Source organism: Leeuwenhoekiella aestuarii (assembly GCF_004104055.1).
GTDB classification, from domain to species: domain Bacteria; phylum Bacteroidota; class Bacteroidia; order Flavobacteriales; family Flavobacteriaceae; genus Leeuwenhoekiella; species Leeuwenhoekiella aestuarii.
On the sequence record NZ_QOVJ01000004.1, the window covers coordinates 230,687 to 346,029 of the forward strand.

General features: G+C 39.2%; 69 protein-coding genes (2 of these 69 running past the window's edge). 35 read left to right on the forward strand and 34 right to left on the reverse strand.

Going from position 1 to position 115,343, the window contains the following annotated elements; translation table 11 throughout:
• The 3 genes in view from DSM03_RS12645 to DSM03_RS12655 are tightly spaced (at most 60 nt apart) and all read right to left on the reverse strand, a layout consistent with a single transcriptional unit that may run on beyond the window.
• A protein-coding gene (locus DSM03_RS12645; RefSeq protein ID WP_128763218.1) for a YceI family protein crosses the window boundary here: on the reverse strand, positions 1–254 show its start. 328 nt of this gene lie to the left of the window's left edge; 254 of the gene's 582 nt are visible here — the first part of the coding sequence; it begins with the start codon at positions 252–254; its stop codon lies off the left edge, out of view.
• Between the two features lie 60 nt (positions 255–314).
• Positions 315–1,586 carry a hypothetical protein gene (locus tag DSM03_RS12650; protein WP_128763219.1) on the reverse strand — a complete coding sequence of 424 codons (1,272 nt, stop codon included), beginning with the start codon at positions 1,584–1,586 and terminating at the stop codon, positions 315–317.
• An 11-nt stretch (positions 1,587–1,597) separates the two neighbouring features.
• Entirely contained in the window at positions 1,598–2,194 is a 597-nt protein-coding gene (locus DSM03_RS12655; protein ID WP_128763220.1) for a YceI family protein, read from the reverse strand.
• Between the two features lie 298 nt (positions 2,195–2,492).
• On the opposite strand from DSM03_RS12655, the gene DSM03_RS12660 reads away from it, so the two are divergent.
• On the forward strand, positions 2,493–6,089 hold the full coding sequence (locus tag DSM03_RS12660) for a BamA/TamA family outer membrane protein (RefSeq protein ID WP_128763221.1): 3,597 nt from the start codon (positions 2,493–2,495) through the stop codon (positions 6,087–6,089).
• A gap of 201 nt (positions 6,090–6,290) precedes the next feature.
• Positions 6,291–7,715 (forward strand): exonuclease domain-containing protein, encoded by a 1,425-nt coding sequence (locus tag DSM03_RS12665; protein WP_128761995.1) that lies wholly within the window; start codon positions 6,291–6,293, stop codon positions 7,713–7,715.
• 3 nt (positions 7,716–7,718) lie between these two features.
• Here DSM03_RS12665 and DSM03_RS12670 read toward each other — a convergent pair whose 3' ends face one another.
• Positions 7,719–8,717: a bile acid:sodium symporter gene (locus tag DSM03_RS12670; RefSeq protein ID WP_128761994.1), complete on the reverse strand. Its 999-nt coding sequence runs from the start codon at positions 8,715–8,717 to the stop codon at positions 7,719–7,721.
• Positions 8,718–9,088: 371 nt separating this feature from the next.
• On the opposite strand from DSM03_RS12670, the gene DSM03_RS12675 reads away from it, so the two are divergent.
• The 14 genes from DSM03_RS12675 to DSM03_RS12740 all read left to right on the forward strand — a co-directional run bounded on the left by DSM03_RS12675 (position 9,089) and on the right by DSM03_RS12740 (position 34,133).
• Positions 9,089–10,120 (forward strand): LacI family DNA-binding transcriptional regulator, encoded by a 1,032-nt coding sequence (locus DSM03_RS12675; RefSeq protein WP_128761993.1) that lies wholly within the window; start codon positions 9,089–9,091, stop codon positions 10,118–10,120.
• A 250-nt stretch (positions 10,121–10,370) separates the two neighbouring features.
• Positions 10,371–11,033 carry a basic secretory protein-like protein gene (locus DSM03_RS12680; RefSeq protein WP_128761992.1) on the forward strand — a complete coding sequence of 221 codons (663 nt, stop codon included), beginning with the start codon at positions 10,371–10,373 and terminating at the stop codon, positions 11,031–11,033.
• Between the two features lie 145 nt (positions 11,034–11,178).
• Positions 11,179–13,683 carry a glutaminase family protein gene (locus DSM03_RS12685; RefSeq protein WP_236638887.1) on the forward strand — a complete coding sequence of 835 codons (2,505 nt, stop codon included), beginning with the start codon at positions 11,179–11,181 and terminating at the stop codon, positions 13,681–13,683.
• Positions 13,684–14,400: 717 nt separating this feature from the next.
• A complete protein-coding gene (locus DSM03_RS12690) occupies positions 14,401–17,544 on the forward strand; it encodes a SusC/RagA family TonB-linked outer membrane protein (RefSeq protein WP_128761991.1) in 3,144 nt (1,047 codons plus the stop codon).
• Between the two features lie 12 nt (positions 17,545–17,556).
• Positions 17,557–19,443, forward strand: a complete 1,887-nt coding sequence (locus tag DSM03_RS12695; RefSeq protein WP_128761990.1) for a RagB/SusD family nutrient uptake outer membrane protein — start codon at positions 17,557–17,559, stop codon at positions 19,441–19,443.
• Positions 19,444–19,461: 18 nt separating this feature from the next.
• Positions 19,462–20,151 (forward strand): DUF3823 domain-containing protein, encoded by a 690-nt coding sequence (locus tag DSM03_RS12700; RefSeq protein ID WP_128761989.1) that lies wholly within the window; start codon positions 19,462–19,464, stop codon positions 20,149–20,151.
• Positions 20,152–20,392: 241 nt separating this feature from the next.
• A complete protein-coding gene (locus DSM03_RS12705) occupies positions 20,393–22,666 on the forward strand; it encodes a GH92 family glycosyl hydrolase (protein ID WP_128761988.1) in 2,274 nt (757 codons plus the stop codon).
• A gap of 11 nt (positions 22,667–22,677) precedes the next feature.
• Positions 22,678–24,126 carry a Gfo/Idh/MocA family protein gene (locus tag DSM03_RS12710; protein ID WP_128761987.1) on the forward strand — a complete coding sequence of 483 codons (1,449 nt, stop codon included), beginning with the start codon at positions 22,678–22,680 and terminating at the stop codon, positions 24,124–24,126.
• A gap of 155 nt (positions 24,127–24,281) precedes the next feature.
• Positions 24,282–25,394 (forward strand): alkaline phosphatase, encoded by a 1,113-nt coding sequence (locus tag DSM03_RS12715; RefSeq protein WP_128761986.1) that lies wholly within the window; start codon positions 24,282–24,284, stop codon positions 25,392–25,394.
• Between the two features lie 214 nt (positions 25,395–25,608).
• Positions 25,609–26,580 carry a glycoside hydrolase family 43 protein gene (locus tag DSM03_RS12720; protein ID WP_128761985.1) on the forward strand — a complete coding sequence of 324 codons (972 nt, stop codon included), beginning with the start codon at positions 25,609–25,611 and terminating at the stop codon, positions 26,578–26,580.
• 18 nt (positions 26,581–26,598) lie between these two features.
• Positions 26,599–28,770 (forward strand): beta-L-arabinofuranosidase domain-containing protein, encoded by a 2,172-nt coding sequence (locus DSM03_RS12725; RefSeq protein WP_128761984.1) that lies wholly within the window; start codon positions 26,599–26,601, stop codon positions 28,768–28,770.
• A 33-nt stretch (positions 28,771–28,803) separates the two neighbouring features.
• Positions 28,804–31,095, forward strand: a complete 2,292-nt coding sequence (locus DSM03_RS12730) for a GH92 family glycosyl hydrolase (protein WP_128761983.1) — start codon at positions 28,804–28,806, stop codon at positions 31,093–31,095.
• A gap of 25 nt (positions 31,096–31,120) precedes the next feature.
• Entirely contained in the window at positions 31,121–33,436 is a 2,316-nt protein-coding gene (locus DSM03_RS12735) for a GH92 family glycosyl hydrolase (protein WP_128761982.1), read from the forward strand.
• 4 nt (positions 33,437–33,440) lie between these two features.
• Entirely contained in the window at positions 33,441–34,133 is a 693-nt protein-coding gene (locus tag DSM03_RS12740; RefSeq protein ID WP_128761981.1) for an SGNH/GDSL hydrolase family protein, read from the forward strand.
• A 54-nt stretch (positions 34,134–34,187) separates the two neighbouring features.
• Here DSM03_RS12740 and DSM03_RS12745 read toward each other — a convergent pair whose 3' ends face one another.
• The 17 genes from DSM03_RS12745 to DSM03_RS12825 all read right to left on the reverse strand — a co-directional run bounded on the left by DSM03_RS12745 (position 34,188) and on the right by DSM03_RS12825 (position 62,420).
• A complete protein-coding gene (locus DSM03_RS12745) occupies positions 34,188–35,330 on the reverse strand; it encodes an ROK family protein (protein WP_236638885.1) in 1,143 nt (380 codons plus the stop codon).
• Between the two features lie 149 nt (positions 35,331–35,479).
• A complete protein-coding gene (locus DSM03_RS12750; RefSeq protein ID WP_128761980.1) occupies positions 35,480–36,289 on the reverse strand; it encodes an alpha/beta hydrolase in 810 nt (269 codons plus the stop codon).
• Between the two features lie 65 nt (positions 36,290–36,354).
• Positions 36,355–38,295 carry a glycoside hydrolase family 97 protein gene (locus tag DSM03_RS12755; RefSeq protein ID WP_128761979.1) on the reverse strand — a complete coding sequence of 647 codons (1,941 nt, stop codon included), beginning with the start codon at positions 38,293–38,295 and terminating at the stop codon, positions 36,355–36,357.
• Positions 38,296–38,314: 19 nt separating this feature from the next.
• Positions 38,315–40,498, reverse strand: coding sequence for a GH92 family glycosyl hydrolase (locus tag DSM03_RS12760; protein WP_128761978.1), 2,184 nt, complete (start codon positions 40,496–40,498; stop codon positions 38,315–38,317).
• A 14-nt stretch (positions 40,499–40,512) separates the two neighbouring features.
• Positions 40,513–41,943 (reverse strand): glycoside hydrolase family 125 protein, encoded by a 1,431-nt coding sequence (locus DSM03_RS12765; RefSeq protein ID WP_128761977.1) that lies wholly within the window; start codon positions 41,941–41,943, stop codon positions 40,513–40,515.
• Between the two features lie 216 nt (positions 41,944–42,159).
• Positions 42,160–43,332, reverse strand: coding sequence for a glycoside hydrolase family 76 protein (locus DSM03_RS12770; RefSeq protein ID WP_161567095.1), 1,173 nt, complete (start codon positions 43,330–43,332; stop codon positions 42,160–42,162).
• Positions 43,333–43,342: 10 nt separating this feature from the next.
• Positions 43,343–44,473, reverse strand: coding sequence for a SusE domain-containing protein (locus tag DSM03_RS12775; RefSeq protein ID WP_128763222.1), 1,131 nt, complete (start codon positions 44,471–44,473; stop codon positions 43,343–43,345).
• Between the two features lie 37 nt (positions 44,474–44,510).
• Positions 44,511–46,133 carry a RagB/SusD family nutrient uptake outer membrane protein gene (locus DSM03_RS12780; protein WP_201740438.1) on the reverse strand — a complete coding sequence of 541 codons (1,623 nt, stop codon included), beginning with the start codon at positions 46,131–46,133 and terminating at the stop codon, positions 44,511–44,513.
• A 13-nt stretch (positions 46,134–46,146) separates the two neighbouring features.
• Positions 46,147–49,248, reverse strand: coding sequence for a SusC/RagA family TonB-linked outer membrane protein (locus tag DSM03_RS12785; RefSeq protein WP_128761973.1), 3,102 nt, complete (start codon positions 49,246–49,248; stop codon positions 46,147–46,149).
• A gap of 330 nt (positions 49,249–49,578) precedes the next feature.
• Positions 49,579–51,927 (reverse strand): GH92 family glycosyl hydrolase, encoded by a 2,349-nt coding sequence (locus DSM03_RS12790; protein ID WP_128761972.1) that lies wholly within the window; start codon positions 51,925–51,927, stop codon positions 49,579–49,581.
• Positions 51,920–53,080: an MFS transporter gene (locus DSM03_RS12795; RefSeq protein ID WP_128761971.1), complete on the reverse strand. Its 1,161-nt coding sequence runs from the start codon at positions 53,078–53,080 to the stop codon at positions 51,920–51,922. Before DSM03_RS12795 ends, DSM03_RS12790 begins: the two co-directional genes overlap by 8 nt.
• Positions 53,080–53,991, reverse strand: coding sequence for an ROK family protein (locus tag DSM03_RS12800; RefSeq protein ID WP_128761970.1), 912 nt, complete (start codon positions 53,989–53,991; stop codon positions 53,080–53,082). Before DSM03_RS12800 ends, DSM03_RS12795 begins: the two co-directional genes overlap by 1 nt.
• An 88-nt stretch (positions 53,992–54,079) precedes the next feature.
• On the reverse strand, positions 54,080–55,882 hold the full coding sequence (locus DSM03_RS12805; RefSeq protein ID WP_128761969.1) for a class I mannose-6-phosphate isomerase: 1,803 nt from the start codon (positions 55,880–55,882) through the stop codon (positions 54,080–54,082).
• 116 nt (positions 55,883–55,998) lie between these two features.
• On the reverse strand, positions 55,999–56,727 hold the full coding sequence (locus DSM03_RS12810; protein ID WP_128761968.1) for a GntR family transcriptional regulator: 729 nt from the start codon (positions 56,725–56,727) through the stop codon (positions 55,999–56,001).
• Positions 56,728–56,964: 237 nt separating this feature from the next.
• The gene (locus tag DSM03_RS12815; RefSeq protein ID WP_128761967.1) at positions 56,965–57,765 is read right to left on the reverse strand and encodes a discoidin domain-containing protein; all 801 of its coding nucleotides are present in this window, start codon (positions 57,763–57,765) and stop codon (positions 56,965–56,967) included.
• A 10-nt stretch (positions 57,766–57,775) separates the two neighbouring features.
• A complete protein-coding gene (locus DSM03_RS12820; RefSeq protein WP_236638884.1) occupies positions 57,776–59,395 on the reverse strand; it encodes a RagB/SusD family nutrient uptake outer membrane protein in 1,620 nt (539 codons plus the stop codon).
• A gap of 10 nt (positions 59,396–59,405) precedes the next feature.
• Positions 59,406–62,420: a SusC/RagA family TonB-linked outer membrane protein gene (locus DSM03_RS12825; RefSeq protein WP_128761966.1), complete on the reverse strand. Its 3,015-nt coding sequence runs from the start codon at positions 62,418–62,420 to the stop codon at positions 59,406–59,408.
• Positions 62,421–62,677: 257 nt separating this feature from the next.
• Between DSM03_RS12825 and DSM03_RS12830 the strand changes: the two genes are divergently transcribed.
• Positions 62,678–64,396, forward strand: a complete 1,719-nt coding sequence (locus tag DSM03_RS12830) for a GMC family oxidoreductase (protein ID WP_128761965.1) — start codon at positions 62,678–62,680, stop codon at positions 64,394–64,396.
• A gap of 3 nt (positions 64,397–64,399) precedes the next feature.
• A complete protein-coding gene (locus tag DSM03_RS12835; RefSeq protein WP_128761964.1) occupies positions 64,400–65,113 on the forward strand; it encodes a gluconate 2-dehydrogenase subunit 3 family protein in 714 nt (237 codons plus the stop codon).
• A 160-nt stretch (positions 65,114–65,273) separates the two neighbouring features.
• Here the strand turns inward: DSM03_RS12835 and DSM03_RS12840 are convergent, their stop codons facing one another.
• The 8 genes from DSM03_RS12840 to DSM03_RS12875 all read right to left on the reverse strand — a co-directional run bounded on the left by DSM03_RS12840 (position 65,274) and on the right by DSM03_RS12875 (position 77,376).
• On the reverse strand, positions 65,274–66,461 hold the full coding sequence (locus tag DSM03_RS12840) for a Gfo/Idh/MocA family protein (protein ID WP_128761963.1): 1,188 nt from the start codon (positions 66,459–66,461) through the stop codon (positions 65,274–65,276).
• Positions 66,462–66,467: 6 nt separating this feature from the next.
• A complete protein-coding gene (locus DSM03_RS12845; protein WP_128761962.1) occupies positions 66,468–67,805 on the reverse strand; it encodes a Gfo/Idh/MocA family protein in 1,338 nt (445 codons plus the stop codon).
• A gap of 2 nt (positions 67,806–67,807) precedes the next feature.
• On the reverse strand, positions 67,808–69,184 hold the full coding sequence (locus tag DSM03_RS12850) for a 3-keto-disaccharide hydrolase (RefSeq protein WP_128761961.1): 1,377 nt from the start codon (positions 69,182–69,184) through the stop codon (positions 67,808–67,810).
• A 108-nt stretch (positions 69,185–69,292) separates the two neighbouring features.
• Positions 69,293–71,338 carry a glycoside hydrolase domain-containing protein gene (locus tag DSM03_RS12855; protein WP_128761960.1) on the reverse strand — a complete coding sequence of 682 codons (2,046 nt, stop codon included), beginning with the start codon at positions 71,336–71,338 and terminating at the stop codon, positions 69,293–69,295.
• Positions 71,339–71,385: 47 nt separating this feature from the next.
• A complete protein-coding gene (fucP, locus tag DSM03_RS12860; RefSeq protein ID WP_128761959.1) occupies positions 71,386–72,705 on the reverse strand; it encodes an L-fucose:H+ symporter permease in 1,320 nt (439 codons plus the stop codon).
• Positions 72,706–72,898: 193 nt separating this feature from the next.
• Positions 72,899–73,708, reverse strand: coding sequence for an alpha/beta hydrolase (locus DSM03_RS12865; protein WP_128761958.1), 810 nt, complete (start codon positions 73,706–73,708; stop codon positions 72,899–72,901).
• A gap of 30 nt (positions 73,709–73,738) precedes the next feature.
• A complete protein-coding gene (locus tag DSM03_RS12870) occupies positions 73,739–75,451 on the reverse strand; it encodes an arylsulfatase (protein ID WP_128761957.1) in 1,713 nt (570 codons plus the stop codon).
• A gap of 116 nt (positions 75,452–75,567) precedes the next feature.
• Positions 75,568–77,376 (reverse strand): glycoside hydrolase family 2 protein, encoded by a 1,809-nt coding sequence (locus tag DSM03_RS12875; RefSeq protein ID WP_128761956.1) that lies wholly within the window; start codon positions 77,374–77,376, stop codon positions 75,568–75,570.
• A gap of 253 nt (positions 77,377–77,629) precedes the next feature.
• Between DSM03_RS12875 and DSM03_RS12880 the strand changes: the two genes are divergently transcribed.
• Complete coding sequence (locus DSM03_RS12880; RefSeq protein WP_128761955.1) at positions 77,630–81,598, forward strand: hybrid sensor histidine kinase/response regulator transcription factor; 3,969 nt, start codon at positions 77,630–77,632, stop codon at positions 81,596–81,598.
• Between the two features lie 40 nt (positions 81,599–81,638).
• Here the strand turns inward: DSM03_RS12880 and DSM03_RS12885 are convergent, their stop codons facing one another.
• The 4 genes from DSM03_RS12885 to DSM03_RS12900 all read right to left on the reverse strand — a co-directional run bounded on the left by DSM03_RS12885 (position 81,639) and on the right by DSM03_RS12900 (position 88,564).
• On the reverse strand, positions 81,639–83,168 hold the full coding sequence (locus DSM03_RS12885; protein WP_236643949.1) for a rhamnogalacturonan acetylesterase: 1,530 nt from the start codon (positions 83,166–83,168) through the stop codon (positions 81,639–81,641).
• A 112-nt stretch (positions 83,169–83,280) separates the two neighbouring features.
• Entirely contained in the window at positions 83,281–86,127 is a 2,847-nt protein-coding gene (locus tag DSM03_RS12890) for a glycoside hydrolase family 2 TIM barrel-domain containing protein (RefSeq protein ID WP_128761954.1), read from the reverse strand.
• A 9-nt stretch (positions 86,128–86,136) separates the two neighbouring features.
• Positions 86,137–87,417 (reverse strand): rhamnogalacturonan acetylesterase, encoded by a 1,281-nt coding sequence (locus tag DSM03_RS12895; RefSeq protein ID WP_128761953.1) that lies wholly within the window; start codon positions 87,415–87,417, stop codon positions 86,137–86,139.
• Positions 87,418–87,517: 100 nt separating this feature from the next.
• The gene (locus DSM03_RS12900; RefSeq protein ID WP_128763228.1) at positions 87,518–88,564 is read right to left on the reverse strand and encodes a GntR family transcriptional regulator; all 1,047 of its coding nucleotides are present in this window, start codon (positions 88,562–88,564) and stop codon (positions 87,518–87,520) included.
• A gap of 151 nt (positions 88,565–88,715) precedes the next feature.
• Here DSM03_RS12900 and DSM03_RS12905 point away from each other — a divergent pair, with 151 nt between their 5' ends.
• The 11 genes from DSM03_RS12905 (at position 88,716) to DSM03_RS12955 (ending at position 103,304) form a co-directional block, all read left to right on the forward strand.
• Positions 88,716–90,812: a bifunctional aldolase/short-chain dehydrogenase gene (locus DSM03_RS12905; RefSeq protein ID WP_128761952.1), complete on the forward strand. Its 2,097-nt coding sequence runs from the start codon at positions 88,716–88,718 to the stop codon at positions 90,810–90,812.
• A gap of 92 nt (positions 90,813–90,904) precedes the next feature.
• Positions 90,905–92,185, forward strand: a complete 1,281-nt coding sequence (locus DSM03_RS12910; RefSeq protein ID WP_128763223.1) for a sugar isomerase — start codon at positions 90,905–90,907, stop codon at positions 92,183–92,185.
• An 18-nt stretch (positions 92,186–92,203) separates the two neighbouring features.
• On the forward strand, positions 92,204–93,577 hold the full coding sequence (locus tag DSM03_RS12915; protein WP_128761950.1) for an FGGY-family carbohydrate kinase: 1,374 nt from the start codon (positions 92,204–92,206) through the stop codon (positions 93,575–93,577).
• 5 nt (positions 93,578–93,582) lie between these two features.
• Positions 93,583–94,731, forward strand: a complete 1,149-nt coding sequence (locus DSM03_RS12920; protein WP_128761949.1) for an alpha-hydroxy acid oxidase — start codon at positions 93,583–93,585, stop codon at positions 94,729–94,731.
• 4 nt (positions 94,732–94,735) lie between these two features.
• Positions 94,736–96,157, forward strand: coding sequence for a purine-cytosine permease family protein (locus DSM03_RS12925; protein ID WP_128761948.1), 1,422 nt, complete (start codon positions 94,736–94,738; stop codon positions 96,155–96,157).
• Between the two features lie 211 nt (positions 96,158–96,368).
• Entirely contained in the window at positions 96,369–96,971 is a 603-nt protein-coding gene (locus DSM03_RS12930) for a TetR/AcrR family transcriptional regulator (RefSeq protein ID WP_128761947.1), read from the forward strand.
• A 49-nt stretch (positions 96,972–97,020) separates the two neighbouring features.
• Complete coding sequence (locus tag DSM03_RS12935) at positions 97,021–97,821, forward strand: haloacid dehalogenase type II (RefSeq protein WP_128761946.1); 801 nt, start codon at positions 97,021–97,023, stop codon at positions 97,819–97,821.
• Positions 97,822–98,326: 505 nt separating this feature from the next.
• Positions 98,327–98,818 carry a hypothetical protein gene (locus DSM03_RS12940; RefSeq protein WP_128761945.1) on the forward strand — a complete coding sequence of 164 codons (492 nt, stop codon included), beginning with the start codon at positions 98,327–98,329 and terminating at the stop codon, positions 98,816–98,818.
• A 172-nt stretch (positions 98,819–98,990) separates the two neighbouring features.
• Positions 98,991–100,043, forward strand: a complete 1,053-nt coding sequence (locus DSM03_RS12945; RefSeq protein ID WP_128761944.1) for a HEPN domain-containing protein — start codon at positions 98,991–98,993, stop codon at positions 100,041–100,043.
• Positions 100,044–100,204: 161 nt separating this feature from the next.
• The gene (locus DSM03_RS12950) at positions 100,205–100,705 is read left to right on the forward strand and encodes a gamma-glutamylcyclotransferase family protein (protein WP_128761943.1); all 501 of its coding nucleotides are present in this window, start codon (positions 100,205–100,207) and stop codon (positions 100,703–100,705) included.
• A 52-nt stretch (positions 100,706–100,757) separates the two neighbouring features.
• A complete protein-coding gene (locus DSM03_RS12955) occupies positions 100,758–103,304 on the forward strand; it encodes a TrlF family AAA-like ATPase (protein ID WP_128761942.1) in 2,547 nt (848 codons plus the stop codon).
• A gap of 167 nt (positions 103,305–103,471) precedes the next feature.
• On the opposite strand, the gene DSM03_RS12960 is transcribed toward DSM03_RS12955, so the two are convergent.
• Positions 103,472–104,239, reverse strand: a complete 768-nt coding sequence (locus DSM03_RS12960) for a DUF481 domain-containing protein (protein WP_128761941.1) — start codon at positions 104,237–104,239, stop codon at positions 103,472–103,474.
• A 1,303-nt stretch (positions 104,240–105,542) separates the two neighbouring features.
• Between DSM03_RS12960 and DSM03_RS12965 the strand changes: the two genes are divergently transcribed.
• The 5 genes in view from DSM03_RS12965 to DSM03_RS12985 are tightly spaced (at most 6 nt apart) and all read left to right on the forward strand, a layout consistent with a single transcriptional unit that may run on beyond the window.
• Positions 105,543–107,027 carry a glycoside hydrolase family 28 protein gene (locus tag DSM03_RS12965; RefSeq protein WP_128761940.1) on the forward strand — a complete coding sequence of 495 codons (1,485 nt, stop codon included), beginning with the start codon at positions 105,543–105,545 and terminating at the stop codon, positions 107,025–107,027.
• On the forward strand, positions 107,014–109,536 hold the full coding sequence (locus DSM03_RS12970; protein ID WP_161567093.1) for a glycosyl hydrolase 115 family protein: 2,523 nt from the start codon (positions 107,014–107,016) through the stop codon (positions 109,534–109,536). The genes DSM03_RS12965 and DSM03_RS12970 overlap by 14 nt, the downstream gene beginning before the upstream one ends.
• 6 nt (positions 109,537–109,542) lie before the next feature.
• Positions 109,543–111,426, forward strand: a complete 1,884-nt coding sequence (locus tag DSM03_RS12975) for a rhamnogalacturonan lyase (RefSeq protein WP_128761938.1) — start codon at positions 109,543–109,545, stop codon at positions 111,424–111,426.
• A 5-nt stretch (positions 111,427–111,431) separates the two neighbouring features.
• Positions 111,432–114,314 carry an exo-beta-1,4-galactosidase gene (locus tag DSM03_RS12980; protein ID WP_128761937.1) on the forward strand — a complete coding sequence of 961 codons (2,883 nt, stop codon included), beginning with the start codon at positions 111,432–111,434 and terminating at the stop codon, positions 114,312–114,314.
• Positions 114,311–115,343, forward strand: partial view of a DUF4450 domain-containing protein gene (locus tag DSM03_RS12985; RefSeq protein ID WP_128763224.1) — the beginning only. 2,627 nt of this gene lie beyond the right edge of the window; only the first 1,033 of its 3,660 coding nucleotides appear in the window; the start codon lies at positions 114,311–114,313; its stop codon lies off the right edge, out of view. Before DSM03_RS12980 ends, DSM03_RS12985 begins: the two co-directional genes overlap by 4 nt.

Consider the following 115,343-nt stretch of genomic DNA (forward strand, 5'->3'; position numbering starts at 1 on the left):
TTGAATCCGTCTAAATTCAGTTTTAGTGTGGCATTGCGTAAAAGTATGAGGTCGCCCTGATCGCAATACGCTATCTTTTTTTGAGGCTCAAAATAAGTGGGGTCAAAAACACAGCTAAAACCGGTTACATTGGTTTCACCTGAAACACGCAGCGTACTGTTTTGCAACTTACTAATTGTGGCCTCTCCAAAGTTGGGCTGACCCAATAACACAAAACCGCTCAACACAAATAACAAATTTAAAAAGGCTTTCATAATCAGAGATTTTATAGATAACAGCGTGTAATTACACGCTGTTATCTTATTTAATATAGTTTAGAAACTTATCGCAGCTTCAAGCATAAAGCCGTCAAACTTTGCGTCATTGTGAAGATCTACAACAGGATAATCGTTATAATTCTGAACAACATACTCTGCCTTCAGTAAAATGTTTTTGGTCATAAACCAGCCGGCAGCAAGTTGAAAACGGTCTATAGAAACATCACTACCACCCACGAGAGTTCCATCAACATAGTTGTAACGTCCACCTAAATAGATGTTCTCTTTAGATCCAAATCTGTAGATCAATTCTCCTGAATATTGATTCCAACTACGGTTGTCTGTCTCTGCAGCAGTCTTCCCGGTTGCGTGCTCATAAATACCAAAGAACTCCAAGCCTTTATACTTCAAGAACGGGTTGATCATAATTGAAGTCAATTCGTTACTTAGACCTGGATTGATGCGCCCTGCTCTAAAACCATCTCCGCTACCATCTTCTGCGATCATCACATTGTAATATCGAGAACCAGAACGGTCACCGCTGTATAAATAAGCGCTGGCTGTTTGATTGGTTTTATAGAGAGAACCTGTTAAGCGTACGCGTAGCGCTTCTGATACCGCTTTATCATATCCCAATTTTGCGATAAAGGACGGGCTTGTAGTTTCGGGTTTGGTAACAGCCTGATTCAATTTACCGTTAGTCAAACTCAACATTCCCATCCAGCCGTTATCGAAGTAATACAATTCAGCACCAACTTCGGTAGTAAAGCTATCCATCAGATAGTTTCCTACAAACGGATTGTACAGTGCCATTGCGTTATCAGTACGTCTAAAATGTGCATCTCCATAATTGCTCTCCATATGCCCTATTTTAATACGTACATGATTCATCACATCCTCCATAAATCCTTTTTGGATAAATTCTAGTTTATCTATCTGAAAATACCCTCCTTTTACATAGGTTTCGTTGTGGTGTTGTGAAGATAAATAGGTTCTTAAGTGCATACGTACCCCGTCATACAAAGCCACATCTAAATCCAGATTTGCGGTTGCAAGGTTGAAATTGCTACCTATTTCCTGTAAAACAGGAGTGTCTGGATTACTGCTGTTCTCGTGATCTATTGCTTGAAATTGTATGGTAGAAGCGCCTCCTATACGTACGTGAAGCCCATCAAAAGTTGTTACTGTATCCTTAGGAGCTTCAAAAGTTGAAATTCCGCGTTGATCAGGTGATCTGTAATTGTCTAAATCGCGCTGACTTTGTGCCTGTAGGGTCATCCCTAAAAAAGATAAAGAGATGAGAGTTAAATAGGTAAGTTTAGTTTTCATAAGTATTGATATTATAGAGCTTGATTAATAAATGTTGTTTTAAATGTGATATGGAGTTCGTCACCCGTAGTTATGGTGCCAAACAAAGCTGTAGGAGGTTCTATTTTGTATGTGCTCATCTGCATTTTGTAAGCCCCAGACAACACAATCTCATCTGCTAAAAAGCGGACCTCAAATGGAATAGAAACCGTTTGGGTAACTCCAGAAATTGTAAGACTTCCGGTTGTTTTAAGCAAATAGGTGTTGGCACGATCGGGTTCCAGACTTCCTACTGATTTTAGTCGGTAGGTGATCACCTTGTGCTTTTTGGTATTTAAAGCCTTATAGGTGTTTTTATCCATTCCATTTTTTCCGCTTGAAAGACTTTCTGCTACAATTTGAAGCTCTAGTTTATTAAGAGCTGTTAGGACTCCATCTTCTTCACTTAGTGCTAACGTACCGCTCATATCTTTTACTTCTAGCTCCCAATCATGAAGATTAGAAGTACCGGCAACACGCATAGAAGATTCAGCATTTTTTAAGACATAGTTTTGGGCAAAACCGTTTTGAAGTCCAATTGCTAAAAGAAACAGACTCCAGCAAATTGGATATAATATTGACTTTTTCATAGTATTTGGTTTTTGATTACTATGCAAAGTTCCATCAGGAAGAACGCCTGAAATATGATTAAAGTCAGGTTACAGATTTAATACAAACTATATCGATTGAATACAGCTTTTTTATAACCTAATTAAAACTACTCAGGAATCATGCTATTCAATTAGACGCTCTTTCTTTATTCATGCGAGTGCTGCCGCTCCTCAAAAACTCTTAACACTTCATTAAAGGAGTGTTATATAGGGTTAAAAAAGATTTAACATTAACATATTTAGCATATTTTCCACCTCTTAATCATTCAATCCATTTATGACTCATAAATACACAGCCCCATTCAACACGCTTTCCGGTAGATTATATCTTTTTACTTTTTTATTGGTTATGCTGAGCCAAATCAGCTTTGCACAGGACAAAGAGGTAGAACAGATTTTTTATTTTACAGGAAATACGGAGTTAAAAACCAGTAATCCTACTCAGGAAGTTCTTAAAGCAATCAGCGACCTTTCTCAGGATGATGACAACGCGACTTTTGTAGCTTTAGGAAACATCACAAAAGACGGTTACCCACCCAAAAAGAAAGAACGGAAAGATGTTGAACAATTACTTCAAAAAAGTATTATGCAACCTCTGGCCGACTTTAACGGGAACGTCATTTTTATGCCGGGTCATAATGAGTGGAACAAAAATGGTCACGAAAACCTGGATGATCTAGAGTCTTTTATACAAGACAACAGCAAGGTTGAATTCTGGCCAAACGATGGTTGTCCACGGGAGATTGAAAACCTGGATATGGATAATGTTGAACTCTTGATGATAGATTCACAATGGTTTCTAGAAGACTGGGATGATCATTTATACCTCAATAATAAATGCGACATCAAAACTCGTGATGATTTTATCGCGAAGTTTAAAGACGATTTAAAAGATGAACAAAATAAAACGGTAATCGTTGCGGTTCACCACTCGATACTCACGCTTTCTAAACAAAACTTTATAGAAAATATAGGGGGGCTTACTGCCGAAGATTATTACAGTACCCAGCGTCAGAAGTTTGCGGGTACCTTAGAAACCCTGGCAAGCCAGTTTCCTGATGTGATTTTTGTTTCTGCAAGTGATAAAAACCTGCAATATGTGTTTGATGACGGGATTCCACAAATTATAAGCGGTGCAGCTTCAACAAAATTAGACAAGGTGCGTCAAGCTAAAGACGGACAGTTTGCTTCTAAAGCAAATGGTTTTGCAAGACTTACGGTTTATAAAGACCGTAGTTCTAAAGTTGAATTTTTCGGAACAGGATCAGGAGCTCCTGAAAAACTTTTTGAGAAAGAGATCAGACGGCAACAACCTAAAAAAGATGACATAAACTACCCGGATATCAGCGGGATGAGCAGTACAAAAAAAGCTTCGATCTATACCAAAGAAGAAACTGACAAAAGTGGCTTATACAAATTCTTCTGGGGAAATCACTACCGGAACATTTACAGTAAAGAGATTGAAGCTCCGGTCTTAGACCTCTCCACCCTTCCGGGAAATGTACATGCAATTTCAGAAGGTGGTGGTAACCAGTCGCGTTCGTTACGTCTTATTGACGATTCAGAACACGAGTATACCGCCCGTGAGTTGCGTAAGAGTGCGGTGCGCTTTATTCAGTCTAAAATAACCGATCACTATGTTCGTGACTTTATGCAAAACACCATCGCTGAAGAAATTGTACAGGATTTTTATACTACAGCGCAACCTTATGCACCCTTTGCATTGAACACTATTTTTGACAGTTTGAACATTTACAATGCACAACCTAAAATCTACTACTTACCCAAGCAAAAGCAACTGGGTATTTATAATGAAGATTATGGCGACAAGCTTTATATGCTAGAAGCACATGCTGGGGATGAGAATAAGTCTTTTGAGCGTTTTGGTGATGCAGATGACATCATCAGTACCAAAGATCTTCTTGCCGAAATACGAGATTCTAAAAAGCATCAGGTAGATGAAGCCAATTTTTTAAAGGTACGCTTAATGGATTTTGCTGTGGGGGATTATGACCGCCATTATGATCAGTGGCGCTGGTCTGCTTATGAGCAAGAAGACGGTACAACTACCTATAAAACCATTCGCAGAGACCGTGATCAGGCGTTTCCCAAATACGACGGACTCATTTTAGGTTTGCTTAAAGTTGCAATGATCGATTTTCGATCTATGGAAAAATACGATGATGATGTAAACAGCGTGAAGTGGATGAGCCGTTACGCCTATCCTTTAGATCAGGCATTCATAAAGAATTTAACCTGGGAAGACTGGGAAAACGAAGTCCAATTTATTCAGGAAAACCTAACGGACGAAACCATCGAAACTGCTTTTAATACCTTACCGGAAGCTGCACAGGATGAGAGTACGATAAACATCAAAAAGAATTTAAAAGCACGTCGCGATAACCTAATGTCTATTGCACGTCGTTACTACGAATACCTAATGAATCATCAGATCATTCTGGGTACAGAAGATAAAGATGACTTTGTGATCACCCGTCAGGCTGATGGGAAGACGACCATCAAACTAACTACCGAAGAAGAGGAAACTTTTGAGCGCACCTATGATAAAGAACTCACAAAAGAGATTTGGATCTACGGTTTAGACGATGATGATACTTTTAAAATTGTGGGTAATGGCGATCATTATATCCCGATTAAAATATTAGGTGGTGAGAATAACGATGTGTATGATTTTGAAAATACACGGGCAGCTAAAGTATATGATTACAAAAGCAAGAAAAATACTTTTGTCAACCCGGGCACGCGCAAGTGGCTGGTAGACAGTTATGATATCAACACCTATAATGATGCTTCTAGAAAATTAGATGCATTCGCGACTACCCCGGCAATTGGTTACAATCAAGATACTGGTTTTTCTGCCGGTTTAAGCGGGACGTATACTACATATGGTTTGGCTAACAATCCCTTTGCTACCCAGCAAACGCTAACTGCTAAATATTATACGGCGACCCACGGTATTGAGTTAGAATACTCGGGCGAATTTGCACACGCATTTTACAACTGGAACTTTGGTTTAGACGCGCGCTATACCACTCCTAATTTTGCCATCAATTATTTTGGAACAGGCAACGATACCGAGTATGACCGAGATCAAGTTGATATAGACTTTAACCGAGTTCGCATCAGCGAATGGAGCGTCACTCCGTCTTTAATTTTCAGAAAAGACCGGGTACAGTTGCGCTTTGGCCCAACTGTAGCATCTTATAATGTAGAATATTCTGGTAATGGTGTTACCGGTGATACTGATATAATTGATGCTGGTGATGATGTATTCAATACGCAATACTATGCCGGTGCAGAGGCCGCTTTTCAATATAAAAACAAAAGTGGAGAGATCGCCTTTATACGTAGAGGCTTTCAATTTGATCTGGTTGCAGGTTACAAAGCCAATATCGATGAATATAATAACGAATTTACCTATTTAAAACCTACACTTTCTATTGACTACCCCTTACATCCCAGCGGGATGGCCGTACTGGCAACTAAAATTGGTGCTTCTATGAACTTTGGAGGTGAATATGAATTTTACCACGCTGCGACTTTAGGTGGAAATACCAGTCTACGCGGATATAGAAATGAACGTTTTAATGGGCAAACTGCTTTTTATCAAAGTACCGATCTACGTGTAGGTATAGCACAGTTAAAAACCAATTTCATTCCCTTGAGACTGGGAGTTTCAGCCGGTTTTGATTACGGTCGTGTCTGGGTAGAAAATGATAATTCTGAACAATGGCACAACAGTTACGGAGGTTCTGTCTTTATAAATGGGTTTAAAGCCATTACTGCCAATGTAGGCTATTATACAAGTAAAGAAAGTAATCGTGTACTGTTTACATTAGGATTTAAATTCTAAAGAATACGAATTAACCAATCTTTAAAACCCGTTCTCTAAAGAGAGCGGGTTTTTTATTGATACTAAAATCATCTTGAGGCAAACCAAAAAGCATTAGTATTTTAATTATAGGAAATGCCCATTTACTTTTCTTGCGGAATTTTTCCGTTAATACGGATTTTTTCCTTTTAAAAGAAAAAGAGAATTGCGTACTTTGTAGTTATGGAAGATGCCAAGTTTGCGATCATTGATATAGAGACAACAGGTGGCGGTATCAAAGGAAACAAGATTACCGAAATCTGCATCATAATTTTACAGAACGGGAAAGAAATTGACCGGTTCACGTCTTTAGTCAATCCCGGAAGAGATATTCCGCTTTATATTGAAAAACTAACAGGTATCAACGACCGAATGGTTGAAGACGCTCCGTATTTTAATGAACTGGCAGACCGCATCAACACACTGACTACTGATTGCATTTTTGTCGCTCATAATGTGGGATTTGATTACAACGTGGTACGCGCAGAATTTAGAGAAGCAGGCGTCGATTTTAACCGAAAGCGCCTATGTACCGTACGTCTTGCAAAAAAACTTATTCCCGGTTTGTTCTCATACAGTCTGGGTAATTTATGTACCTCTATAAACATACCGCATTACGATCGCCACCGTGCCGAGGGCGACACTGAAGCAACTGTGATCTTGTTTCAGCGCTGTCTGGATCTGGATCCTGAGTATGAAGTAATCAATGAGTTTTTAAACAGAAAGTCTAAAGAGTCTTATTTTCCACCAAACTTTAAGGCTTCAGATTTTGAAGAATTACCACATAAACCCGGTGTGTATTTTTTTAGAGACAAAACCGGGAAGCCTTTATACATTGGTAAGGCTATAGACATTCAAAAAAGGGTGCTTTCTCATTTCAGAGAAAAAAGCAATCGCAAGTATGAGTTACTGCAAAACACACACAGTATAGATTATGAACTCACCGGCAGCGAATTGCTGGCCTTGCTGCGAGAAGCAGAACTAATTCTTAAATATTACCCGAAATACAATAAAGCTCAGAAAAACCCAACAAAGCCCTATAAGCTTACCTCCTACCATAACAAACAAGGTATTGAGCAATTTGCACTGCACAAAAATAAGATCGCTCCGGTAAGTTGGATGCAGTTTTATACACGAGAAGAAGCCATTCAGTTTTTAGAACAGCTATGTGAGGAGTTTGATCTGTGTCCTAAATATTGTGCTTTACAGCAAGGTGTTTCTGAATGTAATCATTACAAAATACATACGTGTAGCGGTGCCTGTCGTGGTGATTTGAAGGCGGAAACATATAATGGTCGTGTGAGTAAAGCTCTAGATTATATTCATACCTATGAGCAATCGTGTCTGCTCGTTGAAAAAGGAAGAAATACTCAGGAAAAGTCTTTTATTTACCTGAAACAAGGTCGTTTTGCCGGGTATGGTTTTATTGATGAGACCGAAGAATTCAATCAACCGGAAGATTTTACAAACTTTTTAATTCCACAGAAAAGTTCAGCTTATGCAGATCGCATTGTACGCAGATATCTAGCTACTCAAAAGCAACTAACTAAATTGCCGCTTACACAGAACGACACCGCTACTCAAAACATTTTTGAAGCCTGGCTTTAAGCATTACGCTTCAGGGGCTATTTCGTTTGCTTTTTCGACATCCACTTTTCTGGCAAAACGCGAAGCTATAGCGCTTATAATCATAATTTGTGAAGCGTGAAAAAGCATTAAAGGCAGTAATATAAGTCCTAAACCGGCCATATTACCGAAGAGAATTTTAGAAAAAACGGTTCCGTGAACCAGCGATTTTTTGGTACCGCAAAACTGAGCGGTGATACGGTCTTCCATATTAAATCCTAGAAGTTTTGCGATCAATCCAGTAATTAAAAAGACAACAACAAATACACCTATAACACCAGCAAATAGAAGGATTAAATCAAAGATTGAAACACTTGTGAATAAATTATCAGCAAACGATTCTGCAAAGCTTTTATAAATGATCAACAGAATAATACTCTTATCAAAAAGCGTGAGTTTACTGGTGTGCTTTCTAATAAAATCGCCCCAATATTTTTGCAGGAGCACTCCCACAATTACGGGAAGCAAAATCTGAAGAAGTAATTTTGAATAGATCGTGCTGAAATCAAAATCACTTGCGATTTCAGTCACAAAAAGTCCTATCCACAAAGGCGTAATCGCAATCCCTATAATACCTGAAATACTCGCATTAAAAATCGCAGCCGGAATATTCCCTTTTGCTAAAGAAACCATGACCACAGAAGAACTTACTGTAGAAGGCAAAGCAGCCAGAAAAAAGAATGCCAGCCAAATGATCTCCTGTTCCTCATTTTGAATTAAGGGTCTAAACAACAAAACCAAAACTGGGAATAGTAAAAAAGTAGACGCTTGTACCAGAATGTGTAATTTGTAATTACTCAAACCCGCCTTTAATTTTTGCGGACTCAACTTCAATCCATAAAAAAAGAAAATCAGAGAAATACCTAAGGTTCCTATTAAATCAAGAGGAACCGGACTCGACTCTAAACCCCATTGCGGAAAAAAATAGGCAACTATAATTATTATGATAATTGAGACTACAAATTTGTCTAACTTAATGCGCATATATGATCTTGTAAAATAGGAGTTACCTTTAGTATAAGTGTTCAAATTTAAACCAGAAAGGAGTCTTAGAAAAAACCGTTACCAATCTGTTTTGCTCAGATATAATTCTTCTTAGGTAGGATTTTAAAGCAAACTTGTGCAACTAATTGTCTCAAAATTGCTTTTGGTCTAAAAAATCAACTATAATAGAATTGTAATCAATATTTTTATAATCAATAAAACTAACCGGCAGAAATATAAATAGTTATTGAGTCAACTTTCTAAATAGTTATTTCTGTTACAAATTCCACTTGCTGGAGAACAGATTTAAAAAACTACTCACTTTAAAAGTGATTGATGTTTACTAAATCTTAAGCATAATAAATTACTAAATGAAGCAAAAAAGACCTTCAATAAAAGATATAGCTAAAGCCCTTAATGTTTCTATAACTACCATCTCATTTGTTTTAAATGGAAAAGGCGAAGAACGTAAGATCTCAAAAGAAGTAATTAAAAAGATAGAAGATTATGCTGAAGAGATTAATTACCGCCCGAATCAAATAGCTCAAAGCCTCCGTACCGGAAAAAGTAAAATTCTGGTGTTTATGGTAGAAGATATCGGCAACCCGTTCTTTGCAAAAATCGCAAGAATCATTGAAGAAATTGCATATCAAAAAGGATATAAAGTGCTTTTTTGCAGTACCGAAAATAACGACAAACGTTCTCGCGAACTCATTACGCTTTTTCATGAACGTCAGGTAGATGGCTTTATCGTAATCCCATCTCCCGGAATACAAAAAGATATAGAAAATCTGATAAAGAGTGACGTCCCAGTGGTTTTAGGCGATCGTTATTTTAAAGGTTCCCCAATGAATCACGTAGTAATTGACAACTACGGTGCTTCTAAAAAAGGTACGCAACATTTAATTGATAACGGCTTTAAGAATATTGCGTTCATATCAATAGATACAAAACAAATGCAAATGCTTGACCGCGCAAGAGGCTACCGAGATGCGGTAGATGAGGCCGGACTTTCTAACCAGGTTCTTGAATTATCATTTGATGATATACGAAAACAAAAAGGTAAAGACAGCGTTAAAAACCTATTGACTCAAAAAGAGAATATAGATGCTGTTTTCTTCTCTACAAACTACCTGACACAAACTGCTCTTGAGATTATTAAAGATATTGACCCCAAATTGATTTATAATTTGGGTATTCTCACTTTTGATGATAATGACTTTTTCAAAATCAATACACCATCTATATCTGCAGTAGCACAACCTTTGCAGGAAATGGGAGAAGAATTGATGCGTATTATGTTTAAACTATTAAAGAAGACAAAGGACAAAGAAACTCCGTTAATGCAAACTGTTCTTGAAGCTACCCTTACTCCTAGAGATTCTTCTAAAAGAAACACTTAATTTTTAATAATCAATTTTTCCTTCTTCAAAGTTGGTCAAATGGTGATTTTACTATTAATGAGATGAATTGTATAGTCTTTGAGATAGATTGTGCGCTCATCATTTCCTTTAAGAATTACTTTTGAAAGCTTGAGTTACTAGAGCAACATATCGACTCAATTTAAGAACAATCCACCCAATGTAGTAAAACGTTTTACCATTTTAAAATCATTATAAATCCCTAAAATAAAGTAACCTAAATCTTTAAAAAATGATAAAAACACTTTCTAAATATTACATACTCGCTTTAATCGCGGTTGTAATTTCTGGCAATTTACAAGCACAAAAGTATACATTAACCTATACGAGTCAAGATGATACCTTAGATCCTTCAATTCAAAAAGGAATTGAGAAAATCTTTAAAAAAGTATATCCAAAACTGGTAAAGGATTTCAATAAAAATTCTCAGAAGCATGTGACCATTAAAATTGATACGGCTTATGATGGTGTTGCTTATGCACATCAGGGAGCGATCACTATTAGTTCAGCTTGGCTTCATAAAAAACCCGAAGATCTTGATTTAGTAACCCACGAATTGATGCACTTAGTTCAATCATATCCAGGCGGAGCCGGCCCCGGCTGGTTGACGGAAGGAATCGCAGATTATGTACGCTATAAGTATGCCTTAGATAACGACGGAGCAGGATGGTCATTAACCCCTTTTAGTCCTAATCAAAATTATGAGAATAGCTATAGAATCACTGCGCGTTTCTTGCTTTGGATTACTCAAAATTATGATAAGAATCTGGTTAAAAAACTAGATTATGATTTGCGTAATAAAAAATATACACTTCAGACTTGGAAGGATTATACAGGTAAAACTGTAGATGAACTTTGGCAGGAATATGCATCTAAACCTAGTGTGAATTCTTAATAAGCCTTATATCCTAAACCCTTTTCAAGGGGTTTAGGATATTTCAACAAAGTAACACCATGAATAATTTGAGAATAGTGAAGGGACATTCAAAAATTATATTCCACGTTGTAGAGAAAAACCAGAAATAATCAAATTTTAAATTATGAAGAAAAACAGTTTATTGATGCTGAGTCTCTTATGCGTATTTGCATACTCCTGCAAAGAGCAACAAACTACAGCCCAAAACGAAAACGATGTAATTTCAGGAAGTGCCTCTTTACGAGCTCCGGCCTATCCTCTAATTACACATGACCCATACCTGAGTATCTGGTCTATGGGTGATGAGTTGAACGGAAGCCCTACAAAACATTGGACAGAGAAAGACCATTCCCTTACCGGCGTGCTTCAGTTAGATGATAAATTCTATCAGTTTTTAGGCATGGAAAGTAAGGTTTGGGATGCTGTACTACCGGCTTCAGATGAAGAAACCTATATTGTTTCTTATTCTGAAACTAAGCCTGATGATAATTGGGTCAAGACAGATTATGATGCTACTCCATGGAAAACCGGCGAAGCTCCCTTTAGCGATAATAAAAGTATGGCTGAAACATCTTGGACGAGTGATGACTTGTATTACCGCCGTACCTTTAATTTAGAAAGTACAGACCTTGAAACTCTTTATTTAAAATTAAGTCACGATGACAACGTAAAAGCCTGGATAAATGGTGTACAGGTTGCAGATATTAAAGGTTGGCTAGATAGCTACAAATACCTTCCGGTTTCTAAGGAAGCTATAAGCACCCTTAAACCTACTGGAAATGTTTTAGCTATTCACATACGCAATACTGCTGGCGGTCAATTTCTGGATGCAGGTTTAGTTACCGAGGCTAAATCAGAAAATAATATAGAAATTCAAAAAGCTAAACAGCTTAATGTTGCATTAAGAGCCAATCAAACCGAGTATACATTTGATGCAGACGGTACTCAGATTGCAATCACGTTTACTTCTCCCCTGCTTATAGAAGATCTGGATATTTACAGCAGACCCATCTCGTATATCAATGTAAAAGTTTATGGAGATGAAAGTCATAATGCAAAACTTTATCTAGGTGCTTCTTCAGCAATTGCAGTTAATCAGGAAGTTCAGGAAGTTGAAGTTTCAGAATATACTAACGGAGATCTAACGGTATTAAAAGCTGGCACAACTTCTCAACCGGTTCTTGAAAAAAGAGGTGACGATTTACGTATAGATTGGGGATATCTTTATGTAGCTGCTCCATCAGCAAATACAACACAGTACATCTCAGAAACTGCTCAGGGTCTGGATGCTTTTGTCTCTGGAGAAATTTTAGATACAAACGAGAAAACTACTGGTAAAAATTTAATTTTAAATACGGTTGCAGATCTTGGCGAAATTAATAGTGAAGGTAGCGAGCAACTATTTATGATAGGTTATGATCAGTATGAAGCAGTTAATTACTTTGGAAACAATCTAAAACCCTGGTGGTCTAAAGATGGTGCAACTATGGATCAAGAGTTGACTAAAGCCTACACTGATTATGAAAGCGTAATTAGCAAAGTGCACAACTTTGACGAACAACTTTATAAAGATGCTCTGGAATCTGGTGGTGAAAAATATGCAGATCTCTGTGTCACAGCATATAGACAAGCTATTGCTGCGCACATTCTTGTAGAAGCGCCTAATGGAGATATTCTTTTTCTTTCTAAAGAAAACAACAGTAACGGTTCTATCAATACAGTAGACGTCACCTATCCTTCTGCTCCTTTATTTCTAGTATATAATCCAGATCTTTTAAAAGGAATGCTTAACGGGATCTTTTATTATAGTGAAAGCGGAAAATGGAAAAAGCCTTTCCCAGCTCATGACCTTGGTACATATCCTATTGCTACCGGTCAAACTTATGGTGAAGATATGCCTGTAGAAGAAGCCGGAAACATGCTGATTCTTACTGCTGCCATTGCACAAGCCGAAGGAAATGCAGATTACGCAAAAGCGCACTGGGCTACCCTAACAACTTGGGCAGATTATTTAATGCAAAGCGGTTTTGACCCTGCAAACCAACTTTCTACAGATGATTTTGCCGGGCATTTAGCGCGTAATGCAAACCTCTCAGTAAAAGCCATTATGGCTATCGCCTCGTATGGAAAATTAGCAGAGATGTTAGACAATAAGGAGACAGCAGAAAAATATACGGCAGCAGCAAAAGATATGGCTCAGAAATGGAAGAATATCGCCGCAGACGGTGATCATTATACCCTTGCTTTTGAAAGTGAAGGCAGTTGGAGTCAGAAATATAATCTTGTATGGGATGAGATTTTAGGTCTTGACATTTTCCCAAAAGACGTTCAGAAAACTGAAGTTGCTTATTATCTTAACAAGCAGGAAGCTTATGGCCTACCATTAGATAGTAGAAAAACCTACACAAAATCTGACTGGATTTTATGGACAGCTACGCTTGCTCATAATGATGCTGATTTTAAAGCTTTGATGGAGCCGGTGTGGGATTTTGCAAACACTACTTCACAGCGTGTTCCACTTACTGACTGGCACGAAACCACAAATGGAGATAAAGTAGGATTTAAAGCTCGCTCTGTAGTAGGTGGCTATTTTATCAAAATGCTTAAGGATAATAAGTTAAACAACTAAATCTTAGCTTAGACAAGTCTCTATATTCAACGTTGAGACTTTTAAGCAGGCCTAAATATTCTTATTTCAATTACAGATTAATTAGCGTTAATCAATTCAAGCGGAGTTCCACTCCGCTTTTTTTTGGCTACAATTCAAAAAATAGTAAAACTACTTCGCAGCAAGCTAGCGAAGCATTAAACTGAACAATACAGTTTAAGAACGAGACAGGTCTCGAAACATCTAATCTCGATTATCGAGTAAACTAGCTAAATCATTCCATTCCTTAGCTTCTTATTTTAATCAATAATAGGATCTCAGATTCATAAAACTAAAAGTCTATATCCACTTTCAAAATTTCAGTTTGTTAGAAATTACCATGATTCTGTTAAAAAAATTAACTAACTGACGACTTTTTATTTCAGCTTATCGACTGCTGAAACAAAAACATAGGTATTTGAGATGATTTGATTTAAGCTCTAAAAAATCAAACGTTATAGTTTCGATTTGTAATCTATTCTATATTATAAATTGAAAATTATAAGTACAATTTGTCCTAAACACTACTAATTACGTCAATTTTAAGTATTAAGCGTAAAAACTACTTTTATTTTTATTTTACATAAAACGTTTTATTAAATTCGTTTTCTCTTTACGATATCGTTATCGTAATCAACGTTGATTAATAAAAAATTAACAATCAGGAACAATAACTAATTCTCACAAAAATGAAACTCAATGAAAAAACATCTACTGAAATCAATTAAATGGCATCCATTTTTGATGCTGACTTTTTGTATACTGTGTTTTCAAAACATACACGCACAAGAAACCATAACCATAGAAGGAAATGTGAGCAGTGCCAGTGAAGAAAATCCGGGACCGCTCCCCTATATTACTATAATTGTTAAAGGTACTACACGAGGTACAACAACAGACTTTGATGGTAATTATAGTATAACTGCAGCTCCAGACGCTACTTTGGTTTTTAGCTATGTCGGCTTTAAAACAAAGGAAGTTGCTGTTGATGGCCAGACACAGCTTGATGTAGCTCTAGAGGAGGACATTGCTGGCCTCGATGCGGTGGTCGTAACAGGCTATTCTACTCAGGATAAAAAGTCTATTACCGGTTCTATTGCTACCATCACCAGTGAAGATCTGGAGAAGGTACACGGTGGTGCTACTGTTAGTTCTGGGCTGGCAGGTAAAATTCCCGGAGTAAGTTTCCGAATGAATGACGGGCGTCCTGGGGCGAGCGCTTCAATACAAATACGTAACATGGGTACACCGCTCTATGTTATAGATGGTATACAACAAGATGAAGGCCAGTTTAACAACATCTCACCTAATGATATAGAAAGTATCACAGTTCTTAAAGATGCATCAGCCGCTGTCTACGGGGTGCGTGCTGCCAATGGTGTAGTTGTGGTAACGACTAAAAAAGGTCGAAAAGGGGTTAAAAATACCGTAAATGTGAATGCTTATGTAGGCTGGCAAAACTGGTCACGTTTCCCGGAGACAGTTAACGACTCGTACCAGTGGATGTTGGGTAAGGCTGAGGCCGAAGTGAATCAGTTTGGCTCCACAGGCATCACCACTGAAGAACTTGAGAAATACCGAATAGGTACAGAGCGCGGTTACCAATCTTTTAACTGGAAAGATTTTATAATAAAGAAAAATGCTCCGCTTACTAATGTGAATGTGAGTGCGACCGGTGGTTCTGAAAACATCAGTTACTATTTGTCTGCAACCCATTTAGATCAAGAGTCTGTTTTGGGTGACGAATTTACATTCAAGAGAAGTAACATTCAGAGTAATGTAGATGCTAATATTACAGACCGTCTTAAGGTAGGTGTACAAATAAATGGTCGTGTAGAGACACGTAAGAATCCAGGAATTCCGGGAGCAGATGATTACTGGTTACCTCGCTTTGCGATCTTACGTAACCGTCCATTTGAACGGCCTTATGCCAATGATAATCCAGAATATTTAAATGACATAGGCCATAATGAAACTAACTGGGCACTTCATAATTTTAAAATAGGTGGTTATGCAGAAGATATCTGGCGTGTGTTACAAACTAATTTTTCTGCAGAATATGATATTCCCGGTGTAAAAGGCTTAAAGGCAAAGGGAATGTATTCTTATTACATCGCAGACCGTGTACTCAATGGTCACGAATATACTTATGATGCTTACACATACGATCCCGAAAATGACGTGTATAATGTTACAGGCGGAAGCTCAAACCCTTGGAGAGAACGTAGAACGCGTAAGGTTTTGCGTAATATTTATCAGGGACAGTTACAGTACAAGCGCAAATTTGGTGATCACTCTCTAGAAGGTTTGTTTATTGTTGAAAGACAAGAAGCCAGATATCAGGAGCAGTGGGTACACGCAGTTCCTAAGACCAATACGTTACCACTCATCTATTTTTCAGATACAGATGCTTATGACGATTCTGATAATGAAGAAGCGCGTATAGGATACATTGGGCGCTTAAACTATAATTACAAAGACAAATACTATCTCGAGGTTTCAGCGAGGCGTGATGCTTCTTGGAAGTTTGCTCCAGATAAGCGTGTGGGGTATTTTCCTTCGGCTTCTGCCGGGTGGAGAATCACTGAAGAAGAGTTTTTTAAAGAGTTAATAGGTGATGATAGTGTTTTAAACAACCTAAAACTTAGAGGGTCTTATGGAGTACTTGGTGATGATAACATTGGCATTGGTGCTTATGATTATCTAACCGGTTACAACTACAATCAAGGTGTTGCGATCTTAGACGGAAACCCCGTTATCGCAAGTCGTGATAAAGGACAGCCTATTACTAATATTTCCTGGTTTAAGAGTAAGATAACAGATATAGGTGCAGACTTCTACTTGTTTGACTCTAAACTATCTGGTTCTGTTGATTATTTTTACAGAAAGAGAACCGGCTTAAGAGGTCGCAAATACGACATCCTTATTCCTAACGAATTGGGTTATGGACTTCCTGATGAGAATGTAAATTCTGACGCGCAATTCGGTGTTGAAGGTGCATTGTCTTATTCTACAAATTTTGGTGAAGTATCTTTCAACGTTTCTGGTAATGCTTCTCTCTCAAGAAGCAAATTTTTAGAGTCGTACAAACCTAGGTTTGACAACTCGTATCAGCAGTACCGTGCATCTTCAGAAAACAGATATAATACAATTTTCTGGGGCTACACGGCACTTGGCCAGTTTCAGTCACAAGAAGAGATCGATAACTATCCGGTAGATGTTGACGGTCGCGGAAACAGTACGTTACTACCCGGTGATATTATTTATAAAGATGTAAATGGAGATGGTCGTATAGATGGTTATGATGAGACGCCAATAGGTTATAACAATTACAACCCGTTAATAAACTTCGGTTTTAGTCTTTCTGCTGCTTATAAAGGATTTGATTTAAGAGCTGACTTCTCTGGTGCTTCTGGCTACTCCTGGAATCAAAACTGGGAACAACGCTGGGCATACCAGAACAACGGTGCGTTAAATAAAATCTTCTTAGACAGATGGCGACGGGCAGACCCATTTGACCCAAGTAGTGAATGGATTCCCGGTAAATATCCTGCATTGCGTTTTAACGATGGTGGGCACAGCAATTACAACAAGAATTCCACCTTTTGGTTGCATAATGTTACTTATATAAGAGCTCGTACCCTAGAGCTTGGATATTCATTACCAGATGATCTACTTAAAAAAATCAATGTATCGAGAGCACGCTTCTATGTAAATGCATACAATCTTTTCTCTATAGACAATCTTGCTGAATTTGGTGTAGACCCTGAGATATCTGATGCCAACGGTTTACAGTATCCGCAAAATAAATTCATAAACGTAGGAGTAAATCTTTCACTTTAAAAAATGAATGCAATGAAAAAATATATATACTTTTTAATGATTCCTTTTCTGTTGGGCAGTTGTACATCAGACAGCGAATTTCTAGATCGAGAACCCACAAATATCTTAACCCAGGATCAAGCCTTTGGCAGTCCGGATATAGTTCTATCGGTATTGGCAAACCTATATAATCGGTATTATGATTTTGGTACAGTAGAAGACTGGTCTTCTCTGGCTCAGTTTAATGTTGCTTTCTGGTCTGAAGCAGGTAGATATGGATACTTCCAAAATGGAGGTTACGGCTATGGGGACTGGGGAACATGGGATTATGGTTATATCAGGGAAATGAATTTATTTTTAGAACGACTTGAACTTTCTGAAGCTCTTGATCCTTCTGACAAAGCTCGTTTTGCTGCCGAAGGTCGATTTTTAAGAGCATCTTACTATTTCACCTTAGTAAAACGTATGGGTGGCGTACCGCTTATTCTCGAATCTGAAACCTATGACTTTAGTGGTGATGCTACCTATTTACAACATCCCAGAGAGACCGAAGCTGCGATTTATGACTTCATTTTAAATGAAGCAGATGCGATTTTAGCAGATCTACCGGCTGATGTAAATACAAAATCAAGAGCAAGTAAAGGTGCTGTTCTGGCTATGAAAGCAAGAGCTGCATTGTATGCTGGTTCTATTGCAAAATACGGAGCTTCAACTCCACAGGTATCTTTACCCGGTGGAGAAGTAGGCATCCCGACTTCTAAAGCAGATGCATATTATGATATTGCTTTAACTGCAGCTCAAGCTATTATTAATGGAGATGTAGGTAATTACTCATTATATGAAAAGAAACCAGATCTTTCTGATAATTTCGCAAGTATTTTCTACGATAAATCTAATAATCCTGAAGCCATTTTTGTAGAAGATTATAAACTACAAAGCGGTAAAGTGCACAGTTTTACCATTGCAAACCAGCCGCGTTTTGGTGCTGAAGAAGAAGAAGGTGGTCGCATCAATCCAGCTCTTAGTTTAGTTCAATCTTTTGAAACTTTAGATGGCCAATACAAAGCCTTTGAAACTACAACAACATCAGGAGATCCTGTATTCTATGAGAGTCCTCAGGACATTTTTGACGGTCGCGATGCGCGCTTAAAAGGTACTGTTATTGTACCGGGGTCTTCTTTTAAAGGACGCCCTGTTGATATCTGGGCTGGTGTTCAGTTAGCAGATGGTTCCATCGTTAGTGGCGATTCAAGAGGTCAGGAAAAAGAACTTCCGGGAAGTACAGGACAGGTTCAGGTTGTAGGTTTTGATGGTCCTATTGACGGACTAGAATTTACCGCACAAACAGGTTTTTACATTCGTAAATATCAAGATCCTAAAGCTGGTTCAGGTCAGCGTGGTACACAGAGTGATGTATGGTTTATACGTTATCGCTATGCTGAGGTTTTATTAAATGCTGCTGAAGCTGCTTTTGAATTAGACCAACCGGCTGTTGCCGCAGGTTACCTCAACCAAGTACGTTCTCGTGCAGGTATCATGACAGACCTTACTGCTACAGATATCACTTTTGATCGCATCGTTCACGAGCGTTTTGTAGAGTTTGCTTTTGAAGGCTTACATTTCTTTGATCTTAAAAGATGGAGAATCGCACATCAAGTTCTGGACGGAACTCCTATGGATGCTTCAACAATTACTCAAAATATAGGTGATGCTACTAAGAGGCTAACGCAACCCTTCGGTCTCTGGCCTTATAAATATTACAATCCGGGAGATCCTAATGATGGTGATTATCTTTACAAAATTGTAAAGCCTAACCGGGTAACCGGTGCAGACCGCTTTCAATTTGGAAATTACTACTCAGAGATAGGGCAGGATATTTTAAATAATAATCCACTTATAGTAAGAAACCCTAATCAATAATATTTAAATCGTACGATTATGAAAATAAGACACTATCTATATTTATCTGCATTGGCACTGATTTTTGCTTCCTGCGAGATTGACAACTACGATGAACCAGAGTCGTTTTTTACCGGGCGTATCGTCTATAACGGCGAACCTATTGAAGTAGGAGCACGTGAAGTTCGTTTTCAACTTTTTCAACCAGGATTTGGTAATCTGGCTCCATTAGATGTACATCTGGATACAGATGGCTCGTTTAGCGGTCGCTTTTTTGACGGGGATTATAAGCTGAAATTCCTTAACGGTCAGGGACCTTTTAAAGCCTATGAGGTTAATGAACAGCAAGGCGACACCATCTTTATTTCAATTCGTGGAAACACAGAAATGGATTTTGAGGTCCTACCCTATTATATGCTGAATAGTTCACAGTTTAGCGCATCTGGTTCAACAATTACCGGAAGCGCTAATTATACGCAGGTCATTACAGATGCAGACGCGCGTACTATAGAATTTGCAAGATTATACATTAACGATACGCAGTTTGTATCAAATAACGGAGATTATAATTTAGGTTTTAGTGATCTGGAAGTAAATACTGGTAGGGTTTCCGGAAACACAACATTACCTGATAATTATGATAAAGATTACATCTTCGCAAGAATTGGTGTAAAAATAGACGGTGTAGAAGATTTATTATTCTGCCCGGTTCAAAAACTTGATCTGTAAAAAATCTATTTGTTTGCATAGCCCTAAAGATTTTCCGTGTACGTGTACACGGAAAATCTTTTTCTTTTAAAAAATCAATAACTATTGTGCCCTTTACGAATATAAATGTTAAAACCTAAAATTCCTATTCCATCAAATCAAGATAAAGTAAAACGTTTTACTATATTTAAACCAGTATTTATCAATCGATGTAGATTTACATTCAATTTTCTGAATGATATAGGCGTATTAAACCATAATTATGATAGTTAGATTTAGTGTACTTCTAATCATTTTTACCGGCTGCTTAAAATTAACTGCACAGCAAGAGCTGGCAGATTATGTCAATACATTACAGGGAACAAATTCTAAACATGAATTAACCCGCGGAAACACCTATCCAACTACAGCTCTTCCTTTTGGGATGAATACGTGGACTCCCCAAACCGGTAACAACGGTGATGGCTGGAAATATCAATATTTCAAAGAAACCATTAGAGGTTTTCAGCAAGCGCATCAATGCAGTTCTTGGAGTAACGATTATGCCGTTTTCTCTTTAATGCCCGTAACTCAAACCTTAAAATTGAATGAGAATGATCGGCAATCTGGATTTTCTCACGATAATGAAACTGCAAAACCGCATTACTATCAAGTCTCTTTAGAAAATGGCGTAAATACCGAAATGGCTCCTACAGAACGCGGGGTTCACATGCGGTTTTCTTATCCTAAAAATCAGAAAGCATTTCTCGTACTGGATGGGTATACAGGTCTTAGCAGCATAAACATAGACAAGAAAAATAAACGCATAACCGGTTATGTACATAATGGTCGCGGTATGGATCGCTTTGAGCATTTTAAAAATTACTTCATTATTCAGTTTGACAAGCCTTTTAAAACTTTTGGCACCTGGGATAATACAACTGGCGAAAAAAAGGATCAAGCAATTGCTGCCGAAGGTAAAGGCAAAGGAGCATATCTTCAGTTTAAAGATGGCGCTAAAGTTCAGGCAAAAATCGCTTCTTCTTACATAAGCCTTAAACAAGCTGAGGTTACTTTAAAATCTGAATTAGGCAAAGCCAAAAATCTTGAAGCGACAGGGGCTAAAGCAAAAAAAATATGGAGTACTCATCTGAGTAAAATACGTGTTGAAGGAGGTTCTGAAACCAACTTTAAAACATTCTACTCTTGTTTTTTTAGAGCGAGTTTATTCTCCAGAAAATTCTATGAAATCAATGAGGCCGGAGAGCCTTATTATTTCAGTCCATATGACGGAAAGGTTCATGAGGGCTATATGTATACAGATACTGGTTTTTGGGATACATTTCGCGCTCAATTTCCACTCAATGCTTTGCTTTATCCAGAAATGCACGGTCGCTATGTCGCAGCTATTTTAGATGCATATGAGCAATGTGGGTGGCTACCCTCCTGGTCCTTCCCTAGTGAAGCAGGTAGTATGATAGGCAATCACGCCATCTCACTTTTAGCAGATGCCTGGGCAAAAGGTATACACACTTTTGATCCTGAAAAAGCTTTAAAAGCTTATTACCACGAAGCTACAGAGAAAGGCCCTTGGGGACCGGCAAATGGGCGCCATGGTCATAAAGAATACTATACGCTGGGTTATGTTCCCTACCCAAAATATGGAGAGGCTACTGCAAAAACCTTGGAGTATGCCTATGATGACTTCTGCGCATACAATTTGGCAAAAATGACGGGTAATGCTTTTTATGAAAATATATTTGGTCGTCAGATGTACAACTATAAAAATGTGTGGGATGACTCAGTAGGATTTATGCGTGGCCGAAAAGCAAACGGAAATTGGGTTGAAGATTTTGATGCCTACGAATGGGGCGGTCCCTTCACTGAAGGAAATGCCTGGCATTATGTATGGTCTGTTTTTCAGGATCCTAAAGGCTTGATAGATCTTATGGGAGGTGAACAGCAATTTAACGCAAAAATGGACTCGGTTTTTAGTGTTCCTAATACGGTGCATGTAGGTACTTACGGCGGAAAAATACACGAAATGACGGAGATGGAACTAGCAGATATGGGCCAGTATGCCCACGGAAATCAGCCTATTCAACATATGATCTATCTTTATAACTATTCCGGTCAACCTTGGAAAACCCAGAGTCGGGCTAGACAGGTAATGAGCAAGCTTTACAACTATACAGAAAACGGATATCCCGGTGATGAAGACCAGGGTCAAACATCATCGTGGTATGTTTTGAGTGCAATGGGTTTTTATAGCGTTTGCCCAGGCACAGATGAATATGTGTTAGGAAGTCCGGTTTTTGAAAAAACAACAATAACTTTAGAAAATGGCAATGAATTTGTGATTTCAGCAAAAAACAATTCAGATAAAAATGTTTTTATCAACAAAGCCAATCTCAACTCTGAAATCTTTACTAAAAACTATTTAACTTATAGCCAAATTATAAATGGAGGGTCTTTTGATTTAGAAATGACTAATACTCCAAATAAAACCAGAGGCTTAAAAGAAACAGATAAACCCTTTTCACTTACAGAAAATTAAAACTCAAAAACATGAAAGAAAACAAAAATTCCCATTCTGGTCACAGAAGAGATTTTATTAAAAAAGCATCTATTGCTTCACTAGGTATATCTATTGTACCCAGACACGTATTAGGTGGTGTAGGTTTTACAGCACCCAGTGATAAACTAGTAGTTGCCGGGATTGGTGTAGGCGGAAAAGGAGAAAGTGATATTAAAAGTTTTGCAGATTCTGGCAAGGCAGAAATCGCATTTTTGTGTGATGTAGATGATCGCAGAGCCGCAAACTCTCGAGCTCGCTTTCCTGGTGCAAAATATTATAAAGATTATCGCGAAATGCTAGAAAAAGAAGGCGATAAAATAGATGCAGTTTCAGTTTCTTCTCCAGACCATAACCACGCGGTACAAGCGATGGCTGCAATGAAAATGGGGAAACACGTTTATGTTCAAAAACCATTAACTCACGATATTTATGAAGCACGTCAACTCACTGAAGGCGCAGAAAAATATAAGGTAGTTACCCAAATGGGAAATCAGGGAGCTTCTAACAATGGTACCCGTTTAATGAGCGAGTGGTATGATGCAGGACTTATTGGCGAGATTGAAGAAGTTTATTGCTGGACAGACAGACCCGTCTGGCCTCAAGGAATCCCTTGGCCTCAAACCCCAGATACTGTTCCTAATGAACTGGATTGGGATCTGTGGTTGGGTACAGCTCCATATAAAGAATATGTAGGTGGTTTAGTTCCTTTTAACTGGCGAGGCTGGTGGGATTACGGTACAGGTGCATTAGGAGACATGGGTTGCCACCTGGTTGAAGTTCCTGTACGTGTACTTAACCTTAAGTATCCTAAAGATGTACAGTGTAGCGTAGGAAGTGTGTATGTAGATGAATTTAAACGCGGATATTTCCCGGATAGCTGCCCTCCTTCTAGCCACGTTACAATGACTTTCCCTAAAACAGATAAGACTAAAGGCGATATCAAATTACACTGGATGGACGGTGGTATTCAACCAGCACGACCTGAAGAATTAGGTCCTAATGAAGTTTTTGGTGATGGCGGAAACGGTGTATTATTTATAGGAACTAAAGGTAAAATGATGTGTGGTACGTATTCTGAAAATCCACAGTTGCTTCCTACTTCTAAAACTGAAAGAACTAAAGTTGCTGAGAAATATGAGCGCGTTCCGGGAGAAGCTAACGGGCATTATGCACAATGGGTAGAAGCTGCTCTTGCAGGTTATGGCAAAAAAGAAGTGAGTTCTCCATTTAGTGTTGCAGGACCATTAACCGAAACTTTATTGATCGCAAATCTTGCCATTAGAGGTTTTGATGTTCGTAAAGAACTTGAAGGTGGCAGAGTAGAATATCCGGGGCGTTATATTGAAATGCTTTGGGATGCCGAAAAGATGCGTGTTACAAATTTTGAAGAAGCGAATCAGTTTGTAAAACGTAATTATCGAGAAGGCTGGAAATTATAGAAATTTTGCTTTTATTATAATTCGGGGTCTGCTGCCTAAGGCTTACCCCTTTTTGAATAAAAATTTTGTATGAGTAATTGATAACCAAACACTTTTTAAAGTTTTCTATCAATTACTCATACTTTTTATATTAAATACCTCCAATAAGAATGCTTATGAAAATTATCAGAATTGTTTTGACCTGTCTTGTCTTTGCTTTGGCATCTTGCAAATCAACTCAAAAAGCACAAAAAATAGCCTCAACACCAAAAAATGTAATTCTCTTGATAAGTGACGGGACAGGTTTATCTCAAATATCCTCAGCCTTTTACTTTAAAGATCAAATGCCAAACTATGCTCGCTTTAATACAATAGGCCTCATAAAAACGTCATCATCTCAAGAAGATGTTACAGATTCTGCTGCTGGAGCTACAGCATTTGCTTGTGGGATCAAGACGTATAATGGTGCTATTGGAGTAGATGATGACAAAGCTGATGCAAAGAATTTAGTAGAACTAGTTTCGCAAAAAAATGTCAAGACCGGGATGATAGCAACTTCTTCAATCACTCATGCTACACCCGCAAGTTTTTATGCGCATACAGCAAGTAGATCTTCTGAAGAAAAAATCGCAGAATATCTCGTTGATTCTGACATTGACTTTTTTGCAGGTGGAGGGCTTCAATATTTTAATAAACGAAAAGACAATCAAAACCTACTTAATAGCTTTAAAGAAAAAGGATTTACTATAAATACAAATACTCTTGATGTTTTTGAAAATATAAAATCTAAGAAAAAAGTGGGGTATTTACTGGCAGAAGGAAGCATGCCTAAAATGGAAGATGGGCGTAAAAATTTTCTATCACAGGCTATAGACCTGGGCACTCAGTACTTGAGCAAAGACAAATCACCTTTTTTTATGATGGCAGAAGGTTCTCAAATAGATTGGGGTGGTCATAATAATGACGCTCCGTATTTAATTTCTGAACTTCTTGACTTTGATAATGCTATTGGAAAAGCATTAGACTATGCAGAAAAAGAAGGTAACACGCTAGTAATAGTAACTTCAGATCACGAAACTGGTGGTTTCACTTTAGCTGCAAAAAAGAAAAAGAGAGATGATGGTAGTGAATACAGTGACTATAGTGAGATAGGCCCTACATTTTCAACGGGTGGTCATTCCGCAACACTCATTCCTGTTTTTGCCTTTGGACCCGGTGCAGAACACTTTGATGGCATTTATGAGAATACAGCAATTTTTGATAAAATTCTGGAAGTAACAGGCTGGTAAATCTAGATATAGATTTTTATTTCTCTTGTTTATAACAACACCTAATCACGGCTAAGATTTAGACTTTATCCATTTCGTGATTTTAATGTATAAAAGTCTAAAAATTGATGATTGATCAAAAAAGAATGAAAACGTCTTTAAAACAAAAATATTTTACGCAACTAAAACGTTTTACGTTAACATATGCTTATATTTAAAACCTCAATTATATTTTATGAAAACATTATACTCAATACTTACTATATTAACCCTTACCAGCAGTTGCGCACAAAAGGAAGTTGCTAATAACAATCCAGTTTTCCCCGGTTGGTATGCAGATCCTGAGGGGATCATATTTGATGACACCTATTACATCTACCCAACTTTTTCTGCTCCTTACGATAAGCAAGTTTTTCTAGATGCATTCTCCTCTCCGAACTTAACAGACTGGACCAAGCATGAGCATATACTAGATACCGCTGCAATTAAGTGGGCAAAACGTGCCATGTGGGCACCTTCAATCATAAAAAAAGACAGTAAATACTACCTCTTTTTTGGAGCCAATGACATTCAAAGTGACGCTGAATTAGGTGGGATTGGTGTTGCCGTTAGTGATTCACCCGAAGGTCCTTTTAAAGATCATTTAGGAAAACCGCTTATTGGTAAATTTCATAATGGAGCACAACCTATAGATCAGTTTGTTTTCAAAGATAAAGACGGTTCGTATTACTTATACTATGGGGGATGGAGACATTGTAATGTGGCCAAACTGAATGATGACTTCACCGGTTTTATCCCTTTTGATGACGGAAGCATATTCAAAGAGATCACTCCTGAAAGTTATGTTGAAGGACCATTTATGTTTATCAAAGACGGTAAATACTACTTCATGTGGTCTGAAGGTGGATGGACCGGACCTGATTATAGTGTTGCCTATGCGATTTCTGATTCTCCTTTTGGACCTTTTGAACGTGTCGATAAAATATTACAACAAGATCCTGATATCGCAACCGGTGCAGGGCATCATAGTGTGATTCATGCTAAGGACTCTGAAGATTATTATATGGTTTACCATCGCAGACCCCTTGATGAAACAGACCAAAACTCCCGCGAGACCTGTATAGACAAAATGCACTTTGATGAAAACGGCCATATTAAACCCGTAAAAATCACAAATGAAGGTGTTGCTGAAGATCCGCTTCAATAAATTTAAAAATTTCATAGAATGCAAAAACTAAGGTGCTTAGCTGTCATTGCCGGTTGTCTTTTTATGATTTCCTGCGATAATTTTAAAGAACATAAACTAGAGATTTCTACTGTCGTTGTTCCCTCTGTTGCTAGCACTAATGCAAATTATGTAAGTAATCGTGCTCCCCTTACACCGAGCCCACTGATTAAACTCCCGCTAGGGGCTATAAAACCAGGGAGCTGGCTTAAAGAAAGCTTACAGCGACAAGCAGATGGTCTTATGGGTAATCTGGGTGAAATAAGCGCCTGGTTACAAAAAGAAGATAACGCTTGGCTGTCTGAAGACGGTACTGGATCTTGGGGGTGGGAAGAGGTCCCTTACTGGTTAAAAGGTTATGCGAACACAGGCTATATTCTTCAGGATTCTTTGATGATTAAAGAGTCTCAGATCTGGTTTGAAGCTGCGCTCAAAAGTCAACGTGAGGATGGCAATTTTGGACCAAAAATGGTTTCAGATCGTGATGGTTCACAAGACTTTTGGTCAAATATGATCATGTTATATTGTCTTCAATCTTATTATGAAGCAACTCAAGACCAGCGTGTAATTGATTTGATGACCAATTATTTTAAGTATCAAAACAGTGTGCCTGATGACAAGATGTTATCTGGTGTGCATTACTGGCAAACACTTAGAGGGGGTGATAATCTGTACAGTGTGATCTGGCTGTACAACCGCACAGGCGATAAATTTTTACTGGATTTAGCCGAAAAAATTCATCGTACTAATGCAGACTGGACGAAGCATGACAATTCATTAGATGAGATTCATAATCATAAAGAAACCCGCGACGGATCAGAGTTTCCTGAATGGTATAGTAAATTGATTGACTGGCACAATGTAAATGTTGCACAGGGTTTTAGAGAACCAGCTCAGTACTATCAACTGAGTAAAAATAAAGAAGACTTAAAAGCTACTTATGACGATTTTAAAATCATAAGAGAATATTTTGGTCAGGTTCCAGGCGGAATGTTTGGTTCTGATGAAAATGCACGCCCGGGATACAGCGATCCGCGTCAAGGAGTTGAAACCTGCGGAATGGTCGAGCAAATGAATTCTGATGAGCATTTATTGCGCATCACAGGAGATATTTTCTGGGCAGATCACGCCGAAGAAGTAGCATTTAATACCTACCCTGCTGCGCTAATGCCAGATTTTAGATCGCTGCGCTACATCACCAGTCCTAATATGGTTATGAACGATGATCAAGATCACAGCCCGGGAATTGCGAATTCCGGACCGTTTTTGATGATGAATCCATTTAGCTCGCGTTGTTGCCAGCATAATCACGGACAAGGCTGGGCTTATTTTACCGAAAATTTATTTATGGCTACTCCAGACAACGGGCTCGCAGCTGTTTTATACGCTGCAGGTTCAGTTACTGCAAAGGTGAATGCTGGTAAAGAAGTAACGATAACTAATGATTCAAATTACCCATTCACTGAAAGTTTAGATTTTACCGTAAACACTTCAAAACCGGTTAAATTCCCGTTGTATTTTAGAATTCCAGCGTGGGCAAAAGATGCTTCAGTTGCTTTAAATGGCAAAGAGCTTGAAGCTAATCCTTCTGTTAATACTTATTTACGCATTAATCGAGAATGGAATGATGGTGATAAAATAACACTAACACTTCCAAAGGAATTGAGTTTAAGAACTTGGGAGGCCAATAATAACAGTGTAAGTCTTGATTATGGTCCATTGACATTCTCATTAAAAATTGACGAAGAATATAGTAAAGAAGACAGTGCACAAACTGCTATTTGGGATTCAAAATGGCAAAAAGATGCAGATGTTTCAAAATGGCCATCTTACGAGATACATCCTGCATCCCCCTGGAACTACGGGTTGATTTTAGATAAAAATAATCTCGAAGACTCTTTTACGATAGAAACAAAATCTTGGCCAGATGACGATTACCCCTTCACGGTTGATGCCGCTCCACTTGTTATAAAAGCAAAGGGAAAACGCATCCCGCAATGGACTATAGATCAATATGGTCTTGCCGGCGAATTACAGCAAAGTCCTGTAAAATCTGAAGATTCTTCAGAAACAATTGAATTAATCCCTATGGGAGCGGCTCGTTTGCGCATCAGTGCATTCCCGGTAATCGGAGAAGACGACAATGCTACCGTTTGGAATATCACTAAATAAACCTTTAAACTTGTTAATTGCAAATTCACTCTTATGAAAAAACTAATTTTAGGATTGTGTACCGGCTTGATGCTTACAACAGCAAACGCACAAGATGATCTTATCACAGCTATACAAAATCCTGTTGATTATGTAAATCCATTAATGGGAACAGACTCCAGCCCGGCATTATCTAACGGGAACACTTACCCTGCGGTTGCTGTACCCTGGGGGATGAATTTATGGACTCCCCAAACCGGTACTATGGGACATGGCTGGGCGTACACTTATAATGCAGATAAAATACGCGGCTTTAAACAAACCCACCAACCTTCACCTTGGATGAATGACTATGGTCAGTTTGCATTAATGCCTGTAACCGGAGGAATGAAATTTAATCAAGATGATCGTGCAAGTTGGTTTTCTCATAAAGCGGAAGAATCTACTCCATACTATTACAAAGTTTATTTAGCAGATCACGATGTGACGGTAGAACTTACACCTACTGAACGCGCTGCTCAATTTAAAATGACCTTTCCTAAGGCAGACAGCTCGTATGTAGTTATAGACCCTTTTGATAAAGGATCTTACGTAAAAGTAATTCCTGAAGAGAATAAAATCATTGGCTATACTACTAAGTACGCCCGTGGTAAACTCACAAATTTCAAGAATTATTTTGTAATTAAATTTGATAAACCTTTTAAAGATGTAAATACCTGGGAAGGTGACTCCCTTATCGTAGGACAAGCTGAAATGGAAGGCAATCATGCGGGAGCTTTAGTAGGTTTTGATACCAAAGACGGTGCAGTAGTAACCGCAAAAGTAGCTTCTTCTTTTATAAGCTTTGATCAGGCAGAATTGAATTTAGACCGAGAGATCGGTGATGCAGACTTTGAGACAACTAAGCAAAATGCCCGTGACCTTTGGAATGAAAAATTAGGCCGAATTGACGTAGGTGGGGGTACTATAGATCAGGTTAGAACATTCTACTCATGCTTGTACAGAACTTTGTTCTTTCCAAATAAATTATACGAGATTAATGAGAAAGATGAGATCGTACACTGGAGCCCGTATAACGGAGAAATTCTACCTGGATATATGTTTGCCGGCACCGGATTTTGGGATACATTCCGAGCTTTATATCCGTTCTTAAATCTCGCATATCCTTCGATAAATAAGGAAATGCAGGCAGGTCTTGCTAATGACTTTAAAGAAGGTGGCTGGCTACCAGAATGGTCTAGCCCCGGTTATGCTAATATTATGGTGGGTAACAACTCTGCATCAGTCGTTGCAGATGCTTATATTAAAGGTTTAAGAGGTTATGATACCGAAACATTATGGGAGGCTCTTGTAAACGGTGCTAACAATGAAGGACCTATGAGTGCTGTTGGTCGTGCTGGAGCTCCATATTACAATGAGTTGGGTTATGTGCCTTACGATGTGGACATCAATGAAAGTGCTGCCAGAACGCTTGAATATGCTTATGATGACTTTGCTATTTACCAATTTGGTAAAGCAATTGGTAAGCCTAAAAAAGAAATCAAAAAGTACAAAGAGCGTAGTATGAACTATAAGAATCTTTTTGATCCAAGCTACGGACTGATGCGCGGTAAAAATCAAGACGGTAGCTGGCAAGAAGATTTCAACCCGTTTAGATGGGGTAATCCCTTTACAGAAGGAAACAGCTGGCATTATAGCTGGTCTGTTTTTCATGATGTTCAGGGATTAGTTGATTTAATGGGTGGAGAGAAAGATTTTGTTAAGAAATTAGATTCTGTTTTTTCTATGCCTCCAATTTTTGATGAAAGCGTTTATGGTGGTGTGATTCACGAAATACGTGAAATGCAAATTGCAGATATGGGACAGTATGCACACGGTAACCAGCCTATACAACATATGATCTATCTTTATAACTATGCTGGTGCTCCTTGGAAAACGCAGTATTGGGCTCGTGAAACTATGGACCGTATGTATATGGCAACACCAGATGGGTATTGCGGTGATGAAGATAACGGACAAACTTCTGCCTGGTATGTATTCTCTGCAATGGGCTTTTATCCGGTTGCTCCTGCAACAGACCAGTATGTTCTGGGCGCTCCACTCTTCAAAAAAATGACGTTAAAGCTTGAGAACGGTAAAGAAGTTGTTATCAACGCACCAGATAACAGCGATAAAAACCGCTATATTCAATCTATGAAAGTAGATGGCAAAACCTATGATAAAAACTGGCTGAGCCATAAAGAGTTGCTTAAGGGGGCTACAATAGATTTTGAGATGAGTGATGAACCTAATAAATCGCGTGGAACAGAAAAATCTGCATACCCATATTCTCTTTCAAACGAATAATAAAAGAACCAGAGACATTTAATACATGATACGAATTACATTAAAGAGTTTATGCACCGCCGCAAGTTTACTTGCGGCTGGTGTTTTTAACACCCAGGCACAAGAAGACCTTGCAAAATATGTAGACCCGATGATAGGTACTGCAAAAATGGGACACACGTATCCCGGTGCTACCGTTCCCTTCGGCAGTGTTCAACTAAGCCCTGACACAGATACGATTCCGTATGGCGTTAACGGCAGATATAATCCTGATGTTTATAAATATTGTGCGGGATACCAATATGAAGATTCTACAATAGTAGGTTTTAGTCATACGCATTTTAGTGGTACAGGACATTCAGATCTTGGTGATTTCTTAGTCATGCCAACTGTTGGTAAATTACAGCTTAATCCGGGCACCGAAGCGAATCCGGATAGCGGTTACCGCTCACGTTTTTCTCACGATGAAGAAAATGCTGAAGCCGGTTACTATAGCGTAAACTTAAAAGATTATGGCGTTAAAGCAGAGTTGACCGCTACTACCCGAGTGGGTGTACACCAATATACGTTTCCTAAAAGTGAGGAGTCACACATCATTCTCGATCTCAAAGCCGGGATTTATAATTATGATGAAAAGAATGTCTGGACGATTGTTCGTGTTGAAAATGACTCAACCATAACCGGTTACCGTCAAACCAGTGGTTGGGCGCGTACACGTAAGGTCTATTTTGCAATGACTTTCAGTAAAGCTTTTAAAAGCTACGGTCAGGAAAAACAAAAAGGCCAAGTCTATCGCGGATTCTGGGGACGCTTTGATCAGGAGCATAATTTTCCTCAAATGGCCGGTAATGATTTACGCTTGTTTTTCGATTTTGATACCGAAGAAAATGAAGCAATTCAGGTGAAGATGGCTTTATCCCCCGTAAGTACTCAAGGTGCTCTAAAAAATATGGAAGCAGAAGTTCCCGGTTGGGATTTTGATACAGTAAAGCAACAAGCCCGCAACAGTTGGAATAAAGAATTACAAAAAGTTACTGTTGAAACTTTAGAAGAATCTGACAAAGTAAACCTGTATACAGCAATGTATCATGCTTTTTTAGGACCTACCGTTTATATGGATGTTGATGGCAAATATATGGGGCTTGACCGAAATGTTCACGAAGCAGACGGCTTTACCAATTACACCAGTTTCTCGCTTTGGGACACTTACCGAGCACTACACCCTTTATTTAATATTTTGCAACCACAACGCAATCAGGATATGGTGCAGTCTATGATGGTGCATCAGGAACAAAGTGTACATCACATGCTTCCTATCTGGTCACATTATGCCAATGAAAACTGGTGTATGATTGGTTACCACAGTGCTTCAGTAATTGCTGATGCGATTGTAAAAGGAAATGCTGATTTTGATCAGAATGCGGCTTTAGATGCTTGTGTACAAACTGCGAGAACACGTTATTTTGACGGAATTGGTGAGTATATAGATCGCGGTTATGTTCCTGAAGATAAAAATGGTGCTTCGGTATCTAAAACTTTAGAATACGCGTATGATGACTGGGCAATTGCTCAGGCTGCTAAAAAACTAGGCAGGGAAGAAATCTATACGGAATTTATTAAGCGTTCTTCGTATTGGAAAAATGTTTACGATAAATCAATTGGTTTTATGCGTCCTAAATTAAGTGATGGTACGTTTAAAAAAGATTTTGATGCGTTAAATACCCACGGACAAGGCTTTATTGAAGGCAATAGCTGGAATTACAGTTTATATGTACCTCACGATCCTGCCGGAATGATCGAATTAATGGGCGGAAAAGAAAAATTCAGCACGCATTTAGATTCATTATTTACAATGGAACTACCTGATAAATACTTTGAAAATACTGAAGATATTTCTCGGGAAGGTATCATAGGGAACTATGTACACGGTAACGAGCCGTCTCACCACGTTGCTTACCTTTATAACTGGACAAACGATGCATATAAAGCTCAGGATAAAATCAGAATGATTTTAGATCAAAAATATATGACCGGTTCAGACGGCTTAAGTGGTAATGATGATTTTGGTCAGATGAGCGCCTGGTACTTATTCAGCAGTTTAGGTTTTTATCCTGTTGCTCCGGGTTCTGTAGATTATGCATTGGGTAGCCCTGCAGTAAAAGAAGCAACCCTGAATCTGGATAACGGAAACACTTTTGAGATCGAAGCAAAAAATCAATCTGCTAAGAATGTTTATGTGAGTAAGGTAGACCTTAACGGAAAAGCTCTTAACAAGCCATTTATTACGCACGATCAGGTTATGAACGGAGGAAAGCTTACCTTTTACATGAGCAAAAAACCAAACAAAAAACTTTATAACTAATTTTATGAAAAAAATTGTCCAACTTTCGACATGTGTCTTTTTTATGGTATGGGGTTCTGTTTTTAATTTAAAGGCTCAAGACTGGCCTAATTTAAAGCGATATGCAGAAGCTAATGCACAGATAGATACTACTAATGCCAAAGAAGACCGCGTGGTCTTCATGGGCAATTCTATCACCGAAGGTTGGGTCAATAGCAACCCAGATTTTTTTACGAAGAATAATTTTATTGGTCGCGGGATTAGTGGGCAAACTACTCCACAAATGCTGTTGCGCTTCAGACAAGACGTGATTGACTTAGATCCAGTAGCTGTGGTAATCTTGGCCGGCACTAATGATATTGCAGGAAACACCGGCCCAATGACTAATGAGCAAATTGTAGATAACATTATTTCGATGGCAGAACTCGCTGAGGCAAATGGGATAAAAGTGATTGTCTCTTCTATTCTTCCTGCCGCAAAATATCCGTGGAAGCCAAAAGTAGAATCTGTTGCTCCTATTCTTAAAATCAACACAATGCTTAAGTATTATTGTGAAGGAAAAGGACTTGTCTATCTCGATTATTTTTCAAAAATGGCTAATGAAGAAAACGGTTTACCTAAAAACCTTTCTGAAGACGGAGTGCATCCTACTGAAGCGGGTTACAAAGTTATGGAGCCGTTAGCTTTAGAAGCTCTTAAAAAATCGCTTGGAAATTAATTCTCAACAAGTATAAAATAAAAAAGCCTGCTCAATTGAGCAGGCTTTTTTTATTTAGTTTGATCCGATTTGTTCAACCGCTTCATATAAATTGGTCTTGTCTAGAAAATCAAGAGCCAGTGCATAAGCCCCAAAGCAAACCGCTGTACTTGTACCTAATTTACTAATGCCAATTGCTACACGCTTTTCTTTATTATACGACGCTTTTTTAGAGCTGAATGGTATATTAACTTCAGTTTCTGAATCTGATAAAAAGTCTGCTAAATCTTTAGGATCGTCAATGTTATAAACACCTGAAATTACTCGTGGCATAGCATTACCTTCAAGATCATAAATAGACCCTGATAAATGCTCAATAATTTTAGAAATAATAAAACGGGAAGCACCTGCAATCCCACCACCAATAACAACGGGAGCATCTATTAATGCAATCACATTAGCCAAGGATTCTGCAACAGCAACAGCCATTTCTTCAAAAGCCGCGATTGCAGCTTTTTTGTTTCCTTCAGCATCTCCACAAGCTATTTTAAATATATCTTTTGGAGAAAGAACTGTGCTATCTCCTGACTGTTCTGTATAAACACGCTGAATCGCTCTGATACTTACACTTTCTTCGACCACAGTTTTAGGTTTAATAAAGTTTCGTGTAAGCCAGATTTCGCCAGCAGCGGAATTATCACCCAAACAAACCTGATTATTAACCACAATACCACCGCCATAACCGGTACCTAACGTAATCCCGATAAGACTTTTATATCTGCGTGATAAACCAGATTCTGCCAGTGACTTGTTTATAGTAGGTAACAACCCACCAACGGCCTCGCCATAAGCAAAAAGATCTCCATCATTATTTATAAGCGTAGGAATACCAAAAATTTCTTCGAGCATAGGTCCCAAAGCCACACCTCCTCTAAAAGCAGGTAGATTTACTAAGTCTCCTATAATTCCATTTTTGTAATCTGCAGGCCCGGGAAATGCAAAACTTATCGCTTCGGGCTCCATTGTATTAAGCGATTTTTTTACCTCCTGAAAACCTTCAATTATAGTATGTAAACAAACTTCTAAATTATCAGAATTAGATGCCAAGGTAATTGGCGTTATAATTTCTTCTCCAGATTGCAAAGCTGAGAAAACAAAGTTTGTTCCTCCCGCATCAAGCGTCATTACAATCCGTTTATCTTCGTAAATGTTTTTCATGTCTCGTATGGTACTCTAAAAACCTTTAATAATACCCTTCCGTTAACGTGCAAAAATAAAGCAACTAAAAGGTTTTACTAAATTTAATCCTATAATATTTAATAATAATTTGACCTTCTTTATTCCTTACAAATTCGATATTTAAGAAATTAATTATGTTCCTGTACAAAATTGATTAACAGCGGAAAAGCGGGATGTGTCATATTATGACCATAGCCTTGCATCTCGTATTGAGTAATATTTTCTTGACCAGCTACCTTCATCATTCTATAGAAATAAGCATTTTCTTCATATCTGCCCAGCATTTCCAGTTCACGATCTCCTGTAATTAATAGTGTAGGTGGTACATCATTACGTACAAAATATAGGGGTGCAAATTCATCTATAATAGGCTGCTCTCCGGGAATACCTCGTTCTGATCTAATGGTAAAATGGGTTATAGTATGCCCACTAAACGGAACCAAACCCGCAACATCGTTTGCATCGATATCATATTTATCAAGTCGGCTTTTATCCATAACCGTCATCAACGCAAGATATCCACCAGCTGAATGACCACTCACAAAAATAGAATCTGGATCACCGTTAAAGTCTGCTATATTTTTAAAAGTCCAAGCAACTGCAGCAGTAGCATCTTCTATGCAGGTAGCAGCTTTGACTTTAGGAGAAAGTCTGTACCCTACTCCTACTATGCAATATCCCTTTTCTTTTAAAGCTTGCGGAATTTCCTTACCGCCACCGGTTAAACCACCTCCGTGAAACCATACAATTACCGGTACGTCCTTTTTGCCTTCCGGATAATAGATATCTAAGCGACACTGAGCTTTTTGATAATCGCTTAAGCCTGAAGTATCCGGGTAATAACTGATGTTTTCAACAGTTTTATAAGTTAGTTCCTGACTTAAACCAATGGAAGTAATAAGCAAAAAGAATAGGCCTACCAGTCTTACTTTTATCATTTTTTTGTGTTTATCAAATTTTGACTGATCAAAACTTTACTGAATACTAAACTTTAAAATCTCGATTATTTTTTAAAGGATGCTGCCCATCCTCCATTTCTCACTAATTTAATGGTAATTGTATCAGTCACATCAACATCAGCTTTGTTCAATTTATAATCCATTGCTTGTCTTCCGGCATTTATACCGTCTTCAAAAGAATTCATCATGTAAGTTTCTCCCTTAGTCAAAAAATCAAGTGATAATGTAAACGCTCTTTCACTTTCGTTTCCATTGGTAATTCCACCAGCATACCAGGTATCTCCCTTTCGCTTTGCAACTAAAACATACTCCCCAATTTTTGCGTCTAGAATAACAGTCTCATCCCAAGTCGTAGGCACATCCGTTATGAAGTTAGTACACTCCTTTCCTCGGTAATAATTGGTAGGGTTATCTGCAAGCATTTGTAGTCCGCTTTCAAAAACTACAAACAATGCCATTTGATAGGCTCTGGTTCCCATTCCTGCAGAGTTGGGTCTTCTGCTGTAATATGCTTCTGGTTGCATATTAATCATCGCACCCGGTGTAAAATCCATAGGTCCTACTGCGTTGCGTATAAAAGGAAGGTAAAGACTGTTGTCTGTTGTTGCGCGTTCCATCTGCTCAAGTCCTAAAACCCCTTCATACGAAAGAATATTAGGATATTTGATCTCTAAGCCAGCCGGTTTAAATGAGCCGTGAAAGTCTACAAAGAGTTGATGTTTTGCCGCTTCTTTAGCAACACGCTCGTAATAATTAACCATCCATTGATCGCTTCGATCCATAAAATCAATTTTAACACCAGCGATTCCCCATTCTTGGAATTTTTCAAAAAGCTCAAAATTATTCTCTACTGTTAACCAGGTAAGCCATAAAACAATCTTTACATCGCGCTCTTTTGCATAATCTATCAATGCAAAAAGATCAATAGTTGGATTAGGTGTATACGGGTCTGTAGTAGACTTTGCCCAGCCTTCATCCATAATGATATAGGGAATCTCAAATTTTGAAGCAAAATCAATAAAGTATTTGTAGGTCTCTTCATTAAAACCGGCTTTAAAATCTACGTGATAAGGAGAAGCTCCGTTCCACCACTCCCAACTTACTTGTCCCGGTTTTAACCAATCTAAATCTCCTAACGCATTAGGCTGCGCTAATTTAGTTGTGAGGGTATTTGTCAATATGTCGCCGTCAGTTGAGGTGATTAAAAAGTAGCGCCACGGAAACGAGCGTTTTCCCGAGGTTTTTGCAATATAATCAGCTCTCTTTAAAATCTTTACACTCCGGTCACCGTCATCACCAAACTCTAGCGGATATAAAGGAAATTCTCCTGAAAGTGTATTGGGCTTTTCGGTATTTAAAAACATTGCAGGATAATCTGTCAAATCAGATTCCGAAATCAAGACTTTAATGGCATTGCTTTCAAGCAACACCGGAAGTGTAGATTTATTAGAACCTGCTTTAAACTCTGATGTTTTAATATGTGAATACGGGTACTCATAAGAGGTTTTGAACGAAGGGGTCTGCTGTAAATGTGCTGTAAATTCTTCGGCTAGATTTACCGTAAAATCTTCAGATTTCACCTCAATAGCTCCTTTAAAATCTGTTATAAATCGATAAGCAACTCCTTCATCAAAAACTCTGAATTCTACCGAATAATCTCCTTTAAAATTGATGCGTATCCCTTTATATTGATAGTTAAGAACACTAAATTTTAAAGGAACTGCAGGTTGTGATTCTTCACGAGCACTTGTTTTTTTACTGCTTTTCACTTTAGGCATTTCCCCAAGTTTGCGGCCAGAAATAGTTAATGCTAACGTGTTATTCTCTAAAACAGTAGTACCTCTTTTTTTAACGGAATATGAAATCGCATCTCCAATCGAAATGGATAGTTCTAAATCACCTTTAGGAGAAACTACTTTATAGCTTTGCGCAGTAATTGTATTAATAAAAAATAAACTGACTAATAATACTAATGTATGCTTCATAGTTCTTGATATATTTAATTTACTGCGTTTTTAAAATTAGTTTACCACCTTGTATAAGTTGTTCCTGACTTAAGAAATATCCATCAACAGGCAATCCATTATATTCTATTTCCTTTAGTTTTCTTGATGTTCCTTCTTTTGATACTTCTAAAGAATTTCTTCCCAAATTCCACTTTACATGATCAAAGATAGGAAGGCTCACAAGATATTCATTATCTGCAGGTGATAGCGGGTACAATCCCGAAGCTGCAAAAACATACCACGCACTCATTTCACCGGCATCGTCCATTCCGCTAAAGGCTAAACCGGTCGTTCCAACGCCATAATAATCTTTAAGAAGGGTATCTATAATGTTTTGTGATTTTTCAGGTTTATCGATAAAATAATAAGCAAAAGGTGCCTCGTGATCGGGCTGATTTCCGTGGCAATATTGCCCTAGAAATCCACTAACATTCCTAGCTATATGGTTGGGATTCCATGGCAGTGAAAACAAAGAATCAAGCTTTGCTTCAAAAGCAGCGTTGTTTTCATATAAATCTACAAGACCCGGCATATCGTGTGGTACATAGAATGAAAGCTGCCACGCGTTTGCCTCCCGATACATATACTCGTAATAAGGATATTCTGAATCAAAAGGATTTATGAACGATCCATCTTGCAGCTTACCCCGCATAAAATGCGTCTTAGGGTCAAATACATTCTTATAATTTTTAGAGCGCTTGGCTAATTCTGCTGCGTGTTGCTGATCCCCTAAAGCTTCAGCTAAAAGCGATAAACTGTAATCATCAAGTGCATATTCTAAGGTTTTTGAAACTCCCGCATTAGCTTTGGTTTCGGTGTTAGGACTTTTAACGTCTGGATCTGATATAAAACCCTTCTCAATATATTCTTTAATGTGGGGCCGCGTTCCTCCCTCTTTGTATGCATTATTCAGCAGTAGCTCATAGGCCTTTTTTTCGTCAAAGTTTTTGATTCCTTTTCCGTAAGCCTGAGTAATAAAAGGAGCCGCATGATCCCCATGAAAGAATGTAGGCATAAAACCGTTATGCTCGCCTTTATCAATCAACGATTGAATGATATCTCCGGTAACTTGGGGTGCAAGCAAACTGAGTAAAACCAACTTGTTGCGGTAAGTATCCCAAAGTGACGGATTTGTATAATACCTGAATCCTTTATTCTGAACTTTTCCTTCAGCATCTGTAAAATCTCCGTTTATATCACTTCGCAAAGCCGGCCATTGCATACTGCGATATAAGGAAGAGTAAAAAAGTTCTTTCTCTTTTTGGCTTCCGCCGGAAATCTGAATTCTTGATAAAACCTCATCCCAGATGTTCTCACCCAAACTCTTGACCTCTTCAAAATTCTTTTCTCCTATTTCCTGCTGAAGATTTTCTTTAGCATTTGCTGTGCTCACAAAAGACAATCCGATTTTTAAAGTTACCGGCTTGTTTTTAGCGTGCAATTTTAGCATTGCATAACCATTAGACTCACCGGGATTAACCGTTAACAGCTCACCGACATCTTCATTTAACACTGCCGAAAAATAAATTTTATCGCCTCCCGTTCTCTGAAACCCTTCTAAGGTATTTTGGCTTGTTTGTCTAATCTGCCACTCGTCAACCCGGTGATTGGTATGGCCTAAATCAAAAAGGATGGTATGAGCTTCATTATCATCAAAGGTATATCTATGAAACCCTGCCCGCAGTGTAGAAGTGATTTCAACCTCTACACCATAATCTTTTAAAAAAACTTTATAATAAGCAGGAGAAGCTTTTTCTGTCTCCTTATTAAAGGAAGATCTAAAAGGTGCCGAAGCATTTTCAGCAATGGGTAAAATAGGAATGTGGCATAAATTCCAGTGCCCCTTATTGGTATGTGTAAACCCTAAAATTTCGGTATCCTCATACTCGTATCCTGCGCCACTTCCATACTGAGTGATGGGACTCAGCTGCACCATCGCATTGGGAAGCGTTGAACCGGGATAGGTTAATCCTGCCCATACCCGCCAGCCGTCTGGTGGAGTATAACCTATAAAATCAGGATCTGTAAGTGGTGCGGTACCGTGAAAAGGATTTACGTAGGTAACAGGGTTCTCTACATATGCTTTTTGTTGTTGAGCAATTAAAAGCTGTTTTGCACTTGATAAAGTAAGTACAAAACAACATAATAATTTTAAATGGAAGGCGCTGGCGTTTTGTTTCATCTACCTTTTAAGCTTTAAATAGTATTGAGTAGTTTTGGTTTTTCCTGATAGGTTTTCCATAAAAGCTCGCCAAACAAGGTGTTAGCCCATGCAAACCAGCTTCTGGAGAAATCCTCTGGATTATCTTTATTAAAAGACTCGTGCATAAAACCGGTTCCTCCGTGTGTATTCTTAAGCATCGTGATGCATTCTTTAATTTCGGCATCAGAAGTACTTGTGAGTCCGCGCATGGTGATTGCCATAGGCCAAATCATATCCATACCTACATGGGGTCCGCCTATACCTTCAGCCGCTGTTCCTTTAAAGAAAAATGGATTATCTAATGACCAAACAAAACCACGCGTGTTCTGATAAATAGGATCATTGACGTCGATGGCGTCCAGATAAGGTAACGAGAGTAAGCTAGGCACATTGGCATCATCCATCATCAGGTGATTCCCAAAACCATCGGTCTCAAAAGCATAGATTTTTCCATATTTTTCGTGCTCTGTAACTCCGTATTTGCCGATTGCTTCTTTAACTTCTACAGCCAAAGCTTTCAGTTCACTTGCAAGTTGATCTTCATCCTGAAGCGTTTCAACCATCTCTGCAGCCTGATTCAAACTTACTACAGCAAAAAAGTTAGACGGAATTAAAAAAGAATAAACTGTAGAATCATCACTTGGCCTAAAAGCGCTGCAAATAAGACCTACTGGTTTCACAGGGTATCCTTGTCCTTTTAAAAAGCGTGTATCTGTGCCGTTTGTAGTATTACGAGTAAAACTATAGGGGTTAGTACCGTCTTTTTCTTGCTGCTCTTTAAAAGTTTTTAAAATATTCTTGATAGCTGCAAGCCATTGTGTGTCAAAAGGAGCGGTATCTCCCGTAGTTTTCCAGTAATTGTAGGCCAGTCGTATAGGATAACATAAAGAATCTATCTCATATTTACGTTCGTGAACTCCTGGGAGCATTTTAGTATTATCAGACGTCCACTCTCCTTTTTTATTAGGATCGTTATAAAAAGCATTGGCATACGGGTCTTTTAATATTTGACGTGTCTGGCGATTAATCACACCTGCAATGAGGTGTTTTAGGTCTTTATCTTCATCTGCGAATTGCATATAAGGCCAAACCTGCGCCGAGCTGTCGCGCAGCCACATGGCATCAATATCACCGGTAATCACATAGGTGTCTGGTGCTCCGTTATGTTTTGAATAAGTCACTGTAGTGTCTAGCGTGTTAGGAAAACAGTTGTTAAACAACCAGGTCAGCTCATCATTATCAACATTCTTTGAAAATTCTTTAATTGCTTTTTCAATGGCTTTACTTTCAAAATTGCGTTGCCCTTGAGGCACACGTACTGTTGGGAATTTTTTAAAAGCTGTATTGGCAAAAATACCTGTAGGATTAACCATGGTTAATCCTCCTGCCATCGCTGTATTCTGAATAAACTTTCTTCTTTGCATAGTTGTAAATTTAGCTGCGATAAATTTTAATTGTTCTTATTCTGGTGCAGCGAAAATGATATATAATCGTACTGGTGAAAATAAGTAAAACGTTTTAGTTAGGCAAGTTTTATGAATTCTATTTTACTTAAACACATTTTTAAAACGATTATATAATTGATTTTTTGAGGTCATACTTTTTAAATATGACCTCAAAATTTTATTACCAAATATTTTCTATTCTGTGAGTAGTCCCTCAGCCTCTAGCTTTGCCATGGCTTCTACCAGCATAATCCCACTCAGTTGTGTTTTAAGATCAACACGGTCTGGTGGAGCATTTCTCCAATCTGGACTTGATAACATTCCGGGACGACTCAATCCATTATTGTAAAAAGTTTCACCATTAAAAATCAAGAAATCTAAGAAGTCATTGTAGTCATCTTCACTAATGTCATCTTCCAGAATCATTTCTGTAAAATAGCGAACCAGTATTCCTTTAAAAAGACCTCCATCTCCCTGGCCTTCATCCCTTAAAACTCCTTGGGTAGTAAGTTTTGGACTCGTTAATGTAGTTCTTGCGGATTGTAAAGCATCATTAAGGTAACCTTGCTCTCCGGTTTCATTATACAATCTGAGTCCGGCTCCAATCCATGTTCCCATATTGTAAGTAAAAACCCAGTCTTTTTGTATTACCGGATTACCATCTATAAGCTGTATGTTATCCCAAACTTCCCCATTTGTTGGATCTACGAGATTAGCCTTTTCCCACTCATAAAGATCTTTTGCCCAATTGAGATACGTCTCATCTCCTGTGGCATCGTATAAACGCATTCCAAGAATGATTGTTGGTCCGTTTGAAACTGCATTTTTAGAAAATGGCGTATCCTTTTTCCATGCTATTCCTCCCCCAAGAACTTCGCTATAACTTAACAGAACATCATCCCATAGAAATTTTGCAACCTCTAAATATTCTTCATCACCAGTAGCGTTGTATGCACGCATCGTACTGTTACCCAACCACAGCATATCGTCATTAAATACATTACTGTATGTGTCTCCATTTTTGGACTTAATGCCTAGTAATAAAGACTTCATTTTTGGCAAGTATGATCCATCTTGTGTCCTTACATAAGCATCTACTAACACATGCAGTACGTGAGCATTAGGCCAATATTGAAAGGTAGTATTACCCTGATTATCGGTAACGTAAGTCCCTTCACTTCCTAAGTAAATATTATAAGAAGCATCCTGAATAGAATCTGCCGTTGCAGCCCAGTCTATCGGCACCTCCTCACCCGCAGTTAGTGAGGGGTCCCTCAAAGGTATGGGATCGTTATCACTACAGGATATGAGTGCCCCTCCTAACAATGTAAGAAGAAGCACAAAAGTTATATTAAATTGAAATCTCATAATTATTTTTTTAAAGCACAGTAATTTCGTGTGTGTATTCAGGCACATCTGCATTGAAATAGATTTTTAAGTCTGAATTAGCCTCATCTATCTCTGTTCTAAACTTAAAAGTGTTTGCCCAGTAGTCATCAGAGACCGGTACCATATAGTAAAAAGAGTCTGAAGTATCTGTACTTGGTCTATTATTGTCTGCATTAACGCTACCAAACCATTCTTCCTGAGTATCACCTCCTGTTGTTACAGTAAACTTAAATTTATAGCGCTCATCTCTACCCCAACTTTCCTGCTTAAATTCAATATATTTATCTAAAGCCTCCCAAGTTCCATTACCCGCATAATCAAATGAAAACAAGTAGTCTCCGTTTGGAGGAAACCAAAGTTCTACTTTATCAATAGTTGCCATGCTAGTTGTACCGTCACTAAAATCAAGACGAATTCTGTATACTGCTTCAGTGCCACTAAAAGTAGTTTCACCATCCTTTTTTAATTTACTTTCACTATCTATATAAAATGATTCAGGTTCACCAGAATTACGGGTAACCATTTTATAAGTTCCGGGTTTTAGCTTTGTATAGACCTCATAAGTAGTAGCCCCAGTTTTCACAAAAGGTATTGCTGCAGCAAGGTCATCTCCTCCTTCTGAAGCAGCTCCTGTTAAGAATAATTCATCTGGAGTAGGAAAACCGGCAGGTCTTTCTACTTCTATGGTACGTATTTCAGAAGATTGTTTCACATTTAATCCTTTTGAGCTCCATACCGTCCATTGTAATTTACCAGTACTTTCAGAAGCAATACCTGCCATAGTAGCAATTTCATTTAAGCGGGTAAATGAAAGGTTTAATTTATTTGAAAACCCTTGTCCGTCTGAAGGAGTAACATATAAAGGTTCTGAAAAATCCCCTCCCTCTTCATCAAATACTACATCATACAGCACCACACCATTATCTGCTGATTTTGATGCCTGCCATTCAAAAATTGCAGAGCTTTGCGCGCCCAGGTTATAAAAAACATTATTTTCTGGACTATATAACGCCTCTACCTCTGATACTTCTGCTATGTTTAAAGAATCATCATCTTCACAGCTCACAAGCCCCAAAAACAGGGCAAATACTACTAAAATTTTACCGATTGCACTTTTCATATGTATATTATTTTATTTTTCTGTATTTCCTTTTTAATTACCAACCCGGGTTCTGTGTTAGATTAGGATTGATAAGGCGCTCATCTCTTGGAATTGGCCACAAATAATGTCTTGAGGGATCAAAAGTTCTTAAATTAACCCGAAGATATCCATCATCTATATCATCTGGTCCAAACTGCGCACCATGAGCATAACCGTTTAAAACATCTTCTGCTGTTTTCCATCTGCGGATATCAAAAATGCGTAAACCTTCCATTGCCAATTCTACGCGTCTTTCATTTCTGATCTCTGTACGCATCTGTTGCTCACTTAACTCTGATGGATAGGTTAATGCCGCTGGATCTGTAAAGCCTGCACGCGACCTTAATAAACCTATCGTATCATCCCAAATCGTTTCAGAAAATTCTCCCATTTCAAGTTTTGCTTCAGCATACATAAGCAACACATCTGCATAACGTATGAGCATTAAATTTGTGCTGATAGCGATACCCGCCTCGTGGTTTGGATCAAAATATTTACGCACATAATATCCAGTAGAAGTCGTTGATCCTCCTGGAGCGTACTCATCTGTATTATCATCACTGGGGTCTGAACCTGGTTCTATATAAATTGTAGAGGTACCATCAAGATCCTGCCATTCATAATTGTTATAGACTACTGTTGCTGTTAATCGCGGATCGCGATTTTCATAAGGATTATCTTCATCAAAATCAGAACCGGTTTCTTGAATATCCTGACCGTTGATCATTTTATAACTATCTACCAGCTCCTGAGTTGGAGCAAGAGCATTTACCCGACCCCCGACTGAAATAGGTATCATATCAAAAAGTTCACCCCAGGTTCTATTTATTGGTGCGTATTGTAGACTTAAAATATCTTCTGAACTGAATTGATTTTGAGCTGAAAATAATTCCGAATACGAATTGAATAATCCATAATCACCAACACTTCCATTCATAATCATTTCACAATACGATGCAGCCTGAGACCAGTTACCTTCGTACAAATGAATTCTTGCTAAAAAGCCAGCCACAGCCCCGCGACTAATTTTACCCCTCTCTCCTTCGGTATAATCAGATTTTACCGGAAGGTCATCTAAAATATCTGTAAGCTCTGCAATAACAAATTGAAGAACTTCAGCTCTAGGTGTTCTGGTTATAGTTTGCGCCTCTTCAATAGAGGGATCACTTTCCAATAAAGGAATATCGCCAAACCAAGTCATCAAGTAAAAATGCTGCCAGGCTCTTAAAAATCGAGCTTCAGCAATCATTCTGGCTTTAATATCTTCGTCCATATCAGATATCCGATCAATATTTGCCAAAATAAGATTGGTGGTCTTTATTCCTCCGTAGCGCTGGTCCCATTCAGACTGCATTCTTCCTAAAGAAGAATCATAGGTACCCGAAGCTATTGACGCAGCTCCTGCGTTATCACCTCTTCCGTTATAGGCATTATCAGATAAGCCTTCATTATAAATAAAGTGACTGCTACTCATCATCTGAGAATACGCTGTATTCAGAAATGTCTGTGCCTTCTGGGTTGATGTCCAGTAGGTCTCATCTGTAAATGTATTTTCTGGTACAAGGTCTAGCTTTTCACAATTTGTAAAAACTAAAGCCAAGCAAAGACCAAAAATTATTCTGTAGTTATTTGTCTTCATTTTCATTGCTTTTTTAAAAAGTAATATCCAGTCCTAATCCATAGTAAATCAACGTTGGGTATGCTCTTGCGCTATTAGCCCCTCCGTTATTCAAGTTCGAATCAAACTCAGAAAGCTCAGGATCTAACCAGTCTGTTTTTGCCAGAGTAAGCAAATTGCTACCTGACACGTAAAACCGCACTTTATTTAAACCCATTGCCTCTGTACTTGTTTTTGGGATAGTGTATCCCAACTGTAAGTTCTTTAAACGTGCATAAGCTCCGTCATAGAGGTACATATCTGATCCTCTTCTAAAATTGTTGGTATTAGACTGTGTACCATTATTAGCTAACCTAGGATAATAAGCGTCTGTGTTTTGAGGCGTCCAATAATCAAGTTGGTGTGTGTACATAGTCGCTCCATAATTAAAATGAAAAGGTTCTACCTGTTCTCCACGAACCATCATTGTACGCTTACCTACTCCCTGAACAAAGACGCTCAGATCGAATCCTTTAACCTCAACATTATAAGTTAATCCAAAAGTGTATCGTGGAAATGGATTACCAAAAATGAACTTATCATCATCATCAATAACACCATCTTCATTAAGGTCAACATATTTATTATCTCCCGGAACCGGAGATAAGCCTACCGGTACAGCACTGTTCTCAATCTCATTAAAACTTTGAAAAATACCTTCACGCTTGAGCCCTACATAAGATCTAAAAGGGACACCTTCTCTCAGTATAACTTGTAACTCCTCTACTCCGGTAAGAATTTCATTTCCTTGAAACTCGAGCACTTCATTTTGAGTATCTCCAATATTTGCTGTAAGGGTATGACTAAACAGCTTTCCGGTATGGCGATAGGTAGCAGATAATTCCCACCCATAACTTTTAACTTTACCGGCATTAAAATCTGGAAGACCTGTACCATAAACCCCGGGAACCGCTGGAGCTACCAGAATATCTGATGTGATTTTATTAAACCAATCAAAAGTGACAAACAAGGATTTATTAAAGAAGTCAAGATCTACAGCCAGGTTTAATGTTGCTGCGCGTTCCCATTGTAAATCAGGATTGGCAAAATTAAAACCAGTACCGCTTACTGCAGCGTTATTATATGCGTAAGCATTCTGGAAGGTGAAATAAGTCGTCTGATATTGAAAATTTCCTACATTCTGATTTCCTAAAACTCCGTAAGAACCTCTGAATCTAACCCCTCCCCATTTATCTTTATAATCTTGCAGGAAATCTTCATTAGTCACATTATAAATAAGTGATGCAGAAGGAAAGAAACCCCATCTTAGGTCTTTTCTGAATTTTGAAGACCCATCATATCTAAAACTAAACTCTGCTGTATACCGGTTATCAAATGTGTAAGAAGCTCGACCAAAAGCTGAATTTAAACTGTTCTTTGAAGAACTCTGGTTAGAATTATATGAACCTTCTTCTATAGTTGTTTCGCTAGTAGGAGTTCCTAAATCAGGGTCTGTATTAATTCTAAAAATACCTATCCCGCGATCGCTGTGATTTTCATTAGACACACCTAATAAAACATTTATATCATGTTTGTCTGCAAACGTATTATTGTATTCTGCTAAAAACTGTGTGTTTAAATCTAAACTCTTACGCATTTCATCACGCGTATTTCTGTTTTCACCATATACTCCTCCAGGAACAAAATCTACACGGGTAGTTCTCGCGTATAGAGAATTGTTGTAAAGTCTTCCTCCAAAAACCCCTCGTATTTTAAATTTATCTGTGATTGCATATTGCAATGACAGTGATCCAAACAAATCATCGTTATCATAATGTCTAAATCCACCTTGCTCTAAAACCCCTAAAGGATTGAATTGTCCCAAAACATCATTGGTTAAATAATTGCCCTCTTCATCTTTTTGTGTGTAATATAAAGGCGTTCTAAATGCATCCACCATTAACGTACTGGTATTAAAAGAATGATCTTTGATTTTCTGTTTAGCATAAGATAATGTGGTTTCTATTCTAAACTTCTCAAACTCGCTGGTCAGATTTACTCTGTAATTGTAACGTTGCAACCCTTTTGAAGGACCAACAAAAATGTTTTTTTCATCAGTATAGCCCAGAGAAACTCTATAGGTTGTATTCTCGTTTCCACCAGAGATTGCTAAACTGTGATTCTGTTGTAAAGCTTCCTGCACGATTTCTTCTGCAAACCATTCTTCAGAACCATCTTCCTGAAGCTGTCTGATACGTTCCGGAGAAAAAACAGCGCTGCTTACGCCATCAGAATTAAAAGCAGCTTCATTTCTTAAGATTGCATTTTCAAAACCTTCTACCGGTTTTGTAAAGAATTGTGGATTGTTAATTCCGCTAAGACCATTATACTGTATAGTCATAGCACGCCCTTTTTTACCTTTTTTAGTTGTAATTAAAACCACCCCATTATTTGCACGCGAACCATATATTGCTGCACTACCCGCATCTTTTAAAACTGATACACTTTCAATATCAGATGGGTTGAGTGAATTAAGATCTCCACCTACTATACCATCAATTACGATAAGCGGACTATTATTTCCTAGTGTACTAATACCCCTAATGTTAATATTGAGTCCTGCTCCTGGTTCAGAATTACGTTGCTGTATAACAAGCCCCGGAGATTTACCCTGTAAAGATTGTGTAACATTAGCTGAAGAACGCCCTTCAAAATCCTGAGCACTAACCTGATCTACAGCTCCTGCAACTTTTGAACGCACTTGAGTACCATAACCCACTACCACCACTTCATCTAAAGCAGCTACATCATCTTTTAGAGATACATCGATTGAGTTTCTAGCCCCCACTACTTCCTCAATCGTTTTCATTCCTACATATGAAAAGACGAGCACACTCTCTGCACTTGCTAAGGTAAGCGAGTAATTTCCGTCAAAATCTGTCTGAACTCCGTTGTTGACCCCTTTTTCAATTACAGTTACACCCGGTAAAGGCAAACCGTTTGAATCACTCACCACCCCTGAAACCGTTATTTCTTGAGCTTGAGCAGCAGCATTCAGAAATAGAAATACAAGAAAAATCCAGTTAAAGCTCTTGGTCAAAAGCTGTCGAGCAACTCTCTTTTGCCAAAAGATCTGGTAGAATAGTTGTTTTTTCATGAATTGTTATTTGTTAATTAAATCTTATTACATCGTTGTAGCAAATATGACAAAACGATATATCTTTTGTTTCTATAAAATACTACTAGTAAAGCAGTTTGATCTATAATGTTATAATGTTCTAACATTATAACAAATATAATAAAACGTTTTACTTATGCAATAATCTTGTTATGTTTTTGATTACTTAGACTATTGTTAAAAATTATTTTCTCTTTTAGATCGAGGTTATTACCCATAATCAATTCTAGAACTCATATCATGAATTTTAAGAATTAATCTTTTGTAAAGCTGGATAATGCTGGACATAACTATTGAATTTTAATAGTTTTACTTAAACCATTCTTCATTAGGTTCAGAACCCAAGCTATACTCAATATCAGTTCCTCCTTTAAGCTTTTCTAGACTTATACTATTTGTATGATAGGCTTCCTCATCAACCATAACCGATTGTATATAATAATTATCTTCTAGATTATTTTTAGCTTCAATACTAACCGTGCTTCCCCATCCTGTAGTAATTTCAACTTTATCAAATATCGGACTGGTTAGCTGAAATGAAGGATTGATCTCAACGAGCCCCTTAACATCAAACAGCCCTATTGCTGCCATATTATACCAAGCGCCTAATTGCCCCTGGTCTTCATCTTGCCCATAACCATAACCGTGTATAGGTTCAACACCATAAAATCCATCACATATTTTTCGAATCCATTTTTGGGTTAGCCAAGGTGAGTCTGTATAATTAAACAGGTATGCGATATGCAAATTGGGCTGATTACCCTGATTGTATAAATAATTCAGTCCGGCAAATGCATCTATATTCTCTCCTCCAAATTTTGTTTTTTCTGAAACCGTAAATATGGAATCAAGTCTTTTAACAAATTTCTCTTCTCCCATTATCTCTACGAGCTCTTCAGGCTGATGGGGTACGTAAAAAGTATATTGCCAGGCATTCCCTTCCTGATAACCTATCCACGGAGCGAAAGGATCAAAATTTGATAAAAAGTCTCCATTAGCATCTTTAGGTCTTATAAAATCACTCTCTTCATCATATAAATTTTTCCAGTTTTCAGAAAGCTTCATCAATTCTTCATACTCCTTTTCTTTACCTAATGCCTTCGCAAATTGGGCTACTGCATAAGAGCTATAGCAGTATTCTAGCGTATGGGAAACAGAAAAAGCTGAACCCTCAGGAGAAGTACCTCTCCCCTCAACATACGTTATGTAACCATCCTCAACAAAACCCTTTAAATCGGTTTTACCAGCACCTTCAATACGATCTTTATAACGTACCTCATTCTCATAAGCAGCTTTAAAAGCAAGCTCTACATCATAATCTCTAATTCCTGCCTGATATGCTGAAGCGATGATTAGACTAACAAAGTTTGTTCCTACTCCAGAAACAAAACGGGAGTTTGCCAAACCGTCTCCTAACCAGCCTGAGTTTTTATACACTGCCAAATGGGTTTGGACCAGATCATTGTAATATTCAGGCCAGACCAACGTCCACAATTGTGTTAGATTCCAGAAAGCTCCCCAAATTGCATCAGTATTGTAAAAGTTGAATTCTGGATCTCCATCCTCATCAAGAGGAATCTGACCAATGCTTCCGTCATTTTCAGGAAACTGCCCGTTTACATCACCTGCAAGTCCTCTTCCTAATAATGCATGAAAAAGACCAGTATAAAACTTGGTTTTATTAGTTGAAGAAGAATCAGTAATCTTAATTTTCGATAGTTCATTCTCCCAAGTTGATGTAGCCTGTGATAATGCATCATCAAATGTCATATCCTTTGCTTCAGCATTCAGGTTTTCTTGTGCATTTTCTATTGAAGTAAAAGAGAATCCTGCTTTAATTTCAATCTCTTCATTTTCTTTGGTTTCAAAGCGCAGATAAAGCCCTACACCTTCTCCCTTATTCTTAAGCTCATTTTTAAATTGCTTCTCGTGTAAAAAAGTACCGGCTTCAACAGGTTTTTTATTCACCTCTCCAGATACAAACATTTTTACCTCAGCACCTTCCTGATACTTCTGTACATATTTAGGGTAAGTTGTAACCCAGCCATTAAATGTCTGGTTTTCTGCATCATATTCAACAGCAGCATCCTTAACATCCCCACTCTCCCCCAATTCATTACCTATATCAAGTATTACATATGAACTATCGCTTTTTGGATAGGTATATTTATGAAAGCCTACACGTTTAGTTGCCGTTAATTCTGCAGTAACCTCATAATCTTTAAGGTTAACCTTATAATATCCGGGACGAGCAACTTCTTCTTCTCTGTCAAATCGCGAGCGATATCCTGTTTCTGGTTTATCTATTTCGCCGGGAACAGTTTGTAAATTTCCTGTTGTACCGGTGAACATAAAAGCACCTATCTGAAATTCGTGAAGATTAGCAAACCCCTCAATAGTATTATCTCTGGAGTCATAGCCTGTAGCTTCCCAGCCTTGTTCATTACCCAGACTTCCGTTTGTAGAAGGTCCTAATTTTGCCATACCAAATGGCATGGAAGCTGGAGTATAAAAAAACCAGCGACTATGAGCTGTTCCTATATTAGGATCTACCCAGTTTAAAGGAGAATCCTTATCAATAAATCCTTGTTTTTCCTTTTTTGAAGTTTCACAAGAAACCAATAAAATGGCAACAGCAACTATGACTAACTTATACATTATTAATATTTTTTTTTATTATGAAGTAAGTAGCAAACACATAACCAGCGGCTATAACAAGCACTACAAAACTAAATTGAACACTAAAGAATTTATTTACTAAGCCCATAAGAGGTGGTATTACTGCTCCTCCCACTACTGCCATAATCATTAAACCTGATATCTCATTAGCCCGTTGCGGTATTCTATTTACCGTAAGCGAAAAAATTAATGGAAATAGATTACCTGAACTGATACCTAACAAGAAGAGAAGTATATATGCTGTTGTACTGGAGGGTGCCAAAATTAGTCCTATGAGCAATACTGCGGTTAAAGAAGAGGACCAGTATAAAAATTTAAGGTTATCGATTTTAGAAAAAAGTATTGCTCCTAGAAATCGAGTGACCATCAATGCTGTAAAATACAAACTGATACCAAGTGATGCTTGCTCCAGACCAATACCAAATCTCTGTGTTAGTAAATTCTGAATATTTGTATTTATCCCTACATCAAGTCCTACAATTAGAAAAATAGCTAAAACCATTGATGCTATAAAAGGTTCTTTTAAAAGGCTTAACGTAGATCTAAAAGTTGCTTTAAATGTTGATGATGATTCTTTAACAGGTGTAATAACAAGCCATAAGCCCACAAACACTGAGGTAAAGCCATATACTAAAAAAACAAGTTTCCAATCATCATATTGAGCCACAAAAAAGGTGACAATTACTGGCCCTAAAAGTGAACTTATAGCTTTTATAAATTGAGATAAACTCATGTAGCTCGAAAACTTTTCCTTGAGCACCACATCTTGTAACAGTGGATTTGAAGAAACCTGTATTATGGTATTCCCTATACCTAAGAACACAAAACAAACTAACAATACAGGGTAAGAATATTGTAGAAAAGGTAAAAACATTCCGAGCGATGTAAATAGTATTCCAAACAGTAAGACCTTTCTTTTACCAATATTGTGCTGCACCACACCAATAGGAATAGAAAGAATAAAAAACCATATAAAAACCATTGAAGGTAATAATTGTGCCATCTCCGGTGAAAGGTCAAAATCTCGCTTTGCAAATCCTGTAGAAACCCCTACAATGTCAACAAACCCCATTACTATATAGCACAACAGAACAGGAAGCATAACTCTAAAATTTACTTTTTTGTCATTCATCACATCAACTTTAAAGTATCTTCAATTTTTTTATAGAACATCTCGTCTAGTAAAAGTGCGCTTCCTATTATGGCTGCTTCTTCTCCAAATTCTGAAACATATATTTCTTCAAGAAAGCCGAGTTCTTTTTTTAATGAATTACCAAAAACATCAAAAGCTCTAGAGATTTTGCCTCCCAAAACAAGGGTTTCTGCTTCAAACTCCTCCAAGTAAGGTTTTATAAAATCTCCTAATTGGCTACCAAAATTTTCAAAAACAAGTTTAGCTTGATTATCTAGACCTACCTTATCATACAGCTCTTTAACATTTTTAATTTGTTCTCCTGTCATTTCCCTGTAAGCTTCAATTATACCACGTGTTGAAAACAACTCATCTGCAAGAACATTATTATAATATTGATTATAGAGATAACCACTATCTGGAACGTTTTCACCTTTTAAAATTGGCATTCCATTAATTGCAAAGCTTGCTCCCAGTCCTGTACCCAGTGTAATAGCAACAATTCTTTTATATGCTGAAGCTTTCCCTAAAGCAGCTTCAGCAATTGAAAATGCTGAAGCATCATTTATAAAACGTACCTGAGAAGGTTTCAGGTTGAGACTTTGAGCTATTTCTAATCGTAAGCTCACGTTATATAATGCTTGTAATTTATCTACTTCCTTTATTTTACTAATGCCCTTGTAATAATCAAAAGGTCCGGGTATCGCTAAACCAACACCAGCTATATTTCTATCTAAATGCGCTATCGATTCTTTTAGTGCGAGTAACCACGTTTTTAAAATCTCATCTTTTGTACCATGAGGATTTACTTTTTTATATGAAAAAGTCTCTTTCAGTAATTTTTTACTGGTGTGATCTAAAACACAGCAAGCAATATGACTCCCCCCTATATCTACCCCTAAACTTAACATGTGCTTTATACTTTGATTATTTTAAAGATTTGAAACGCTTTGTAATCATTAAGTCTCTAAGAGAAATAATGATTCAATTGATATTTTTCTATTTTAAGTATGCATTAATAACTTTAGCTCTGCCGCTTCCTAAATTTGTAAGCTTAAATGTTTTAGCTGCAGCCGGCACTACAAAAGTTTCTGCATAGCTTAGCTTTTGGCTTTTACCGGTCTCTGTTTCCAATTCAATTTGTTCTCCCTCAACCAACATCATAACATGACATGACCCTAAGGTTTCAATATTCATTGTTGTTTCAAAATCAAATCTTCTCACATCGTAAAAGTGTTCTTGATGTGTGGGATAATAAATAATTTCAAAATCTTTACCTTTTTCAATCTGCTGTGTATGAGAAAAAAGTTCTTTTTCTACTTTATCTCCCTTAAAATCAAACCTTAAATTATTGAAAGCGTGATCAATATTAATAGGTCTTGGGTTACCATCAAGATCTAACCTTAACCAATCATACATCTTAAATGTAAAAATATAAGGCGTAGCACTAATCTCAAGAACCATATTACCAGCTCCTGCACTATGCACTGTTCCGTTAGGTATTAAATACAAGTCGTGCTTCTTAGAGGGGTGCTGTTGTACATAATCTGTAATAGTAAGTTCAACGTTCTCTTCTTGACTTTTCACAAGTTCAGATCTGAACTTTTCAGCATCAATATCTTCCTGAAAACCTAGATATACACTTGCATCTTCATCGCAATCTAAAATGTAGTAACACTCGTCCTGCGTTATATTTTCACCAAATTTTTCTTGAATATATTTTAAACTAGGATGGCACTGTACAGAGAGATTGCCACCTTTATAGGTGTCTAAAAAATTAAAGCGAATAGGAAACTCATTACCAAATTTTTTATGATGTTTTCCGAGAATATTTTCTGCCTCCTGATGCATTAGAAAATCAAAAGAAAATTCCAGAAGGTGATTATCACTCTCAAGGATTAATCCATTTTCCGGGACTATCAAAGAAAAAGCCCATGCATAATTAATGACATCTTTATTTAAACCTTCAATATGTTCCTTAATCCATTCTCCTCCCCAAGCTCCTGGCTCAAACCAGGGTCTTACTCTAAAAGATGTAGTACTCATTTGTTTAAGAGCAGCTTTAACATCTTTCATAAATGCCCAGCTTGGCTCAAGTTGGTTTTGAGAATCAATTAGTATATCTATATATTTTGATAATCTGCGTTTTTCTGCATTCAATACTACCCAATCCACAAAGTAATACTGCTTATACATCTTAAAATTCTCTTTAGTAGCAGTTACTCCAAGATTATAGACTTCCCCAGCACGCATGCGGTATTGAAGTTCATTTTTAGGCAGATCAAAATAGAGCAGAGTATGTTCAAAATTTACTAATGAGGCCCCAGATCCAAAAACAATAGTTACATCAACCTTTTCATCAACTTTAAGTGCATTTAACTTAGCATTATCAAAAAAATCTCCTATTTCAAGATTGCATCTGGTACCCCAAACAGACTCTTCGACACCAAGAAAAGGTCCTATCATTTCCTGAATTTGATCTTCGGGCTTTAAACTTTCTGAAATATCAATGAGATTAAATTTTAAACCTTTAGTGTTTAAATGATTGGCAACCTGTTCTATTATCTGGCTCCAATTAACACCTGAAAAACCATCTAAACAAACAGTTTTTTTAGTTGCTATGTAATTTGCAAGACTATCAAACCCTCTATTTATTTTTTCTGAGCCCAAATCATGAGAAGGATACAAATCAAAATTTGAGTATTTATTCTGAGTTTCTCTTACCTCGGGGATTAAAAACTGTTCTGTTTTTCTTTTTAGAACTGAGGGTTCTAGGTGATAATCTTTTTCTAATTCCTGCATAAAAGAAATTTATTTATTGTTCTTATGTACAAACATAATAATTAATAAATAACAATATCATTATTTATTAACTATTTCGAAAAAAAGTTCTTATTAATTATGAGATATTAATAATGCTACCTACTACTTTCTACAGAATAAATAAAACTATCTGATTTGTAATACCCTAAATTATATTCAATTGGCCTTTCTCCCTGATCAAATACAAATCGTTTCCTGAATAAAACAGGGGTTTCTTTTTTAATCTTGAGTTTGTTTGAGATAAACTCGTCTGAAGCGGTTGCACTTATTTCTTCTTTAGACAAAGATGCTATGATTGCATGTTCTTGCTCCAGCATTTCATATAATGGTAATTTAAAGTCTTCCTCCCCTGTTAACCCCACACGTGGATGAAAGTAGGAGACAAAGTACACAAAGGGTTCATCTGTTTTACCTCTAACTCGCTCCATTTTCAATACATTCTTATCTTTAGAAATTTCAAAAAACCGGGCGATATCATCTGAAGGCTTTACCCAGCTTAGATGTAATTCAAAATTTCTGATAGTAATTCCCCGCAATTTCATTTCCTGCGAAAAACTCAACCAGTTGTTTGACTTAGAGCTTACAGGTTTGGGAGCGACCTTTGTACCTGCCTTCTTTTTCCTAATCAATAAACCTTCAAAAACGAGTTTTTTTATAGCCTGCCTTACCGTAGATCGAGAAATCGCTAATCTATTACTAATCTCTACTTCACTGGGTAAAACTTTCCCTTTTTGATATTCCTCCTGTTCAATTAACGCTCTTAACAACTCTTCAACCTGAGCGTGAAGAGGAACAGGACTTTTGTGATCTACAGTAAATTTCATAAGCTTGATTAATGAGGTCTTTTTATTTTAATGTATAAACATAATTCAAATGTAACAATTCAAAAAAAACCATTTAGTATTTCATCAATAAGAAAATGAAGTTTCTTTTTAAATATAAAAAGCCACCTATTGAAATCATATAGGTGGCTTTGGCTAAGTAAGACCTTCATATAAATATTGAAGCCCTTTTCTAATTATAATCTGATTTAAAATAAATCAAAACTTACCGCTAATTCATTAAAATGGTAAGAGAAATAATCTCCATTCAGACATTTGAAATAAACTTGATCCTCCATTACTCAGCACATTAAATCTGTAAAATTTGTATGCAGTATTGTTATCAAAATAGAACTCACGAGTCTGTGTACGGTCAGAAAAACTCATATCAGTTCTACTGTCTAAAGTTGTCCAGTTTTCACCATCTTGAGACCCTTGAATTTCCCAGTCTTTAGGATCTCTTCCCGGAGCATCATTTCCTGATGTAAATGAATAATATCCCGCAACAATAGGTTCTTCAAATTCAAGGTTTACCCAAAACGGAGTTACAAATCCAGATAAATACTTAGTGCTTGTATCATTATCTATAAGTTTGGGAGAACCTTCACCACCAGTAGGGCCGTTACTGTTCTCACGGTTAACCGAGATCGTACTTTGGTCTGTAATGTCAACAGGAGGGCCTGCAATCACTTTAACAGGAGCTGTAGCAGTTATTGTCTCATCATCTGTTGCAGTTATACTTAAAACTGTTTCACCAGAACCTGTAGCAGTAAGTGTTACAGATTTATCTTCATTTTGAACCAAATCTGCTACACTAGGATCATCTACCTCCCAAATGTAATCACGCTGAGGTGCAACATTGGGTTCAAAAATCGCAGTCACATCTAGCGAATTACCAGATTCTAATAAGATAATGTCATAATTACTAAGGTTAACACCGGTTTCTATGATATCATCAAACTCTCTTCTTCCCTCACAAGCCGAAAAAGCTATGAGAACGAATAAGAATAATGGTTTTATGTAATTTAATATTGTTTTCATAATATGGTGTTTAGTATCCAGGATTCTGAACAAGATTAGGGTTTGCTTGTAATTGTCTAAAAGGAATAGGATATAATGTAAGATTAGGATCTCCTGAAGGCTCATGATCCCACCAAGAATTGGTAGTAAATGCTCCAAAGCGAATTAAATCTGTACGTCGCTTTCCTTCAAAAATAAACTCTCTACCACGCTCTGCAAGAAGCTCTTCCATAGTAAGAGTTGATGTAGTATAGGCCTCGTCTACCCAATCATCTGCAGTAAAATAACGCACCTTACTTTGATTGATAAGATCTACAGCTTCTTGAGTTGCATTACCATTATTTAGTCTCATTAATGCTTCGGCCTTGTTGAAATACATCTCGGTGAGTCTATAAATAACATAGTCTCCTTCAAGATAATTAGGATCATCTTGTGTACCTGAGCGATATTTATGAAAACGCGCTCCACTATTCTCTTCTCCATCTGTCATAGAACCTTCACCAGTTTGTCCTTCGGTATTTCTACGGATATTATTTACATAAATAAACGGCTGACCATTATATTCTTCTGAACCTAAAATAGGCTCATCTGTACCCAGCTTATACTGTGGACCAAATAAGAACCACTCCTGCTTACGGATATCATTTTCCTTATATGCATTGAATGCTGTAGGCACTACCACAAAAGCATTATTACCGCTGTAATTAACATCTAATGCTGCAGTCATATTAGAGAAGCCCATATAGAAAGACCTCCAGTCATAACCAAAGTCATTTTTACGGCTAAACGGAAACTGAAAAATATTCTCAGGAGAATCTTCATTTGTATTATTAAAAGGTCCTAAAGGGTCTTGATCTAATGCTATGTTTCCGGTTAAGGAACCACCGTCTCCGTTGATTACCTTATCAGAATACATAACGCTTTCTTCCCAACGAGGAGTACCTGACCATACTTCGGCATTAAGGTATAATTCAGATAAAATAGAATATCCTACCGCTCTACTCATACGACCGATTAACTTAGGTGATAAAGGCTGAAGTTTCTCTACATTTTCGAGTAATTCTTGCTCAATAAATGTAAAAACCTCTTCTCTAGATGCAGTTGCAGGATTATTAGGCTCTCCTACCGTTGTTACAATAGGTACATTCCCCCACATATCCATAATTTTCATATAGTGATAGGCCCTCAATACTTTAGCTTCTGCTACAATAGAGGCCAATCGCTCTGGAGTTACCCCAATAGAAGCTGCATCTACAGCTTCTATACTTTCTATTGCTGTATTTACAAAACCTAAACCAGTCCACATCAACCTCCAGGCACTGTTTAAACGCCCTTCTTGCTCAGTCCACGTATGATAATGCTGTCTAATATGATCTGCATTATCATAACCATGACGGCCTTTTTGTGGCCAAGCTGTCTGATCTGCTGAAAGTTCGTTATGATAATAGTAACCATTCTGACCAGACCAGGCTAACCAAGCCTGCATATGAGTAAAAGGTCTTAAATTGGCCTGAACGAGCTCTAGTTCAGTTTTATAAAAGTTAGATTCTGAAAGTTCAGAGTATGTAGTTTCTTCAAGATCTGTACACCCAATGGTAAGTAACACCCCCATTGCGCAAGCAGCCTTCTGAAATAAGTTTATCTTTTTCATGTATTTAATATTAAAAATTAACATTGACACCTGCAGTTACAGTAACTGTTCTTGGGTAGAAGTTTCTATCGTCAATACCGGGATATAGCCCAGTATCCTGAACTTCTGGATCACGACCTGTGTAACCCGTGAACGTTGCTAGGTTTCTCGCGCTTCCAAAAATACGTAACGCAGTAAAAGGACTAGCTTCTGAAAGATTGAAATTATAACCTAGCGTAAGGTTATCTAATTTCACAAAATCCCCGCTTTCAAGGTAATAGTCTGAATATTGCGGAGCCTCACTAATCATACTGTATTGACCCAATGCAGAAGCAAGCACGTTACCTGGTAATAAGCTTGGGTTTCCATAGAATAAGTCTACTGTGTTTAGAATATCGTATTTAAACTTACCTCGTAATAATACTGTAAGATCAAAATTCTTATATCTGAAGGTATTTGTTAAAGAAGCGTAATACTTAGGTAAACCATTACCTATTATCGCTTTATCCTCTTCAGTCATATCACTCGCTCTCCCTATAGTACCATCTGCTTTATGAAAAAGCCATTGACCATCAACTGTAAAACCGGCAAAGCGTTTTCCATAAAAGTTTCCTATAGGTCCTCCTTCAGTATTTCTAATCGCATTTCCTAAATTTCCCGGGTTTCCTATATTACCACCATAGAGCTCACTAACTGAGAAAATTTGGTTTGAAAGTGTAGTAAGTTCGTTTTGCTGATAACTACCTACAAGATCTACACTCCACTTAAAATCACCATCATCAATTACTCTATAGTTAAGTGCTACTTCAACACCATTATTAGTAATATTCCCTACGTTAGTATAAATACTTCCCTGTACAAACGGAGGTTGAGGCACGTCATAGCTTAGCAATAAGTCTTCAGTACGTCGGGTATAGTAATCTATAGACCCACTTAATTTATTATATAAAATACCGAAATCAAGACCTATGTTGAATTCTTTTTTAGTCTCCCATTTTAGATCTGGATTTGGGTTTTTGACCGGTCCATACGTTTGATAATAGGTAGCTCCATCAGCACCGTCTAAAAAAACCGGATATTTACCACCTGTGCCTAAGGTTACAATAGACTGATAATTGGGGATTCCCTGGTTACCGGTAATACCATAGCCTGCACGCAGCTTTAAATTATTTAACCAGGTTGCATCCTGCACAAAATCTTCATCAGAAATCAACCAAGCACCAGATATCGCAGGGAAACTTGCCCATTTATTATTGGCTCCAAAACGTGAAGAACCCTCATGTCGTACAGAAGCCTGAAGAAAATAACGATCCTTATAATTATAACTTAATCTCGTGAAGTAAGCTATAAGTGTATTGTCTTCCTTAAAACTAGAAAGATTAGGTCTTGGTAAATCTGTATCTGTAATTGCATTTCCTGCTCCAAAATTCCAATCTTCAAAACCATCTGTAGTAAAACCACTATTATCCATCGAGTAGTTTTCGGTAGTTGAATATTGATAGCTATACCCCCCCAAAAGCTCAAAACTATTTTCACCTATATCTTTAGAAAATGTCATAGTAGGCTCAACCGTCTGTGTAAAATCTAGATGGCTTCCTTTGTAGGCATAACCCGTCCCAAAATAAGGACTACCCGTATTGTATTGCTGATAATCCTGAGTAGAACGGTAAAAACGATCATCCCAAGAATTTCTTTGGTAAGAACCAAAAACTGAAGCAATCAAACCAGGAAAAATTTCATACCCTACTTTTACATCTCCAGAAAATGTAAGTTGTTTACGCTGATTAAATCGGTTTGCATATTCAGAAAAAGGATTGTATCCGTTTTCTGGTTGGTAAAATCCATAACGCCCTTGATTGAATAAAACACCTTCTTCTGAAGTATTAAACGGTGCATAAATAGGCGCAGTAGGATTCCAATCAGTAACAATACCAAATTGACCACCACCTAATAGATTTGCATCATTAATATTAACAGCAGCACTTGATGAAAAGGTTAATTTGTCATCAAAACCCGTCTGATTAAAACTTGCACGTACACCAAATTCTTCTCGACCATTTTCAAGTGCTATTCCTTGAGAATCTTTATAATACAGCGAAGCTCTATAATTACCGGTCTCACCACCACCCGAAGCTACAAAGTTGTGGTATTGTGTAAGATTTGACTTGTTTATTAACTCATCAAAAATATCTGTAGAAGCTCCTAAGTCGTTATTTGCACCTATAATCCCATCGGCAATTGCTTCTCTAAATTGATCAGCAGATAAAAAATCTGGTTTACTATTCACATAATCTCGTGAAACAAAAGTTGAGTAATTAAAAGTACTTACTCCTTTTTTACCTTTTTTAGTAGTAATTAAGATAACACCATTTGTACCCCGAGTACCATAAATTGCTGCCGCAGCACCATCTTTTAACACATCAAAAGACTCTATATCATTTTGCTGAAGTAAATCAAGATTCCCTCCAGGAATACCATCAATTACGATAAGTGGTGAAGTTGACCCTGTAATTGAAGTAACTCCTCTAAGCTGAATTGCTGTCCCGCCATTAGGATTGTTACCGCCAGCTCTTGTTATTTGAAGACCTGCAACTTTACCCTGAATCAATTCTACAGCTGAAGATACAACACCTTGATTAAAATCTTCAGTTTCTACCTTAGTAACCGCCGTTGATACAGCTTTACGTTCTTGAGAACCGTAACCTATCAAAACAACTTCGTCTAGGGATTGCTCATCAGATTCCATCGTTATAGTTAATGAATTTTGAGTACCTACCACCTGCTCAGTAGTGGTCATCCCAACATAAGAAAATTCTAATACCGAATTATTAGATGCTACATCAATACTAAAGTTCCCATCAAAATCAGTCGCCACACCATTAGTGGTTCCTTTTTCCTTAACCGTAACTCCCGGAAGAGGCATCCCCCCAGAGTCTGTGACTGTCCCGGTCACGGTCTTACTTCCTTGCGCAAGTATGTTTTGAGTGGTGATCATACCCATCGCACAGAAGAAAATCATAATAAATTTTCTTAGTTTTTTGTTCATAATTGTTTTCTTGTTTTTCGGAATTTTAATTCCAATTGTTTCACATGTTTATTTATTAAAACGTTTTTACAACGTTAAAGTAAAACGTTTTAGCAATTTTAATAAAACGTTTTACTATAATTGCAATGAAAATGGTTAAATTTAGATAAATTAACATAATAGATGTTTTTAACAAGTAATTATTGATATTCGGCAATTATTGTGATTTTATATGCCAAATAATTAAACATAATTTAAATTTTTAGTATCCTTACTTTATGCAAATAAAAGAATCATCAAAAATCTACGATGTCATCATTGTCGGCTCTGGTGCCGGGGGTGGTATGGCAACAAAAGTTCTGGCAGATGCCGGACTCAAGGTTGCAGTGGTAGAAGCAGGTCCTTATTTTGACCCTGCCGCCCCAGAACAACGCACTCAATTAAAATGGCCTTATGAGTCTCCCAGACGTGGTGCTTCTAACCGAAGACCTTTTGGTGATTTTGACAGTGCATACGGTGGTTGGGAGATAGAAGGAGAACCTTATACTCAAAAAGATGACACGCAGTTTGACTGGTTTAGATCTAGAATGCTGGGTGGGCGTACCAATCACTGGGGGCGTATTTCTTTGCGTTTTGGAGAGCGAGATTTTAAACATTATAGCTATGATGGACACGGTGATGACTGGCCTATAGGTTATGAGGATGTCAAGCCTTATTACGACAAAGTAGATAAACTTATAGGTGTTTTTGGTACTAAAGAAAATATAGAAAATGAGCCTGATGGCTTTTTCTTACCCCCACCCAAACCCAGACTTCACGAACTTTTCTATATAAAAGGAGCACGTAAATCTAACATACCAGTGATTCCATCACGTATGTCTATGCTTACTAAAAAGATAAATGAAGATCGTGGTATTTGTTTTTATTGTGGGCAATGCTCTCGTGCGTGTGCGGTATATGCTGATTTTTCTGCAGGAACATGTTTGATCTTTCCTGCTCAAAAAAGTGGAGGTCAGATTGATCTTTTCGTGAATTCTATGGTACGTGAAGTAACCACAAATGAAGAAGGAAAAGCTACTGGGGTTTCTTACATTAGCAAAGACGATCGTAAAGAATATAAACTCAAAGGCCGTGTCGTTGTGCTAGCAGCTTCTGCTTGTAGTTCTGCGCGAATTCTTTTAAACTCAAAAAGTGAGCAACATCCTAATGGTTTGGGTAATAGCAGTGATATGGTAGGTCGATATTTGCACGACTCTACCGGCGCTAGCCGTTCAGCTTTTATTCCAGATTTAATGAACCGGGATACCTATAATGAAGATGGTGTAGGCGGAATGCACGTATACACACCTTGGTGGGGCGATAATAAGAAACTGAATTTCCCTCGTGGATATCATATTGAAGTTTGGGGAGGTCTGGGAATGCCAAGCTATGGTTTTGGTTTTAACCCTAATGACCTCAACCGCTTTTTTAATCAGAAAGTTGGCGGCTATGGAAACAGTCTTCGTAAAGATATCAAAAAATATTACGGCTCTACAATAGGTATGGCTGGCCGTGGTGAGTCTATCGCTATGAAAGACAATTATTGCGAGATAGATCCTACCACGGTAGATGAGTTTGGTATTCCTGTGCTTCGTTTTAATTATAAATGGTCTGAACACGAAGTTAACCAAGCCAAACATATGAACGATTCTTTTGAAGAAATTGTGCACAATATGGGAGGTACTATGCTACAAGATGCTCCTTCAAAAGCGTCTAATTACGGATTAGAAAATCCTGGACGTATCATTCACGAGGTAGGAACCACCCGTATGGGAAGCGATCCTAAAACTTCAGTAGTAAATGAATTTCAACAATTGCACGATGTAGACAATGTGTTTATAGTAGACGCCGGTCCTTTTGTATCTCAAGCCGATAAGAATCCAACCTGGACTATTTTGGCGCTTTCGTGGAGAGCTTCAGACTACATCATAGAACAACTTAAACAGCAAAATATTTAGATTATGGATAGAAGAGACAGTTTAAAATCTATGTTTTTAGGTTCTCTAGGAACCGGTCTTTTTCTTACTGGATGCAATACTGATGTGTCTGCTCCAACTCCAGAAATTGCAAAAGCAGCTGAAGATTATTTTGGCCGAACCCCTGAAGAAGCTGCATTAATAGAAGAACTGAATTCTGAACAGTTTTTTAATGAGCACGAGATGGAAACCTTAAATATTTTGTGTGCGCTCATTTTACCGGCAAACGATGAGTACGGGAGTGCTACAGATGCCGGGGTACCTGATTTTTTAGAGTTTATTGTTAAGGATATGCCCCATTTAAAAACTCCAATACGCGGGGGATTGATGTGGCTGGATCACGCTTCTAATTCCAAATTTAATACTGAATTTAAAGAGGCATCTGAAGAAAACCAAAAAGCTATTCTTGATACCGTAGCTTTTCCTGATCCTGATAAGCCCGGTTGGGAACAACCCGTACAAGTACAGTTTTTCTCTTTGATGCGAAATCTTACGATGACAGGATATTATACTTCAGAAATGGGTATTAAAGATCTGGACTATAAAGGAAATCAACCAAACATTTGGGATGGTGTTCCCGAAGAAGTTTTACAAAAGCACGGCGTAAGCTACGATCCGGAGTGGATTGCAAAATGTGTTGATCAAAGTCAGCGTGGGGTTACAGCAGAATGGGACGATGAGGGAAATTTAATCACCTAATAAAGTTTTAGCTATAGCACACAAAAGCCTCCTGTATCAGGAGGCTTTTGTATTTATAAAAGAATTTAATGACTCTAGTAAACTCTACCTTAAGGAAAAACCGTGAAGCTTTTAAAGCTCGATTATCGAGTAAAACCTAGGATAAATTAAAGTTGAACGATTAAATAGTATGCTTAGGATTCCATTGTACAATTTCATTATTTAGCATAGAATCTATAGCCATCTGAACGCATATAGCCGTGTTTGCACCGGTTTTTAAGTCAGACAAAGGTTTTGTGTTATTCTTGATCGAATCTCTAAAATCCATTAAAGCTTGTTTACTGGGATCTGCGTGACTAAACTCAAACGGAATACCTTTACCAGCTTCCCAAGGTATTGTTGCTCCTGCAACACCATCTACATCTGCGCGTTTTTTAGTATAGTTTCCTTCCGGGTAAAACCATCCATTTACATAATCTAAAATGATGGTACCTTTATCACCCATTACTATAATTTGGTAATCGTCTTTTGCATTTGTAGTGAGACAGGTAAATGTAGCCTCTACCCCGCTGGGATATGAAAACAGGTGGTGTACATTATCATAAGTTTCCCTGCCGTCCTTCCAGTAATCAATTCCACCGGTACCAAAAACTTGGGAAGGTGTTTCTCCTAGAACCCAGTTTACAAAATCAATTTGATGCGAACACAATTCTGCTGTTAATCCACCTGAATATTCCCGGTACATGCGCCAGTTTATCATACGCTCTAATTCTGGTTTGGGAACATTACGTCGCCAATTACCACTGCGATTCCATTGACACTCAAATGCGGTTATCTTACCAATTTTTCCATCTTTGATAAGATCTACAACATGAGTATACAATCTGGAACTGTGATACTGATGACCAGTTTGAAAAACCAAATCTCCTTTTTGAGCATCAACTACATTTAAAATATCTTCATAACCCTTAGCCATGGTTTTCTCTCCATAGACGTGCTTCCCAGCTGCCAAAGCATCTAATTCTATCTGACCATGAGTACTGAACGGTGTGGAAACTAAAACTGCATCAATACTCTTATTTTCCAGCAATTTTCGGTAATCGGTATATGCTTTTGCAGAATCACCAGCTCTCTTCATTCCATTATCTAAACGAAACGGAATAATATCACAGCAACCGACAACTTCTATCCCTTCGATACCATTCATTACAGAAATCAATCCACCACCCCGATCTCCGGTACCAATAACGCCGATACGTATGGGCGCATTAGTTCCTATGTGTTTATTGATATAAGCAAATCCCGGACTAACAGATGAAACTGCCGCCGCCGCGAGACTGCTTTTTATTACAAAATCTCTACGCTTCATTTCTCACTAAATTTTCGGTTCCCAATTAGGTTCATAATCCCGACTCCAAAGTTGCATAGCATCCCGATCATAAATTCGACCTGTTTTATCATCTATGTCAAAACCGTGACCTACCCGGTATGCCATATTTGCATAATGCACCATCGCCATACTTACTGAAGCATCTTCAATGGGTGCTTTCAAGGTTTCTTTTCCGCGAATGCTTTCAAAGAAATTGACCATATGTGCAGTTGAAGAGTCACCTCCACCCCCCAGTGCGAGTCCACTTTCATCGGTCTCATCACTCTGCTTAATTACTTTTCCACCGCGATCCATCAACAGATAATTAGAACGATCTACAAGTACTGAACCTTCGGTTCCAAAAATTAACGTACCGCGACCACGACCGTAAGTGTTATACCCATTGCGACTTTTGCCATCCCAATTGATGACTTTATCTTCTTCAAAGTTGAACGTTGCATACATTGTATCATACATCTCCCAGCCATCGTTTTTAAAATGTCTTTTTTCAGCTTGAACCTCAGCATATTTTGGAAAATTTACGCCTAATGCCCAACGTGCAATATCCAATTCATGTGTTGCATTATTTCCGGTTTCTGCGGTACCATATGCCCAACCATACCAGTGCCAATTGTAATCCCATGTTTCACTGGTATACGCTCTTCTTGGTGCCGGCCCTTGCCATAAATCCCAATCGAGTCCGGCCGGTACAGCAGCCTTTTGTTGAATTGGCGTTTCTCCTCGTGCATTAGAATAAAAAGCCACAGCTTTATATACGTCGCCAATTACACCTTTATGAATCTGATTGATGATATCTATCGTATGTAAAGAAGAGCGCTGCTGATTGCCCATTTGCACTTTTTTATCAAACTTTTTTGCAGCTGCTACCAGCAATTCATTTTCATTCATATTGTGACTACACGGCTTTTCTACATAAACATGTTTTCCAGCTTTTAAAGCCATAACAGAGCCCGGAGTATGCCAGTGATCTGGTGTTGCATTAACTAGAATATCTACATCTTTATCATCAATAACTTTACGTATGTCGTTCTCGAGTTTAGGACTGTAATCAATATGCTCTTTAAAATTCTTAAGCGCATTAAGTCGGCTTTTTTCCATCACGTCACATAGATATACTAAACGCGCATTAGATTCTTTACGAGCTATGGGCGCATAATAAGCCCCCAGGCGACGACCAAGTCCTGCAACAGCAACATTAAGTCTGTCATTTGCTCCTATAATATTGCGATAACTACTGGCAGCCATACCCATTGTGGTGTTACTCAAAGCCAAAGCCGTACCGCCTAAAAGTGATTTATTTAAAAAAGATCTCCGTGTTGTCATAATTAAAGTTCTTTGATTTTGATGTTTTTAAAAGCTACACGATCTCCGTGATCCTGAAGTAGTATGTTTCCCTTTTCAAATGTTCCGAAGCCTGGCCAGTCTTTATATTTACTTTCTTTAACCAGTTGTAAAAAAGCATCGGTATTTCTATCATATTCAAGCACTTTTACATCATTTAACCAATGTGCTACATGATTATCTTTACTCACAATTCTTGCGGTGTTCCATTCTCCTATAGGATTCACTGGTTTAGCAGGGTCTGCCTGAATTAAATCGTACAAAGAAGCCAATGTGCGACTACCTTCGTGATTACCTAACTTAGCATCTGGATGACGCATATCATCTAAAATCTGATACTCTAAACCAATTGAAGAACCTTCTCCTTTATTCAAGTCTGTATCTACATAATACTTAATACCACTATTTGCACCTTCAGTGATTTTAAAATCTACTTTGAGTTCAAAATCCTGATATTGTTTTGTAGTCACAATATCTCCTCCTGCCGCAGACTCTTCACCTCCGGTAGCAAGTACAATAAGTTCTCCATTCTCTATAACCCACCCCTTTTCAGGGAAATGATCTAGTTTTCCTCCACGCCAACCATCAGTGGTTCTACCATTCCATAATAGTTGCCAACCGCTTTCTTTTTCGGCTTGTGTTAAACTGTTTTTCGTATTGAATGCCTCCAGCCCCATTGGCTTTGCATACTGTTGTACATTTTCTGTAATAATGTTGATATTCTTCCAACGAATTTCTTTACCCGGCTTATCGTTATTTCCGATTGAGTGAACCTGCAGTGCTATAAAACCTGATGCAGTCTGGTCATCAATTAAGTGCGCAGCCTCCACCCCATTGATCCAGGTTTTTAAAGTATCACCCAAAGCTTCTACCCGATAGTGATTCCATTCTCCTTGCTTAAAAGCTTGCTGTGCTTTTGTATTTCCTGTTAACGGATATAGCCATCCCTTGCGCGCCTCATCATAAATACCAGCACTCCAGGCCCGGTCTGAAGGATCAATCTCGATCTGATAACCATGTACTCTTCCATCCTTAAAATCAGGTTGGCTTAAACTGCGGATTTGTATTCCGGAATTCATAGTAGAATCTACTTTATAGTCTAATTCTAAAATAAAATCTCCATAATCCTGAGTCGTTGCCAAAAAAGAATTAGGAGTATTCGCTACTGTAGTTCCCACAATTTCATCCCCGTCTATTTGATAATCTGCTTTACCATTCAACTGCTCCCAACCGGTAAGAGATTCTCCATCAAACAAAGGTTCCCAGGGTTCGTTACTGTCTTGATTTGATTCTTTACAGGAATTTAATACGAGAACTCCTGCTATAAAGAGTGGCAAGAGCTTCAAATTCTTTGTAATCATAAAATAGTATTTAATTAATATATAGTCTCTTTTTAAATTTACGCAATCGACCTTGTAATACTTATAAAAAAATAGCGGAAGCCTCTTTAGGTTCATCCGCTATTTAACTTAGTTTAATTCAACTTTTGTTATAAAAGAATGGGTTGTTCCCCAACCCGTATTAGGTATTTTACTGGTTTCGATAATTAAGTTTCCGCCAGATTGTATTTCCTGATGTGTCAACCAGTTTCGGTTTATAGGTTTACCGTTTAAACTAGCTGATTTCACATAAAAATGGTCTTTATTGTAATTCTTCACTGAAATTTTAAACGTTTTACCCGGAGCTATATTCAGTTTTACTTCCTCAAAAATGGGCGCTGTCAAATAATAAATAGGGCTCCCAACATTTGCTACCGAAAGACCGATACTGTGTAACACAAACCAGGAAGACATGGTCCCTGCATCGTCATCCATCGTGCGTAAATAGGCTTTGGGTTTATTTTGATATATACGCCCAATAAACGGATCGATCCCTTTACTATTGTCATTAAAATACGTCTGCACTACGGTATCCAGAAGAATTTCTCTAAATAACTTTTGTGACTTCCAAGGTTGGTTTGTGGCGTTATACAATCCCGGGACTTGCAAGTCTGGCTGATTGGCATGATTGTAATTGAACTGTTCAAAAAATTGATCTAACTGATTTGTAAAATTTTCTGAACCACCTGCCAAACTTTGTAATCCTTTTATATCCCAGGGTACAAACCAGCGATATTGCCAAATAGTTCCCTGATAGAGCCCCCTTGCCTGCATACGGTCTACATCATTTTTAGTCAGATCTTTAAAATCCTTATCCCAATAAGCTTTATAATCTAAAGCCTTATTCAAATATTCTTTGCCGGCATCTGTATCGCCCATCACCTTAAAGATCTCACTCATTGCCCACAAATCGTAAGAAGATTCTAAAGCTTTATCCGGCGCACCAAAATCGAGCGTTTTACTCTCATCTATTAAAGAATCTCTTATCGCTTTAAAATCTACCTGATACCCTTTTTTATAGGCATCAAGCAAAACAACCATTGCATGTTCAGTACGAACGGTAGGCGAAGTTTCATGTTCTGTTGCCCAATTCTTTTTCCCGAAGCGATACAGGTTTGCAATGCTCGTAGTGATATCTTGATAAACATCAGGATATACCAGAGAAAGTAGGGGCAACTGCTCTCTGTAATTATCCCAGATTGCCCAACCGTTATACACCTTATAATCTTCATTCTGAACAGAGCCATCTGTTGCTCTAAAGGTACCATCTTCTTCGGAAACTAAAAACGGAGACTGTGCGGTACGATACAGTAAAGAATAGAATAAATCTACGCGATCCTGCTCACCTTTGACCTCAATATGATTCAATTGTTTTTCCCAACTTGCCGAAGCTTCTTCTTTAAGTTGACTGAAGGATTTAGAAGTAATTCTCTTTTTTGCATAACCTTCATTTACCGAAGAAAAACCAACCTGAACTTGAGCTGCTACCCCAACTGATTTAACAAGCAATCTGTGTGCATCAAGCTCTTGAATAATCGCTGTTTCCGGCAATTTAATCGCGTAATAAATACGGTAAGTCCCCGCGTGGCAAGTTGTTTTAGTATCTATATAACCCGAAATTAAATTTCTTCTGATCTCGTGAGTTTCTGAAACAAAGCGATTGCTCAACGCAAAAGACAGATCAATGAATAAACCGCTGTTTGTATTAGGAAAACTGTAGTTGTGCATCCCCAGATTTTGAGCAACGGTCATTTGTGCTTCAATTCCATTTTCAAAATTCACCTCATAATAACCGGGTGTTGCTTGCTGCTTGGTGCGTATCAAATCAGTCTCAGCATCTGCATTGAGTATGGGTTTTATAAGAATATTACCACCGCTTCCGGTACAACCTACACCTTCCATTCTGGTATGTGTAAAGCCATCAAATTCTTTAGCATAATACTCATACCCCGTATGCTGGTGTGGATTAGTCTGCGGCCCCAGATTCATCATATTAAAAGGCGTAGTCGCTGAAGGGGACATCTGCCCGTGATCGCCACTCGTACCTAAAAAGACGTTTACAGATCTATTTTTTTGTTGCTGTGTATAACCAGATAGTGCAAGAAAACAAAGGAGAATCGGGATAATTTTATTCATTAAATATTATTTTGATTTTAAACTTTAAAAGTAAAGTTTTGCTGCACTTAGGCTATTTCGGCAATGTTATGTTTTTTATGAATCCACATCCCATAAATCGCGACACTCACAAAACAGATAACGGGTAGTAAAAAAGACAAGTTCATTTCTGATAGACCCATTACGGTAATGTCATTAACTTCTACTCCTCCTAAATCTATAATCATTCCTTGTAGCTTAGGTAACAATGCTCCACCTACGATTGCCATAACCAGACCTGCAGCGCCTATTTTAGACTGGTCTTCTTTTAAACCTTCTAAAGCGATACCGTAAATAGTAGGGAACATAATCGAAAGAAAAAGGGAAACCATCACCAAACTGTATAAACCAGCATCTCCCTCTAAAACGACTGTTCCTAAAGCAAATAGACCTCCTAATGATGAGAAATAAAATAACAATTTGCCCGAACTTATAAACTTCAATAAATAAGTACCTATCGCACGCCCTACCGTAAACAAGATGAATGCAACCAATTGATAATTTGCAGCTGTAGAACTGGAGATCCCTTTGGATTCAGCATATTGGTAAATGTAGGTCCAGCATCCTATTTGCGCACCCATATACAATACTAACGATATCACGCCCAGGGTGTACTTCTTATTTTTAAACAACTCTGCAAATGTATCTTTAATGCTAGGCATAGCCCCATCTCCTTTAGCCTGCGGCATTTTGTTCACCGCGATTAGGATTAAAATAGCTAAAACAACCAGACCTAAAATCACATACGGGTTCCGAATCACCATCAAATCTGCAGATTTTATAAGGAGCTTTTGAGCTTCCGGCAGTGCCGAAAAATTCTCAACATCGTCAGATTGTAACAAATCAAGAACAAAGAATTTTGCTACCATCAAGCCCACAATCAACCCAACCGGATTGAATGCCTGCGCCAGATTTAAACGCTGTGTGGCTGTTTTTTGATCTCCCATCGCAAGAATATATGGGTTTGCGGTAGTCTCTAAAAATGCCAGACCAAAGGTAAGAATGTACAATCCTAAACAGAAAAACCAGAATTGCCCGGTTGTTGCTGCGGGGTAAAATAATAAGGCGCCACCGGCGTAGAGCGTGAGACCAACCAAAACTCCTGACTTGTACGAGAACTTACGTACGAAAAGTGCCGCCGGAAGCGCCATGCAAAAATATCCTCCATAAAAAGCCATCTGTACCCATGCGGCTTGTGAATTGGATAATTCTAATACTTTTTTAAAAGCCTGAACCATTGGATCTGTTACCGCATTTGCAAACCCCCATAGTGCAAATAAAGATGTAACCAGAATAAAAGGGAGTAGTAATTTTTTAGGGACAACCGGAGTTGCTTGAGATGTATTCATTTATTTAATATTAAAACCATTGCATTTCTGAAATCGAACCCACACAATCGTTGTAGTTGAGTACTTTCAGAAATTTTAAAACGATGTTTGTGTAAAACCTGAATTAGCGAAAACGATATCTAAAACAACACCACTAAAACGTTTTACTTTTGTAAATCTATATTTTAAAAGTCAAAAATAAAAGTGCAATTATTTATTTCTTAAAATAGGAGTTAAAAAATACCAGTTGGTATTTGATAGCATTACGCCAAAAATCCCAGGTATGCCCTCCCGGACTTGAGATAAACGTATGCGGTATATTAGTGTATTCAAGCTTCTCGTGCAGGTTTACATTAACCTTGTAAAAAAAATCAGATGTACCACATTCTATAATTAGTTTTAATGAATCAGGTGTTAATAGGTTTGTAAGGTTGATCACCGTATTGGCCTCCCATCGCTCTTTATGTTCTGCATACGACCCCAGATATGAAGCCAGTTCCCAATTGTTAGGAAATGGAGTTATATCTACGCCGCCGCTCATACTACCGGCAAGTGCATATATATCCTGATGCTTAAAAGCCAGATACAATGCACCATGTCCTCCCATACTCAAACCGGTGATTGCTCTTCCACTCTTATCATTAATAGTACTGAAATGCTGATCTACCCAATGCACCAATTCTTTTGCAACATAAGTGTCATATTTACTTTCAGGCTTAACTTCACTGTCAAAATACCAGCTACCATAGTTTCCATCAGGACATACGATAATCAGCTGGTATAGATCTGCATAATCATCCAAATCAGGTACTTGTTTTGACCACTCTGTGTAATTTCCGGAATAGCCATGTAGCAAATAAACTACTGGATATTCTTTTGATGTCGAATATCCTTCAGGAGTAATTACAATAGCATTGATATCTTTCTGCATCGCGTCACTGTGTGTCGTAACCGTTTGTATTTTTCCGGCATAAGCCGAAATAGAAAAAGAAAGAGCCAAAAAATAAATACCTAACAAACGCATAGCTGATTTTTTAGATTGAAAAGTTAGCTATTAATTTGGGAAAACATCGGTTTCCTGTGCCATTGTATTCCATTCTTCTTGCATCGCAGATACCCGGTCTGGAAATTGAGTTGCAAGATTATGCATCTCGGTACGATCTTCTTTAAGATTATACAATTCCCAAGGTGCATTAGCGTCTAACTTAACCAGTTTCCAATCACCCTTACGCAAAGCAGCAGCTCCAAAATGTTCCCAAAACAAGGTTTCATTTATCGTGGTTTCTTCAGCATTTTTAATTGCAGAAACCATACTGTTACCCATATATGGGTCTATCTGCTTCCCATTAAATTCCTCGGGATATTCTGCACCAGAAAGCTCTAGAACGGTAGGCATAATATCTATAATATGTGCTGCAGATGATTTTACACCTCCACGTTCTTTAATTCCGTTAGGCCAGTGAACGATAAATGGAGAGGTGATTCCTCCCTCATAAACACGTGCTTTCCAATATCTAAAAGGTGTATTGGCCACATTAGCCCATACCGGACCGATACCAGACATTACCGTTTCGGGTCCGGGAAGGTGCTCCTCACTTTTCTTTACAGGATAGTGTATCTCTTCCCCTTCTCGGGTTTCTGAAGGTCTGTCAAAACCAATTCCGTATTGTGACGGGCGCTCAGAACTTGCTCCGTTATCAGACATAAACAAAATTACTGTATTGTCTAACTGACCGGTCGCTTCTAGCTTGTCTATAAGTTTCCCTATATTTTGATCCATACGGTCTATCATTGCTGCGTGAACCGCCATTGCTCGGGAATCCCACTTCTCATCTTTGTTTTTTGCCCAGTCTAAATCAGGAAACATAAATTCTGAAAGCTTTGTGGTATCTCCTTTAAAAATTCCTTTTTCGATCAGTTTTTTATAACGTTCTTCTCTGATTTTTTGCCATCCAGCATCGTAAACCTGTTCGTACTTTTTGATCTCTTCTTCCGGAGCCATTAGTGGCCAATGCGGTGCACAATGCGCTACATATAGAAAGAAAGGTTTTTCTTCTTTTACAAAATGATCCACATAAGCTACTGCAGAATCCCCTATGGCATCTGTATAATAAAAATCATCTGGCACTTCTTTTACCGGCTCTGTACCATTAACCAAAGCAAACGGATCAAAATAGTCTACCACACCCCAAATGTTTCCATAATATTTATCAAAACCCCGTGCTGTTGGATAGGTGTCTAAATCTGAAAAAGTTTCCTTTTCGGTTTGATGATTCAACCATTCTAATTGCTCATTGCCTCCCAAATCTTCAGTGGGTGAAACGTGCCATTTTCCTACCATTCCGGTTTTATATCCCGCAGTTTTTAGAACTTCGGCTAAAGTCACTGTCTCATCATCTAGGCGACCCCGATAACCTGGAAGGTTACGATCCATCGTCATCTGCCCTATCCCTGCCTGATGTGGATATTGTCCGGTAAGTAAAGCTGCCCGAGAAGGGCAACACCGGGAAGTATTATAAAAAGAATTGAAACGCAAACCACCCGCCGCAAGACTATTGAGGTTAGGGGTATCAACTTCACCGCCGTAACATCCCAGATCTGAAAAACCCAAATCATCTGCCATGATCAAAACGATATTAGGCTGATTTACCGCTGTTCCTTCGGCCTTGGCGGTATCTGTATTAGCATTTCTACAGTTAATAAACAACAAAGAAGCTGTTGATAATAGCGCAATTTTTTTAAAAAAGTTGTGAGACTTATAATTCATACTAAAGATGGTAAAACGTTTTACTTTGTGTTAAAATTAGATTTAAAAAAAGCAAAATCACAGTTCTCTATTAAAAAATTAGAGAACTATGATTTTAAAATACTTTCTAAGATCTATTAGTTATGGAGTTCATGGATAACTTCGGAATTGATTTTATTCACACGTTTGACATCAAGTTTATCAATATCACGGTCATAGGTCATAAGACCGTTTACCTCCCCTTCTACATCTGTCGTTTGCGTATATATCGCTCCAGAAAACCCAGCACTTACGAGCTCTTTTAGCTTTTCGGCATAAGCAACATACTCGTCTGTAACTTCTTTAGAATTGTTGAATTTCACATAACCCCAGTTGTTACCTGTTTTCCATAAATGCCCTTCTAATGGCAAACCTATGCCGCCATACTCACCAATCACATTAACGCGGTTTGCATCGTACAAATACATTTTAGGAGCCGGATAATGGTGCAGATCTAAGATGTCTCCGGTCTGGAAAAAGTTACCGCCACTTGCCGAATTCACTAAACGTGAGGGGTCGTATTCATTAGTCCAATCTGTGATCTCTACAGTTTTAAACTGCCCCCAGGATTCATTAAACGGCACCCAGATCACGATACTTGGGTATGAGTATAAATAATCCATGATTTCTTTCCACTCTTTACGGTAGATCGCTTCAGACTTGGCGCTGCGTTCAAACTCATTACCTTTATGATAATTTTGATTTTGCCAATCACGAGAATCATCCCCATTAGGCATGTCTTGCCAAACCAAAATCCCCAGGCGATCGCAATGCGTATACCAGCGTGCCGGCTCAACTTTAACATGCTTACGTATCATATTATACCCATAATCTTTGGTCTTGATGATATCGTATTTTAAAGCTTCATCAGTAGGCGCTGTATATAAACCATCAGGCCACCAGCCTTGATCTAAAGGACCAAACTGGAAATAATCTTTATTATTCAACTGCATACGCACGATACCTTTATCATCCCGTTTTTTAGAGATTTTTCGCATAGCGAAATACCCTTTAATCACATCCTGAGATTTTCCGTTGGCGCTAAGTTCTATTTTAGTATCATACAAGAATGGAGATTCTGGAGACCATAATTTTGCGTCTGGAATAGTTATCATCAGTTGCTGACCAGCAGCTGCTTTTGCTGTTGCGATCGTTTTGTTTCCATCTAAAACCGAAACTTCAACAACATCACCATAACTAAAATCTGCTGAAGCAACATCAAACGTAACCGTGCTCTTATCAATATCAGCAGTGGTACGCACATCTTCTATATGCTTTGCCTGCACAGGTTCTAACCAGACGGTTTGCCAAATCCCGGTTACCGGAGTATACCAGATGCCATCAGGTTTTTTAACTTGTTTCCCTCGAGGCTGTGGCCCATCGTTTGTAGGATCCCACACTTTTACCGTCAATTCTTGTTTGCCGCTTTTTAAAAACGGACTAATATCAAATGTAAAGGGTGTAAAACCTCCTGTATGTGAACCTATTTTAACTCCATTGATCCATACTTCAGTTTCCCAATCTACCGCACCAAAATGCAATAAAATTTCTTTATTCTTCCAACTTGATGGAACCGTAAACTCCCGGTTATACCATACTTCTTTAGCAGCACCTACTTCTTTCATCACGCCAGATAAACTTGACTCTACCGGAAAGGGCACTAAGATCTCCCCCTCGTATGCGGTAGGTGCAGCAGCTCCTCTATTCAGAATACTATACTCCCAAAGACCGTTTAAATTCTGCCACGTATCGCGTTGCATAATAGGACGTGGATATTCTGGTAAGACATTATTTACATCTAGTTGAGAAGCCCACTTAGTCTTAATCTTGTCACCCGCAGGTTTCCATTGTGCAGATACTGACGCAGCAACGAATAGCAGGACCGCTAAAAGTTTATTTTTTTTCATATTTGGAATTTGATTTAATTTCGATCATAAAAATTTACAACGTTGTAAATCTTGAGAATACATTCTTTTAAGAAGTTCAAAGTAATATATACAATCACTTATTTAAAACGGGTTTTTGTATCAATTTGACATTAAATCAATTCAAAAACACCTTATTTCTAAATATTTAAAGCTATATGGGACGATATGTTGAAAGGCTGAACTGTTTTATTGCTTTGATAACTGTATCTTTTGACTCCTAATTTATTAGACCTTGAAATATTTTATTTACACCTTTTTTCTAACCCTTTTTTTAACGCAAAATCTGATTGCTCAGGATTATTATTTTGAGCATTATACTGTAGAAGATGGTCTATCGCATAATACGGTTTTATCTTCTTTACAAGATTCAAAAGGTTTTTTATGGTTTGGTACTAAAGATGGTTTGAATCGTTTTGACGGTTATTCTTTTAAACGTTTTCAGTATAAAACAAATGATAAAAAACAACTTTTAGGTAATTACGTAGAATCACTACTAGAGCTAGACGGACATATTTATGCCGGTACAGATAATGGCTTATTTCAGTATGATTATAAGCAAGAGAATTTCACTTTAATTGAAGGTACTGAAGATATAATCATACACGATATCGAATCTGATAGCTCGGGTAATCTCTGGTATATAGGCAACGGAACGATTTACAGATTCAATCCCGCTACAAAAACAACTATAAACTTTCCTCCCAGTAATTACTTCACTTGTACACAGCTTTTACAAACGCCTAACGGGGCTATCATTGCTGCAGGTTTAGATGAACTTTATCTCTATGAAGAAAGCAGCGATTCTTTTAAAAGCTTAGGCTTTAAAATACCCAATGTCTTATTGTCTGCCTTTAACATCAACGCACTTCTTATGCTTAATGAAGATGTGATATTGATGGGGACACATAATTTTGGAGTGCTTTCTTTTAACCTCAAGACTAAAGAAACCGAACAGTTTTTACCGGTTGAAAATCCGTTTTATATTCACAGCCTGGCGTTACGTGACAACAAGGAACTCTGGGTCGCTTCAGAATCTGGTATTCACATTTACAATTTAGAAACTAAAGAGTATACCAACCTTACCAAAAATTACAACGACCCGTATGCCCTTTCTGATAATGCCATCTACACCTTAACCATAGATAATAATGACGGTATCTGGGCCGGCACTTATTTTGGTGGAGTGAATCATTACACTCCTACTTCTCGATTCTTTAAAAAGTTCTTTCCCAAGCCTGCCGAAAATTCAATTGTAGGTAATGCTGTTAGAGAAATTAAAGCAGACCATAACGGCAATATTTGGATAGGTACAGAGGATAATGGCCTTAGTAAATACAACCCTAAAACGGATACATTTACAAACTTTAAGTCTAAAGAATCCGGTGGGATCTTAACGCATCACAATATTCATGCATTAATGCCTGATGGTGATCGCATGTGGGTGAGCTATTTTGACAACGGTATAGACCTCATAGACATCAATACCAACCGGATTTTAAAACATTATCAAGTAGGTACTCTGGGCAAACAACGTAATAATTTTGTATTCAGTCTGGTCAAAACAAAAGAAGGAAAAGTCTATGCTGCGACAGTGCGTGGTATCAAAGTATTAGATCCCAAAACTGACCAGTTTATTATAAGCGATTATTTTCCTGAAAACTACCATTATACTTCTTTTATTGAAGATTCTCGAGGTGTACTCTGGGCCGGTACATATTGGGATGGCATCTATTATTACAACCCTAAAAATCAAGAAAAAGGATACTATCAGGAGGAAAATTCAAAAAACAGAACAATAAGTCACAATCACATAAATGGTATTTATGAAGATGCCTCGCAGCGCTTGTGGGTTACAACAGAAAATGGATTAAATCTTTACAATCCAAATTCACAGGAATTTAAAACCTATACTACTCAAGACGGTTTTCCCAGCAACGTCTTCTATGCAATTCTAGAAGATGACTCGGGTAAATTATGGACGACTACTTCTAATGGACTAACTTCATTTGACTCCGACTTTAAAAATTTAAATACCTATACTAAAGCACAAGGATTATTGGGTAATCAATTTAATTATAACAGTGCTTACAAAGATCCAAATGGGCGTATTTATCTGGGAAGTGTGAATGGGATGGTTAGTTTCAATCCGTCAGAATTTATGGAAAACAGCCTAGAGTCACCCTTATACCTCACTGGCTTACAGATCAACAACAAAGAAATTTCGGTAAATGAAACGGATAAAAATCCCATTTTGCCAGAATCTATCACAACATTAGATAAACTCAAACTAGGTCCTGAAGACTCATCCTTCAGTATCAATTTTGCAGCATTGGGTTATAATGCCCCTCAAATGACACAATACTGGTACAAGTTAGACGGCCTGAATACAAACTGGGTTGCTCTAGGCACCACAAACACCGTACACTTTACAAAACTGAGCCCAGGCGATTACACGCTACACGTAAAATCGCAAAACAGTAATGGAGTTTGGAGTCAGGAAACAACTCCTTTACAAATTGAAATTCTCCCGCCGTTTTATCTTTCTACCCTTGCATTTGTAGTGTATGCACTCTTTATAATACTGCTTATTGCTGTTGCTTTTCGCGTATATCATCTTTATCTGGCGCGAAAAAATAACCGTCGCATGAAACTTGCAAACGATAAAAAAGAAAAAGAAGTCTATCAGGCTAAAATTGAATTCTTTACCAATATTTCTCACGAGATACGCACTCCCTTAACCCTGATTAAAAGTCCGTTGGAAAAGATCTTAAACAATAAAAAAGCATACCCTGAGATCTCAAGTCATCTTTCCATAATGAATAAGAATACCACGCGTATTCTGAATCTCGTGAACCAGTTATTGGATTTTAGAAAAACGGAAATTGAAAATATGAGTCTCACCTTCGTTCAGACTGACATCTCACAACTGGTACGTAAAACAAAGAGTAGGTTTACGGAAGCTATTGCAGATAGAAATATGGAACTGCATCTGGATATTGAGGACAATGTTGTCGCCTTTGTAGATGCAGAAGCGCTTAAGAAAATAGTGAGCAATCTCATTAGTAATGCTCTAAAATACGGAGATAAACAGATCTATATCCAACTTAAAAAAGAAGCGATTCATTTTACAATTAGTGTTAAGAACGACGGGTATATCATCCCTGAAACAATGAGCAAAAAAATATTCGAGCCTTTTTATCGCCTTTCTGAAGGCGAGAATCAATCAGGTACTGGTATCGGTTTATCGCTTGCGCACTCGTTAACCGAGATGCACGACGGCAGTCTTAAATTGGTGACTTTAGACAAAACCTTAAATACATTTGTGGTGCAGCTTCCTATTCATCAAAAAAATCATTTTGAGTTGTACGATAAGAAAACTCCAGAACAAGAACCAGTAGTTATTCCCAAAAAACCTGAGAAACTAACTTCAGGAACTAAACCGGTTATCATAGTCGCAGAAGACAATAAGGATCTGCGGGACTTTGTAGCAAAAGAATTGCAGGAACACTACAAGGTTTACACTGCAGAGAATGGGGAAATCGCTTTAAATCTTTTAGAAAAACATAGCGCGCACCTTGTTATCAGTGACATTGCTATGCCGGTGCTAGATGGTTTTATGCTTTGCAAAGAAATTAAAACAAATATTGAAACCAGTCACATACCGGTTATTTTACTCACTTCTAAAAACGCGTTATCTGCAAAAATAGAAGGATTAGAGAGCGGTGCAGATGCTTATGTAAGCAAGCCATTTTCTGTAGCTTTTTTAAGTAAACAGGTTGAAAATCTCATCGAGAACCGAAAGCATATTATGCAGCATTATGCCACGTCTCCACTCGCACATATGCGCAGTATTGCAAATACTAAAACCGATGAAGCATTTATTAAAAAGTTAGACGATACCATTGCTGATAATATGGCAGATTCTAATCTCAACGTAGAAACGCTAGCCGAAATTATGCATATGAGTCGCTCTACTTTATATAGAAAAATTGCTGAAATCACCAACCTCAGTCCTAACGAACTCATCAACATTTCTCGCCTGAAGAAAGCCGCAGAATTACTCAAAACGGAGAACTATAAAATCTATGAAGTCGCAGAAATTGTGGGTTATAATTCAGCAACGAGTTTTGGGCGTAATTTTCAAAAACAATTTCAAATGACCCCAACAGAATACCTCAACAGTGATCAAATTATAAACTAATTAAAGCCCGGTAAAACCGGGCTTTTATTAGTTTATAATGCTATTCCTCTTTTATAAAAACATAGTCTCTTAAATCGCTTTGGCGTAAACCTTCAAGCAGTTCTGCTACGGTAAGTGCGTTGAGTTTGGCTCCTGCTTTGTTGGTATGCGTGTGATCATCTGGGAAAAACACAGCAACACTGTCTTTTCCAATCGCTTCGTATTTCTGTGCCACCGCTTCATTCAGATCTAAAAAATAACCGCCGGTTTCATCCACAGCTTCTTTAGCCCAGGTGCCGTAAGTGCCAGATGCACGGTCTAATTTGCCGTCAGACCAATCGTTACGGGGTATCATACTTAGCACGATGGGTGTTGCTCCAGCCGCTTCGGTTTCTTTGATGTATTGCTTCATATACCAGCCGTAGGTATGCACGGTTTCGATACCGCTGCTGTCCCGCTGTACGTCCTGTGTATCATCTCCCATTCCTTTGAGGGAACCGCGGTATTTTGCTTTATCAATATTTCCGCCATCGTTATGACCAAATTGCATCAACACAAAATCTCCCGGCTTCAGTTGAGACTTTACCGCATCCCACAAGCCCTCGTATCTAAAAGTGCGGCTGCTTCTCCCTCCCCGGGCTTTATTATAAACCGTCATTCTGGTGGTATCGATGTGTTGGTGTAAATAAACGCCCCAGCCGGTTTTACCATCCTGACCGTTATCTGCAACCGTAGAATCCCCAATGACGAATAAATTTCGCTTTCGCGGAAGCGTGATTTCAGGATCCTCCAGTAAATAGTTTTTTAACGAATTATCGCTTTCTGCCAGTCCTTCTGCAATCAGCGATGCCGCAAGCACTGCTCCTTTTGCCGAAGTATGCGTGTGATCGCGCTTATAAAACAAATGTCCGGTAACCTGATCCTCTCCACGGGCTTCCATTGCCGAAGCCATTTTATCATTCAAATCGATAAAAGTGACGCCTTCTTCTTCGGCGATTTGTTTTGCCCAGCCCCCATACGAATCGGCATTGCGCGGTACTTTACCAGTGCTCCAGTCGTTACGCGGTATAGGTGCCATAATCACCGGGATGGCCCCTTTTGATTTGGCTTCTTTCACAATTTTACGCAGGTACCATCCGTAACTGTGCACCACTTCGTGCTCCCCGGTGAGCATATTATCAATTTCTTCAGTCTCCTCGCCTGTTCCTTTGATGGTTCCGCGAGCACGCGAATCGTCATTTAAGGCGCCATTATCATTATGCCCAAACTGAATCAACACATAATCGCCCTTTTGTAAACTGTCTAAAACCGGCTGCCACAGTCCTTTGGATTGAAAGGTGCGACTGCTCGTTCCGCCCAAAGCGTGGTTTTCAACAGCTACCTGAGTGGTATCGAGAAACTGCCCGATATAATCTCCCCAGCCCCAGAGACCACCATCGCCTTTGCCCTGCCCGTTCTTTACTGTAGAATCTCCTACACAATAGACCGTAGGTTTTTGGGCATTCACTCCCTTACAGTTGAGCATAAAAAGGGATAGGATCACAAGACCATATACTTTAAAGCAATTCATAATTCCGTATTTAGTAATCATTTTTTATCTAGCTTCTTTGTTCTCTATTCTTTATTCTCATGCTAAAAGCTCAGTATCTCATTTCTCAGGTCTAACGTCTCAAGTCTAATTTCTATAGTCTCACCTCTATCACCTATTCCCTAAAATCAAACCACAAGTTCATCGAGATTCCTTCATCACCGCTTTTGATTCTAATATTTGAAGGCTGACTGCTGGGCCCTTGTTGTTCCAAAGGTTTAAACGCACGCTGCCCGGGAATTTCATACATAAACGAGATGTTCCCATCCGGAAAACCAGGCTGAAAATGACTGCCTTTAAATCCGTTTTTGGCTTCATCGGGTGTAAACAGGCGCAGGAATAACTTATCGCTTTCGCTAAAGACTTTAAAACTGTTATCGCCGGCTTGTAGGTTGCCCCCTAAGAAATTGGCGTAATAGCCTTTAAACTCTGGATAAACCAGATTCTCAAAACGCTCACCGGTTATGGTTGTGTTGTATTCTTTTTCCCAAATTCCGTACTCAATACCCTGCAGGCGATTGCGCCAGGTGTGATACGGTCCGCGGCCAAAGAGTGTAATCCCCTCAACCCCTTCTTCCGGGAAATCAAACGTGATCCCAAACGTATCGATATCTCCTTCATAAAAAGCGCCGTCAAAACCGCTGCTTCTTCCGGCGTTTTTTAATGCGATGAGTTCCATATGTACGCGGCCATCCGCATACATCGTCCATATGATGTGATCGATTCCCCCATTGTAATCAATACGGCAAACAGCATGTTGACCCTCTTGTGAAAGGGTGACCTTATCAACTTCAGCTTTCATCCCAATAGGTTGCGGACCGTTTACAAATGGTATTGAACGCTTTCCATCTTTAATATCGGTGATATAACCAGTTTGGGCATCCAACTGTAGACTTAATGCTCCTGCACGAAGTGTGACAACGCTACCTTGCCTGCTACCGGTAGCAGCTCGAGTGCTTTCACCAGCATATACAAATTTTTCAGCATAATAATCAGCTTTATGAATGGGCCAGGTCCAGGTATAAATCTCGCGACCGTGTGGATCTGTCGCCGTGATCTCCAGCCAATCTCCGTAAAAAAAGTCGGGTGAAACAGGGATCTGTAGTTTTCGGGTTTCTCCAGGCAAAGCATCGGGCACTTCAATACTACCCGAATCGACGATATGGGTTTCCGTTCCCGGCTGATAGAGGGATTTGGCATCAGCCTGTATCACGCGATAGTTCATGCTTACCGTATTCAGGTTACTAAACAGGTAGTCATTGGTTACCAAAAAGCTTCCGTCAAAGGTTTCGCTTATGGCTTTGGGCTTAAATTGTACGGGAGCCCAAACTTCTTTTACGGTATAAAAACTACCCTCTTTCTCACGATGTGGACCTAAAACGCCATCTGCCGCCAAACTGCCTTTGGAATCAAATTTCTCATCTCCCGTCCAATCAGAACGTAAAACAGCTTCATCTACAAAGGCCCATATAAATCCACCGGCAAACAACGGACTCTCGCTGTAGTGTTCCCAAAAATCTTTGAGTCCGGCTCCTATCCCGTTATCATAAGTTCCGTGCATAAACTCGGTGGGGAAGAACACATTTTCGCCATTCCCGAAGCGGTGTACACCGGTTAAATACGTAGGGTAGTGATGCGTATCCCAACCGTTAAAATCAGACCACGGGTGGATCACGATGCGGTTTTGAGGATCGTGCTTGGCAAACTCGTCGTCCAGTTCATAATTCCAGCCGCCTTCATTTCCCTGATCCCAGATAATTACGGAAGGATGGTTGACATCGCGGTCTACCATCTCTTTGATGAGTTGTTTCCCGGTCTCGGTATTATACGGATTTTGCCAGCCTGCGAGTTCGTCTAAGACAAAAAGTCCGAGTGAATCTGCTACTTCCAGAAAGTGATCATCGGGCGGATAGTGAAACCGCACAGCATTCATATTCATATCTTTGATCAGGTTCACATCCATCACGCTGATGCGCTTGCTAGTGCTGCGGCCTCCTTCCGGCCAAAAGCTGTGCCGGTTGATGCCTTTCATTTTGATCTTGGTTCCGTTTACGTAAATCCCGTCCCGCTTTCTAAAATCAAGAGTTCTAAAACCAATGCGCTCGGTAATCTCGTGAATGGTTTTTCCGTTTTGTTGCAATTGCAGGGTCAAGGTGTACAGATTCGGATTTTCAGGATCCCAGGTTTTGACCTCGTCCCATTTAAATTGAATTTCTTCCTCCGCTTTTCCACTCAACTCACGGCTTTGCGCTTCAAATGTTCTACCCGCTCCAGAAAGTGGTTTAATACTTGCCCGAATACTAAGTTTTTTAGAGGGATTTGATAATTTTAAAACGGTCTTGAGACCGCCGTTCATTTGGGCATCTACGGCTACGTGATTGATATGCGTTTTCGGCTTGATCTCCAACCAAACCGGACGGTAAATTCCACCAAAAAGCCACCAGTCTGCCTTCCGCTCTGCGTTATTCACACTTCCTATTTCAGAGTGTTTCCACACGTGCACTTCAAGAAGATTTTCTGCTCCAAATTTTACAAAATCGGTAATATCGTATTCAAACTCGTAAAAACCACCGTGATGTTTAGGACCAACCACTTTTCCATTGACGGAAACTTCGGTATCGGTCATCACGCCACCAAAATGTATCGTAACAACTTCCCCCTTTGCAGATGCCGGCACTTCAAAATTAAGCTTATAAAAACCCTCTTCTTTGCTGGGCTCTTCTTGCTCCAGTTCTTTATACCAGCGGCCGTAAGTATACTCACCAAAACCCTGCAGCTCCCATTGTGAGGGTACCTCGATGGTAGACCAGCTTCCACTGTTATTCCCTCCCGAAACTTTAAAATCCCAGGTTTTGGGATGTTCAAAATCAGTTCCCGAAAGCCAGATTTTATCAGTTTGCTGAGCGATACAGCTTATAAAGCTGAAACAGTAAAGACTAAATACAAGAAGATTTTTTTTCATAAGTGTTGTTTAATTACCGTCTGGTTTTTCAATTTGAAAACGACTGCTAAACGGTATCGTATAGCTGCCTGCAGAGTTAGGTTGAGAAGGATTGTAGTCAGGGGTTTCCGAAGCAATATATTTTTTCAATTCAGAGTCCGAATTTCTAATAGCATTTGCCACAGCAAGCGCGATCTCGTTTGCTCCAAAGTTGCTAAAATGCGTGTTATCTTCCAGATCCTGTGTTTGCCCCGGAAAAATATTTGCTGCGTACTGCACAAAGGCTTTTCTGGAAAGTTGCGGCCCCCAGGCTTCATACATCTGGGTCGTTATCTGAGTTAAGTCTATCAAAGTAACGCCTTCATTCTCTGCTACTTTACGCATCGCATCGGGAAAATCACCATGCGTTGGTTTTAAGTTTTTACCGTCAAAAGACCTGCGTTGTGTAGGAGAGATGAGTATGGGAGTAGCTTCTTTCTCTTTGATACGCTTAATAAAATCGGTCATGATTTCAGTGTATAACCCCCAGGCACCAGTGCCTTCGCCTTTGATCTTTTCGTCATTATGACCAAATTCAATGATCACAAAATCTCCGGGTTTAAGCCGACTTAAGATCTTGTCAATTCTGCTTCCTCTAAAGGATGCCAGAGATGCTCCCGAAGAAGCCTGATTAGAGACCGCAATGTTATCATCTAAATATGCAGTTATGAATTGCCCCCAGGAAGCCCAGGGCTCCACATCCTGATTGGTAACGGTAGAATCCCCTGCTAAAAACAAGGTTTTCAAACCATTAACTTGTTCTATTTTCAAAGATTCAAGAATACTGTTTCCTAAAAATTCAAGGGTGAGCTTGTGATCCCAGTCTAATTTACCCAACTCGCGATCTTTAAGAGCAACATCGTATCCCTGAGCTATTTTAGAGTTGAAAACATTCACCACAAAACTGGTCGTAATACGCTTATGGGAATCTATTTTTAATCGCGGAATAAACAGGCGCTTCGATTCAGCTTTTACCGTCGTTTCAGTGTTCTTTCCTGAAAGGATAAGGGTCACTTTATAGGTTCCTTCCGGCAGGTTTACAGAAAAATAAATAGGCCCGGAAGCTAGCAAACCTTGCTTCACAAATGAAGTTTTATAAGCGGTCCCAAAATCAAAACCATACCCAATTGCGGCGTTATACGGTAACGTGCTTGTCAGGTGGATCCCAGCTTCTGAAGTTTTTTGCGAACTAAAATTAAATGCGTAATCGGTTGTATTCTGGGAAAAACAGGTCCCAATTATTAAGAATATAAACCAGCAAATATTACGCATTTCGTTGAAATTTCAAGATTTGCTTTAAAAATACAATATGGTATAGAAAGTACTATCCTGCACTATGATGATATACCTATTTATATAGCTTTATAAGACTCTAGACTGAATTGCGTTCTATGTACTTAAAGACGTTTTTCACTTGCTCCTTCTTATTTTTTAAAACCATATAGGCAGCGGTCTCGCCCATAGCCTTAAAATCAGTACTGATCACTGTTATTCCCAGCAATTCTTTTAAGGGAGTTTCATTATAAGAAATCACCCCGATATCTTCACCCATCACGAGATTACGACTGCGTATCTGACGAACGAGGTTAACAAGGTCCATTTCTTCAATAGTGATATAGACATCTTTACCCTCAAACTCCATATCATCATAAATCTCATTGAGCACTTCGTACTCAAAATCATAGTTCATACAAAATTGCCTAAACCCATGTAATATTCGTCGCGGATAGGGATGGATCAATTTTTCCGGATAAACCAGAATCAGGCGGTCGTACTTCTTGAGTTTTGCTATCCCTTCTATAAGGGCATTGTAGATATCTTCTTTAAAATCCTGATAGATTGACCCGTAATTCCCTTTGATCTCTGGTTTGGTATTGTCTACCATTAACAATTGGTCTTTCGGTATCAGCTCAATGGCTTTTAAAACTTCAGGAGTAAAACTCACATGGTTGAGGTTGTTATCTTTAAAATGCGGCATGATAAAGTAATAGTTATAAGCGCCGATATTCTTCTCGATAGCGTTGACAAACAAAGACTCTTCGCAATGATAAATAGATAGGTTTACGTGAGCATTTACACCCAGGGTATTTACAAAATGATTGTAAATGATCATCTTATAAGAACTGGGTTTATTAATCAGAAAAAAAACATTGATCTTCGATATCAATTCAGTTTTTGCAGTGTAATACCCCTTCCCTTTTACCGAGATGATCACCTTGCGTTGTTTAAGAATTTTATAGGCTTTTTCTACAGTATCTCTGCTTAAATAAGCGGCTTCACTCAGCTCATTTATAGAAGGGATTTTTGCCCCAACTTTTAATTTTCCCTTGGCAACATCATCTATAATAGAATCAACAATTTGCTTGTATTTAGGTATTCTGGATTCTTCATTGATTTTAATTTCAACATTCTGAGACATATTTAGAGAAGTATCTGTTTGTTTGTGTTTGGTAAATCTAATCAAAAGAAAAACGTATTAAAACAAATATGTTGCAGTACAGCACAGGATGGCTTCCTTCTCGTTAACATATAATTTTGAGAACAGATGCTTTAACCTTTACAAACTAAAAATGGAAAAAACTTTTAGCCACGTAGATTATCTTTGGGATGAACAAAAAGCTGCAGAATTAGGTGACGATCAGGTTGCTCTTTTTCTCTATCGTTCAAACATCCTTGGCGCAGATTTAAGAATTACAAATTATGGCGGCGGAAATACCAGCTGCAAAACCATAGAGAAAGATCCACTTACCAATGAAGATGTTGAAGTGATGTGGGTAAAAGGTTCTGGGGGAGATATCGGTACACTAACCAGACAAGGCATTGCAGGTTTATATACAGAGCGTCTGAGAAACCTTAAAAATGTGTATGGTGGGCTTGAAGATGAAGATCGTATGGTAGGACTTTTTAACCACTGTATTTACGATCTGGATTCTAAAGCACCATCTATAGATACCCCACTCCACGGATTACTTCCTTTTAAACATATAGATCACCTGCACCCTGATGCCTTGATCGCAATTGCAGCTGCAGCAGACAGTGAGCAAGTGACTAAAGAAATTTGGGGAGATACTATGGGTTGGGTGCCTTGGCAACGTCCTGGTTTTGACTTGGGACTTCAACTGGAAAAATGCCTGAACGAAAACCCGGGTATTCGTGGGATCGTTTTAGGGAGTCACGGCTTGTTTACTTGGGGAGATACCTCTTACGAATGCTACATCAACAGTCTTGAAGTTATCGAAAAAGCTTCTTCTTATATCGAAGAAAAAGTAAAAGAAAAAGGCAGTGTTTTTGGCGGCGAAAAAGTGGTGAGTTTACCTATAGGAAAACGCAAAGATCAGGCAGCCAAGTTAATGCCTCTTTTAAGAGGTTTAGCCTCTTCTGAAAATAGAATGATTGGTCATTTTACAGATACTGAAACGGTGATGCAGTTCATCAACAGCAATGATCTGGAACGCCTTGCACCTATGGGAACTTCATGTCCTGATCATTTTTTACGAACTAAAATTCAGCCGTTAATTCTCAATCTGCATAAAGATGATGACCTGGACGATACGGAAGCCGTTTTGGAAAAACTGAAACCTTCTTTTGAAAAGTACCGTCAGGAATATAAAGACTATTACGAAAATTGCAAGCATGACAACAGCCCGGCAATGCGTGACCCTAATCCGGTGATCATAATATATCCGGGGGTGGGTATGTTCAGCTTTGCTAAAAACAAGCAGACTACACGAGTAGCAAGCGAATTCTATATCAATGCGATCAATGTGATGCGGGGTGCAGAAGCTATTACGAGCTATACGTCTCTTCCGCGTCAGGAAGCCTTTGATATTGAATACTGGCTTCTGGAAGAAGCAAAACTGCAACGCATGCCAAAAGAACAACCGCTTTCCCGTAAAGTGGCAATTGTAACCGGTGCTGCCGGTGGTATTGGTAAAGCGATTGCAAATAAACTGGTCGCAGAAGGTGCCAATGTGGTACTTACTGATATGAGCAAAGAAGCTTTACAAGAAGCAGTTGCTACTTACAAGAAAGATCAGGTCGCCGGTGCTGTCTGTGACGTGACTAACCAGAATGCAATTGAAAATGCCTATAAAGATGCCTGTCTTGCTTTTGGTGGTGTAGATATCGTGATTCACTCTGCAGGGCTTGCAATCTCTAAACCTTTAGAAGATACTACTCAAAAAGATTGGGATCTACTTCAGGATGTCCTGGTAAAAGGACAGTTCCTCATGGCCCAGGAAGGTGTTGCCATAATGCGCAAACAAGGTCTGGGTGGTGATATTGTAAATATCGCCAGTAAAAACGGACTCGTTTCAGGACCTAACAATGTAGGGTACGGTACGGCTAAAGCTGCACAGCAACACATGACACGTTTGCTGGCTGCTGAATTAGGACCCGATAAAATACGAGTGAACACCGTGAATCCGGATGGGGTTATCGTAGGTAGCAAAATCTGGGAAGGTGCCTGGGCAGAAGGCCGCGCCAAGGCCTATGGTATTGAAGTTAAAGACTTACCTGCTCATTATGCAAAACGCAATTTACTGAACGAGATCATCCTGCCAGATGATATTGCAGAAGGTGTTTTTGCATGTGTGGGAGTACTTCTTAAAAGTACGGGTAATACCATCAATGTAGACGGGGGTATGGCCAATGCTTTTGTACGCTAATTTTAATTGAATGGTTTAAGATTAACAGAAACTCCGGTGTCTTTGAAGATTCCGGAAGTTTCTGCTAATTTTCAGCATCCTAAAATCCGGTTATGAAAATTCAAAAACAACAACTCGAAGACCTGAATAAATCAGGAATTTCAGATCATAAAACTAAATTTGATTTTCTCACTCAATCGTTGTCAAAAGACGGTACAGATGTAGAAAACATCATCAATAAACTAGCCGAATTTCAAGTAGCCATACCCAGTTGGGCGTTGGGTGCCGGAGGAACACGCTTCGGAAGATTCTCTTACGGGGGTGAACCGGCTTCTTTAGAGCAAAAGATTGAAGACATTGGCTTGATTCACAGCCTTACTCAGACCGCCGGGGCTGTTTCCCTTCACATTCCCTGGGATGTACCTAATGATTACCAGGCGATCAAAGAGCTTGCTGCGCTTAACAAGATCAAGTTTGATGCGGTGAATAGCAACACCTTTCAGGATCAAAAAGATCAAAAGGAAACCTATAAATACGGTTCGCTGAGTAATACCAGTGCAGCGGTACGGGAGCAAGCGATTGCACACAATAAAGAGGTGATTGAAATTGGTAACAAACTGGGCTCTAAAAGTCTTACCGTTTGGTTAGCAGACGGAGCTTCATTCCCGGGGCAGAACAATTTTCAAACAGCTTTAACCCACACCCAAAACAGCCTGATAGACATTTATGAAGATATGCCTGCAGACTGGAAAATGTTCATCGAGTATAAACCGTATGAGCCTTATTTCTACAGTACGGTTATTCAGGATTGGGGTACTTCACTAATGTTAGCAAACGGTTGCGGTGAACGCGCCTATACCTTAGTTGATTTGGGGCACCACTTACCGAATACCAATATTGAACAGATCGTTTCAATTTTAATGCTGAAAGGTAAACTGGGAGGCTTCCATTTTAACGAAAGTAAATATGGGGATGATGACATCACCGTAGGGAGCATTAAGCCCTATGCCTTGTTTCTTATTTTTAACGAACTCGTGTACGGCATGCAAAACAATCCACAAAACCCGGAATTGGGTTGGATGATCGATGCGAGCCACAACCTTAAAGATCCGTTAGAAGATTTAATTCAGTCATTAGAGGCGATCCAGGAAGCCTATGCCAAGGCGTTATTGATCGATCAGAATGCTTTACGAGCTGCACAGGAAGCACATGATGTAACACGTTGCCAGGAGATTTTGCAGGAAGCCTATCGTACCGATGTAAGACCGCTCGTACGGGAAGCCCGTTTACAAACCGGTGGGGTGATCAATCCTATTGCTGCCTACCGAAAACTGGAAGTACGCGAGCAACTGATCAAAGAGCGGGGTAAGAACACCATCGCTACAGGACTTTAATTCCGAAAGAAGCAGTTGATGAAACAAACAGTAACGGCTATTTTTGATATCGGTAAAACCAACAAGAAATTCTTCCTTTTTGACGAAGATTTTCAGGAGGTGTATCGCGAATATGTGCAGTTTGACGAGATCGAAGATGAAGACGGACATCCCACCGAAGACCTTTCCGCGTTGCGCAACTGGCTAAAAACGGTTTTTGACCGCATCCTGAAGACCGAGAAATACAATATTAAGGCCATCAACTTTTCGTCTTACGGCGCCAGCCTGGTGCATCTGGATGAAAACCGCGAGGTAATTTTCCCGATGTACAATTATACCAAAAGCATTCCGCAGAAAATCAGTGATAGCTTTTATGAAAAATACGGCCCGGAAGCTGATTTTCATCAACAAACGGGTTCATCAAGCTCCGGAATGCTCAATGCCGGGATTCAATTGTATTGGCTCAAAAACACCAAACCGGAAGTTTTTAAAAAGATCAGATATTCGTTGCACCTGCCGCAGTATTTGAGTTTTGTGTTTACCGGAATTCCGCTAAGCGAATACACCAGCATAGGGTGTCATACCGCTCTTTGGGATTTTGAGAAAAAGGATTATCACGATTGGGTTTATGCCGAAAAACTGGATCAAATCCTGCCGCCCATCGTTTCTACCGAAACGAGCATCAATATGAATTACAACGGCAAGCGCATTAAAATTGGCGTGGGTATTCACGACAGCTCTGCTGCCCTCCTGCCCTACGTGCGCAGCCTGAGCAAACCGTTTATCCTGATCTCGACAGGTACCTGGAGTATTTCGCTCAACCCGTTTACCGATAGCCTGCTAACCGCCAAAGATGTTGCAGACGATTGCATCAACTACATGCGCATCAACGGCAAACCTGTAAAATCGGCGCGGCTGTTTCTGGGAAATGAATACAGCATTCAGGTTAAAAAGTTGGCGAAACACTATGGTGTTGAAGCTGATTACCACAAAACCGTAAAATTTGATCCCGAGATACACTACGAGATCCACAAAGACTTTGAGCAGCTTTTTAACTGGGAATCAATTGATGTTCCCAATGTGCCACACAAAACAACATTAAGATATACTACTTTTGAACACGCGTATCATCACTTGATGGTGGAGCTCGTATTGCTTCAGGTCGCGAGTATCAAAAGTGCCAAAGGCAGCATGGCTATCGAAAAGCTTTTTGTGGACGGCGGTTTTAGCGATAACGAAGTATATATCCAACTGCTTTCGCATCATTTTAGAGCGATGGAATTGCGCACCACAGATTCCTCACTGGGGTCTGCCCTGGGCGCCGCGATTTGCATCTCTGATACGCAACTGAATTCAAAATTTCTCAAGAAAAACTATTCGATGAAGAAGCATATTCCCTTCATCGCAAAATGAAAATTATGACCAATTCTTTTGACACCGCGTATCCTTCTGTAGATGATTTAAGAACCAAAGCAAAAAGTCGGGTTCCGGCCTTTGCCTTTGAATACCTCGACGGAGGTTGTAATGAAGATGTAAGCATCAAGCGCAACACTTCTGAAATCCGTGACGTGCAGTTGCAACCCCGTTACCTCAACAATTATGGCGAAAGCGCTACCAAAACCAAAGTACTGGGAATGGAGTTTGATGCGCCTTTTGGCATCGCTCCGGTAGGCCTTCAGGGGCTGATGTGGCCCAACTCACCTGCTATTTTAGCTAAAGCTGCTCACAAACACAACATTCCGTTTATTCTGAGTACGGTAACCACAATGGATATCGAAAAAGCCAGCGAACTCACCGAAGGCAATGCCTGGTTTCAGTTGTACAATCCGGTGGAAGACGCGGTGCGCAACGACATTATTGACCGTGCTGAAGCCGCCGGTTGCCCGGTTCTCGTACTGCTGTGCGATGTGCCTACCTTTGGCTTTCGCCCAAGGGATTTTAAAAACGGATTGGCGCTTCCGCCTAAAATGTCTGTTAAGAATATCATGCAAATCCTGGGCAAACCTACCTGGGCGTACAACACACTCAAATACGGTCAGCCTACTTTTGAAAACCTAAAACCCTACACCCCTGAAGGCTTGAACCTAAAGCAACTGGGCGCGTTTATGGACCGTACCTTTTCAGGCAAACTCAACGAAGAAAAAATAAAACCCATCCGCGACCGCTGGAAGGGTAAACTGGTACTTAAAGGCGTACAATCCCTGCAGGATACGCAGGATGCGATACGCATGGGCTTTGACGGCATCATCGTTTCCAACCACGGTGGACGCCAACTGGATGCCGCCCAATCGACTATAAATTCGCTTAAAGAAATCGCAGCCACCTACGGCGACCAGATCGAGGTGATGATGGACAGCGGCCTGCGTTCCGGCCCTGATATTGCCCGGGCGGTGGCTTGCGGTGCCAAATTTACCTTTATGGGCCGCTCGTTTATGTACGGCTGTGGCGCATTAGGCAATAAAGGCGGAGATCATACCATCGGGATGCTCAAAACCCAATTTAAACAAGTAATGGATCAACTGGTTTGCGAGCGGGTCGAAGACCTGCCCAAACACTTAATAACCTAAACTAATGTCACAATACAATCAGGAAGAAGAAACCATTGAAGCCATTGCCGGCGGCGAATTTGAACGCGAACGCGTACCCCAGTCCAGACTGCAGAGCTGGAAAGCCTTTTTAGGCATGTATGCCGGGGAACACGCAGCCGGAACCGAGTTTGTCATTGGCCCTCTGTTTTTAACCACAGGGGTAAGTGCTTTTGACCTGATTGTAGGCCTGCTGCTGGGCAACCTGATGGCGGTGTTGAGCTGGCGGTTTTTGACTGCTGAGATCGGTACAAAATTCAGATATACCTTATACTTTCATTTAGAAAAAATCTGTGGTACCCGCCTGGTGACCGCGTACAACCTTGCAAACGGAGTTCTGTTTTGCTTTTTGGCCGGAGCGATGATTACCGTATCGGCAACTGCGGTAGGGATTCCTTTTGATATGGAAATGCCCAAACTTACCGACACCACGCCCAACAGCCTGACCTGGGTGATCATCGTTATTGCCATTGGCGCGGTGATTTCCGTCATCGCTGCAAAAGGGTATAATACCGTGGCTAAAGCAGCCAACTGGATGTCGCCCATTATCGTGGTGGCGTTTATTGCCTGTGGGGTTGTAGCGTTGATCCAACTGGATGTAAACAGTTTTGCTGATTTTTGGAACATCTGGGGAGACGGGGGTGAACCCTTTCCGGGACAGGTAAAATATACGTTTTGGCACGTGGTGCTGTGGTCGTGGTTTGCCAATGCGGCCATGCACATCGGGATGTCTGATCTGTCGGTATTCCGCTTTGCGAAAAAACCAAGTGCAGGATGGACGACCGCCGGTGGTATTTACATCGGTCACTACATCGCCTGGATCGCTGCCGCGTTGTTATATGCGGTCTATCTTAAATCTCCTGAAGCCCAGGCCATGCTTGCCGGTGGCGAAGCACCTTCGGTAGCTCCGGGTCCTTTGGCCTACAATGCCATTGGGGTATTTGGAATTATCGCTGTGATCCTTGCGGGATGGACGACTGCTAACCCCACGATCTACCGGGCCGGACTCGCATTTCAAGCCATCATACCCAAACTCTCCACCTTTTGGGTGACCATCATTGCCGGTACCGTAGCTACGATTGCAGGATTATTTCCCGCATTTGCCATGAAGCTTTTAGGCTTTGTAGCCCTCTACGGTTTTATTCTGGCACCTATAGGGGCCATCATTGTCTTTGAATATTTCTTTGGAAAACAAGCCGGGATCCAATCCTTTTATGCCGAAAAAACCGGAATCAAATTCAACTGGGCGGTGTTTGGTGCCTGGGCCTTAAGCTTTGGCGTGTTTTACTTTATTTCGATTCAATTTGAGGTATTCCTCTCCTTCCTCACCTTACCGGCGTGGATCAGTTGTGGAGTACTGTTTTTAATCTTCAGCAAGTTTTATCAGAAAAAGCAGCGAACCGCTTAACCCCAATTAAAGAAAAACGGGTGCTCAACAGCACCTTCAAATGGTCGTTATAGTAGGGAATAACGGCCATTTCTTTTTAGTAAAAATGACAAAATAGTCTTCCGATTCTTGAAGTATCTTATGAGCATCACCCTTCAAGTCCCAATTGGAAATTCTGTTAAAACCAATCCAAAAACATTCTGATCGGTATTTTTATTTATAAGTTTGCATTATGCAGCAAGAATTAAAATCTGAAATAACCAAACAGCATATTCTACACGAAGCCTTTAAACTGTTTTATGAAAACGGATTTAAATCTACCAGTGTAAATGATGTAATGAAGGCTACAAAAATGACAAAAGGTGCCTTTTACCATCATTATAAAAGCAAACAACAACTCGGACTCGAGGTTATTCAACTAAAACTGCAACAACGTGTGTATGACGGGATGATAGTTCCCTTGGAACAACCGGGTAATGCTATCAAAATTTTAGAAGAAACTTTTTTAAATAGAATAAAGTCCTTTCCGGTGTACGATAAGAAACATGGATGCCCTATGAATAATTTCATAAACGAAATTGGCAATTATGAAGTAAGCTATCAACTAGCCTTAAAAAGTATTATAGAAAAATGGAAATCTGCCCTGGTTACCTTAATCGACAAAGGAAAAGAACAGAAAACTATTAAAAATGAAATACCGAGTGAAGCCGCAGCTGTGTATTTGATTAGCGCTTTTGAAGGAATTAGAGGAATCAGAAAAATATATGAGGATGATCGTGTGATCAATCACTATATTTCTGGTTTGTCGTTATACATCAATCAACTAAAACCCTAATTTTTTTAACCAAAAAACATACTCATAGGTATGTTTTAAAACATATAATATGCAAAATAACAGAAGAAACTTTATAAAAAACACGGCAATACTTGGAGCTACCGGAGCCGCATTTCCGGCAATGGGGTTTGAGTCAATTCGTCATGAAGAAAACGAAAAAAAGGTAGCTACAACAAGACCTAAAGTTTTGTTCTTTGATGTGAATGAAACCTTATTAGACTTAACCGCAATGAAAACAAGTGTTGGAGACCTACTTGGTGGTAGAAACGAATTACTACCCCTTTGGTTTACAACTATGTTACAATACTCATTGGTTTCTACTGTAGGAAGGCAGTATAAAGATTTTGGCATCATAGGCGCCGCAGCTTTACAAATGGTAGCTGCAAATAACGGTATTGAAGTAACTGAGAAAGAAGCACAAGAAGCCATTTTAGGTCCCATTCGGTCGTTACCTGCCCACCCGGAAGTAAAAGCTGCGTTACAGGCATTAAAAGATGCCGGCTATAAAATGGTGTCGTTCACAAACTCATCTAACAAAGGCGTACAAACTCAATTTGAAAACGCAGGCCTCACAGCATATTTTGACGAAAGATTGAGCATTGAAGATCTGGGTAAATTTAAACCAGATGCAGATGCATACGACTGGGCTGCACGAAAAATGGGGATAGAACCGGAAGAATGTTTGTTGGTAGCCGCGCATGGTTGGGATATTGCAGGTGCAATTTGGGCAGGCTGGAGAGGAGCATTTATCAGCAGACCGGGTGCACAATTATACCCGTTGGCACCAAAGCCCGAAATCAATGAAAAAGACCTGGCACGAATTGCAGAAAAATTAATCGCATTAAAATAAAAACCGATCACGATGAATGAATTGATACGTCTTTGAGTATTCCTGATTTTGCGTTACACTCGGTATTTACTAAGGGGTCAAGCAAATTTGAAATACGTACAGCTACCAAAAGAATCCAATGTAAGAGGACTAAACTGCATTCAACTTCATGATGAATACAGAGGACAGTATATAGGTAGCTGAACCTGCAAAATGGAATCTGAAAAATATGTTATCCGAAGAGCCTTTATGTCAACAGCATAAACAAAATAGAAAACATGCCGTCCCGAAACTTCGGGAAGTTCAGAATTCCACCTACTTCACTTTAAGCGACCCATTAATAGCGCACTTCAAGCCCCAATTTATCATTCCGTTAAGAGCTTAAAGGATAAACTGTTATATTTACGCAACAGATACCGCATTCGTTTACAGGAGTTTACAACTTAAAACGAAAATCCCCCCCTAAAATCACAGCGCCCTGCTGGGTGCTACGCGGTATATACGAGCAATACCAAATCAACACGATATGAAACACGTGCTTTGCCTACTCCTGTTCCTGACCGCCTCAGGGAGTTCCCGGGCTCAGGAAAACCCGGAGGCTTCTCTAAAAACTATTGACGGAATCATCAACGAACTCCTGGATCAAATCACAATCGAAAAAGGCGAAAAAATGGATACGACCGCCATTCGGAATTTATTTCACCCGGCTGCCCTATTCACAGTTGCCGATGCTACACAAGCGGAAACCGTAACGCTGGATGAGTTCCTCGTCCTCCTAAAAGATCCCTATTATGAAGCAGGGTACCGGGAACAGGAAATTCATAAAGTAGTTGATGCCTATCAGGGGATTGCGCAGGTATTCCAGACCTTTCAGGGCAAAGACTCCGAAGGAGCTGAAGAACGCGGAATAAACAGCTATCAACTCACCTATTATGCCGACCGCTGGTGGATCGTAAGCCTTTTATGGACTATAGAAACAGAAACTACCCCCATACCTAAAAAATACATTGGAAAATAGGTAAAAAGCTACCTGGCTTCTCAGTTTCAATGCCGAATAAGGAATTCCGTAAAAAGGTTCTAGGTATATAATTTATGTTTACGGGGAGAATGTAGATACTTTAACCCATTTGAAAACAGATATAATATAAGCAGTTGTGTTATGACTATGTTGACAATAACTTGAAAAAACAATGAACGAGGACAATTTAAAATACAAAAGAGCAATCTGTTTTTGTGATAAAAAAATAAAGAAAACATTCAAATGTGATTGGTTTCAAATTTTACCAATTATTAATTATGTAGATAAAGACGTTAAAACCAATCATTATCCTTTCATTCTAGAGTACACATATAATAAAAATGATATTGTACCTATATCTCAAGAAGATATCGTTGACGAAGATACTTCTGGAATTTTTTCAGAGCTAAATCACGAAAATAATGTTGTAAGGTATATTCTAAGATTATTATCTGTTGTTACAAATCATTATTTCTTCATATATGATATAACAGACCAAGGTTGGTATATAAACTTGAATTCAAACACCAGTGAGGACATAAAGTGTCAATATGGAACAAGAATTTACTATGATGAAAACTTTAAGGACGAAATGTACATTTATAAGTTTTCAGAAACTGAATTTGAAGAAGTTAATAATATTGAGCATAGCAGATATTATACACATCCAGATATTGACAATCAACTTAAAAATGAATTAACAATAGGGGAATACACAGAGCTATTTTTTGATTCACTTAAAAAATTAGATGATTTAAAAAAGCAATACTTCGATTCGGCAGTCACCTTAATTAACAATGGAATGAAAATAAGAAATGACATGAAAAGTTTAGCCTTTCTTGCTTTTATTTCAAGTATCGAAACAATGACGCACCTTGAATCTAAAATTAATAAGGAAGAAATAGAGTTTGAATGTAATTCTTGTAAAAAAATAAAAACTTCAAATTATAAATGCAAAAAATGTGGCAGCCCTATTTGGGGAATCAGTCAACAGATTAAAAACTATCTAAAAAAATATTTATCACAGAATGAGGACTTAAATAAAGTTATAAATAAGCTTTATGGAAGACGATCGCAAATTGCGCATACAGGTAATTTATTAATGGGAGATATTTTTTTTGATTGGAATAATCCTGAGGAAAGAGAAAAACATTTTACGGAATTGATAGCTGCAATGCAATACAGTAAAATGAGTTTAGTGAACTACGTACTTTATCAAAAATAATGACCACTGCCAATACCATAAATATTTCTTTGCGACTAAATCACGATTACGGAATTCACCTCTTTTTTGAATATTCATTATCAATCAGAAAAATCCGAAATGATTTTACCGCACCGAATCTGTAGTCAATCAATTAGGCAAGTTAAAAAACGACAATTAAAATGAAAATATTCGCTTACGGATCAAATATGAACCTTAATAGGTTAAAAAATAGAGTTCCTTCTGCCGTAAAAATATCTAATGGATTTATTGAAGGCTTTTCTTTAGAATGTTCAAAAGTGAGTAAGGACAGTTCAGGAAAGGCAACTGTTTTCAAAACTGATAATAAAGAAGATTTAGTTTGGGGTGTATTGTTTGAAATAGACGAAAAAGAGAAGCCTTTACTCGATAGAGCAGAAGGTTTAAATTTTGGTTATAATGAATCAATTATTGAAGTTAATGACCGAAAAGAATTACATAAAGCACAAATTTATATCGCTAACGACAAATCAATTAATAGAAAACTAAAACCATATAATTGGTACAAAGCTTTTATCACCGAAGGAGCAAAAGAGAATGGATTACCAATTCATTACGTTAAAAATTTAGAATCCATAAATTCAGAACAGGATGAAAACGATGAAAGAAGAATAAAAAATGAAAATATTTTAAAATTTAAATAAAGTAAGCTACTAACACAGTTTAGCATAAACTGAAAAACAAGAAGATAAAATTATGATAGGAAATGTATGGAGAAAGTGGGATTTACATTTCCACACACAAACATCGTATGATTACAAGAATAAAGGAGTATCTGACCAAGACATCATAGATACATTAGTAGCAAATAATGTTGAAGTAGTAGCCATAACAGATCATCACGTTATGGATGTTGCAAGAATTGTAAATCTTCAAGAACTAGGCAAAGGAAAAGTAACAGTATTACCAGGAATTGAATTTAGAGCAGAACTTGGTGGTAGTGATTCAATTCATTTTATAGGCATCTTTTCTGAAAAAAGTGACATCGATGATATTTGGATTAAACTACAATCCACTTGTGGGATTACCAAAAAAGATATTCAAGACAAAGGTGGTGACCAATATATTCATTGCGACCTAAAAGAAACTTGTCATTTAATACATTCATTAGGAGGTCTGGTAACAGTTCATGCAGGAGGCAAAGTAAACACTATAGAGAATATTACTAATACTTTGCCTTATAAAATGGCTTTAAAAACGGATTTAGTTTTAAACCATATTGACATTTTAGAATTAGGTCAAGAGAAAGACCAAGAAGATTATAGGAACATTGTTTTCCCTGCAATCAAAGCTCAAATTCCAATGATTATTTGTTCTGATAATCACGACATAACAGATTATCAAGTCAAACAAAATCTTTGGATAAAATCAGAGCCAACTTTTGAAGGCTTAAAACAAATATTATTTGAACCAGAATACAGAATACATATAGGAACTAACGCTCCTATTCCACCACCTATAAGGATAAATAAAATTGTTTTAGATTTTCCATCTGACTCAATGTTTGAGAATGAAAGCTTTTGCTTGTCGGGAAAGAATGAAATCAATTTAAGTCCAAATTTCACTTGTATTATTGGTGGACGTGGCGCAGGGAAAAGCACAATATTGAATTTGATTCACGAAAAATTAAAATCAGGTGAAAATCAATTCTTTGCAAGCAAAAAAATCCGTGATGTAAATGGAAATGTACTATCCATAGAGGATAGTGTTGATATCGACAATGATGCTGACGAAAAATATATTGAATTCTTAAGTCAAAATGAAATTGAAGATTTCGCACAAGACTATCATAAATTAACAAGTGCAGTTTACGGACGTATTCTTAAAAGAGATGAATTAGGACTTATCTCTAGTAAAGAAGAGGTCTTAAATCAATGTTTAACGAATTACAAAAAGCATATAATAAATGTTAGGCGTATTGAAACTTTAAAAGAAGAATTAGAACAAAAGAAGAAAGAACTAGCGACCAATAAAAAACTTGTTGAATCCTTTTCGAGTGAAGAATACAAGCGAATCAATGCCGAATTAAAAGAGTTAACTGTAGAAATAAATCAACTTAAATCATCAACGGAAAGGTATAATCAATTAGTTGTTGACTTATTAGAACTACAAACAAAAAACAATCAGGTTGAGCCAAACAATGAATATGAATTAGAAATAGACAGAATTGTTAAGGCATTAAAAGATATTACAGACTCTTCTGCCCTAGTTGATTTTTCAGCATCAATATTGAGATTGTCCGAATTAGAAGCACAGCTAGTCTTAAAAAAAGCGGAATTAAAAAAATATTTATCAGACAAGGGTCTTACAGAAGAAAATCTAAAAGACATTTCTAATGCAAACATCTTAATTAACTCTTTGGAAGTTGATATTCAAAAAAGAGAAGCTGACATAAATGTTTTACAATTGGAAATTGATGGGTTTGACGAAAACATTTGTATGAATGCAAGTTCGGATTACCAAACAGAAATTGAAACTCAAATCAAATCAATTAGTGAAATCCTTGAAAATCTAAAAAACACATCTGTAAAGCCGATTTCATTAAACTTTGACTTTGATGAAAATGCTGCTAATAAAAAGATATTTAGCGATTTCAAAAGCTTGTTTGAAGGTCAAATTGCGAGAAGTAATTATAAAAGTGACAATGTCTTAAAAGATATTTTGTTTTGTGTTTTACCAAAAGACATAACAACTAAAGAAGTACTCATTGATAAATTGAAAAACTATCCAAGCGCTTCAAACGCAAAAGGTTTTTTGATTGAATTATTCAGTTTAGATTCAAACTTTAAGGCGTATGAGTTACTGACAAAAATGACTTACCTAAATTATGTAGACTTTAAAATGGTAAAGGTACAGTATGATGGAAGACCTATCGAAAAATCATCTTTTGGTCAAAGATGTACTGCCGTTTTAGTTATCTTATTATTATTAGGAAATAACCCAATAATCATTGATGAACCAGAAGCTCACCTCGATAGTCTTTTAATATCAAATTATCTTGTGGAAGTAATTAAAGATAGAAAGAGAAGTAGGCAAATTGTTTTTGCAACACACAATGCAAATTTTGTAGTTAATGGAGATGCAGAATTAATTCATATTTTAAGTATTGATGAAGCGACTCAATCAACTGTAATAAAAAGTACGACCATTGAAAACGAAGACACAAGAGAAACTTTAATTGGACTTGAGGGTGGTTTTGAAGCTTTCAAAAAACGTGAAAACAAATATCAATATCGAATTTAATAAGAAAAGTCAGCCGCAAAAAAAAAATAAAAAAACCAACACTATATCTTCAATAAATCAGCCCTCCAAAAACACAAATCATCCAACAGGTCAGGCAACCGCCTTGATTTACTCAGTACGTAAAAGTACAATCCATATGGAGTAGCTTATAAGGTCCGCTTCAACAATCACAAACTGATTCCTATCCCTATATTTAGGTTGGAGGTATATTCCCGGGTATTCAGCGGGGTTTCCCGGTCTAAATAGTAGTTGTATGCCGTAAAAACTTTAAACCACTCCGCCAGGGGAACGTCCAGCCGAAACTGTTCCAGAATCCGGTAGTCGCTCAGTTCCTTATAAAGCGGTTGATAATAGACCGTATTGGCAATCGAAAATTTAGCCGATTTCGGAGCATAGGATACCGTGAGGTAGGTGCTGTTGCGGTGATTGTAATCAGTCGTTCCCGCCCGATCGCTATACTCCACTTCATACAGATAACTAGTACCGGCATAGCCGGTAAACCGAGCTCTGTCCATCCATTTTACCCGGAGACCGGCCCCGATCAGGTTGCGCTGTTCTACCACCAGCAGTTGGTTGTATTGCCCCTGTATAAAGGTTTCAAAGCGTAACCACTGTAATTTCCGAAACTTATAATTAAATCTTCCGTGGAGAAACCAGGCGTTCTGCAGGTTTTCCGCTCCAGAATCGATCAGCCGGTAAGTTCCGATCAGGAAATAGAGCTTCTGGAGATCTTTGGATTTCAATTGGGTGGTCAGGGCCATATCGAGTTGTGTGACCTGTTTCCCATCATTATTGGTATGGTTCAGACTAAAATCGCCATTGAGTGCAAACCGTAACGAGTCGGTCTGCATGCGTTTCGATTCAATATTTACTAATTGCGCGGAGAGTACGACTGGTGACAGCCAGAGACACCCCAAAAGTAGGATTCTGATCATAACGTGTGCTGAATCCCAAAAATAAAAATATCTTTTCCAATACCCCCTCAGGCATTCCTGATTTTCCGGCCGGCACCGAAGCTGTATACATAAATGCCCGTCACAACAGGTAAGAACAGGATAAGGCACCGCCTGCAACCTTAAACACACTTCAAATTTGACGATACCCTCATGTAGGCCATTTCTAAGAATACAATTCTTTAGCCTTCTTTTTCTTCAGTATAGCACGAAGTCCCCGTTAAAAATTTTTGAAGCCTTGGAGAAAATTTAGGGGACTTCTTGCGGTTTTGCCCCTTAGGGCAAAAATACCTAAGAAATGTGCCTGAGCAAATAGTGGCTACAGAACCGAAATAAAGATAGGCACATTCAATCTGACCAAAACCAATAAGCGATACAGATTAAAAAGGCTCTTTTCTTTTGGTTCGTTTTCTTTGGAGAAGCAAATCGACGATAGGAGATTCACGAGTTCCAAAACCAATAAGCAACAACGAGCTAAAGAAAATGAACAGAACAATTTCTAGAACCTTAAAATATACAAACCGACAAAGAAGGTTCACAAGCTCTCGTAAAATAATAATCACGCGAGCTAAATCGACGTCAGGAGATTCACGAGCTCCCGTAAAAATAGAAAACACGCGAGCTAAATCGACGACAGGAGATTCACGAGTTCCCGCGAAATAGCAAATACGCGAGCTAAACCGACGTCAGGAGGTTCACGAGCTCCCGTAAAATAATAATCACGCGAGTACAGAATAGGTGCAGATTCCAGCTCCTTAAACCCGAAATCTTTTACAGCAACGATTACGATGACCTTGCAGCCCCTGTTAGCGTACATTTCTAACGCATACCCTACTTAAAATCATATCTTAAAAACCCTTGACAAAGGCTTTAAAATGCACTATATTAGCATTTTAAAAGGAGCGATAATTTAAAACCTACACCCTAGGCTTCCACAGCGCTTGATATGCTACTCTAGAACGAAATAATCCTCCGACCTTCCGCTGCGCTCAGCAAACCTGCACGAGCTTATGCTACGGATTCAGAATTAGGTTCACCCGAGGTTCACCCGCAGTTCACCCGACCTTCACCCGACCTTCACTCGGGGTAAAGCCCTAGATAAGCCCTGGATACGCTATAGACTCCTCCCGCTAGAGCGCATGAGGATACAGGAAGCTGTCCATGCAAAACCCTCCTTTTAAAAGATACGGACTTCTTAAGCGGTTCGCTTTAAACCAACAGGTAAGAACAGGATGGGAAATCATGCCTAAATGAAGATCTTGTTTGTTCATCTCAAACGAGTACCATGAAAGCATTCCACTCCCTTTTAGCAGTTCTTCTTTTATCTTATGTCGGTTGTAAAAACACTACAGAAACCAGGGAACGTGAAGCAGAGGAGTCGACTCCTTTCGAACCGGAATGGATCAATAAAGTAGGCGCGGAGCAAAACGAATTTAAAGAAGCGGTGTTTTATGTGAATGACTACGCTGCCGTTGCAGACGGCAGTGCGCTCACCACCCCCGCCATTCAAAAAGCCATTGATGCCGCAGCAGCAAACGGAGGCGGTACGGTAACTTTTAAACCGGGAACATACCTGACCGGTTCTATTTTTATCAAAGAAAACGTTCATTTTACGATTCCAAATGGGGTTGAACTATTAGGAAGCGAAGACATCGAAGACTACCCGGAGATCGACACCCGCATTGCAGGGATCGAAATGAAATGGCCGGCGGCTTTAATCAATGTGTTAGATCAAAAAAACGTGACTATAGACGGCGACGGCCTCGTTGACGGCCAGGGTAAAGTCTTCTGGGACTACTACTGGAACCTGCGCAAGGAATACGAACCCAAAGGCCTGCGCTGGATTGTAGATTATGACGCCAAACGCCCCCGTACAATACTCATTCAAAATGCGGAGAATGTAGTTCTCGAAGACCTCAACATTCAACGTGCCGGATTCTGGACCGTGCAGGTGCTTTTCTCCAACCACATTACGGTAGACGGACTCACCATACGCAACAACATCGGCGGTCATGGTCCCAGCACCGATGGGATTGATATAGACAGTTCGAAGTATATTTTAGTACAAAATTGCGATATCGATTGCAACGACGATAACTTTTGTTTGAAAGCCGGGCGTGACTGGGACGGCCTGCGGGTGGATCGCCCCACCGAATATGTAGTGATCCGGGATTGTATAGCATTAGCAGGATCGGGTCTTACCACTATTGGTAGTGAAACCAGTGGAGATATTCGCCATGTATTGGTTACTAACATTCAGGGAAAAGGCACCAAAACCGGACTCAAGATCAAATCGGCTACCAACCGGGGCGGAACGGTTGAAGACATTCATATGCAAAATATCAAAATGGATAGTGTGGGTACGTTTATAGAGGTTTCGATGAACTGGAATCCCGCTTACAGTTATTCAAAATTACCCGAAGGCTATGCATACGATTCCATCCCTAAACGTTGGAAAACCTTATTAAAAGAAGTCACGCCTGCAGAAAAAGGAATTCCTACCTTTAAAGATATCAGCCTATATAATATTGACGTTAAAGGCGCTAATCGCGCTATTTACGTTAACGGTATGGAAACTTCTACCGTGCGCAACATCAAGCTCGAAGACGTGCAAATTGGCGCAGCAAAAGCAGGACAAATTACCTTCAGTCAAGATTGGACGCTTAAAAATGTGAGTCTCAATATCGCCGATGGTTCTACACTAACTATTGAAAATGCACCGGGCGTTGAATTCCCTAACACCCTATACATCACTAATGATGAAGATTAATATGAAATTGAACTTGCTAAGTTACATTGCTTTTTTCTTCTGCATTTTTCAGTTTAATACCATCTGTTCACAAACTCCTAATCGGTTTAAATTGGTTACAGACAGTCAACAAGTGAGTATTCTTTATGATAAAGATGGAGTGGCACTTGATTCAATTGCAGCACACTTACTGGCGAAAGACATTGAGCGCGTTACCGGATATTTGCCTCAAGTCACTACCGATAAAACTTCGATATCCGGAAACGCAATCGTTATCGGCAATCAGGCTTCTGAATTAATTCAAAGCTTTTCAGGAGCTAAAAATTCAATGCAAGATGCTTGGGAAACCTATACCCTCCAACTTGTAAAACCGAAGAATAGCCCAATTGCAAACGCTTTGATCATTGCAGGCGCAGATGCCCGCGGAACCGCTTACGGCGTGTTTAATATTTCAGATAAAATTGGCGTTTCTCCCTGGTATTGGTGGGCTGATGTAGTGCCAGCCAAACAAAAAGAATTAGCACTGGAGATCAGTTCATTTCAGTCGATAAGTCCAAAAGTCAAGTATCGCGGGATTTTTCTCAACGATGAAGATTGGGGGCTACAACCTTGGGCCGAGCATACTTTTGAACCCGAAACCGGCGACATAGGACCTAAAACCTACGCGAAGATCTTTGAGTTATTGCTACGCCTAAAAGCCAATGCGATTTGGCCGGCAATGCACCCAAGCACCAAAGCCTTCTTTCACTATCCGGGTAATCTAAAAATGGCCGAAAACTATGAGATCGTATTAGGCTCTTCACATGCGGAGCCAATGCTACGCAACAATGTTGATGAATGGGATCACGATACTATGGGGGATTTTAACTATTTCAGCAATAAAGAGAAGGTGCTTAAGTATTGGGAAAATCGTGTAGAAGAAGCACAAAATGCTAATGGAATTTATACCGTGGGTATGCGAGGCGTTCACGACAGCGGAATGGTGGGCGCCAAAAGTACTGAAGATGCAGCAACGATCCTAAACGAGCTTATTAAAGACCAACGCGCCCTCTTGAAAAAACATATTGGAAACCCAGAAAGCATTCCCCAAGTATTTACCGTTTATAAGGAGGTTTTAGATGTTTATGAATATGGACTGGAACTTCCTGAAGACATTACCCTGATGTGGACCGACGATAACTACGGCTATATTCGCAGGTTGAGCAACGCCGAAGAGCGAAAGCGAAAAGGTGGCAGCGGAGTCTATTATCACGCTTCCTACTGGGGAAGACCCCACGATTACCTCTGGCTGAGCACCACCCACCCGGCACTCATTAGAGAAGAAATGCTTAAGGCCTACGACACCGGGGCCGACAAGATCTGGATGCTTAACGTAGGCGATCTCAAACCTGCAGAATACAACACGCAGTTCTTTATGGATCTTGCTTTTGATCCCGAATCCTTTAGAAAACCCGATAGTTATAAGCAGCATATGACTGATTTTTATGAAAGGATCTTCGGAAGTGACGTAGGAGCCGAAATTAGCAACCTGCGTGAAAGCTATTACGACCTCGCCTGGCTCAGAAAACCCGAGTTTATGGGCTGGAGTCAAACCGAACCGACGCGTCCCACACACCTGACCGAATTCAGCTTAGATCAAGAAAATCCCGATAGACGCGCTGCTTATCAAAAACTCGAGTCTAAAGTTGAGCAACTTAACGCTCAAGTTCCCAATACGCAAAAAGCGGCTTGGTTTGAGCTTGTGGCCTATCCTGTTTTAGGTGCTTCTGCAATGAACCAAAAATATTTATACAGAGATCTGGCCAGCTTTTATGCCGATCAAGATCCGGAACGTTCAAAAAGCTATCAGGATACTATTGCGCTACAACAGGATAAGATCAAAGAACTCACAACGCACTACAATACGGAGATCGCTGAAGGAAAATGGAATAAAATGATGCACAGCGCTCCACGCGGATTACCGGTGTATCAAGTGCCAGAAGCCGTACTTCCGGAAGAAAAAGCAATTCAAAAATATACCGCACCCGTGCTTGCTCAAAAAATGGCATCGTTTACAAAGACTGGACATTTTGAAAAGAACTTTCCTCTGGAATTAACCGGATTAGGGTATTCTCAACGTGCCTTGCAGCTGACTCCGGTAACTCAAGAATCCTATTCTGATTCAGCATTTGCTCAAAATCCTGTGTTGCATTATGAGCTAGACCTAGAGGAGAAAATAGCCTCGGCTGTGCTCACATTGACCGCAGTTCCTAACCACCCGATCACAGGTGACCAAAAATTACGACTCGGTGTGCAATGGGATGATCAGCCCGTAGAAATCGTGAATTTTGAAACCCACGGAAGAAGCGAGACCTGGAAAATTAATGTGCTGCGCAATCAGGTAAGAACATCAGTCACATTAAAAAATCTTGAGCCCGGAAAACATCAGTTGAAGCTATACGTGATCGATCCCGGAGTGCTTCCGGATTACTTCTTACTTTCTAAAGAAAAGGAAGCCATTCCTTATACCTTTCCTAAAAATCAAAAATAGATCCCCATGAGAACAAAACGCGCCTCCTACTGCTTCATTTTAATAATTAGTTTCTTAAGCATTTCGAGTTGCACCGCGCAACGCTTGATGGAAAACTTAGACCGCGGAGTGGTTGTTATTCCCGAAGAAGACCATTCAGCGGTGATCAGTTGGCGGGTTTTAGGAACAGATCCTGATGACATTAAATTCAATCTATACCGTCAGGCTAAAGGTATGCAACCTCAGAAATTAAACGATAAACCCATTACCGGCGCCACTTTTTTTAAAGACTCAGGTATTGATTGGTCTCAGGAGAATAGCTGGTATGTTACTTCGGTTTTAAATACTGAAGAGCAGCGCGAACCGGGTTCGTATACCATTCCGGCCAATAGCGACTTAAAACCCTATCACAGCATCCCGTTACAAATGCCGGAAGGCTATAGAGCTGGTGATGCCAGTGTGGGTGATCTGGATGGCGACGGGGAATATGAAATCGTTTTACACGTAAACGGTCGCGGACACGATAATTCACATCGCGGCTTAACCGATGCGCCCATGCTGCAGGCCTACAAACTGGACGGCACATTGTTATGGGAAATCAATTTGGGGAAAAACATACGCGAAGGTGCGCATTACACCCAGTTTCTCGTGTACGACTTTGACAGCGATGGCAAAGCCGAACTGGTTTGTAAAACGGCAGATGGCACCACCGACGCCGCAGGAATGGTTCTCGGGGACCCGCAAGCCGACTGGCGCGATACCGATGAAAAAAGCAAAACCTACGGAAAGATATTAGAAGGACCGGAGTTCCTCACCGTTTTTGATGGCGAAACGGGAAAAGCCGTCGCTACTACAGACTACATTCCGCCACGGGGTGATATTGGCGCCTGGGGCGGCCACGGCGGAAATGGAGGTAACGACAGTTCCGGCAATCGCGTGGATCGCTTTACAGCCTGTGTGGCGTATTTAGACGGCATGCATCCCAGCATCGTGATGGGCCGCGGGTATTACGGTCGCAGTGTTTTGGCAGCTTTCGATTTTAAAAATAACCAACTGAAATCCCGTTGGGTTTTTGATTCGGAAAATGGGGATAATCCGTATTCCGGGCAGGGGAATCACAACCTATCGGTCGCCGATGTGGATGACGACGGCAAAGATGAAATCATTTTTGGGGCGATGACTGTTGACGACGACGGCAGCGGGTTGTATACCACGGGCTTCCGGCACGGCGATGCGATTCACGTAAGCGATCTGGATCCCGAGGTTCCGGGTCTCGAACGTTTTGGTATTCACGAGATTGAAGAAGGTACGAAAGGCCCCGGAGTGGTGTTGTTTTCGGCTAAAGACGGAAAAGTACTCTTTACCGCGATGCCCAATCAGGATATAGGCCGCGGAGTGGCTGCCAATATTGATACCACCCGCGTAGGAGCTCAAATGTGGTGGCTGGGCTCCCGCCAGTTGCACGACATCAAAGGAAATCCCATTGGGGAAGCGCCGCGATCGGCCAACTTTCTGATCTGGTGGGATGGTGATTACAGCCGCGAGATTTTAAATCGAAATTATATCGACAAATACGGAAAAGGTCGCCTGTTCACAGCAGAAGGCGCACACGCTATAAATGGAACAAAAGCTACTCCGTCTCTTAGCGCAGACATCCTGGGCGACTGGCGGGAAGAATTGATGTTACCCAGCGATGACGGTACCGAACTGCGCATATACACGACCCCCATTCCCACCAAACACCGCATGTACACGCTGATGCACGACCCGCAATACCGCCTGAGTATCGCCTGGCAGAATGTAGGCTATAACCAGCCGCCGCATCTGGGCTTTTATTTTGGTCATGGTCTAAAAAGCATTCCAAAACCGAATATCAGGCTGATTCCTGAAAACCTGAAGAACGCGAAATGATGCCTATGAAACTAAAAATGCCAGTTGCAATCGTCTTGTTCATTCTGGGCTTTTCAACATTTGCTCAAACCCGCGACACCCTGGATCTGGAAGGAAACTGGGCATTTCAAATAGACCGTAACGACCTTGGTACAGTCGAAAAATGGTTTACCCAAAAATTAAAAGACAACATTATCCTTCCGGGATCGATGCTCACCAACAATAAGGGCAACGACATCAGCATCGCAACCCATTGGACCGGCAGTATTTACGACAGCTCGTTTTACTTCAATCCGCGCTATAAAAAATACCAGCAACCCGGGGATGTGAAATTTCCGTTTTGGCTCACGCCGAAAAAAGAATACGTGGGAGCCGGCTGGTATCAAAAGGAAGTCAACATTCCCAAAGACTGGAAAAACCAGCGACTCTATCTGTTTCTCGAACGGGCACATACCGAAACCGTAGTCTGGCTTGATGATACCCCACTGGGGATGCAAAACTCCATGGTAGCTCCGCATCAGTACGAACTCCCGGCCGATATTAAAGCGGGTAAACACACGCTTACGATTCGGGTAGACAACCGCATGAAAGAGATCAACGTAGGACCGGACTCTCACAGCCTTACCGATCATACTCAGGGAAACTGGAACGGCATCATCGGCAAACTCAAACTCATCGCTACGCCATCGGTGTATATAGGAACTATTCAGGCCTATCCCGATCGGGAGCAAAAAGAGATCCTCTTTAAAATCCCTGTAAATCAGGCGGAAACCAAAAAGACGACAATCACCCTAAATCTTGATCTTTCCACCTTCAATACTTCTGAAACGACCGATTTCAACTTCCGCAAAAAAGAGGTTCGCCTCACTGAAAAAACCGACACGCTAGAGGTCACTTACCCGCTGGGCGAAAACCTGAAGCTTTGGGACGAATTCCATCCTGCCTTGTACCGTGCGCATTTCAGCCTAACCTCAAAAGCAGGTACCGACGATCAGGAACTAAGCTTCGGAATCCGCGATTTTAAAACCCAGGGCCGAAGCTTTACGATAAACGACCGGCCCACCTTTTTACGAGGAACGCTAGACAATGCCATTTTTCCACTAACCGGTTATCCACCGATGGATGTACCCTTTTGGGAGCGAATTTTTCGCATCATCAAAAACCACGGACTCAACCATGTGCGCTACCATTCCTGGTGTCCGCCCGAAGCTGCCTTTAAAGCCGCAGACCGTCTAGGAATCTATTTGCAACCCGAAGGCCCCAGTTGGGCCAATCACGGGACTGCGCTGGGCGTGGGCCGCAACATCGACCGGTATATTTATGAGGAAACCAACCGCATGATGCAGCAGTATGGCAATTATGCCTCGTATGTGATGATGGCTTACGGTAACGAACCTCGTGGCAAGCAGGTGGAATACCTTACTGCGTTTAACGATTATTGGAAGCAAAAAGACGCACGGCGTTTGTACACCGGGGCTTCGGTGGGCGGTAGCTGGCCGGTGATCCCCAACAACGAATTTATGGTACGCGGTGGTGCCCGCGATCTGGACTGGAAAAATCACGCTCCCCAATCGGTAAACGATTTTAGCGAAAACATCAAAGACTTTAGCGTGCCTTTCGTTTCCCACGAAACCGGGCAGTATTGCGTATTTCCCAATTTTGACGAAATCAAAAAATACACCGGGGCTTACGAAGCCCGAAATTTCGAACTCTTTCAGGAAGATCTGGCCGATCATCAGATGAGCGATCAGGCTGATGCCTTTTTTAAAGCTTCCGGAAAATTACAAGTGCTGGCGTATAAATACAGTATTGAAAAAGCGATGCGCACTCCCGGCTACTCGGGTTATCAATTGCTTTCCCTGAGTGATTACAGCGGACAGGGAACCGCGCTTGTGGGGATTTTAGACGCCTTCTGGGATGCCAAGCCCTATGTAAATGCAGAAGAATGGCGGGAGTTTAGCAGCGAAACGGTACCCCTGGCTAAACTTCCAAAATTTGTATTTACCAATGCCGAAGAATTTAAGGCTGAAATTCAAATCGCACATTACGGAAAAGCAAAACGTATCACCAATCAAAGTTGGTCCATCACAGATGAAAAGGGTGAGGAACTGGCTTCAGGAACCTTTAACCAACCCGAGATCAATTACGGACTTTCAAATTTGGGCGTTGTTGAATTTCCGCTTCGCGAAATTGATACTGCTCAAAAATTAACCCTAAAGGTAAGCGTCGATGATACGAATTTTAAAAACCATTGGGACTTTTGGGTATTCCCGGAAGCACTTCCGAAGCTGCCAAGCAGCGTTTATGAATGCACCGAGTTAGAAGAAAAAGCGCTGAAGGTATTGGAAAAGGGCGGTACGGTTTTACTCAATGCCGCCGGCAAAATCGTCAAAGGCGCAGAAGTGGCCCAGACCTTTCTCCCGATGTTCTGGAACACCTCCTGGTTTCAGATGCGACCACCGCACACCCTGGGCATTGTTGTAGATCCGGAGCATCCGCTCTTTCAGGATTTCCCAACCGATTTTCACAGCGATTTGCAATGGTGGAGCATTCTAAACAAACAACAGGTGATGCATCTGGAGGACTTCCCTCCTGCTTTTAAACCCCTGATTCAGCCTATTGATACCTGGTTTATGAACCGGCGTCTCGCTATGGCTTTTGAAGCACAAGTAGGTAACGGAAAGCTGATGGTCATCAGTGTAGACCTCAACGATCCCAAAAAGGATGCTGCCGCCCACCAACTCTACTACAGCCTGCAACAGTATATGAATTCGGATGATTTTAATCCTGAGACTAAACTGGAACCCAAACTGATTCAGGACTTGTTTACAACTCCGTCCCGGCAACAATTTGACATGTACACCAAAGACAGCCCTGATGAGTTGAAACCTAAAAACGAAGGAAAATGAAAACCTACGCACTCCACAGAATTTTTGGCCTGGCGGTGTTGACGCTCGTATTAAATACGAGTTTGTTAAAGGCTCAGGAACAAAAACCATGGCACGATCAAACCCGGAAAATCCATTACAAACCTGACGGAAATAGCTTTGTCCTGGTAAACGGAACCCGGAAATTCAATCGGGCGCTGTATGGCACCAATACCGGCTTTCGAGTAGAAACCGGAGATTTACCGGAGTTTGCCTTATACCTACCTGGTATGGGAGGAAATTTCAAATTAGGGATTTCAAAAGGAGAAGATTCAAAATGGATCACCGAGGCTGACAGCATTGTTACAACATACATACCCGGCAGGATGCATTATGAAATTAGGGATGCGCTTTTAGGAGATGGTTTCATGAAGATTACCGTTGTAGCTTCCGCTGATACCGAAGCGTTAATTCTAAAAGTAGGCGAACATAAGATACCTAAGAACGTTTCCATCAACTGGTTGTTCGGCGGTGCCAGCGGGAAGAAATTCCATAGAGATGGGGATATTGGTGCAGATCCCGAGTCGGTGTTCTACCTGCAACCGGAATATGCCAAACATAACAACTATACTTTAAAAGAAAATAGCTTTCTCTTAGACTTCAATTGGGACAAAAAAACACAAACCAATAAAAAATCTTTGCTTGCAAAAGTTCCTCAGGGAACTCTAAGCTTGGTAAGCGCAAACGCCATAGATAATCCACGAATTCTAAAAAATTCTGAGGTTGATTCGCTCCCGGTGGTGTACGGTTCAGTTGAAAGAAATGCAACAAAAACCTACTACTGGTATATAGAAAACACCACTAAAAACAGTGCTGTTCAGCAAGGTTCGCTAGCAAAAGCATTTGAACAGGCCCTTTACAAAGCCGATACCCTGGCCAATCGGGTTCGTTTAAATACTCCAGATCCGTATCTGAATACGCTGGGAGGTGCGCTTGCAACGGCTGCAGATGCGATCTGGGAAGATCCTGCTTTTTTACACGGTGCGGTAGCCTGGCGGATGCACCTCAACG

Bases quoted from the DNA above. Each gene is read 5' to 3' on its own strand.
- DSM03_RS12650 (WP_128763219.1), bottom strand. From the start codon at position 1,586: ATGAAAACTAAACTTACCTATTTAACTCTCATCTCTTTATCTTTTTTA.
- DSM03_RS12655 (WP_128763220.1), bottom strand. From the start codon at position 2,194: ATGAAAAAGTCAATATTATATCCAATTTGCTGGAGTCTGTTTCTTTTA.
- DSM03_RS12660 (WP_128763221.1), top strand. From the start codon at position 2,493: ATGACTCATAAATACACAGCCCCATTCAACACGCTTTCCGGTAGATTA.
- DSM03_RS12665 (WP_128761995.1), top strand. From the start codon at position 6,291: ATGGAAGATGCCAAGTTTGCGATCATTGATATAGAGACAACAGGTGGC.
- DSM03_RS12670 (WP_128761994.1), bottom strand. From the start codon at position 8,717: ATGCGCATTAAGTTAGACAAATTTGTAGTCTCAATTATCATAATAATT.
- DSM03_RS12675 (WP_128761993.1), top strand. From the start codon at position 9,089: ATGAAGCAAAAAAGACCTTCAATAAAAGATATAGCTAAAGCCCTTAAT.
- DSM03_RS12680 (WP_128761992.1), top strand. From the start codon at position 10,371: ATGATAAAAACACTTTCTAAATATTACATACTCGCTTTAATCGCGGTT.
- DSM03_RS12685 (WP_236638887.1), top strand. From the start codon at position 11,179: ATGAAGAAAAACAGTTTATTGATGCTGAGTCTCTTATGCGTATTTGCA.
- DSM03_RS12690 (WP_128761991.1), top strand. From the start codon at position 14,401: ATGAAAAAACATCTACTGAAATCAATTAAATGGCATCCATTTTTGATG.
- DSM03_RS12695 (WP_128761990.1), top strand. From the start codon at position 17,557: ATGAAAAAATATATATACTTTTTAATGATTCCTTTTCTGTTGGGCAGT.
- DSM03_RS12700 (WP_128761989.1), top strand. From the start codon at position 19,462: ATGAAAATAAGACACTATCTATATTTATCTGCATTGGCACTGATTTTT.
- DSM03_RS12705 (WP_128761988.1), top strand. From the start codon at position 20,393: ATGATAGTTAGATTTAGTGTACTTCTAATCATTTTTACCGGCTGCTTA.
- DSM03_RS12710 (WP_128761987.1), top strand. From the start codon at position 22,678: ATGAAAGAAAACAAAAATTCCCATTCTGGTCACAGAAGAGATTTTATT.
- DSM03_RS12715 (WP_128761986.1), top strand. From the start codon at position 24,282: ATGAAAATTATCAGAATTGTTTTGACCTGTCTTGTCTTTGCTTTGGCA.
- DSM03_RS12720 (WP_128761985.1), top strand. From the start codon at position 25,609: ATGAAAACATTATACTCAATACTTACTATATTAACCCTTACCAGCAGT.
- DSM03_RS12725 (WP_128761984.1), top strand. From the start codon at position 26,599: ATGCAAAAACTAAGGTGCTTAGCTGTCATTGCCGGTTGTCTTTTTATG.
- DSM03_RS12730 (WP_128761983.1), top strand. From the start codon at position 28,804: ATGAAAAAACTAATTTTAGGATTGTGTACCGGCTTGATGCTTACAACA.
- DSM03_RS12735 (WP_128761982.1), top strand. From the start codon at position 31,121: ATGATACGAATTACATTAAAGAGTTTATGCACCGCCGCAAGTTTACTT.
- DSM03_RS12740 (WP_128761981.1), top strand. From the start codon at position 33,441: ATGAAAAAAATTGTCCAACTTTCGACATGTGTCTTTTTTATGGTATGG.
- DSM03_RS12745 (WP_236638885.1), bottom strand. From the start codon at position 35,330: ATGAAAAACATTTACGAAGATAAACGGATTGTAATGACGCTTGATGCG.
- DSM03_RS12750 (WP_128761980.1), bottom strand. From the start codon at position 36,289: ATGATAAAAGTAAGACTGGTAGGCCTATTCTTTTTGCTTATTACTTCC.
- DSM03_RS12755 (WP_128761979.1), bottom strand. From the start codon at position 38,295: ATGAAGCATACATTAGTATTATTAGTCAGTTTATTTTTTATTAATACA.
- DSM03_RS12760 (WP_128761978.1), bottom strand. From the start codon at position 40,498: ATGAAACAAAACGCCAGCGCCTTCCATTTAAAATTATTATGTTGTTTT.
- DSM03_RS12765 (WP_128761977.1), bottom strand. From the start codon at position 41,943: ATGCAAAGAAGAAAGTTTATTCAGAATACAGCGATGGCAGGAGGATTA.
- DSM03_RS12770 (WP_161567095.1), bottom strand. From the start codon at position 43,332: ATGAGATTTCAATTTAATATAACTTTTGTGCTTCTTCTTACATTGTTA.
- DSM03_RS12775 (WP_128763222.1), bottom strand. From the start codon at position 44,473: ATGAAAAGTGCAATCGGTAAAATTTTAGTAGTATTTGCCCTGTTTTTG.
- DSM03_RS12780 (WP_201740438.1), bottom strand. From the start codon at position 46,133: ATGAAGACAAATAACTACAGAATAATTTTTGGTCTTTGCTTGGCTTTA.
- DSM03_RS12785 (WP_128761973.1), bottom strand. From the start codon at position 49,248: ATGAAAAAACAACTATTCTACCAGATCTTTTGGCAAAAGAGAGTTGCT.
- DSM03_RS12790 (WP_128761972.1), bottom strand. From the start codon at position 51,927: ATGTATAAGTTAGTCATAGTTGCTGTTGCCATTTTATTGGTTTCTTGT.
- DSM03_RS12795 (WP_128761971.1), bottom strand. From the start codon at position 53,080: ATGAATGACAAAAAAGTAAATTTTAGAGTTATGCTTCCTGTTCTGTTG.
- DSM03_RS12800 (WP_128761970.1), bottom strand. From the start codon at position 53,991: ATGTTAAGTTTAGGGGTAGATATAGGGGGGAGTCATATTGCTTGCTGT.
- DSM03_RS12805 (WP_128761969.1), bottom strand. From the start codon at position 55,882: ATGCAGGAATTAGAAAAAGATTATCACCTAGAACCCTCAGTTCTAAAA.
- DSM03_RS12810 (WP_128761968.1), bottom strand. From the start codon at position 56,727: ATGAAATTTACTGTAGATCACAAAAGTCCTGTTCCTCTTCACGCTCAG.
- DSM03_RS12815 (WP_128761967.1), bottom strand. From the start codon at position 57,765: ATGAAAACAATATTAAATTACATAAAACCATTATTCTTATTCGTTCTC.
- DSM03_RS12820 (WP_236638884.1), bottom strand. From the start codon at position 59,395: ATGAAAAAGATAAACTTATTTCAGAAGGCTGCTTGCGCAATGGGGGTG.
- DSM03_RS12825 (WP_128761966.1), bottom strand. From the start codon at position 62,420: ATGAACAAAAAACTAAGAAAATTTATTATGATTTTCTTCTGTGCGATG.
- DSM03_RS12830 (WP_128761965.1), top strand. From the start codon at position 62,678: ATGCAAATAAAAGAATCATCAAAAATCTACGATGTCATCATTGTCGGC.
- DSM03_RS12835 (WP_128761964.1), top strand. From the start codon at position 64,400: ATGGATAGAAGAGACAGTTTAAAATCTATGTTTTTAGGTTCTCTAGGA.
- DSM03_RS12840 (WP_128761963.1), bottom strand. From the start codon at position 66,461: ATGAAGCGTAGAGATTTTGTAATAAAAAGCAGTCTCGCGGCGGCGGCA.
- DSM03_RS12845 (WP_128761962.1), bottom strand. From the start codon at position 67,805: ATGACAACACGGAGATCTTTTTTAAATAAATCACTTTTAGGCGGTACG.
- DSM03_RS12850 (WP_128761961.1), bottom strand. From the start codon at position 69,184: ATGATTACAAAGAATTTGAAGCTCTTGCCACTCTTTATAGCAGGAGTT.
- DSM03_RS12855 (WP_128761960.1), bottom strand. From the start codon at position 71,338: ATGAATAAAATTATCCCGATTCTCCTTTGTTTTCTTGCACTATCTGGT.
- fucP (WP_128761959.1), bottom strand. From the start codon at position 72,705: ATGAATACATCTCAAGCAACTCCGGTTGTCCCTAAAAAATTACTACTC.
- DSM03_RS12865 (WP_128761958.1), bottom strand. From the start codon at position 73,708: ATGCGTTTGTTAGGTATTTATTTTTTGGCTCTTTCTTTTTCTATTTCG.
- DSM03_RS12870 (WP_128761957.1), bottom strand. From the start codon at position 75,451: ATGAATTATAAGTCTCACAACTTTTTTAAAAAAATTGCGCTATTATCA.
- DSM03_RS12875 (WP_128761956.1), bottom strand. From the start codon at position 77,376: ATGAAAAAAAATAAACTTTTAGCGGTCCTGCTATTCGTTGCTGCGTCA.
- DSM03_RS12885 (WP_236643949.1), bottom strand. From the start codon at position 83,168: ATGATTACTAAATACGGAATTATGAATTGCTTTAAAGTATATGGTCTT.
- DSM03_RS12890 (WP_128761954.1), bottom strand. From the start codon at position 86,127: ATGAAAAAAAATCTTCTTGTATTTAGTCTTTACTGTTTCAGCTTTATA.
- DSM03_RS12895 (WP_128761953.1), bottom strand. From the start codon at position 87,417: ATGCGTAATATTTGCTGGTTTATATTCTTAATAATTGGGACCTGTTTT.
- DSM03_RS12900 (WP_128763228.1), bottom strand. From the start codon at position 88,564: ATGTCTCAGAATGTTGAAATTAAAATCAATGAAGAATCCAGAATACCT.
- DSM03_RS12905 (WP_128761952.1), top strand. From the start codon at position 88,716: ATGGAAAAAACTTTTAGCCACGTAGATTATCTTTGGGATGAACAAAAA.
- DSM03_RS12910 (WP_128763223.1), top strand. From the start codon at position 90,905: ATGAAAATTCAAAAACAACAACTCGAAGACCTGAATAAATCAGGAATT.
- DSM03_RS12915 (WP_128761950.1), top strand. From the start codon at position 92,204: ATGAAACAAACAGTAACGGCTATTTTTGATATCGGTAAAACCAACAAG.
- DSM03_RS12920 (WP_128761949.1), top strand. From the start codon at position 93,583: ATGACCAATTCTTTTGACACCGCGTATCCTTCTGTAGATGATTTAAGA.
- DSM03_RS12925 (WP_128761948.1), top strand. From the start codon at position 94,736: ATGTCACAATACAATCAGGAAGAAGAAACCATTGAAGCCATTGCCGGC.
- DSM03_RS12930 (WP_128761947.1), top strand. From the start codon at position 96,369: ATGCAGCAAGAATTAAAATCTGAAATAACCAAACAGCATATTCTACAC.
- DSM03_RS12935 (WP_128761946.1), top strand. From the start codon at position 97,021: ATGCAAAATAACAGAAGAAACTTTATAAAAAACACGGCAATACTTGGA.
- DSM03_RS12940 (WP_128761945.1), top strand. From the start codon at position 98,327: ATGAAACACGTGCTTTGCCTACTCCTGTTCCTGACCGCCTCAGGGAGT.
- DSM03_RS12945 (WP_128761944.1), top strand. From the start codon at position 98,991: ATGAACGAGGACAATTTAAAATACAAAAGAGCAATCTGTTTTTGTGAT.
- DSM03_RS12950 (WP_128761943.1), top strand. From the start codon at position 100,205: ATGAAAATATTCGCTTACGGATCAAATATGAACCTTAATAGGTTAAAA.
- DSM03_RS12955 (WP_128761942.1), top strand. From the start codon at position 100,758: ATGATAGGAAATGTATGGAGAAAGTGGGATTTACATTTCCACACACAA.
- DSM03_RS12960 (WP_128761941.1), bottom strand. From the start codon at position 104,239: ATGATCAGAATCCTACTTTTGGGGTGTCTCTGGCTGTCACCAGTCGTA.
- DSM03_RS12965 (WP_128761940.1), top strand. From the start codon at position 105,543: ATGAAAGCATTCCACTCCCTTTTAGCAGTTCTTCTTTTATCTTATGTC.
- DSM03_RS12970 (WP_161567093.1), top strand. From the start codon at position 107,014: ATGATGAAGATTAATATGAAATTGAACTTGCTAAGTTACATTGCTTTT.
- DSM03_RS12975 (WP_128761938.1), top strand. From the start codon at position 109,543: ATGAGAACAAAACGCGCCTCCTACTGCTTCATTTTAATAATTAGTTTC.
- DSM03_RS12980 (WP_128761937.1), top strand. From the start codon at position 111,432: ATGAAACTAAAAATGCCAGTTGCAATCGTCTTGTTCATTCTGGGCTTT.